The following is a 92,530-nucleotide window of genomic DNA, read 5'->3' as shown; positions in this document are numbered from 1 at the left end:
ACCTTTTCCCGGCCATGCATCCTCCCCGCCATGATGGTCCCAACCACCTTTTGGCAGAGGCTATGACAGATTATGCTTGGGCGCAAGCGGCTGTTGGCAGAGCCCGTGCCGGCTTCACCCCTTAGGCTTGAACACCAGCGAAGCCGTGACCGGCACCGCGGTGCTGATCGCGGGAAGCTTGGCGACTTCCTGCAGCTTGCCGACCCCAGCCTCGAGCCCCACAGCCGATGCATCGATGATCAGAGGCTTGGCGGTTTCGACCAGCACCGATTCACCCGCCAGTCGTGTCACGGTCAGCGGCGCTTCGATGCTGTTGGTGGTGCCGTGCAGGTCGAGCGTCACCGGAACGGCCATGGTCTTGCGCTCGCCGGGCTTCAGGGTCTTGATGGCGCTGGGATCGATCTTGGCGGTGAGCTTGGCATCGGGGAAATTCGCCACCTCGAAGAGCATGTCGCGCATCCGCTGGTTGCGGATGTCGATGCCGGTGTCGACACTGGCCAGGTCAATGGCGACGGCCACCGTGCCATCGGGTTCGACCGAGCCCGAGAGCTTCTTGAAGCTGTGCGCCTCGCCGACATTGCCAGCCTTGACCGAGACGAAGCCGACATTCGACTGATCCGCTGCCAGCTGCCATGCGCCTTCGGGCAACGGAGCTTCGGCCTTGTCGGAACCAGCGCTACAGGCGGCGAGCGCCAGCGAAAGCACGGAAACGGAAACAAGCGAACGGATCATGAAGCAGACTCCAGCCAGGCGTTGGACGAACGTTCTTAACGTCAGCCCAGCGGCCTGTCACCGCCTCATGCGCGCATCTGCTCGGGATAGCCGGTCGCGATCTGCGGCGGGCTGGACTGGCGGAAACGTTCCAGGCTGATCGGCACGGTGAACTGCAGGCCGCAGCGGTCTTCGACCGACCAGCGCGCCACTGCGCGCACCTTCAAATTCGCACCCAGCGCGATCTCGAACTCGGTACCGGGCGGCACGTCCCACAATCCCTCGATCAGCGCGCCACCAGGCGAGATGTTTTTGATCCGCGCGGGGTAGCAATAGCCATCGTGATAGATGCCGATCGTGCGCAGCACCTTGTAGCGGGTCTCGCGGCTGCGCTTGTGACCGACCGGCTCGACATGATTCTCGACGCCGGCGAGCCGCTGCGTGGCTTCGGCAAGCCCGACCGGTTTGCCGTAGATATAGCCCTGCACATGGCTGCACCCCAGCGAGCGGATGAGTTCGAGCTCGTCGATCGTTTCGGCACCCTCTGCGGTGGTTTCCATGTTGAGCGCCTCGGCGAGCGAGACGATCGAGCGGATGATCGCGCTGTTGGCGCTGCCCGATTGCGAGGCACCGCGCACGAAGCTCTGGTCGATCTTGATCTTGTCGAATGGCGCGCTGCGCAGATAGCCGAGCGCGGAATAGCCGGTGCCGAAATCGTCCAGCGCCAGGCGCACGCCGATGCCTTTCAACCGCTCGAAGATGCGCGTCGCATCGAGCTTATCGTCCAGGAACACGCTCTCGGTAATTTCCAGCTCTAGCCTTTCGGGCTCGAGCCCGCTCTGCGCCAGCGCATTGAGCACGATCGAGGGGAAGGCAGGATCGGCAAACTGCATCGGCGATACGTTGACCGCGATCCGCACCGAGCGGGGCCAGGTGGCTGCATCGGCACAAGCGGTGCGCAGTACCCATTCGCCGAGCTGCATGATCAGACCCGATTCCTCGGCGATCGGCACGAACGCGCCGGGGCTGATCGGTCCGCGCGCAGGGTGGTTCCAGCGGGCCAGCGCCTCGAACCCGCTGATCGTTTCGGTCGCAACATTGACCACGGGCTGATAGGCGATGCTCATGCCGCCGGCCTGGAGGGCAGCGCGCAGTTCGCCTTCGAGCGCGCGCCGCTCATGCGCCACCTTGTGCATGTCCTCGCTGTAGAATTTCCAGATGCCGCGCCCGTTTTCCTTGGCCGAATAGAGCGCGAGGTCGGCGTTGCGGATCAGCGTCTCGGCACCCGAATGGGTGCGGCCATCGGCAATGGCAATACCCACCGAGGCCCCGATCACGATCTGGTTGCCCTCGACCATATAGGGATGGCTGAGATTGATGATCACCGATCGCGCGATATCGGCCAGCCGGTCCTCGCTGATGATCCCGGGCAGCACGACCTGGAACTCGTCGCCGCCCAGACGGCCGACCTCGCCGCTGTCACCGATGGTGCGCTTCAGCCGCTCGGACACCTGCTTGAGCAGCGCATCGCCGATCGGATGGCCGAGCGTGTCGTTGACTTGCTTGAAACGGTCGAGGTCGAGCAGGAACAGCGAGCACGGGCTGGGCTCGCCGCGATGCCCGGACAGCGCCTTTTCGAACAGCTCCTTGATATAGAGGCGATTGGCGAGCCCGGTGAGATTGTCGTAGCGCGCAAGCTGCGTGACCGCCTCGTGCGAGCGCTTCACCTCGGTCAGGTCGGTGCCATGGCCGCGAAAGCCGACAAACTGACCAAATTCGTTGTAGAACGGCGCGCCGGAAAGCGACCAGGCACGCTCCTCTTCCGACTGCGCGACGCGTACGGCGAGATCGCTGAACGCCGTGCGGGCGGAGAAGTGGAAATTGAACGTCCGTTCGCTGCCGCCGCCATCGGCACCCGGCGAACAGATGACCGAGCTCAAGGGCTGGCCGATGATCGTCGCCGGGTCCGCCTCGATCGCGGTAACGGCTTCGGCGCTGATATAGACGATGCGGCCCTGCCGGTCGGTTTCCCAGAACCAGCCACGACCGGATTTCTCGTAATCGGAGAGCAGGCAGCGCGCGCGTTCGTTGTTCAGTTTCTGTCGGTCGAGCGCCGCCTCTTCTTCGCGATCGTCCTTGCCGCGAATCAGTGCGATCAGCAGCATCGCCGGCAAGAAGACCAGCGTCCCCACCGCAAAGCGCAGATCCCAGGCGGCAAGCAGCACGCCAAGCCCGGTCGACATGCATGCAAAGAACATCAGCATGCGATGCGGCACCATGACCGCCAAGGTCGGAAGCAGCGCGCCCAGCAGCGCCATCATGCCGATCAGGACACCGGCTTCCTGGCCGTGCGCCACAAGGCTGACGACGGCAAACGAGAAGCAGACCGTCGACACGCAGACGATCGCCGACAGCATCGGCGGGAAGCTGTCTCCGAGGATCTTGCGAATGGCATCGCTGCGTCCGGGCAGAAAGATCGCCAAGTCGATAAGGATCGACAAGGCGGCTGCAAGCACGAATGGCAGGTTGAGGCTGGCGACCGAAAATCCTGTTGCCGCCGCCGTCAGCAGCATCGCCACGGTGCGAACACCCATGACCACGGGCCAGAGCGCGCAGATCGCCAGCAGCGATCTTGCAGACAGCACAGCAGGTGCTGGCGCGTCTCCCGTTGCCAGTTCTGATTGCTTCTGTCCAAACATCGGCCAATGCATAAAGAAGCGCGATTAGCAAAGCGTTACCACGAGGAGATCGCCGTCCGGCAAGTCGTGTAAAATCAACGGCTATGACAGCATGAGACGATAGGCGGTCATGATTGGCAAAACCCGTCGCATCCCCCATATTGTCGGCATGCCAGGCTTGCGCGATTCCATCGGAAGCGAAATCCGCCGCATCTTTGCGGAACCCGGTGGACAGACGATCGAGATCTCGCGCGAGGATACCGGCCTGTTCGGCCCGCACTCGGTCAGCTGGCAGGTGCATGGCGATGTCACCTCGATGATGATTGGCGGTATCGCCTCGCTGCTGATGCAGATGCTCGATCCGGCGGTGCTGGCGGGCGTGTGGGACCATTCGGTGTTTCGACAGGACATGCGCGGGCGGTTGCGTCGCACCGCCGCCTTCCTCGCGCGCACCACCTATGGCGACCGCGCACAAGCTCTGGGCGAGATCGCGCGCATCCGCCGCATTCATGACCATGTGCGCGGCACCCTGCCCGATGGCACGCCCTATGAGGCCAATGATCCGCAGTCGCTGGCCTGGGTGCATGTGACCGAAAGCCTCTGCTTTCTCGATGCCTATATCCGCTATCGCAAACCGCACATGACCTTGGCCGAACGCGATCGCTATCTTGCCGAAATGGCGCAGATCGGACGGCTGCTGGGGGCGGACCCTGTGCCCTATAGCTATCGCGAGGCGCAGCGCCTGATAGTGAAAGCGCGGCCCCGGCTGCGCTTCGACGAGCGGACGCGCGAGATTGCGGATCTGCTGCTCAATCAGCCGCCATCATCGCCGCAGCTTGCGCCGTTCCATCACATGACGATGCAAGCCGGCGTCGACCTGCTGCCGCGCTGGGCGCGCAGCATGCACGGGCTTTCGATCTCGCTGCCTGCGCGGATCGCGGTTCGCGGCGGGACGACGGGTATCGCGGCGATCACCCGCTGGGCGCTGGCGCCGGGACGCACGGTGCGTCCGGCCCGTTGATCCCTGCTGTCAGCGCGGCCTGAGCGCGCGTCCCGCCACCGCATCGAGCCTCGCGAGAAGCGCCGGATCGCGCGCCTCTGGTGCAGTGATCAATGCAAAATCGAGACAGGTGTCGATCGGGCTGGGCTCACGTCTTTCGGGCAGCATCTTCGCCAGTTCGATCACCAGCTGACGCGCTCTCGCCGAGTTGGCGTTCATCTGGGCAATGATCGCGCCGACCTCGACATGATCCTCGCCTTCGCGCCAGCAGTCATAGTCGGTCACCATGCCGACCAGCGCATAGGGAAGCTCGGCCTCGCGCGCGAGCTTGGCCTCGGGCATTGCGGTCATGCCGATGACGTCGCAGCCCCAGGCGCGGTACATATGGCTCTCGGCCCGGCTCGAAAATTGTGGGCCCTCCATCGCAAGATAGGTCCCGCCCTGGTGCACTGGCGCACCCGCCGCTCGCGCAGCATCGGCGGCCAGCGCCGACAGCCGGGGGCAGACGGGCTCTGCCATCGAGACATGCGCGACCATGCCGGTCCCGAAAAAGCTGCTGGGCCGGTGCACGGTGCGGTCGATGAACTGATCGACCAGCACGAACTGGCCCGGCGGCAGCTCCTCGCGCAACGAGCCGATGGCGGAAATTGCCAGGATGTCGGTGCAGCCTGCGCGCTTGAGCACGTCGATATTGGCGCGCGCGTTGACATCGCTCGGGCTCAGGCGATGCCCCTTGCCGTGACGCGGCAGGAACACGAACCTGTGGCCGCCCAGCGTGCCGATGACGATATCGTCCGATGCCTCGCCAAACGGGCTGTCGACGCGGATCGACTGCGCATCCTCGAGCCCGTCAATCGCATAAAGGCCCGATCCGCCGATCACGCCGATGGTCCATTCGCTCATTGCCTTCTGCCCCTGTAACGCCGGTTCGACCGTCTGCTAGACCAGCCGGAACGACGCGCAAAGGCTATTCCGAACGCAGCGACGAAATCCATTCGCGGATGAGCGCAACGCCCTCTTCGTGCACCATCGATCGGCCGACCTCGGGCATGGCGACGCCGGGCTCGGTCGAACCCATGCGATGGATCATGATCGACTGGTCGGGCTGGCCCGGCGCAATGGCGAATTCACGCCCGCCGCTGCCGCGCCCGGCAGCGACCGGACGCTTGTACAGGCCCGTGGCAGTGCGATCCGCCGCTGCGCCATAGTTGAGGAACAGTCCCGAATTGCTCGCGGATCCTGTGGGGTTGTGACAATGTGCGCAATTGACCATCAGATAGGCGCGCGCGCGCTGATCGAGCGAGCCAGTGGAAGCGTCGTTCCAGATCGGTCCGTTGGCGGCGATCGGTGCTGCGGCCCAGTCGATGCGCTTGCGAAAGGCAGCTGCCTTGGCCGGTGCGATGTCCATGTTCGCCGCGATCGGGCCGATGGGCACCACGGCGCCAGCGGACGAATGGCATTCCTTGCACTGGTTCTTGTTCGGCACCGCATAGCTGATCTCGCTGCGCTGGCCATCCGGACGGGTCACGGTCACCGGGAGCCGTGTGCCCGCGACCTTGAGATCGGCATCGCTCAGATCGGCGTTCCAGACATAGGGCAAGGCCTCCCAACCGTTTGCCCTGCGAAGCAGGACGCGGGTCTCGATCGGTCGAAAGGCAGCGCCACTGCCATAGCCGAAGGTCTTGATCAGCGCGCTGCCCACCGGGAAGGTGAGCCGCCCCTCGGCATCGGCCGCCACGCGCGCGCCCTGGGGCACGTAAACGAAGCGCTGCTTCTCGGCATAATCGGAAAAGAGAGGGGTACGCAGGCTGTAGGCCACCAGCGCGGGGGCCGGATCGGTCGCACCGGGCCCTGCGAAGAATCCGAACTCCGACAGTTTGCGCGGCAGCGCCGCTTCGGTGATCGCGGAATCGTTGATGACCGCTGGTGCCGGCAGTGCGCTTACCAGCAACGCCGCAGCAACGACGCCGGCCAGGCCCTGCCAGCGTTTCACCGGATGGCCGCTTCCATGGCGTCGGGCATGACGATCTTCGGCAGCGTCGGCGCAGCGTCACCCGCGAGCTTGGCGAGCGCTGGCTGCGCTGTCTCGATGGGTTGATCCGACTTGGTCATGCCCAGGTTGAGCACCGGCACATCGTCGCTCGAATAGACCTTGGCTTCGGCCCCGCCAACGCCATCCCAGATGATCGGCGGAACGCTGCCGCCAAAGGCCGCTGCCAGCATCTCGCCGCCTGCAAACTGCGGCGCAAATCCGGTTTTGCCATGCGCATTGTCGCTGATGCGGACATTGCGGACCATCGGCTGGTACTTGGCGTCGTCGAATTTCTGCCGATAGCCGATGATCATGATGTTCGACGATCCGTTGCCGTCGAACACGTTGTCGAAAATCTCGATATCGCGATTGGCCATCACCATCACGCCGGTGCCGGCGGGTACGCTGGCGACGATATTGCCTTTGGGCGCGAAATTGGGGGTGTCGTTCTCGACCACGACATTGTCGAATACGCGCACGTTATGCCCGCCCTGTTGCGGCAGGTTAGGAAGATCGAACACCAGGATCCCGCCGGTATTATTGGTTGCGACATTGTCATGGACATCGGCGTTGAAGCTGTTCTCGATCTCGATCCCGGCGACATTGAACCGGGCGATCGAATCGCGCACGATGATGTTGCGCGACTGGCCGACATAAATGCCCGCATCCGAGGCACCGATGACCAGAACCGAATCGATCAGCACATTTTCGGATTCGACCGGGTAGATGCCATAGGCGCCGTTGGTCTCCTTCGGCCCGCCGGTCCATTCGACGCGGATATTGTGATAGACGATATTGTCCGCGCCCTTGGACTTGATCGCATCGCCACGGCTGTCCTCGACCGCGAAATCGCGCAGCACCACATTGTCCGATGTGACCAGCAGCCCCTCGCCCGCCGCCAGTTGCCCCTTGAAGCTGAGCACCGATTTGTCGGGGCCTGCACCCTTGACGGTGACACCGGCGACATCGAGCGAAAGGCCGTCGGTGAGATCGAACCGCCCTTCGCCCAGCATCACGACATCGCCGGGTTGAGCCAGGATCAGCGCTTCCTGAAGCCGTTCCTGCGCGCCAGGGCCAGGTGCGACAGCAAGGTCTTTGGCCAGGATCGGCGCCGCCGCGGTCAGGGCCAATACCGATGCAAATCCCGCAAAAATCCGCTTCATCACCGTCTCTCCCCGCGTTATGCCTCGCCAAGTGCCTGGCTGGCGTCCCGGCTGTCGCGGGATTGGCGGACAGGCTAATCACAAGCTGGATGGAGAACAATATGCGCTGGTCGGCAATCGCCGCAATTTTGGGGACATCTCTGTCCCTCATGGCTGTCCCTGCACAGGCATCCGAATCCATCCAGGGTCAATGGTACACCAAGGGCAAGCGCGCCGTGGTCACGATCGCCCCGTGCGGACAGAATATGTGCGGACGTCTGACGCGGTTCATCGAGCAGCCCAAGAACGGCGTATCGACCGACGTGAACAACCCCGATCCGGCCTTGCGCAAGCGCAAGCTGGTCGGCCTGCCGATTCTCAGCGGGTTCGTTCCCGACGGCAAGAAGTGGCGCGGCAAGATCTACGATCCCGAAAGCGGCAAGACCTACAGGTCGATCGTGACGGCTGGAAAGAATGGAACGTTGAGCGTGGAGGGGTGCATCGCGATGTTCTGCCAGGCGCAGACATGGACCGCAGCGAAATAAGGTATCACGCGGGTTTTGTCAGGTTACATTCTGGCATCATGACTGTCATTAAACAGTAACATTCAAATCGGGTACATTGTTGGCGGACCGGCGCAGTGCTTGCCTCAAAGCCGCTACCGGCCCGCCACTCCATACCTGCTTCCGTTTGCGACCCGGCAGGCCTGAAGAACTCGAATTCATGTCCGGGGTGTTGAGCCCCCACCCGCCTGGTCCTGTTTCAGCGCCAGTTCGCTGACATAGCGGTCAGCCTGCCACAGCAGCGATACTGTGGCGCGCAGGCCATGCTTGTCGGTGCGCCAATAGCCCGCATCGCGCAGCTTTACCGCCAGTTCGCGCAGGCGCAGCCGCGCCTCGGCAATGTCCGAATGCGTGCGTCCGGCTGCGGCGTGATCCAAGGCCCTGGCGAGCTTCTCGCTGGCCTCGACGAACGCCTGCTCATCGATTGCAGAAACGGCGCGCGAAACGCCCCGCGCAGAATCGGTGGCGTCGGCAGCGTGACTCGGGAATCGGGCGGCGGAATTGGTCATTCCCCCGCTTTAAGGAAAATTGCTCAGAGTTGTAAGTTTATTACCGTAATTCGAACGTATGTAACTAACGGCTCGTCCCGGCGTTACGGTTAACCGGTGTCAAGCGCTGCCTGGGTTCACCAACAGGCCGGGCATGATGATATCCAGAGTATGGTCGGCATAGTCGTCGCGCATCTGCTCGGTCATCTCCGACTGACCGAAGCAATGATGCAGCACGAGCCGGGCAGAGAAGAAGCGATCGGCCGCTCCGGTGACGGTGAAGTAGAACAGCCCTGCATCGATGGGGCGGAAAAGCCCCTTCTGCACGCCTTCCTCGATCAGCCGTTCATAGGCGTTGGAAATCGGGACGAGATAATCGTCGGCGATCTTGCGCGACACCTCTGGCGCGGCGTCGCGCACCATCCGCATCAGCAGCCGGTTGAGATAGGGGAAACGGAAATACGTGCCGATAACCGCGCGGATATGAACGCGCAGCTTCTCGTCCGGTGGCAGGTCTTTGGCGAGCAGTGCATCGAGACTGTTGACGATATTGCGCATATCGCGCTCCAGCAGCGCGAGCATCAGCCCCTGCTTGTTTCCGAAATAATATTTGACCAGCGCGCTGTTCAGACCGGATCGCAGCGACAGTTCGCTCAGCGACAGATCGACCTGATCGCCATCGCGCATGATCTGGCTGGCGGCTTCGATCAGTTGGTCGCGCGCATTGAGTTCACTCTCGGGCGCAGCGTTATTCATATCCGGGTTCATCCCACCATGGATAGAATTCCGGCATGTCCGATGCAACCCGGTCGGGATAGACCGCAGCACGCTTCTCGAGGAAACTCGATATGCCCTCGGCTGCATCGCCCGACCGCGAGCGCGTGTAGATGGCACGGCTGTCGACACGGTGCGCATGCATCGGGTGCGGCGCGGACGGAATCCGCCACAGCATCGCCCGGGTCAGCGCGACCGAAACCGGCGCGGTATTGTCGATAATCTCGCGCGCGAGCGCGATTGCAGCGGGCATAAGCTCTTCGGGCGCATGCACCGAACGCACAAGGCCCCCAGCGAGCGCTTCATCGGCGCCGAACACACGCCCCGTCATGCACCATTCGAGTGCCTGTTGCTGCCCGACCAGGCGCGGCAGGAACCAGGACGAAGCCGCCTCGGGCACGATTCCGCGCCGGGCGAAGACGAAGCCGAAGCGCGCGCTGGTCGAGGCCAGCCGCATGTCCATCGGCAACTGCATCGTCACCCCGATGCCGACGGCCGCGCCATTGATCGCACCGATCACCGGCTTCTTGCACTGGAAGATCCGCAGCGTCAGCAACCCGCCACCATCGCGAACGCGTTCGTCGGACAGATCGGTAACCGGATCGTCGCTGGAAAACGGCCCGCCCCCGCCATCGGGGGTCAGGTCTGCGCCTGCACAAAAGGCCCTGCCCTCGCCGGTCACGATCACCGCACGGACGGAATCGTCGGCATCGATCGCGTCAAACGCATCGATCATCTCGGCCATCATCCGGTTGGTGAAGGCATTCATCTTTTCCGGGCGGCTGAGTGTGATCGTGGCGATGCCATCGGCCACATCGTAGCGAATCGTACTATAGTGCATGCCAGCCTCCCGGAAAGGAATAGGCCCCGCCCGACACGCGAGCGGGGCTTTATCGATCAGCGCGGTGCCATGCGGATGCCGCCGTCGAGACGGACATCTTCACCGTTGAAATAACCGCATTCGATCATGGTCAGCGCAAGCTGCGCATATTCCTCCGGGTCACCAAGACGCTTGGGGAACGGAACCGATGCACCCAGCGCATCCTTGACCGGCTGCGGCGCGGCGGCGAGCAGCGGGGTATTGAAAATGCCCGGTAGGATGGTGTTGACGCGGATCGCTTCGCTCGAAAGGTCGCGCGCGATGGGAAGCGTCATGCCGACGACACCGCCCTTCGATGCCGAATAGGCCGCCTGGCCGATCTGGCCATCCTCGGCCGCGACCGATGCGGTATTGACGATCGCGCCGCGATCGCCATCGGGCAGCGGATCGAGCGTCATCATGCCGGCGGCCGACTTGGCGATGCAGCGGAAGGTGCCCACCAGGTTGATCTGCACGATCCAGTTGAACGCATCGAGCGGGAAATGCTTGATGCTGCCGTCTTCCTTCGAGCGGCTGGCGGTCTTGATGGCGTTGCCGGTACCGGCGCAGTTCACCAGGATACGCTCCTGACCGATCGCGGCGCGGGCCTTGGCGAAACCGGCGTCGACGCTCGCATCGTCGGTCACGTTCACTTCGCAGAACACGCCGCCGATCTCATTGGCGAGCGCGGTGCCTTTTTCTTCCTGCAGGTCGAAAATGGCGACCTTGACGCCCTTGGCGGCGAGAGCGCGCGCGGTCGCGGCGCCCAGGCCCGAAGCGCCGCCGGTGACGACGGCGGAAATGGAGGAATCGAGTTTCATTAAGGTGTCTCCTGAAGAATGATCAAATTTCAATCCTCCCCGCGGCGGGGAGGTGGCAGTCCGAAGGACTGACGGAGGGGTAGCGGGATTGTGCCTCGATCGAGGCAATGCACCTCGACGCTTCCCCTCCAATGCTTCGCGGTCCCCCTCCCCGAGCCGGGGAGGAGCGATAAGTCAGCTCAGGCGTTCGATGATCGTGACGTTGGCCTGACCGCCGCCCTCGCACATCGTCTGCAGACCGTATTTGCCGCCGCGCTTTTCGAGTGCGTTGAGCAGCGTCGCCATCAGCTTGGTGCCCGACGCGCCGAGCGGGTGGCCGAGCGCGATCGCGCCGCCATGGACGTTGAGGCGATCATGGCTGGCACCGAGATAGGACAGCCAGGCCAGCGGCACCGGGGCAAAGGCTTCGTTGACTTCATACAGATCGATATCGTCGATCTTCATGCCCGCGCGATTGAGCGCCCGCTCGGTGGCGAACAGCGGTTCCTCGAGCATGATCACCGGATCGCCTGCGGTCACCGAGACATGGTGGATGCGCGCGCGCGGCGTAAGGCCATGGTCCTTCAGCGCCTGTTCGGACACGATCAGCACCGCCGAGGCACCGTCGCAGATCTGGCTGGCATTGGCCGCCGACAGCACGCCGGTCTCGGAGATCGGCTTGACGCCGGCAATGCCCTCGAGCGTGGCGTCGAAGCGGATGCCTTCATCGACCTTGTGCCATTCCTTGCCCTCGGGGGTTTCGATCTCGACCGGAACGATCTCGTTGTCGAACGCGCCCGCCTGGGTCGCGGCTGCCGCGCGGCGGTGGCTTTCGAGCGAATAGGCATCGAGCGCTTCCTTGGTCTGGCCGTGCTTCTTGACGATCATTTCCGCGCCATCGAACTGGCTGAACATCACGCCGGGAAACGCTTCCTCGAGCCGCGCCGACTTGTAGTTGCCCATGCCGGCTTTCATGTAGAGCATTGCGGTCGAGCCCATCGGCACGCGGGTCATGCTCTCGATGCCGCTCGCCAGCACGATGTCCTGGGTACCGCTCATCACCGCTTGGGCAGCAAACTGCATCGACTGCTGCGACGATCCGCACTGACGGTCGATGGTCACGGCAGGGATGCTGTCGGGCAGCTTCGAGGCGAGCACCGCATTTCGGCCCACGTCCATCGTCTGCTCGCCGCCCTGCATCACGCAGCCAGTGATGACATCGTCGATCGCCTTGGGATCGAAATCGTTGCGCGCCGCGATCGCGTCGAACACCGCTGCGCCCAGATCAACCGGGTGAACACCAGCGAGACGGCCGCCGCGACGGCCACCAGCGGTGCGAACCGCATCTACGATATATGCATGAGCCATAGGGCCTCTCCTTGCAGATTGCGCGGCCCGGCGGTTGTTCACGCCGACTCCGCAATGGATTTAATCGAACGGTTAAACAGATGCGGCGAACACGTCAATGCTGTCGCGGCAAAGCTCTCTCTCCTTCAGGGGAGAGATACGGAGCCTTGTCGGCTTGCCGACTAGGCGAAGTTGAGAGGGGCAATGTCGCGCACTCCCCCTCTCCCAACCCTCTCCCCTCAAGGGGAGAGGGCTTTATCGCTCAAGCCACCGCCTTTTCGCGCTTCACCGTGATCACCTGCGGATAGGTGAATTCGAGCAGGCCTTCCTTGCCATATTCGGCACCGAAGCCCGACTGCTTGTGGCCCGCGAACGGTGCGAAGGGCGAAAGGTGCAGATATTCGTTGACCCAGACCGTGCCGGTCTCGAGCTGCTCGGCGACCTTCACGCCCTCTTCCGGATTGCCGGTCCACACCGCACCTGCCAAGCCGTAATCGGACGCATTGGCGCGCTGGATCGCTTCCTCGACGGTCGAGAATTTCATCAGCGGCATCACCGGGCCGAATTGCTCTTCCGCGACGATGCGCGCGTCTTCGGGCGGATTGTCGAGAATGGTGATCGGCACGTAATAGCCGGGGATCGAGGGATCGTGATCGCCGCCCACCAGGAACTTGTAGCCATTGTCCTTGGCATCCTGGATCAGGTCGAGCACGCGCTCATACTGCTTCTTGTTCTGGATCGGGCCGACGGCAGTGCCCTGCTCGGCGCCATCGCCGACCTTCACGCCCTTGGCATATTCGGCGATTGCGGCAGACAGTTCGTCATAGATATCCTCGTGGATATAGATGCGCTTTGCCGCGACGCAGATCTGTCCGGCATTGGTGAAGCTCGACCAGAACAGCTGTTCGGCAACCTTCTTCACATCGGCGTCGGGCAGTACGATCGAGGCATCGTTGCCGCCGAGCTCGAGCGTGATGCGCTTCAGATCCTTCGATGCCGATTCCATCACCCGCTTGCCGGTCGCCGTCGATCCGGTGAAAGTGATCTTGTCGATATCGGGATGCGAGGTGATCAGCGGGCCGAGATCGTCGCCGCCGGTGATGACGTTGAGCACACCCGCCGGCACCTCGTCGGCGATCAACTCGACGATGCGCAGCGTGGCCAATGGCGTGAACGGCGAGGGCTTGAGCACCATCGTGCAGCCCGAAAGCAGCGCGGGCACGATCTTCTGCACCGCCATCATCACCGGGAAGTTCCAAGGCACGATGCCGCCGACGACACCCACAGGAACGCGGCGGGTGCGCGACAGCCGGGTGTCGCTGTCCTCGTTGATCTCGTCCTCAAGGGTGAGCGTCGACTGCGCCGCTGCCATCGCTGCGGCCCCATGGATTTCGCCAGCTGCCTGGGCGTGGGGCTTGCCCTGCTCGCTGGTCAGCAGCCGCATCAGTTCATCGGCATTGGCCTTGATCGCGGCGGAAATCTTCTGAATGACCGCGCGGCGTTCGTCGATCGGCACGTTCTTCCAGGTCTTGAACGCAGCGCGGGCAGCGGCGACGGCACGGTCCAGCTCTTCCTGTCCGCAATCGGGAACCTGGGCGATCACCTGCTCGTTGGCGGGATTGACGACATCGATCCATTTGCCGGGCTTTTCGAGCTTGCCGTTGATGAGGACGCTGTACTGCTGAACCATCGGAACATTCCTTTCCTGTGATGCCGGCCCGGTATCGAACGATCCGGGCTGTTGTCATATAAGTCCGGCGCGCACGCTATACCGGGTGCCCGCCGCAAACCACTGTCAATTCAACTCGGGACAAAGCGGATCGGCAGCGTCTTGGGGCCGCCGACAAAGGTGCTGCTCGCGCGCTGCGGCGTGCCCGCCAGCTCCACGCTATCGATCCGATCGAGCAACTCGTCGAACAGGATGCGCATTTCCAGCCGCGCGAGGTGCAGGCCCAGACACTGGTGCACCCCTGCCCCGAATGCGACATGGCGGTTGGGCCCGCGCGAGGCATCGAACCGGTCGGGATCGGGAAACACCCGCTCGTCATGATTGCCCGAAACATAGCACAGCATCAGCCAGTCGTCCTTGGCGATGCGCTGTCCGCCGATCTCGCAATCCTCGGCCGCCGTGCGCATGAAATGCTGCACCGGCGTGGTCCAGCGGATCGCCTCCTCGATCAGACCGGGCAGCAGGCTGCGGTCGGCCTTGATCCGCGCGAACTGGTCGGGATCCTTGGCCAGCGCCCACATCGCGCCGGCAGTCGAGGCGGAGGTTGTGTCGTGCCCGGCAGCGGCGACAATGATGTAATAGCCGGCGGCATTGCGGTCGCTGATCGGTTCGCCATCGATCACCGCATTGGCGATGACGGTGGCGACATCGTCCTGCGGGTTGGCGCGCCGGTCGGCGGCGAGCTTCATGAAATAGCCCTCGAAATCGCGCACCGCTTCGATCACGAACTGGGTGACCTGCTCGGGCGTCAGTTCGACCGAGCGCGCGCGGTTGAGGTCGGGATCCTCGCCGCCGAACATCTCCTGCGTCAGCTTGAGCATCAGCGGCTCGTCCTCGTGCGGCACGCCGAGGATCTGCATCACGACATGCAGCGGATATAGCGCCGAGACCTGGTGCACGAAATCGCACGTGCCCCCCGTCGCCAGCATCGCATCGACCGATGCACGCGCGATGCCGCGGATCTTCTCTTCCAGGCTCGCCAGGTTCTTGGGCATGAACCAGCTCTGGGTGAGCTTGCGATAGTCCATGTGTTCGGGCGCATCCATGGTGACCAGCGACCGCACCAGATGCGGGCTGCCGCCGGTGATCATGTGGGTCAGCATCTGCACCGCGATCGGCCCCAGCACGACCGATTTGGGCGCATTGAGGAAGCGTGCATTGTCCTTGCTCACCGTCATGATGTCCTCATGCCGGGTGATCGCCCAGAAAGGCATATAGCCTTCCGCCTGGACCAGCCCGACGGGCATATTGTCGCGGGCCCAGCGGAACTTTTCCTTGATGCCGTTCCACTCGCCATAGGCGACGGGATTGACGATGGCCGACGCGATCTCGGGCGGCAGCACGGCGGGGGCTATGGTCGCCATGGATCAGGCTCCTGCCACGGCTTCGGCCTCTTTGGCCTTTGCCCAATATTCGTCGCGCAGCAGGCGCTTGTAGAGCTTGCCGGTGGCGTGACGGGGCAGCTCGTCCCGGAAGTCGATCTGCCGCGGCATCTTCACCCCCGAAAGCGATCCGCGCAAATAGGTGCTTAGCTCGGCCGCGAGCGCATCTCCCGCCTCGGCAAGGTCGAGCGGCTGCACGATCGCGACGACGCGCTCGCCCATATCCGGGCACGGCGCGCCGATCACCGCCGCATCGGCGACCTTGGGATGGCTGACCAGCAGATTCTCTATCTCCTGCGGATAGATGTTCACGCCGCCCGAGATGATCATGAAGCTCTTGCGGTCGGTGAGATAGAGGAAGCCCTCCTCGTCGACCCAGCCGACATCGCCGAGCGTTGTCCATCCTTGCGGATGCGTCGCTTCCTTGGTCTTGCTGGCGTCGTTGTGATATTCGAACTTGCCGCCGCCTTCGAAATAGACGGTGCCTTCGGTGCGCGCAGGCACCTCCTTGCCCTCTTCGTCGCAGATTCGGATCGTGCCGAGCAGCGAGCGCCCGACCGAGCCCTGGTGCGTCAACCAGTCCTCGCTCGAGATAAAGGTGAAGCCATTGCCCTCGGTGCCGGCATAATATTCCTTGAGCACCGGCCCCCACCAGTCGATCATCGCCTGCTTGACCGGCACCGGACATGGTGCGGCAGCATGCACCGCCGATTTCAGGCTCGACACGTCATAGCGCGTGCGCACCTCCTCGGGCAGCTTGAGCATGCGGGTGAAATGCGTCGGAACCCATTGGCTGACATTGACCTTGTAGCGCTCGATCAGCTGCAGCGCGGCTTCAGGATCGAACTTCTCCATCACGATCACGGTGCCGCCCAGCTTGTGCACGCTCATGCACCAGCGCAGCGGCGCGGCATGATAAAGCGGCGCGGGCGAGAGATAGATGCTGTCCGGGCCGAAGCCGAATGCGCCCTGGGCGAGCATCACCAGCGTGTTGCTCGCGGCGATGTCGCCATCTTCCGGCAGCGGCAGACGCACGCCCTTGGGACGTCCGGTGGTACCTGAAGAATAGAGCATGTCAGAGCCCGCGCGCTGATCGGCGATCGGCGTATCGGGCATCGCGGCGATGGCAGCGGTGGCGGAGGCATCGTCCAGATTGACGATCGGCACGTGCGGACAGGCGCTGGCGATCGCTGGCAGATGCGCCCCGAGATAATCGGAGGTGAACAGCAGCTTGGCGCCGCTATCCTGCAGGATATAGCTTATCTCGTCCGCGGTCAGCCGGTTGGAAATCGCCACGAAGATAAGGCCTGCGCGCTGCGCGCCCCAGACGATGTCGAAATATTCCGCCCGGTTCTCCAGACACAGAGCAACGGTGTCGCCGATACCGACACCCTGCTGGCGCAGATACTGTGCGACCTGGTTCGAGCGGCGATCCAGCTCGGCATAGCTTACCTGAAGCCCCGAACCCGCCATGATGATAGCCGGCTTGTCGGCCTGATTCTGGGCGTGGACCGATGGATGCATTGCGACATTCCCTCCTGATCAAGGGAAAGGTCCGTCCCGCCATTCGGCGTGTTCCGTAACGATTCCCGACTACGCAGGCATCATTGTTTAATCGCGCGATTAAAGCAATGGCAAAGCGCGGGGTTGTGCGGCCGACAAACAAAAAGCGCCGGAGAACCGGCGCTTGATGTCAAGATCTGCAAAAATTGCGAGCGACTACTCGGCGGGACCGCCTTGGGCGACCTTGCCGCCATCCTGCATGGCCAGCAGATAGTCGCGCGAGGAGATAAAGGGCATCGGATTGACCGAGTTTCCGGCGATGCGCACTTCATAGTGCAGATGGCTGCCGGTGGAGCGGCCGGTCGAACCCATCAGGCCGATGACCTGGCCCTTGGTGACGCGCTGGTTGGGCTGAACCAGAATTTGCGAGAGGTGGCCGTAGCGCGTCTGGATTTCGCCACCGTGATTGACTTCGACATACTGGCCGTAACCGCCGACCCACTGCGCACGACCCACGATACCGTCGGCGGTGGCGTAGATCGGCGTGCCGATCGGGCCTGCCATATCGAGACCCTTGTGGCGGGCGCGGCGTCCGGCGAAGGGATCGGCGCGGAAACCGTACTGGCTGGTCAGCTTGAAGGCATCGACGGGCTTGCGCGAGGGGATGGAGACACGGCCGGTATCGCGGTTTTCCATCGATTTCCAGTCGGCGAACAGGGCGCGGAATTCGGTATCCTGGGCTCCCAGAGCGCCTTCGGTCGAAACCTGCGGCACGGCAGCAGCGATGTCAGTGGCGTTGCCTTCAGCATAAGCGGGTGATGCAGCGCACAGCAGACCGGCTGTGGTGGTGGTAAGGACCGTTGCGACAATTCTGGTTGCGACCATGAATATTCAGCACCTTGTTGCAAGGGCAACCACCGGGCCGTTCGGACCTTGCGGGTGCCCTTCGTGCTCCGGCGCCTTGTGACAGGCGGAGCACAAAAACACAAAAATCGTTGGAACCCCTTCCCTCCGATTTCGTTGAATCATGGGTAGATGGAAAGCTTTGTGCACTGCAACCCGCAACCGCCCACCGCGCGTTGAAGCGTCTGGCTGGCGCGTTGAATCGTTTAATCGTGCATGAATGAGACGGTTTTCGGCCCTAATCCGGGCGGCGAACGGCTGAGAATCGTCCTGCCGCAGCGTCGACCCGAGCCTTCCGTTAACTTTTCACAGGCCGGAACGATTGGAAATTTCCGTCACGCCAGCAAAAAGGGCCCGCCAAATCCGTTGGCGAGCCCTTGTGGTTAACCATGATTCGCGACGTCTCAAATCGCCTTGGCGGCCTCCAGCACCTCGGCGACATGCCCGGCGACCTTCACTTTGCGCCAGACGCGCACGACCTTTCCGTCCTTGCCGATCAGGAAGGTAGAACGGTCCATTCCCATATACTTCTTCCCGTACATCGATTTCTCGATCCACACGCCCATCGCCTCGGCCAGCCCATCGGTCTCCGCATCGCTGGCGAGCGGAACGGTGAGGCCGTATTTCTCGATGAACTTCTGATGCTTTTTCGGCGGATCCTTCGACACGCCGAGCACCGAGACGCCCGCCGCCTCGAACTCGGCAAGATGCGCGCTGAACTCCTGCGCTTCCTTGGTGCAGCCGCTGGTGTCGTCCTTGGGATAGAAATACAGCACCCAGGCCTTGCCGGCATAATCGGACGCGGAAACGCTGCTGCCATCGGGCGCGGTCAACGCAATGTCGGGGATGGTGTCGCCAATATCGGTCATCGTCTGTCCTTCTCTCTCATGCGCTCGTTGCAGGCGCGCTCGCGCCAAATAGGTGCTGCCAGGCGGTTTGAACACTGGCACGCGCGCAATCGACCGCGGTCAGCAACTCCGGCCAGGAACCGCGGCCGCAGGCCCGCGCAACCAGCGCCTGGCTTGCGGGCGGGGGCTCGCTGCAATCGGGCGCTACCAGACGCAGTGCCACCAGCAGCCGTGTCATCAGGTCATTCGCTTCAGCCAGGGCGGCATCTGCAAGCCCCGCAGTAACCAACGCATCAATCGCCTGGCGCAGATCCGGGTGGAAGCCCACCCCGTGGGTCAGTTGCAGCGTGTGGACGATGAACTCCAGATCGACCAGGCCACCGGGCAGCAGCTTGACGTCGAGCGGACCGAGCGGCTTCTTGTGCGCGGCAATGTCCTCGCGCATCTTCAGCGCGGCCGCGCGCACATCCGCCGTATCGCGCGGGGTGTTGAGGACATCGCCGATGATCGCCTCAAGCCGCGCCCGGCTCTCTGGCGATCCATAGACCACTCTCGCCCGGCAAAGCGCCATATGCTCCCAGGTCCAGGCCTGATCGCGCTGATATTCGGCAAAGCTGGCGAACGACACCGCCAGCAGGCCCTGCGCGCCGTTGGGGCGCAGCCGCGTATCGACCTCGTACAAAGCGCCTGCCGCCGTCGGCACGGAGAGCGCGGCGATGATCCGCTGCGCCAGCCGGTTGTAATATTGCGTGCTTCCCAGCGGGCGCCTGCCGTCCGATTCCAGCCCGATCTCTCCGCTGAACAGGAAGATGAGATCGAGGTCGGAGGCGTGGGTGAGCGCCCCGCCGCCGAGCCGCCCGAGCGCGAGGATCACCGGCTCGCTGTCCGGCATCCGGCCATGCACCGCGATGAATTCGCTGATGGCGCAATCGGCCAGACGACAGATCGCCGCCTCCGCGACACGGGCATAGCCGCCCGCAATGGCGACCGGATCGTGCCGCCCCTCGATCAGCTGCACCCCGAGGGCAAAGCGCATCTCGCCGACGCGCACGCGCACCGCATCGAGCCGCTGCTGATAGTCGTCGCCCGGCTCCTCGCGGGCGAGGCGTTCGGCAATCTGTTCGACGCTGCCCACCAGATCATAGGCGCTCGCATCGATCAGTCCGTCGAGCAGGTCTCCCCGGCGCGCCAGCGATTCGGCCAGCACCGGCGCATGGCTAAGAATGTCGACCAGGGTCTGCATCAACGCGGGGCGCGCCTGGAGCAGGCGGAACACGTTCACCGTGCTGGGCAGCTGCCGCAGCAGATCGTCGAACCGGTTGAGCGCCGCCGCCTGATCAGGCGCATCGGCAAAGGCCGCAAGCAGCGCGGGCAGCACCTCCTCGAACGCCTTTCGGCCTGCTGCAGTGCGCAAGGCCCGCACTGCCCCGCCGCGCCAGCCCTGAACCCGCACGGCGAGCTTGTCCGGCTGATCGAACCCGGCACGATCCAACGCCTCGGCGAGCAGTTCGGGATCGTTGCTCAATGGAACCGCCGCTTCATCGCCCTGACCTCGCTGCGAGGCGATCAGCGCGTCATAGACGGTTGCGACATCCCGTGTAACCGGCTGGAGTGCCGCGATCATCGCTGCACCATCGGCCATTCCATGCAGCCGCGCGACGTTGTCGAGCGCCGGCGCGTCGACGGGCAGGCTGTGCGTCTGCTGGTCGTCGACCATCTGCAGCCGGTGTTCGAAGGTGCGCAGCGTGCGATAATGCCCCGCCAGCAGCCTTGCCTCATGCCCGGGGATGATCCCTTGATCTTCAAGCGCACCGAGTGCGTCGAGCGTCGAGCGCACGCGAAGCGCGGGATTGCGGCCTCCATGGATGAGTTGATGCGCCTGGGTGAAAAATTCGACCTCGCGAATGCCGCCGCGGCCGCGCTTGAGATCGAAACCCGGGCCGAGCGTCTGGCCCTTGTTGTAATGATCGCGGATCTGGCGGGTGAGCGCGGCAATCTCGTCGATCGTCCCGAAATCGAGCGAGCGCCGCCAGATGAACGGACGCAGTGCCTCCATGAAATAGTCGCCGAGGACGCGGTCGCCCGCTGCGGCGCGCGAGCGGATGAAGGCGGCCTGTTCCCAGGTCAGCGCCTGCGATTCATAATGCGACAGCGCCGCATCGACGGGGATCGCAAGCGGGGTGACCTCGGCCGCCGGGCGTAGCCGCAGATCCATCCGAAAGACATAGCCGTTGCCATCCCTTTGGCTCATCGTATCAATCAGTTGCCGCGCAATACGCTGCGCAGCATCGGCGGCGTCCTCGCGGGGTCTGCAAGGCAGTGTCATGGGATCGTAGATGAAGATCGGGTCGATATCCGACGAATAGTTGAGCTCCTGTCCGCCGTGCTTGCCCAGCGCGATGACCGCGAAACCGCGCAGTTCGGCGCCTGGCGTGCGCCGGGCAATGATATCGGCCAGAGCCGCGTCCAGCGCCTGGTCGGCAAAGTCGGACAGGATGCGCGTGACCCGGTCCACGCCGACCAGGCCAGCCAGATCGGCAAGCGCCAGGACCAGGGCAAGCCCGCTCTTGCGACGCCGCAGCGCTTCGGCGACCGGTCCCTCGCTGCCGAGATTGCGAACATGATCCAGCGCGGCGTCGAGACCTTCCTCCTGCAGCCGGTCGGCAAGATCGGGTGCGCGCTCCATGGCAGCGGCCAGGAACGGTGCATGGCGTGCAGCGCGCTGACGCGCTTCGACAAGTTCTGGATGGACTGGCATGGCGCAGGTGCTAGCCCGGCCCGCGGCCAGAGGCAATCGGCGCGCAGCAGCGCTCAGTCGTCCTCGGCGCTGCGCCCGACCAGCCCGCCGCTGACCCGGTCGACATCGGCCATGATCGCGGCCATCGGATCGGATGTCCGCTCTGCCCGGCCCTCGCTGGCTGCCGTGTCCTCGATCAACGCGGCCAGCGCCGAGCGTCCGCGCGCCACACGGCTCTTGATCGTGCCAAGCGCGACGCCGCAAATGTCGGCTGCTTCCTCGTAGGAAAAGCCGCCTGCGCCGACCAGGATCAGCGCCTCACGCTGGCTTTCGGGCAGTTGCATCAGCGCACGCTGGACATCTGCCAGATGGAGCTGATCGCCCTGCCCTGCCGGCATCGACAGGATGCGATCGGCGACGACATCGTCCCATTCGGTGGTGAACCGCGCACGCCTGCGCTGCGAGAGGAAGGAATTGCGCAGGATGATGAAGGTCCAGGCGCGCATGTTCGTGCCCGCGGCAAAGCGGCCGCGCGCAGCCCAGGCTTTGAGCATCGTGTCCTGGACCAGGTCATCCGCGACATCGCGATTGCCGCTGAGCGAGCGGCCATAGGCTCGCAGGTGCGGAATGAGCGACGCGAGCTGGGCCTTGAACGCCTCGTCATCGAGCGGCGGGCCAGTTTCGGGCGTGGCGTCGGCAGTAGTGTCAAACGCCATAGCGAAAAGACCTGATTTGCGATCGTTCAAGACTGGACAGGCAGCGATTCGAAAATCCTGACACGCGCCTGTCATTCACACATGTTAACTCTGAAAGCTGCGATACGGAAATTCGTTGCAAATCACAAGCATGGCTCGGGCCGCGCCTGACCGATCCGCTTGCCTGATGGGGACGCAACTGGCAAACAGCCGCGACCAGCGGGCATGGGGCCTGCGCATCCATTCTTCCGGCGAAAAGAGCGATCATGTATCTCAAGACCCTGTTCAAACTCGCAGCCGCGCCACTGGCTATACTCGCAGCAAGCCCGTTGGCTGCCCAATCGGTAACGCCTATCGATATTCCCGAGACTGCCCCCCAGCCGATTTCCGAAACTACGATGAAAGACGTCACCCGGATGCTGTCTTCGGACGCTTTCGAAGGCCGGGCGCCCGGTAGCGTCGGTGAACAGAAGACGATCGACCTGCTCACCGACCGATTTGCCAAGGCAGGGCTCAAGCCGGGCAATGGCGACAGCTGGCTGCAGAAGGTGCCGCTGGTCAGCATCGAGGCCGGCAAGATAAGCCCGCTGACGGTCACCGGCGGCAAGACGCCGCTGAGCTTCGAATATGGCAAGGACATGGTGATCGGCACTTATCGGGAGGCCGAAACCATCGACATTGCGAACAGCGACGTGGTGTTCGTCGGCTATGGCATCAACGCACCCGAAAAGGGCTGGAACGATTATGCCGGGCTCGATGTGAAGGGCAAGACGGTTATCATCCTGGTCAACGACCCCGATTATGACAGCGCCGACCTGAACGGTGAATTCGGCGGCAAGGCGATGACCTATTATGGCCGCTGGACCTACAAGTATGAAGAAGCCGCGCGCCAGGGCGCTGCCGCTGCGTTGATCGTGCACGATACGGTGCCTGCCGCCTATGGCTGGAGCGTGGTCGAGTCGAGCTGGACCGGCCCGCAATTCTTCGCGCAGAGCGCCGACAAGGGTGCGAGCGAAACCCAGGCCAATGGCTGGATCCAGAAGGAAGCCGCCGAGAAGCTGCTGGCTAGCGCGGGACAGGATCTCACCGCGCTGAGCGCAGCAGCCAAGCGCAAGGGCTTCAAGCCGGTGCCGCTGGGGCTCAAGGCCTCGGTGTCTTTCGCCAATGCGATCGAGACGACGATTTCGAACAATATCATCGGCATCCTGCCCGGCGCCAGGCGTCCCGACGAGTATGTGCTCTATACCGCGCACTGGGATCATCTCGGCCGATGCAAGCCCGCCGATGACGGCGACGATATCTGTAATGGCGCGGTCGACAACGCGACCGGCACGGCCGCGCTGGTCGCGCTGGCCGAAGCGTTCGGCAAGGCTGGCGCACCGGATCGCAGCGTCGTCTTCCTCGCGGTCACCGGCGAGGAATCGGGGCTGTTGGGCTCGGCTTATTATGGCGAGAACCCGATCTATCCGCTCAGCCAGACTGCGGGCGGGATCAACATGGATGCCTTCCTGATGGCGGGCAAGGCACGCAATGTCACCGTGATCGGCAAGGGCAAGTCGCAGCTCGACGATTTCCTCGCGGTCGCGCTCAAGAAGGAAGGCCGTGTGGCCGAAGCCGACCCGATGCCGCAGAACGGCTATTACTACCGATCCGACCATTTCAGCCTCGCCAAGCAGGGCGTGCCGATGCTGTACATCGATGGCGGCGACGATCTGGTGAACGGTGGCAAGGCAGCGGGCGAAGCAGCCGGCAAGGACTATACCGTCAACCGCTATCACGGGCCCAAGGACGAGTATAACCCGAATTGGGACTGGTCGGGCGTGATCGACGACCTGTCACTCTATTACAGTATCGGCCGCAGCCTCGCGATGTCGAAGGACTGGCCGAACTGGGTGGAAGGTGACGAGTTCCGCGCCATCCGCGACAAGAGCCGGGCGGGCCAGTGATCCGATGACGCAGATGATGCCGCCCGAATGGGCTCCGCAGCGCTGGCTATGGATCGGTTTTCCGCATCTGGCCGACGAGTGGAACGGCTTCCTCGCCGCCGCGCAGGGCGAGATTGCAGCCTTTGCGCGCGCGGTGGCAGAAAGCGGACAGGAAGCGCGGTTGGTCGTGCCTGACGCGGTACACGAAGCGCTTGCGCGTGAACTGGCCGGCGAGGCGGTGAGGCTCTGTGTCCATCCCTATGGCGATATCTGGCTGCGCGATACCGGGCCGCTGGTGGTCCGGGGCGCGGAGGGCAAGGCCTTCGCCCAGCGCTTTGGCTTCAACGGCTGGGGCGGCAAATATGTCATGCCCGGCGACACTGAAATCGGCGGGCTGCTCGCCGAGGAGGCTGGCCTGGATAGCGACAGCGCGGACTGGGTGCTCGAAGGCGGAGCGATAGATGTCGACGGTAACGGCTTGGGCGTCACCACCGAGCAGTGCCTGCTCAACCCCAATCGCAACCCGCATCTGTCGCGCGAGCAGATCGAGGCGCGGCTGCGGCACGACCTGGGCATTGAGCGCCTTCTCTGGCTGGGCGACGGGCTGATCAACGACCATACCGACGGGCATGTCGACAATCTCGCGCGCTTCGTGGCGCCGGGGACGCTGGCGCTGCCGGTGGCTAGCAGTGAGGACGATCCCAATGCTGCGATCTATGCCAATGCGAAGCTTCGGGCCGAAGCCTTCGGCCTGAAGGTCGTGCCCATCCCCTCGCCCGGCCTGGTCGAGCGCGTCGATGCCGAGGGCGAGATGAAGGTGCAACCGGCGAGCCATATGAACTTCGCGATCACAAGTCATCTCGTCGTCGTGCCGACCTATGGCACCGCCTCGGATGGTCCGGCGGTCGAGGCGATCGGCGCGTGCTTCCCTGATCGCAAGACCATCGGCCTGCGCGCCGATGCCGTGCTGGCAGGCGGCGGCAGCTTCCACTGCGCCAGCCAACAGATGCCGCTGCTCGATTGATCGGACCTGCAGTGGCGGGTATAGCCTGTCACAGGACCCGTCCTGAGTTCCCCAGCAACAACCACAAAGAGGATTGCCCCCCATGCGCACCCTGATCCTGTCTGCCCTGATCGCAGGCACTGCCCTGCCCCTGATGACCGCTGCGCCTGCGCTAGCCGCCGAGAGCGCCTCTGCCTCCTCGGCGATCGATGCCGCCGTGGCTGCCGATCTGCGCGGCGAGGACAAGGCCCGCGACAAGTACCGCCACCCCAAGGAGACGCTCGAGTTCTTCCAGGTCGGCCCTGATATGGTCGTCGCCGAATATGCCGCCGATGCGGGGTGGTACACGAAGATCCTCGCCCCGCTGACCGCGACCAGCGGCAAATATGTCGCGCTGGGCGTCTCGCCGACCGCCGCGTCGTTCAGCGAGCAGCGCAAGGCACAGATGGCGGCCTATCCGACCAGCTATCCCGAGCGCGCCGCCAAGGCGACCGGGCTCGCGGCAGACAAGATCCATGCCCATGTCACCAATGCCGTGCCCGCCGAACTCAACGGCAAGGTCGATCGCATCCTGATCCTGCGCATGCTGCACAACATGAACCGCTGGGGCATATTGGGCAGCGAGCTCGACGCGATGCACAAGATGCTCAAGCCCGGCGGCATGATCGGCATCGAACAGCACCGCGCCAAGGCCGATGCGCCCGCCGCTTATGCCGATGGCTCGAAGGGCTATCTCAAGGAAGCTGACGTCATCGCGATGTTCGAGAAGCACGGCTTCGAACTGGTCGGCAAGAGCGAGATCAACGCCAATCCCAAGGACACGGCCGACTATCCCGATGGCGTGTGGACGCTTCCGCCCAATTATGCGCTGAAGGACCAGGACAAGGCCAAATATGCCGCGATCGGTGAATCCGACCGCATGACGATGCTGTTCCGCAAGAAGTGATGTCTGGCTCGCCGTCGGTCGCATAACCGGCGGCGAGCTTCTGATGCCGGGGGCGATAATGGGTGCGTTTGTCCTGCGGGCGGTGATCTCGGGCATTCTGGTTGCGATCATCGCGCTGGTTTCGCGGCGCAGCCCGGGCCTGGGGGGCCTGATCGCCTCGATCCCGCTGGTTTCGACGCTCGGCATGATCTGGCTTTGGAATGACAGCGGCGACCGCGAGCTCGTGGCCAATTATGTGTCGGCCGCCTTCTGGTATTTCCTGCCGACGCTGCCCATGTTCCTGCTCATTCCCTGGATGCTCCGCTCGGGCGTGAGCTTCTGGCTGAGCTTGGGTGCTGGCTGCGGCCTCACCATCATCTTGTATCTGGGCATGGTCGCGCTCCTGCCCCGCATTGGGATCAACGTTTCGCTATGACCGAGATTACCGTCGCTGCCCTGCAGCTGCCGCTGGGTGGCGGTTTGGCCGAGAATATCGATGCTGTCAGCGATCTTGTCGCGCATGCGGCGGACAAGGGCGCGGACATCATCCTGCCGCCCGAACTGTTCGAGGGCCCCTATTTCTGCCAGGTTGAGGACGAGGCGCTGTTCGCGACCGCGCACCCGACCGCCGAGCATCCAAGCGTGCGGGCGATGGCGAAGCTGGCCAGGCAGCTCAAGGTCACGATCCCCACCAGCTTTTTCGAGCGCGACGGGCCGCATCATTACAACTCGCTGGCGATGATCGATTCCGATGGCGAGATCATGGGCGTCTACCGCAAGAGCCATATCCCGGATGGGCCGGGCTATGAGGAGAAATATTATTTCCGCCCGGGCAATACCGGCTTCAAGGTCTGGGACGTATGCGGCACGCGGATCGGCGTCGGCATCTGCTGGGACCAATGGTATCCCGAATGCGCGCGCGCGATGGCGCTGATGGGCGCGGAGCTGCTCTTCTACCCCACCGCGATCGGATCGGAACCCTATGACGCGGACCTCGACACCAGTCGCATGTGGCGGCGTGCGATGCAGGGGCATTCGGTATCGAACTGCATGCCCGTGATCGCCAGCAACCGCATCGGCACCGAAGGCAATCAGAGCTTCTACGGCCACAGCTTCATCACCAACGAATGGGGTGACCTGATCCTGGATTATGGCGCGGAGGAAACCGGTGTACTCGTCGCGACGCTCGATCTTGCCCAGGCGCGCAAACACCGCGCGGGCATGGGCTTTTTCCGCGATCGCCGCCCGCAGCTCTACGGGCGGCTCGCCGAGGATATCTGACCGATAAGGCGGTGAAAGTCCCGTCTTATTCGCCGATCCCGTCCCACATTTCCTTGAGCTTGGCGAAGAACCCCGTGCTTTCCGGGCTTTCCTGACCGGTCTCGGTCGCCTGGAATTCGCGCAGCAATTCCTTCTGGCGGGCGCTGAGCTTGGTCGGCGTCTCGACATCGATCTGGATGACCATGTCGCCCGTGCCGCGGCCCTGCAGCACCGGCATGCCTGCGCCGCGCTGGCGCAGCTGCTTGCCCGACTGGATACCCGCCGGGATGCTGATCTTGTGGCGCTTGCCGTCGAGCCCGGGGATCTCGAGCTCGCCGCCCAGGGCAGCGGTCGTGATGCTGATCGGACAACGCGTGATCAGCGTGGTGCCGTCGCGCTCGAAGATGCGGTGCCGCGCGACATGGATGAAGATGTAGAGGTCGCCCGGGGGCGAGCCCTTGGGGCCCGCCTCGCCCTTGCCTGACAGGCGGATGCGCGTGCCATTGTCGACGCCCGGCGGGATGTCGACCGAGAGCGTCTGCTGCTTGTCGACCCGGCCCTCGCCTCGGCAGGTGCGGCACGGGTTCTCGATCACCTGGCCGCTGCCATGGCAGTTCGGGCAGGTCCGCTCGACCACGAAAAAGCCCTGTTGCGCACGCATCTTGCCGCTGCCACCGCACAGGTTGCAGGTGCGCACCTTGGTGCCGGGCTCCGCGCCCGACCCGTCGCAAGTGTCGCAGGTCGCGGCGACATCGATGGTGATCTCGCTCGCCTTGCCGTGATAGGCATCTTCGAGCGTGATCTCCATGTCGTAGCGCAGGTCCGCGCCGCGAACGGGGCCGCGGCGACCGCCTGCTCCGCCAAAGCCGCCGCCGAAGATCGTATCGAAAATGTCGCCAAGATCGGAAAAGCCGCCGGCAGCGCCATGACCACCGCCACCGCCTGACATGCCGCTTTCATAGGCCTCGTGGCCATAACGGTCATAGGCCGCGCGCTTCTGCGGATCCTTCAGGGTGTCATAGGCCTGGCTGATCGCCTTGAACTTCGCCTCGGCCTCGGCATCGCCGGGGTTGCGGTCCGGGTGCCATTGCATCGCAAGCTTGCGATACGCCGACTTGAGCGTGGCATCGTCCGCATTGCGCGATACGCCCAGGCGCTCGTAATAATCTTTGGCTGTGGTCATGGTCATGGGTCGCGATTCATCATGCAGCGATCGGGCGGGATCGCGGCGCCGGGGTGGCACTAACCACCCCTGCCCCGCAGTCCCGCCCGGCCGGACTGTCGAACATCAATCCGGCAATCAGTTTTTCGCGTCGCCGTCAACTTCCGAGAACTCGGCGTCGACGACATTGTCCTCAGCCGGAGCAGCGTCGGCCGCCGGAGAGGCAGCTGCCGCCTGTTCCTTCTCGTAGATCGCCTGACCCAGCTTCATCGCGGCCTGGGCGAGCGCTTCGGTCTTCGACTTCATCGCATCCGCCTCGCCGCCCTCGACTGCGGTCTTGAGCTCGGCAATCGCGGTCTCGATCTCGCCCTTGACCGCAGCATCGACCTTGTCGCCATGCTCTTCGAGCTGCTTTTCGGTGCTGTGCAGCAGGCTCTCGGCATTGTTCTTGGCCTCGGCCGTCTCGCGGCGCTTCTTGTCTTCCTCGGCAAAGCGCTCGGCATCCTTGACCATCTGGTCGATGTCGGCGTCGCTGAGACCGCCCGAAGCCTGGATGCGGATCTGCTGCTCCTTGCCGGTACCCTTGTCCTTGGCCGAGACGTTGACGATGCCGTTGGCATCGATGTCGAACGTCACCTCGATCTGCGGCACCCCGCGCGGTGCCGGCGGAATGCCGACCAGGTCGAACTGGCCGAGCAGCTTGTTGTCCGCCGCCATTTCGCGCTCGCCCTGGAAGACGCGGATCGTCACCGCCTGCTGGTTGTCGTCAGCGGTCGAATAGGTCTGCGACTTCTTGGTCGGGATCGTGGTGTTGCGGTCGATCATGCGGGTGAACACGCCACCCAGCGTCTCGATGCCCAGCGACAGCGGGGTCACGTCGAGCAGCAGCACGTCCTTCACGTCGCCCTGCAGCACGCCCGCCTGGATCGCCGCGCCCATGGCGACAACTTCGTCGGGGTTCACGCCGGTATGCGGTTCCTTGCCGAAGAATTCCTTCACCACTTCGCGCACGCGCGGCATGCGGGTCATGCCGCCGACGAGCACGACGTCGTCGATGTCCGCCGCCTTGAGGCCGGCATCTTCGAGCGCCTTCTTGCACGGATCGAGCGTGCGCTTGATCAGATCGGCGACCAGCTTCTCGAGGTCCGCGCGGCTGATGGTCTTCACCAGATGCTTCGGGCCGTTCTGGTCGGCGGTGATGAAGGGCAGGTTGACTTCGGTGGTCTGTGCCGAGCTGAGCTCGATCTTCGCCTTTTCCGCGGCTTCCTTCAGACGCTGCAGCGCGAGCTTGTCCTTGGTCAGGTCGATGCCCTCGGCCTTTTTGAACTCGTCGGCCAGGAACTCGACGAGCTTGGAGTCGAAGTCCTCGCCGCCCAGGAAGGTGTCGCCATTGGTCGCCTTCACCTCGAACACGCCGTCGCCGATCTCGAGGATCGAGATATCGAACGTGCCGCCGCCAAGGTCATAGACTGCGATGGTCTTGCCGTCGTTCTTGTCGAGGCCATAAGCAAGCGCTGCCGCAGTCGGCTCGTTGATGATGCGCAGCACTTCCAGGCCGGCGATCTTGCCTGCGTCCTTGGTCGCCTGACGCTGGGCGTCGTTGAAATAGGCCGGTACAGTGATGACCGCCTGGGTCACGGTTTCGCCCAGATAGCTCTCGGCGGTTTCCTTCATCTTCTGCAGCGTGAACGCGCTGATTTCCGAAGGCGAATAGTCCTTGCCGCCCGCCTTCACCCAGGCGTCGCCATTGCCGCCCTTGACGATGCTGTAGGGCACCAGCTCCATGTCCTTCTTGGTCAGCGGATCGTCGAAACGACGGCCGATCAGACGCTTGACCGCGAACACGGTGTTTTCCGGATTGGTAACGGCCTGGCGCTTGGCCGGCTGACCGACGAGACGCTCGCCATCCTTGGTGAAGGCGACGATCGACGGCGTGGTGCGCGCGCCTTCCGCGTTTTCGATCACCTTGGGCTTGTCGCCATCCATCACCGACACGCAGCTGTTGGTGGTGCCAAGGTCGATACCGATTACTTTTGCCATAATGCTTTTCCCACGTAACTTTCGATATGCAGATGAAAGAATACGAACCGCCGTCATGCCCCCAAGCATCCGGCAATTCCGTCCCCGTCGGCGGATATAGGATGGCTTTCGCTTGGCACAAGGCATCGCAGTATCTACATCACGGCCATGGCCGATCCGGCCCGTTCCGGCACAGGATGATGAGGGAGAATTCACCGATGCTGCGCATAGTTACGCTGATGGTCACTGGGCTTGCGCTGGCACTGCTCGCCGCGTGCCAGCCGCCCGCACAGCTGCTGGTCGAAAAGGCCTATGTGAAGCTTTCGCCCGTCGAAGGCAGTCCTTCGGTGCTGTATTTCACCATCAAGGGGGGCCCCAGCGACACTGTGCTGCGCTCGATCACCTCGCCCAACATCCTGCGCCTGGAGATGCACGAGACGGTCGAGGAGAACGGCATGTCGATGATGAAGCCGATCACGGCAGTTGCGGTGCCGACGCGCGGCAAGGTCGAGTTCAAGCCGGGCGGCAAGCATGTGATGGTCTGGGGCTTCGACAATGCCTCGCGCAAGGCGGGCAAGGCGACCTTCCTGTTCTCCTTCTCCAATGGCGAGAAGATCGAGGTCGATGCGACGCTCAACGCGATCAAGCCCGAAGACGGCATGGCCCATCACTGATGGCGACCGCGCCGATCGACCGCCCTTTGACGAAGACGGAGATCGATCTGTCGCGTTCGGTCTTCGGCGACGCGATCGCCTATGATCGTGTGCGCATAAGGCTGAAGAAATGGATTTTCTTCCAGCCCAAGCGCACGATCATGGCCCCCATGGGGCATATCCATTTTCACCCTGGTGGAAGCGCCTATTGCGACGATTTCAGCTGCGCCAGCCTGTCGCGCCAGGCATTGTTCATCCACGAGATGGTGCATGTCTGGCAGTATCAGCAGGGTATCTTCCTGCCGCTGAAGCGCCACCCGTTCTGCCGCTATGACTATGCGATCAAGCCGGGCCAGCGCTTTGGGAAGTACGGCATCGAGCAGCAGGCCGAGCTGGTCCGCCACGCTTTCATGCTGCGCCAGGGGGCAAGGGTCCCGGGGGCGCCATCGATCGAGACCTATCGCCAGATCCTGCCGTTTCCGGTATAACCGACCCTATGCCATTTTTCGTCACCCCCGCGTAGGCGGGGGTCCCGCTTCTGAGGCAAGATCGGAACAAAGCGGGATTCCCGTGTTCGCGGGAATGACGTGAAGTTCAATCGGGTAGGTGGATCAATCCGGCTTCTTGGCGACCGCGACCAGCGCGGGGCGCAGCAGCCGGTCCTTGATCATGTAGCCGGCCTGAAGTTCCTGCACCACGGTGCCGGGCTCTGCCTCGTCGCTGGGCAGTTCGATCATCGCCTGGTGCTGGTTCGGATCGAGCGGCAGGCCGATCGCGGCGATGCGCGAGATACCGTGCTTGCCGAACACGCTTTCGAGCTCGCGGCCCGTCGCCTCGAGACCGACGACCAGCCCCTTCCACGCCTCGTCATTGCGGGCATCTTCGGGAATCGCCTGCAGCGCGCGCGTCAGATTGTCCGAGACCGACAGGATGTCGCGGGCGAAGCCGGTCGCGGCATAAGCGCGGGCATCCTGCGCGTCCTTCTCGAGACGGCGGCGCACATTCTGCGTGTCGGCGCGGGCATAAAGCACGTCCTGCTTCGCCTCGGCGAGCTGGGCCTCGAGCGTGGCGATGCGCTCTTCCAGCGCCGCCTGGCCATCGCCCTGTTCCTTCAGGCTGTCCGGCACGCCCTCGAGTTCGGCGGCCGCTTCGGCGTCGATATCGGCGGATTTGCTGGTGTCGTTCTGCGTCACGGTTTCGTCCTGAATCACGGTGTTCCTGCTCATTTCAACAATCGGGTCAGGCTCTGCGCGGTAAAGTCCACCATCGGCACAATACGCGCATAATTGAGGCGGGTGGGACCAATGACCCCGACCACGCCGACAACACGGCCCTCGCCGTCACGATAGGGCGCCGCTATCACGGATGACCCGGAAAGCGAAAACAATTTGTTTTCCGCTCCGATGAAGATGCGGGCCGATCCAGCCTCGCGTGCGCTGTCGAGAAGATGGGCAATGTCCTGCATGGCTTCAAGCTCGTCGAGCAGACGGCGCACGCGTTCCAGATCGGCCACCGCCTCGTTGTCAAGCAGGTTGGCCTGTCCGCGCACGATCAGCACCGGGCGATCCGATCCGTCGCGCGACCACATGGCGAGCCCGCGGCGGACAAGATCGGAACTGGCAGTGTCCAGCGCAGCCCGCTCGCTCAGAATCTCGGCCTCAAGTGCCGCCAGTGCCTGCGAAAGGCTGCGCCCCGAAAGCCTGGCACTGATGAAATTGCCTGCCTGGACCAGCATGCTGTCCGTCACGCGCCGGTCCATTTCGAGCACGCGGTTCTCGATGCTGCCGTCATGCCCGACAAGCACCGCCAGTACCTGGTTGTCCGAAAGCCGGACGAAGTTCATCTGGCGCAGGATCGGTTCGCGACGCGGCACCATGACGATCCCGGCACAGGCGGACAGGCCCGACAGCGCCTGGGTCGTGGCGGCCAGCGCGGCTTCGATCGGTCCTGCGCTTTCCAGCTGCTTCTCTATCGCCGCACGCTCTTCGGCCGAGGGCTCGGCGACCTGCATCATCCCATCGACAAAGAGCCTGAGACCCTGCTCGGTCGGCATGCGCCCCGCACTTGTATGTGGCGCAGCGAGCAGACCCAGCTCCTCGAGGTCCTGCATCACGTTGCGGATCGAGGCTGGCGACAGATTGACCGAAGACGTTTTCGAGATCGTGCGCGATCCGACCGGCTGGCCGGTTTCGAGATAGCTCTCGACAACGATGCGGAAAACGTCGCGCGCGCGGTCGTTCAGTTCGGTGAACGGACTGGTCATGCCCGCAAACTAGGGAGAACCGTCCCCGCTGCCAAGATGGCATGCATGGAAGCGGTCAAACGCCCAAACCGCCGCGCTGTTCAACCGTCGCGAACCAGCCGCACACCTTGGCAAAGGCCGCATCCGACAGATCGACGAACATCCGCCGCGCATCGGCAGGATCGGCGCGGCGCTCGAGCAGTCCCTGGTCGGTCATCATGCGAACCCAGCGCAAGGCCGTGGTCGGCGGCACCGCCGCAGCAATGCACAGGCTGGAAACCGAAACCTGCCTCTTCTCGATCCGCGATGCCGTCAGATCAAGCAGGATGTCCCAGGCCGGGTCGGCGAAAAGATCGGATCGGAAAAAGCGGTCTCGCAACCGTCGCATCGCGATGAGATGACGAATGCGCTGCGCGCTGGGCGGCTTGGCAGGTATCGGGTCGAGCGGCTCTTCCGCCTGATAGGCATAGCTGCGATCGGCGAGTGCCGCGCCGTCCTGGTCATCGCTGCCCTCTTCCGACATCGCGCCGAGCTGTTCCGCCAACCGCGCAAGTTCGTTCGCCAGCGATTGGAGCCGGGCGCGTTCATCGCTGCTCGGATCACGCGCCTGCCGGGTCTGCACCAGCGCGCCAAGCTCGGAAAGCTCGGTCGCAATCAGCACGGGATTGCTGCCGACGACAAAGCGGACACTACGGCCGGCCAGCATGGCGTCGGCAGCATCCATCGTCTCCAGGCTGACCAGCGCGAGCAATCCGCAGTCTGTTGCAAGCGCGGGGAGTACCACCGGAACCTGCAAACGCCAGTCAAGCACCAGAATATCTGCCGTTTCGGCCTGGCCTATGCCCAAACCTGTGGCGCGCCATCCTGCTGCGTCCACCAGCGCCGCGGTTTCCGCACTGTCGGTGACGAGCGTCAATGGGGGGCGGGAAGACGCAGGCCAGTCGGTCAAGCGTAGCCCTGCGTCTTCTGACATGCCTGTCCCAGCCCCCCTGGAATGCCTCAATCCGCGAAGGGATCGCGGACCAATATCGTATCTTCGCGCTCGGGCGAGGTCGATACCAGCGCCACAGGACACTGGATCAGTTCCTCGACACGCTTGATATACTTGATGGCCTGAGCGGGCAGGTCAACCCAGCTGCGCGCGCCGGCGGTCGATTCATGCCAGCCTTCCATTTCCTCATAAATGGGCTGGACCGCCGCCTGGTCGCCTGCGTGCGCCGGGAAATAGTCGAGCACCTTGCCGTTGAGCCGGTAGCCGGTGCAGATTTTCAGCTTAGGAAATCCATCGAGCACGTCGAGCTTGGTGAGCGCGATGCCGGTCACCCCGGCGACGGCACAGCTCTGCCGCACCAGCGTCGCATCGAACCAGCCACAGCGGCGCTTGCGCCCTGTGACGGTGCCGAATTCATGGCCGCGCTCGCCAAGCCGCTGGCCGGTTTCGTCCTCGAGTTCGGTCGGGAACGGACCCGATCCGACGCGGGTGGTATAGGCCTTGACGATTCCGAGCACGAAGCCGCTTGCCTGCGGTCCAAGCCCGCTGCCGCCCGAGGCCGAACCCGTGATCGTGTTCGACGAGGTGACAAAGGGATAGGTGCCGTGATCGACATCGAGCAACACGCCCTGTGCGCCTTCGAACAGCATCCGCGCGCCGGCGCGTCGGATCTCGCCCAGGCGCTTCCATACCGGTTGCGCGAACTCGAGCACAAACGGCGCGATCTCGGCCAGTTCGGCGATCAGCTTGGCGCGGTCGATCGGCGGTTCGCCAAACCCGGCGCGCAGCGCGTCATGGTGCGCGCAAAGGCGATCGAGCTGCGGATCGAGCGCGTCGAGATGCGCCAGGTCGCACACGCGAATGGCCCGCCTGCCGACCTTATCCTCATAGGCGGGTCCGATACCGCGACGCGTCGTGCCGATCTTGCCCTGGCCGCTGGCATCCTCGCGCAGCGCATCGAGATCGCGGTGGAATGGCAGGATCAGCGGGCAGTTGTCGGCAATCGCCAGGTTGTCCGGAGTAATCTCCACCCCCTGCCCGCGCAGCTTCTCGACCTCGTCGCGCAGCGCCCAGGGATCGAGCACGACGCCATTGCCGATCACGCTGAACGTGCCGCGCACGATCCCCGAAGGCAGCAGCGACAGCTTGAACACCTTTTCACCGATCACCAGCGTATGCCCGGCATTATGGCCGCCCTGGAACCGGATCACCGCATCGGCCCGCTCTGCGAGCCAGTCGACGATCTTGCCCTTGCCTTCATCGCCCCATTGGGCGCCGATCACGGTTACATTGGCCACAAACCAACCCTTTTTGATGGTGGAGCGCATGGGGCCGCCATGCGCAAAGCGGGGCAGTCCTAGTGACGCCAGGCGCTGGCGTCCAGTCCGTTGCGCCCATCCGCGATACAATTTGATGCACTTCGAGGATGGACCTGGACGAACCGGGCGCGGCAAATTGCCCGCCAGCAAGGGTTGGAGGACGACACATGCTGAAGAAAGGACTTGTCATTCTGGGCGCGGGTCTGCTGATCGCGCCGGTGCTGGCGCAACAGGCGCGCGAAGGAGGACGGATGCTGTCGCGCGAATGCCGACGCGAAGTGGTCCAGCTGTGCGGTTTCAACCGCGGCGAGATGCGCGAGTGCCTGCGCGAGAAGAAGGACCAGCTGTCGCAGCCGTGCAAGGGCGAGATGATGCAGGCGATGGCGAGGCGCATGCAGCAGAGCGACACCAGCACCGAAACGACCGCCCGCGCCCGTACCATCGCCTATGGCAGCAACGGAGCGCAGAAGCTGGACCTGTACCTGCCCGAATCCGCGCGCCCCGCCCGGGGCTATCCCATCGCCGTCTTCGTCCATGGCGGCGGGTGGAGCAAGGGCAGCAAGGACATGGTCCAGCAGAAGCCCGATTTCTTCAACGCGCAAGGCTGGGCCTTTGCCTCGGTCGGCTATCGGCTGCTGCCCGAAGCGCCGGTCGAGCAGCAGGCGGCCGATGTGGCCGCTGCGGTTGCCCGGTTGAAGCGCGACGCCGCGACGCTGGGCATCGACGCCAGCCGGATCGTCCTGATGGGCCATAGCGCCGGAGCGCACCTTTCCGCGCTGGTCGGCACCGATCCGCAATGGCTGGGATCGAACATGACCGACCTGGCCGGCGTCATCCTGCTCGACGGAGCCGCCTATGACGTCGCCGAACAGATGCGCCAGGGAAGCTTCATGACCAAGCGGACCTATGAGCCCGCCTTCGGCACCGAACCGGCACGGCAGGCCAGGCTGTCGCCGACGCTCCACGCCGCCGCCCCGAATGCACCGCGCTGGCTGATCCTCTACGTTTCGAGGCGGGCCGACGCCACCGCCCAATCCAATGCGCTCGGCCGAGCGCTGCAACAGGCCGGCGCGAAGGTACAGCTCGAGGGTGTGGACGGGGAATCGCACATGACGATCAACCGCGAACTCGGCGTACCGGACAATCCCCAGACCCGTTCGGTCGAGGCGTTCCTGAAATCCCTCTAGATCGCGACGGTGTCCTGACCCATCAGGCGGTGCGTGCAGCCCAGCGCAGCGGCATCGTCCTCGGCCGTGATCGCGGCAACCGTCCGCCAGCCGATCGCGCGCAGACGCGCCGCCGTGCCGCGATCATGACCAAGCGGCAGGAACAGCTTGCCTGCGCCTGCGGCTTCGCCCGCACCGCCCAGATCGAGCAGCGCGTCGGGATAGAGCGAGAAGCCGGTCGCGACCTCCTCGCCGCCCTTGCCGTTCGGGATGGCATAGGTGCCGCCGCGACCCAGCGCGCCGGGGCAGCCGTCGGCATAGAGCGAAAAGCCGAACCAGCTCTGATATTCGAAGCCGTGGCGCTCGGTCGGGTCGAGCGTGACGGTCACCGTGTCGGGCAAGGCGGCCACGATCTCGCGCAGCGCGCGAATGCGGCTGGCCAGCGCGCCGCCGGCATCGATCGCCGCCAGTGCGTCGATCGCGGCCTCGAACGGCCCCATCGCGTAGAGCAGCGGCAGATAGGCGTCTGCGCCCAGCGCGGTCAGGCCGCCGGCATCCTTCATGTCGAGTTCGCGCCGGACCGCTCCGATCATGCCCGGCGGCAAGGGAAACGCACTGCTGGCGAGCGTATCGACCAGATCGGGCAAGGTCAGGTCGACGGTGATGCCGGTGGCACCCGCCTGGACCAGCGCCTCGATCGCGATCCGCACCACCTCCTGCGCGGCGGCGATATTGTCATGCCCGATCAGCTCCGCGCCAATCTGCAACCGCTCGCGTTCAGGCGCGAGCTGGTCGGACGCGATCCGCAGCACCTGTCCTGCATAGCTCAGCCGCAGCGGACGCGGTGCCGACGCCATCAGCGTCGTCGCGACGCGCCCCACCTGCACGGTAATGTCCGAGCGGATGGCGAGCGTGCGCATCGAGGAGGGATCGACCATGCGGAAAAGATGCTGACGCCCCGTGCCCTGCATCCGCGTGGCGAGCGAGCGCTCATATTCCACCAGCGGCGGCGACACCCGGTCATAGCCGTGCGCGGCGAAAACCTGCATCGCGTTGCGGGTCAGCCAGGCAGCCTGTTCGGCGCGCGGGGGGAGCAGATCGGCGAGACCTGCGGGAAGGATATCGGGATTCGCTTCAGACATGCGGCTGCGCTTAGACGATAAGCGGCGCGGGGAAAACCGTGCAGCGGCGGTTGGGATCAGACAGCCAGGATCAGGCGGCGTTGATGCCCGCCGTGTTGACCATCGCATCCTTGATGGCAAACGCATCGCGCGCCCAGTTGGTGCTGTGCGGCACCTTCGTGCTGGCATCGATCGTCGCGTCCTCGATCAACGGGAACAGTTCGGTCTCTTCGCGGTCGACGCGAGCGAACATGATCAGGACGCGTTGCTTGGCCTTGTGCCGGTAACCATGCCAGTCGGCGGCAATACGCTCCTGCGTCCAGTATTTGCCCTGTTCGACATAGTCGCCGAATAGCGAGGACAATTCCTGTTGAAAGCACTCGCCCTTCGCACGGACATCGGGCCGCGGATCGCTGAGAAGCTTGGCATAGAGATAGCGGTCTTCGAGCGCGAGATGCTGCATGACATGGCTGCTGAGCCGCCAGCGTCTCTCCGCAAGTTCCTGCGGGTCGGGCATTTCAGGAAGGTCGAGCAGGGCGATCAGACTTTCGCCCATCTGCCGCAATACGGCGTGATCTTGCAAAAACTTGTCGAGCATGCAGGCAGCCCCTTCCGGATGAGCCACCATAGCACCGACACATTAAGTCAGTGTAAACGTTTGCGGATGGGGTCCGCAGAGTCCCGTGGGCCTGCGAAGCGGCATAGCCGCCCCGCAGGCTGCACGCAGACGATCAGGCTGCCGAGGACAGGCGGACAGCCGCCATCTTGCCACGACGGTCCTGTTCCAGCTCGAAGTTCACGCGCTGGTCGCGATCGAGCGTGTGCATGCCCGACGCTTCGACCGCGCTGATGTGCACGAACGCGTCGTTACCGCCGTCATCGGGCTGGATGAAGCCATAGCCCTTGTCGGCGTTGAAAAACTTTACGGTGCCAATAGGCATAGTCATTTCCTTAAGAGTAGAACGCAGCAGGCCACGAATGTTGTGGACAATCCTTGCCGCGCGGTTGGAGCCGGAAGTTCGATTGCGACCCCTGCAACGCCCGGCTCCGGCCATTGCGAGGGAAGAAGAGCGCGCCCATGAAGGACACGCTCCGATGGCGTCAGCAGGGCAGGAAGCTGCCGGGCTGAGGGTAAGCGTGGACGTGCAATTGCGCACGATGATGCCGCACATGCCCGCGCTGCGTCTCGCGCTCGCCGCCGGTAGGGGCGTAAAGCGCGCGCAGCTGCGCGATGTGGAGATTCTGGAAGAGCTGATTGATGTCGGGCAAGGCTGTCGCTCAATTTGCTGTACAAGCAAGAGCGTGGAGCAGCGATGCCGCAGGTCTCTCAGTCGCGCGTAGGCTTGGGATCAGGATCGCGCGATGACGATCCTATAACAGCAAATGCTGCAAAAGTCGCATGGCAATTGCAGAAATCGTGCATTGTGCGACGAATGACCTATTCTGCACCTGGGGGCTTGCCAAAGATGTTCACATCGTCCGGGCCGATCCAGCCATTCATGTAATTGGCATAGAACAGCCCGAAGGCGGCTGCGGAGATCACGGTGGTGATCGCCATGACCTTGAGCGGCTTGAAATTGGCCGGCGCACTGTCCGCCTGGCCGCGCACTTTCTCAACACCCATCTCGTCTGCGGTGCGCACGCCGAAAGGCATTACCACAAAGGCCGTGATGACCCAGAACAACAGATAGATGGCAAGAATGCTCGTCCAACTCATGTCGAAATGCCCCTGATCACCGCTCTCAAAATGGGTCAGCCCGCCTCGATCATCAAGACCGTGACTACGGGCTTCTTGCCTGTCCAGCGGGTCGCCGCACGGCGCACGGCAAGACGGATCGCCTCCTGCACGTCATCGCTGGTCTGAGGTCCCCGCCCTTTGCCCTTGCCCTTGGGCGACGGCTTTTCAATCGCTTCGCGCACGTCTTCCACCGCCTCGGCAATGAACGCGTCGAGATCATCCTCGACAGGCAGACCCAACGGACGCAGCACCGGATCGCCGACGAGACGACCCTTGCCGTTGAGCGCAACCGCGACACTGACCTGCCCGTTCAGCGCCAGCTTGCGCCGCTCACCCATGGTCAGGCCATCGGCGGGCAGGATGACATCGCCGTCGAGCACCAGCCGTCCGGCACGCTCGTGCCCGATCACGCCCGGTTCGCCCGGCGCGAGGCGGACGAGATCGCCGTTCTTCTGGACGACGGCATGCGGAATGCCGAGCTCGAGCCCAAGCCGCGCCTGTTCGGCCATGTGGCGCATTTCGCCATGCACCGGCACCAGCACCTTCGGACGGATCCAGCGGTACATCTCTTCGAGCTCGGGACGTCCGGGATGGCCCGAGACATGGATATCGGCCTGGCGATCAGTGATCATCTGGATGCCGTCCGCCGCGAGCCGGTTCTGGATGCGGCCGATGGCGATCTCGTTGCCCGGAATGACCTTGGACGAGAAGAGCACGGTGTCACCCTCTTCCAGCTTGATCTGGTGATTGCCCTCGGCAACGCGCGCCAACGCGGCACGCGGCTCGCCCTGCCCGCCGGTAGCGACGATCAGTATCTCGCGCCGCGGCAGGCCCATGGCGGTGTCGAAATCGACCAGTTCGGGCAGGTCGAGCAGATAGCCGTTCGCCTTGGCGACGGCGATGATCCTGTCGAGCGAGCGCCCGGCGACGCACAGCTGACGGTTGGTCGCACGCGCAACCTCGCCCAGCGTGTGCAGCCGCGCGACGTTCGAGGCGAAGGTTGTAATCAGCGCCCGGCCCTTGAGCGGCTTGACCGCAGCGATCAGCGCATCGCGCACCTCGCCTTCGGAGCCCGAGCTTTCGGGATTGAACACATTGGTCGAATCGCAGACGAGTGCGAGCACGCCTTCGTCGCCCAGCTTCGTCAGCGCCTCCGGCGTCGAGGGCACGCCGATCAGCGGCTCGTCGTCAAGCTTCCAGTCGCCGGTATGGAAGACGCGGCCATAAGGCGTGTCGATCAGCAGCGCATTGCCTTCGGCGATCGAGTGCGCAAGCGGCAGATAGCGGAAGCCGAAGGGGCCAAGCTGCAGGCTGCCGTCATTCTCGACGACATTGAGCGTGACGTCGTTGACCAGTCCCTGCTCTTCCAGCTTGCGGCGGATCAGATCGGCGGTGAACGGCGTGGCGAAAAGCGGCACGCCCAGGTCTGCCGCCAGATAGGGCAGCGCACCGATATGGTCCTCATGCCCATGCGTCAGCACGATGCCCAGCAGGTCCTCGGCGCGCTCCTCGATGAACTCGAGATCGGGAAATACGAGTTCGACACCCGGATAGGCGGGATCGCTGAATGTCATGCCCAGATCGACCATGACCCATTTGCCATCACAGCCATAGAGATTGGCATTCATGCCGATCTCGCCCGACCCGCCAAGGGCCAGGAACAACAATTCTTTACCGGGTGTCATCTAGTCAAAAAGCCCTTTCGGCGATCATGGCCAGCCCCTGAAGCGTCAGGTCCGGTTCGACCGCATCAAATATCGTCGTGTGCCGATCGAACAGCACTGCCAGCCCGCCGGTGGCGATCACCTTGGCGGGGCGGCCGATTTCCGCGCGCATCCGGGCCACCAGCCCTTCCATCATCGCGACATAGCCCCAGAAGACGCCGATCTGCATCTGGTCTTCGGTATTGCGTCCGATCACCGATCCGTCGGTATCCGGTATCTCGATGGCGATGCGCGGCAGCTTGGCCGCTGCGCTGACCAAGGCGTCGAGCGACAGGTTGATGCCTGGCGCGATGATGCCGCCCTTGTAAGCACCGGTATAGTCCACGACGTCATAGGTGGTTGCGGTGCCAAAGTCGATGACGATCAGATCACCGGGGTGCAATGCGTGCGCGGCGATGGTGTTGACCGCCCTGTCCGCCCCCAGCGAGCGCGGTTCGTCGACATCGATCTGGATCCGCCAGTCCGCCGGCTCCACCCCCGCGACCAGCGGCTCGACATCAAAATACTTGCGCGAGAGCATCTGCAGATTGTGCAGCGCGCGCGGCACCACCGTCGAGATGATGACATTCGCGATGTCCTGCCGGACAAAGCCCTCGATCGCGAGCAGCTGGTTGAGCCAGACAGCGTATTCGTCCGCCGTCCGCCTGGGGTCGGTCGAAATCCGCCAGCGCGCCTTGATCGTACGGCCGTTGAACAGGGCGAACACGGCATTGGTGTTGCCGACATCAATCGCAAGCAGCATTTCGCACACCCCTCGTTAGAAACCCACGGTATCAACCGACAAGATCGACATCTCCAGCGCTGATCGTCTCCGATCGACCGTCGGCCAGGCGCAGTCGCAATGCGCCATCGGCAGCCAGGCCATCGAAAACCCCTTCCAGGCGGTCGCCAGGTCCGCGCTGGACCGCCATCGCCTCGCCGGGCTTATGCGCGGCGGCGCACCAGACATCAAGCAGCGTTGCAGACGACACCGAACGCCATTGCGCGAGCCTGGTGGCGAACCGATCGGCGAGCAGCTCGATGACTGCCGCCGCATCGATCTGCGCCAGGGCTCCAAGATCGCGCAGACACGTGACCTTGCGTCCGGGCACATCCGGGGCAAGCGCGACATTCATGCCGATCCCGACCACGACCGCATCGCCGCGCCGTTCGAGCAGGATGCCCGCGAGCTTTGCGCCATCGACATGCACGTCATTGGGCCATTTTAGTCGTGCACCACAATCGGGCAGGATCTGGAGCACGGTATCATGCACCGCGAGCGCGGTGACGAAGGCGAGCAGATGCGCCGGCGGATCGTTGAGGCGAAGCCGCACGAGCGTGCTGCAGTACAGGTTGCCGATCGGGCTCAGCCATTGCCGGCCCAACCGTCCCCTGCCCCCGTCCTGTTGCTCGGCACGCAGCCAAAGGCCTTCGGGCGCGCCCGTATCGGCGCGCACCATCATATCGGCATTGGTGGAGCCGGTCAGCGCGACCGTTTCGATCACGCTGCCCAGAACAGTGCCTTGGCAGCACCAGCCGTGACCGGGCTGAGCGCCAGCGTGGCGAAATAGCCGAGCGGCGAGACGAAGAGCGCGGTCAGCGTCACCAGCGCCATGCGCGCGGTGGAATCGCTCGGCGCGATGACGTCGGCGGGTTCGTCAAAATACATGACCTTGACGACCTTGAGATAATAGAACGCGCCGATCACCGAAGCGGCGATACCGATAGCGGCGAGCGGGATCAGGCCGGCGGCGACCGCAGCATCGAACACCACGAACTTGCCCCAGAAGCCGAACAGCGGCGGAATGCCCGCGAGGCTGAACATGAACACGGCGAGTGCAGCGGCCAGACCCGGACGCGTCTTCGACAGGCCTGCCAGCTTGGCAATCTCTTCCACCGGGCGGCCTTCGCGATCGTTCAGGTCGAGCACGCAGATGAAGCTGCCCAGCGTCATCGCGACATAGATGATGAGATAGGTCATCATCGCCGACGCGCCGGCTTCGGTTCCGGTGGCGAGGCCGATCAGGATGAAGCCGACATTGTTGATCGACGAATAGGCGAGCAGGCGCTTGATGTTGGTCTGCCCGATCGCCGCGACACCGCCAAGGATGATCGAGGCGAGCGCGACGAAGATCACGATCTGCTGCCACACCGCCTGCTGGCCGCCGAATGCCTCGATCGCGACGCGCATGGTCAGCGCCATCGCGGCGACCTTGGGTGCGGTGGCGAAGAAGGTGGTCACCGGGGTCGGCGCGCCTTCATAGACGTCGGGGGTCCACATGTGGAACGGCACCGCGCTGATCTTGAACGCCAAGCCCGAGAGCACGAAGACGATCCCGAACAGCGCGCCGGTCGATACGCCATCGGCAAAGGCGGTCTGGATGCCGATGAAGCTGGTGGTGCCGGTAAAGCCGTAGAGCAGCGACATGCCGAACAGCAGGATGCCGCTCGCCAGTGCGCCAAGCACGAAATACTTGAGCCCCGCCTCAGCCGAGCGATCGTCGCTGCGCAGGAAGCTCGCCAGCACATAGGCGGCAAGGCTCTGCATCTCGAGGCCGACATAGAGCGTCAGCAGATCGACCGCCGAGACCATCAGCCCCATGCCGATCGACGCGAACAGGATGAGGATCGGATATTCAGGGCGCATCAGATTGCCGCGCGCGAAGAACTTGGGCGCGACGATGATGCAGCCGATCGCGGAGAGGAACACCAGGATCTTCGACAGCGAGGCGAAGCGGTCCATGCGATACTGGCCGTAAAATGCGTCGGCGCCTTCAGCAAACGACGGGTTCAGCAGGAAGTTGAACGACAGCGCCAGCGCGCCGAACAGCGCGACGACGGTCAGCACACTGACCAGACGCGACGACTGCACGCCGCCCCAGGCCGCGATCAGCAGCAGGACGAGACTGGAAAGGCTGAGGACGATTTCCGGCGAGGCCAGCTGGAACCAGAGTTCGTAATTCATCAGTGATGGCCTTCTTCAGCATGGGCGGCGGGCATCAGCGCAGGCGCCTTGCCCATCTTCACCTGCGCGTCACCCGCAGGCTTGACCGAGGCGAGCCGCGCTTCGAGCGCGCCCACGTCCTTGCGCATCGGCGCCATGAAACTTTCGGGGTACACGCCCATCCACAGCACGACGAGCGCGATGGGGAGGAGCAGCGCGATCTCGCGCTTGTTAAGGTCGGGCATGGCGGCAACGTCATCCGACTTGATCACACCATAGGCCACGCGGCGGTAAAGATAGAGCATGTAAGCCGCGCCCAGGATGATGCCGGTAGTGCAGACGATCGCAGCCCAGCTCGACACTTCATAGACGCCGACCAGCGAGAGGAACTCGCCAACGAAGCCGCTGGTGCCCGGCAGGCCGATCGAGGCCATGGTGAACAGCAGGAACAGCAGCGCATAGCGCGGCATGTTGATCGAAAGGCCGCCGTACCGGTCGATCTCGCGGGTGTGCAGACGGTCGTAGATCACGCCGACGCACAGGAACAGCGCGCCCGAGACCAGACCGTGGCTCAGCATCACCACCAGCGCGCCTTCCAGGCCCTGGCGATTGAACGCGAACAGGCCCACGGTGACGATCGCCATGTGCGCAACCGACGAATAGGCGATCAGCTTCTTCATGTCGCTCTGCACAAGCGCGATCAGCGAGGTATAGACGACCGCGACCATCGACAGCGCGAGCACAAGCCACATGTAATCGACCGAGGCTTCCGGGAACATCGGCAGCGAGAAGCGGATGAAGCCATAGCCGCCCATCTTGAGCAGTACGCCGGCAAGGATCACCGAACCGGCGGTCGGTGCCTGCACGTGCGCATCGGGCAGCCACGTGTGAACCGGCCACATTGGCATCTTGACCGCAAAGCTGGCGAAGAAGGCGAGCCAGAGCCACGCCTGCGCCTCAACCGGGAAGTCATAGGCCATCAGCGTCGGAATGTCGGACGTTCCCGCCTCGTTCACCATCCAGAACATCGCGATCAGCATCAGCACCGATCCGAGCAGGGTGAAGAGAAAGAACTTGTAGCTGGCGTATATGCGGTTCGCACCGCCCCAGATGCCGATGATCAGGTACATCGGAATCAGGCCGGCCTCGAAGAAGATGTAGAACAGGAAGATGTCCTGCGCGGCGAAGACGCCGATCATCAGCACTTCCATCAGCAGGAACGCGGCCATGTATTCGCCGACGCGCGTCTCGATCGCTTCCCAGCTCGCGCCGATGCAGATCGGCATCAGGAAGACCGAGAGCATGATGAGCATGAGGGCGATGCCGTCGATGCCCAGCGCCCAGCTGAAGCGGTCGAACAAAGCCGCTTTCTCGACGAACTGCCACTGCGCGCCGCCGATATCGAAATTCATCCACAGCACGATGCCCAGCGCCAGATCGACCAGCGTCGCGAGCAGCGCGATCCAGCGCGCGGCATTGGCGCTGACGAACAGGCACGCAACAGCCGCCGCCATCGGCACGGCGAGCATCAGCGACAGGATAGGAAAGCCCAGTTCGTTCATGTCAGCGCACCATCAGCCAGGTCAGCGCGGCCACAAGGCCCATCAGCATCACCAGCGCATAACTGTAGAGAAAACCCGATTGCAGCTTCATCGCCACGCGGCTGCCCGACGAGACCAGAACCGCCGCCCCATCGGGACCGAAGCGGTTGATCGTGCCCTCGTCGCCGACCTTCCAGAAGAAGCGGCCCAGCGCGAAGCTCGGCTTGACGAAGATGTGGTTGTACAATTCGTCGAAATACCACTTGTTGAGGAAGAACCGGTAGAGCGGTGACAGCGCACTGGCGAGCTTGGCCGGAAGGCTGTTGTTCACCAGATACATCAGGATCGCGGTAACCAGGCCGATCAGCATCGCAACGGTCGAGGCGAGCTTCACCCAGAGCGGAACCTCGTGCATCTCGTGCATCAGGTGCGCGTTGAAGAACAGGCTGCCGTTCCAGAACGCTGCGCCGTGCTCGGCATCGATGAACGCATGGTGGAAGACGAAACCTGCGGCTACGGCGCCCACGGTCAGCACGCCCAGCGGGATCAGCATTGGCAGCGGGCTTTCATGCGGATGATAGCCGCCCGTGGTGTCCGCGCCGGCCTGCGCCGGGGTCTTGTGGACACTGTGCTGGATATGCTCGGATTCGATCCAGCGCGGCGTTCCGAAGAAGGTGAGGAAGATCAGGCGCCAGCTGTAAAAGCTGGTCAGCAGCGCCGCGAACACCCCGATAGTGAAGGCGAACTGGCCAACCTGGGTCCCGCTTGCGAACGCAGCCTCGATGATGCCGTCCTTCGAATAAAAACCGGCAAAGCCTGCGACGCCCACGATACCGACGCCGGTGATCGCCAGCGTGCCCGCCATCATCGCCCAGAAGGTGAGCGGGATATGCTTACGCAGGCCGCCATAATAGCGCATGTCCTGCTCGTGGTGCATCGCATGGATAACCGAGCCAGCGCCGAGGAATAGCAGCGCCTTGAAGAAGGCGTGCGTGAACAGGTGGAACATCGCCGCACCATAGGCACCGACGCCCGCTGCGAAGAACATGTAGCCGAGCTGCGAGCAGGTCGAATAAGCGATGACGCGCTTGATATCGGTCTGCACCAGGCCGACCGTCGCGGCGAACAGTGCGGTGCACGCGCCGACGACGGTCACGACGGTGAGCGCGGTCGGGCTCGTTTCGAACATCGGCGACAGGCGGCAGACCATGAATACGCCTGCGGTCACCATGGTCGCGGCATGGATCAGCGCCGAAACCGGGGTCGGGCCTTCCATCGCGTCGGGCAGCCAGGTGTGCAGGCCAAGCTGCGCCGACTTGCCCATCGCGCCGATGAACAGCAGCAGGCACAGGACGGTCATCAGGTCGAAGCGGCCACCGAGGAAGCCGATGGTCGCGCCTTGCATGCCGGGTGCGGCTTCGAGGATCGCGGGGATCGAAACGGTGCCGAACACCAGGAAGGTGCCGAAAATGCCCATCATGAAGCCAAGATCGCCGACGCGGTTGACGACGAACGCCTTGATCGCGGCCGCATTGGCGCTTGGCTTGCGGAACCAGAAGCCGATCAGCAGGTACGAGGCGAGGCCCACGCCTTCCCAGCCGAAGAACATCTGGACGAGATTGTCGGCGGTCACCAGCATCAGCATCGCAAAGGTGAACAGCGAGAGATAGGCGAAGAAGCGCGGCTGATCCGGATCCTCGTCCATATAACCCCAGCTGTAGAGGTGGACGAGCGCCGAGACCGAGGTCACGACGACCAGCATCACCGCGGTCAGCGTGTCGACGCGCAGCGCCCAGTCGAACTGGAGGTCGCCCGAGCGCAGCCAGGACAGCACGGGCACGACATATTCGGTGCTCGACCCGGACAGGAAGCCGAGGAAGATCGGCCAGGACAGGCCGCACGCCACGAACAGGGCGGCGGTTGTCACCAGCTTGGCCGGGACGTTGCCGATGATGCGGTTGCCCAGGCCCGCGATGATCGCTGCCAGAAGCGGCAGGAAGACGATGAGGGTAATGCTCATGTGCCTCAACCCTTCATCTGGTTGATATCGTCAACCGCGATCGTACCGCGGCCACGGAAATAGATGACGAGGATCGCCAGCCCCACTGCCGCTTCGCCTGCGGCGACGGTCAGCACGAACATCGCGAAAACCTGCCCCACCATGTCGCCCAGGAAGACGCTGAACGCGACGAGATTGATGTTCACCGCGAGCAGGATGAGCTCGATCGCCATCAGGATGATGATCACGTTCTTGCGGTTCAGGAAGATGCCCAGCACGCCCATCACGAACAGGATGGAGCTGACCACCAGATAATGCTCGATGCCGATCATAGCTGGACCCCCTGGCCAACCGCAGGCTGGGTATTGCGCGTCGCGTCTTCGGGACGACGACGGACCTGCGAGCCGATATTCTGCGGACGGACGCCGGCGCGCTTGCGGTGCGTCAGCACAATCGCGCCGACCATGGCGACCAGCAGCACGACGCCCGCGCTTTCGAACAGGAAGATGTAGCGGGTGTAGAGCAGTTCACCGACCGCCTGGATGTTGCTGGCACCCATGCGCGCAGGATTGAGCGAATGCTCGCCAAGCGCGATATTGCCCGCCCGGTAAGCCCCGATGCCGAACACCAATTCGGCCAGGAATACGGCGGCGAGCGCGAGGCCGAGCGGCAGGTTCTTCATGAAACCGCCACGCAACTCGGCAAAGTCGATGTCCAGCATCATCACGACGAACAGGAACAGCACCGCGACCGCGCCGACATATACAATGACCAGCAGCATCGCGATGAATTCCGCGCCGATCAGGACCATCAGGCCCGCGGCATTGAAGAACGCAAGGATCAGCCAGAGCACGGAGTGCACCGGGTTACGCGCGAGGATCGTGAACGCACCGCTGGCAATCACCACCGATGCGAACAGATAAAAGGCAAAAATCTGGATCAAAGCTTTACAGCCCCCGATGCGCCCAATCGAGCTGGTCTTGTTTCAGGCCCCTGCCCGCCTCTCCCAGCGGACACACGGAACCGTGCGTGAATCGAATTCGAGTGCGCCTTAACGATAAGGGGCATCGGCTTCAAGGTTGGCGGCAATGGCTCGTTCCCATTTGTCGCCATTCTCAAGAAGCTTGCCCTTGTCGTAGATCAGCTCCTCGCGGGTTTCCGTCGCATATTCGAAGTTCGGCCCCTCGACGATGGCGTCGACCGGGCAGGCTTCCTGGCAGAAACCGCAATAGATGCACTTCGTCATGTCGATATCGTAGCGCGTGGTGCGCCGCGATCCGTCCTCGCGCGGTTCGGCCTCGATCGTGATCGCCTGGGCCGGACACACCGCCTCGCACAGCTTGCACGCGATGCAGCGCTCTTCGCCATTGGGATAGCGACGCAGAGCATGCTCGCCGCGGAAACGCGGGCTCAGCGGGTTCTTCTCGAACGGATAATTGATTGTCGCCTTGGGCTTGAAGAAATACTTCAGCGTCAGCGCATGGGCCTTCACGAACTCATAGAGCGTGAACGCCTTGATCGTCTGCAACATGTCTATCAGACCCCGTATCTCGTCAGCATCAGGTAACCCGACACCAGGAAAATCCACAGCAGCGAAATGGGCAGGAACACCTTCCAGCCCAGCCGCATCAGCTGGTCATAGCGGTACCGAGGAACGGTCGCCTTGATCCAGCTGAAGATGAAGAAAAAGGCGGAGATCTTCAGGATCAGCCAGAAGATGCCCGGCACGGCATAGAGCGGCGCCCAATCCACCGGCGGCAGCCAGCCACCCCAGAACAGCACCGCGTTGAGCGTGCACATCAGCAGCACGTTGGCATATTCGCCCAGCCAGAACAGCGCGAAGGCCATGGACGAATACTCGGTCTGATAGCCCGCGACCAGCTCACTCTCCGCCTCGGTGAGGTCGAACGGCGCGCGCGCGGTTTCCGCGAGCGACGAGATGAGGAACATCACCGCCATCGGGAAGAGCAGAAGGTTGAAACCGTACCAGTTGATGAAGCCCAGCCCATGGCCGCGCTGCGCCTCGACGATCGCGTTGAGGTTGAAGCTGCCAGTCCACAGCACCACGGTCACGATGATGAAGCCGATCGACACCTCGTAAGAGATCATCTGCGCCGACGCACGCAGCGCCGAGAAGAAAGGATATTTGGAGTTGGACGCCCAGCCGGCGATCACGACGCCGTACACGCCGAGCGAGCTCACCGCGAGAATGTAGAGCAGCCCGACATTGATGTCTGCGAGCACCATGTCCTGGTCGAACGGGATCACCGCCCAGCTCAAGAGCGCCACGGTGAAGGTGATGATCGGCGCGAGCAGGAACAGGCCCTTGTTGGCGCTCGAGGGGATGATCGTTTCCTGCAGGAACACCTTGGCCGCATCGGCAAAGCTCTGCAGGATGCCGAAGGGGCCCACGACGTTCGGCCCGCGCCGCAAAGCCATCGCCGCCCAGATCTTGCGGTCGAAATAGATGACGATCGCCACTGACAGCATCACCGGCAGCGCGATCAGCAGGATCAGGATGAGATTGGCAACGAACCAGCCCCAGCCGGTGCCCAATGCGGATTGGAAAAACTCGGTCATTCTGCGGCCTCCAGCATCTCTTCGCCGTGCAGCAGTTCAGCCGAGCAGCGCTGCATCGTCGCCGAGGCGCGCGCGATGGCGTTGGTGAGGTAGAAATCCTTGATCGGATAGCCGACTTCGCCCGACGGGCTGGCGGCGAGCTTGGGCGGCGCCCAGTCATAGCGCGCCAGACCCTCGACACCCAGTGCCGGAACCGCCGCGATCATCGCCGCGCGACACTCGGCAAAGCTGTCGAAGGGCAGCTTGTGACCCAGCACTTCGGACAGCGCGCGCAGGATCGACCAGTCCTCGCGGGCATCGCCCGGCGCGAACACGGCCTTGTCGCTCATCTGCACACGGCCCTCGACATTGACATAGGTGCCGTTCTTTTCGGGGTAAGCCGCAGCGGGCAGGATGACATCCGCTGCCGCCGCGCCCTTGTCGCCATGATGGCCGACGAACACCTTGAAGCTGCCATCGAACTTGGCAAAATCCACCTCGTCCGCTCCCAGCGCGAACAGCAGTTTCGGCTTGGCGGCGACCAGATCGGCCATGCCGCCGGGCTGTGCCCATCCGAGCATCAGCCCACCCATGCGCGATGCCGCCATGTGCAGCACGTTGAAGCCGTTCCACGGACCATCTTCGGTATCGCGAACCAGGTTGAAGCTCTCTGCCAGCGCCAGTGCCGCGCCATGCGCGCCTTCGACCGCCAGCGCGCCACCGCCCAGGATGATCGCGGGCCGCTTGGCGCCCTTCAGCGCATCGGCCACCGCACCGGGCAGCTTCGCCAGCAGGCCCATGTCATTGCCCAGCCATTCAACCTTGTAGGTGAGGTCGATCTCGGCGCCGATGCCGAACACCTTGGCACCGTGCTTGATCGCCTTGCGGATGCGGGTGTTGACCAGCGGCGCTTCCCAGCGCGGGTTGGTGCCGACGAGCAGGATCGCGTCTGCGGTCTCGATGCCGTTCAGCGTCGAGTTGAAATTGACCGCAGCCAGGCTCGACACGTCGTACTTCAGGCCGGTCTGACGACCTTCGATCAGGCTCGAGCCCATCAGGCCAAGCAGTTCGCGCGCGGCAAACATGGTTTCGCAATCGAGCAGATCGCCGGCGACGGCCGCGACGCTCGATCCGGCCTGCACATCGGCAATCGCCTGGAACGCTTCGCCCCAGCTCGCCGGAACCAGCTTGCCGTCGCGGCGGACATAGGGCTTGTCGAGACGGCGGCGCATCAGGCCGTCGACCGCATAGCGGGTCTTGTCGTGCGCCCACTCCTCGTTGACGTCGTCATTGACGCGCGGCAGCACGCGCAGCACTTCCCTGCCCCGGCTGTCGAAGCGGATATTGGTGCCGACCGCGTCCATCACGTCGATGCCGAGCGTCTTCTTCAGCTCCCACGGCCGCGCCTCATAGGCATAGGGCCGCGAGGTCAGCGCACCCACGGGGCACAGATCGATGACATTGCCCGAAAGCTCGGACGAGACCGCCTTTTCCAGATAGCTGGTAATCTGCATGTTCTCGCCACGACCGATAGCCCCGATCTGCTCGGTGCCGGCCACTTCCTCGGCAAAGCGCACGCAGCGGGTGCAGTGGATGCAGCGGGTCATCACCGTCTTGATGATGGGGCCCATGTACTTTTCGGTAACGGCGCGCTTGTTCTCGTCATAGCGCGATCCGCCGCGACCATAGGCCACCGACTGGTCCTGCAGGTCGCACTCGCCGCCCTGATCGCAGATCGGGCAATCGAGCGGATGGTTGATCAGCAGGAATTCCATGACGCCTTCGCGCGCCTTCTTCACCATGTCGGAGTTGGTGCGGACTTCCTGATTGTCCATCGCGGGCAGCGCGCAGCTCGCCTGCGGCTTGGGCGGTCCGGGCTTCACCTCGACCAAGCACATGCGGCAGTTGCCGGCGATGCTGAGCCGCTCATGATAGCAGAAGCGCGGGATTTCCTTGCCCGCGGCCTCACAGGCCTGCAGCACGGTCGCCCCCTGGGGGACTTCGACCTCGATCCCGTCGACGGTAAGCTTAGGCATTCTTGTCTCCACCACCGGACGCGGCCAGCGCCCGGTCGTACAATGCAGAGGCGACGTGATTGCGCACGTCGCGGATGTTGATCTGATAGGCAAGCCCGGTGGGCATGCAGTCCTTGAGCGCGGCAGCGAAGCCCATCATCGCGTCGCGTTCCGCCGCCGAGTCATAATCGGTCGCAATCAGCGCACGCGCCTGCGAAGGCGACCGCGCGGCAAGGCACTGGCCATAGGCGATCACGAACTTCCGCCCGGTGGTTTCGGTGGGGCGGGCGAAATCCTGCACGCCCAGACCATCGGCATATCCCGCCAGTCCGGCATCCGCCTTGAGCACAGCTTCGGCCAAAGCGCCGCGTGCCTCTCCCGTGCGCATGGTGATGAAAGCGCGGCCGCGCGTACAGCTGGCCGTGCCTTCCATCAGACGCTTGGCAACGCTGCGTTCTTCGTCGCTCCCCTGCTCGCTCGCCAGCAGCGCGCGGACGCGCTCGGGCTGCTGCTCCAGCACACAGGCGGCAAATTCGGACACGACCTGTTGCTTGGGCACCAGTGCAGGCTCTGCCGCACCTGCCTGAGCAGGCACGGCAAGCGCTGAGGCTACCATCAGGGAAAAGCCGAGGAGCGGCATAACGATCAGCTCACCGCACCGCGCTTGGCTGCGCGATACAGCGCCTCTGCCACCAGCGAACGCGCCGAGGCATTGTCCATCGAGCTGAAGCTGGTCTTGGCAATGCAATCGCGCAGACGCGGCATCAGCGCGTTGAGCGCCTCGCCTTCATCCTTGCTCTTCGGCGCGGTCGCGATCAGCGCACGCACATCGTCCAGGCTGCCATCGGCTGCGCAGTCGGCAAAGCGTTCCTTCTCGCCCTTCTCGTCGCTGCGCACCTTCAGCGCGTCGACATTGGCGTCGGCATAGCGCGTCCAGAACATCGCTTCGGCAAGGCTACCGCGCACCGAAAGACCGCCCAGCGTGAACTCGCCGGAGGGCATGCAATCGAAATTGGCATTGGTCAGACTGCGCGAAGCGGCCCGTTCTTCCAGGCTGCCCTGGGTCGTGGCCAGCAGCGCCTCGACATATTTGGGGTTCCGCTTGACCGCACAGAGGGCAAAGGCGCGCATCGTGTCCGCCCCGCCCAGCGCTGTGCGCTTGAGCGAGGTCTTGACCGCCTCGTCAGGCATGTTCCACCAGCCGGCGCCGGTCGCCAGCGCCGGAGAGGTCATCGATGCCATGGCCAGCACGGCCAGTGTCGCCTTTGCAAACTTCCTCATTCTGCAGCCTCCATCATTGAACCAGTACCCTGCTTCTCGATGATGCGGCGTTCCATCTCGGGGCGGAAATGCCGGATCAGGCCCTGGATGGGCCAGGCGGCAGCATCGCCCAGAGCGCAGATGGTGTGCCCTTCGACCTGTTTCGTGACTTCGTAAAGCGTATCGATTTCGCTGAGATCGGCATCGCCGGTGCGCATGCGCTCCATGACGCGCCACATCCAGCCGGTGCCTTCGCGGCACGGCGTGCACTGGCCGCAGCTCTCATGCTTGTAGAAATAGCTCAGTCGGCTGATCGCCTGAACGATGTCGGTCGACTTGTCCATGACGATGATCGCGGCAGTGCCGAGACCCGATCCGACGTCCTTGAGGCCGTCGAAATCCATCGGTGCGTCGATGATCTGCGCGGCAGGCACCAGCGGCACCGACGATCCGCCGGGAATCACCGCCAGCAGATTGTCCCAGCCACCGCGAATGCCGCCGCAATGCCGGTCGATCAGCTCGCGGAACGGGATGCTCATGGCTTCCTCGACCACGCAGGGCTTTTCGACATGCCCGCTGATCTGGAACAGCTTGGTGCCCTTGTTGTTCTCGCGACCGAAGCTTGCGAACCAGGCTGCGCTGCGGCGCAGGATCGTCGGCACCACCGCGATCGATTCGACATTGTTAACCGTGGTCGGGCAGCCATAAAGCCCGGCACCCGCCGGGAAAGGCGGCTTGAGCCGGGGCTGGCCCTTCTTGCCCTCGAGGCTCTCGATCATCGCGGTCTCTTCACCGCAGATATAGGCGCCGGCACCGCGATGGACGAACACGTCGAAATCATAGCCCGACTTGGCGGCATTCTTGCCGATCAGCCCAGCCTCATAGGCCTCGTCGACCGCAGCCTGCAGCACTTCGGCCTCGCGGATATATTCGCCGCGGACATAGATATAGGCCGCGCGCGCACGCATCGCGAACCCGGCGATCAGCGCGCCTTCGATCAGCTTGTGCGGGTCGTGGCGCAGGATCTCGCGGTCCTTGCAGCTGCCCGGCTCGGATTCGTCGGCATTGATGACCAGGAAACTCGGACGCCCGTCCTTCGATTCCTTGGGCATGAAGCTCCACTTCATGCCGGTGGGGAAGCCCGCACCACCGCGTCCGCGCAGGCCCGATGCCTTGACCTCGTCAATGATCCGGTCCTGACCCCAGGCGATCAGGTCCTTGGTCTTGTCCCAATCGCCGCGCGCTTCGGCCGCCTTCAGGTTCCAGGGCTGGAACCCGTAGACATTGGTGAAGATGCGATCCTTGTCAGCGAGACTCACGACTGATTACCTCCAGAGCGGCTGCGGCTGAAAATGCCGAAACCGCCGAACAAAAACGCCAAAATCGCCCAGACCACCCATCCGTCGCCCTGGACGAACTTGAAGATCGCCAGCGCCAGAAAGATGATGCCGAGCAGCGGGACCCCGGCCTTGACCGGCGTCGTCATCCCCATTCACCCCGATAGTCGTGATTGGCATCGACCATCTGCTTGAGCGTGGTCGGCCCGCCTTCGGGTTCGCTGGTATGACGGCCCGGAATCTGCGTGCCCGGCTTGGGGCTCTCACCCGCTGCCAAGGCTTCCAGTATGCCGATCGTGCGATCGTAGTCCAGATCCTCGAAATTGTCGTCGTTGATCTGCACCATGGGCGCATTGGCGCAATTGCCCATGCACTCCACCTCGGTCAGCGTGAACAGGCCGTCGGGCGTGGTCTTGCCCTTGACGAGACCCTTGTTCGCGCAGGCGGCCATCACATCGTCCGAACCGCGCAGCAGGCACGGCGTGGTGCCGCAGACCTGCACATGATAGCGGCCCACCGGCGCGAGATTGTACATCGTGTAGAAGCTCGCCACCTCGTACGCGCGGATATAGGGCATATCGAGCATCGCGGCGACATATTCGATCACCGGGACCGGCAGCCAGCCCTGGGTCTGCGTTTCCGCCCCCACCTGGCGCTGGGCCAGATCGAGCAGCGGCATCACCGCGCTGCGCTGACGCCCGTCGGGATAGCGCGCGATGATCGTCTTCGCCTTGGCGAGATTCTCGTCAGTGAACGCAAACGCACCCCAGCGGGCGCGGGTTTCGGCTTCATCGGGGATATGGGCTGCGTCAGCCATCAGCGGACAAACTCCACACGCGACACCTTGTCGCCTTCAAAACTGTAGATCGACATGACTTCGAACGGCTCGGCATCGGCCGAGCGCGAGACCTTTTCGTGCAGGACCACCGTCTCGCCGAGCACATGACCCGAGAGAATGTCGGCACGGTTCTCGGGAAATTCGGCAAACATCGCCTTGAGTCCTGAACGCACGCCTTCGCGCCCCTCGCGCAGCACCGCACCGCGATAGCCTGCCTCGCAGGCATTTTCGGTCATCAGCGCGACATAGGCATCGGCGTCCTGCGCGTTGTAATGCGCAATCATCGCCTCGGCCACGGCCAACCGTTCCATCACCGGTCGCACTCCCCGAACACGACGTCGATCGCCCCCAGAATGGCGGTCGCGTCGGACAGCATGTGCCCCTTGCTCATGAACTCCATCGCCTGAAGGTGACTGAACGCGGTCGGGCGGATCTTGCAGCGATAGGGCTTGTTGGTGCCGTCGCTGACCAGATACACGCCGAATTCGCCCTTGGGGCTCTCGGTCGCGACATAGACTTCGCCCGCCGGAACGTGGAAGCCCTCGGTATAGAGCTTGAAGTGATGGATCAGCGCTTCCATCGACTGCTTCATCTCGCCGCGCTTGGGCGGAACCACCTTGCGGTCGAGCGAGGCGATCGGGCCGTCGGGCATCTCGTTGAGGCACTGGCGCATGATCCGCGCGGACTGGCGCACTTCCTCGACGCGGACCATGAACCGGTCATAGCAGTCGCCGCGCGTGCCGACGGGCACGTCGAACTCCATCCGGTCATAGACATCATAAGGCTGCGACTTGCGCAGATCCCAGGGGATGCCGCTGCCGCGGATCATCGGCCCGGAAAAGCCCCAGCGCACCGCATCGTCCTTCGACACCACCGCGATATCGACATTGCGCTGCTTGAAGATGCGGTTGTCGACCACCAGGCTCATCGAATCCTCGAACAGCTTGGGGAAGGTGTCGAGCCAGTCGGCCAGATCGGTGAGCAGCTTGAGCGGCACGTCCTGATGCACGCCGCCGGGACGGAACCAGGCGCTGTGCATGCGCGCGCCCGAGGCGCGTTCGAAGAAGTTGAGGCAATCCTCGCGGATTTCGAACAACCACAGGTTGGGCGTCATCGCGCCCACGTCCATCACGTGCGCGCCCAGGTTGAGCATGTGGTTGCAGATGCGGGTCAGCTCGGCGAACAGCACGCGCAGATACTGGGCACGCAGCGGCACCTCGAGGTTCAGCAGCTTCTCGATCGCCAGCACATAGCTGTACTCCATCGCCAGCGGCGAGCAGTAATCGAGCCGGTCGAAATAAGGCAGCGCCTGCAGATAGGTCTTGTATTCGATCAGCTTTTCGGTGCCGCGGTGGAGCAGGCCGACATGCGGATCGATGCGCTCGACAATCTCGCCATCCAGCTCCATCACCATGCGCAACACGCCGTGCGCCGCCGGGTGCTGGGGCCCGAAATTGATCGTGTAATTCTGGATTTCCAGATCGCCGGTGGTCGAATCCTGTTCGACCAGACCGTCGACGGTCATGTCCTGAAGCGACTCGGCCATCACGCCTTATCCTCCTTGGGTGCGTTCTCGCTGGGCTTGGCGGCTTCCTTGTTGGCAGCCGCGCCTGCGCCGGTATCCGACGGCTTGTCGGTCGTCTTGGGCGTCGGCGATTGCGGCGGCCCGCCCAGCGATTTCTCGTCGCCCGGCAGCACATAGTCGGCACCTTCCCAGGGCGAGGTGAAGTCGAAATTGCGGAAGTCCTGCGCCAGCTTCACCGGCTCATAGACCACGCGCCCCTGCTCTTCGCAATAGCGCATCTCGCTATAGCCGGTGAGCGGAAAATCCTTGCGGAAGGGGTGACCGCGGAAGCCGTAATCGGTGAGGATGCGCCGCAGGTCCTGGTTTCCGGCAAAGATCACGCCGTACATGTCGTACACTTCGCGCTCGAGCCAGCCGGCCACTTCCCAGATATGGGTGACGGTCGGCACCGGGGTGTCCTCGTCGGTAGTGCACGCGACGCGGATGCGGTGGTTCTTCGTCAGGCTGAGCAGGCAGTAGACGACTTCGAACCGCTCGGCACGGTCGGGATAATCGACGCCCGCGATCTCCATGAGCTGTTGATACTCGTGAACGTCACGCAACAGGTCGAGCGCCTCCGCCACCGCCTCACGGCGGACGGTGAAGCAATACTCGCCCTGGGTGAAGCGCGTCGCCAGCAGCCGGTTGCCCAGCGTGGCGGCGACAGCATCGCCCAGGCCATCGAGAACGGCATAGCGTGGCGCCGAATGTCCCATGTGCGTCCCTTAACGTGCGTATCGTTCGCGGCCCGCCTCCACAGCAGGCCCTTCACTCTCAATCAGCGTTCGATCGTGCCGACCCGGCGGATCTTGCGCTGCAACTGCATCACACCGTAGAGCAGAGCCTCGGCAGTCGGCGGGCAGCCGGGAACATAGATGTCCACCGGCACGATGCGGTCGCAGCCGCGCACCACCGAATAACTGTAATGATAATAGCCACCGCCATTGGCGCAGCTGCCCATCGAAATGACGTATTTCGGTTCGGACATCTGGTCGTAGACGCGGCGCAGCGCCGGAGCCATCTTGTTGCACAGGGTCCCGGCGACGATCATCACGTCCGACTGGCGCGGCGAGGCGCGCGGCGCGACGCCGAAGCGCTCCATGTCGTAGCGCGGCATGTTGACGTGGATCATCTCCACCGCGCAGCAGGCCAGGCCAAAGGTCATCCACCAGAGCGATCCGGTGCGTGCCCATTGGAACAGCTCCTCGGTCGAGGTGACCAGAAAGCCCTTGTCCGACACTTCGGCATTGATGTCGTTGAAGAAACCGGCGTCAGGCAGCGTCCCGGCAGGCGGAACGACCGCGCCGGAGGTGCCGGTGACGAGCGCCGGATTTTGCGGATTTACTCCCAATCGAGTGCTCCCACTTTCCATGCGTAAATCAGGCCGATGACCAGTTCGAAAAGGAACACCATCATCGTGAGCCAGCCGGCCCAGCCGATCTGTTCCAGCGAGACTGCCCAGGGGAACAGGAACGCGGCTTCAAGATCGAAGATGATGAACAGGATGGCGACGAGGTAGAAGCGGACGTCGAACTGGCTGCGCGAATCCTCGAACGCGGGAAAGCCGCATTCATATTCGCTCAGTTTGGCGACAGTCGGTTTGTGCGCTCCTGTGAGCCGCGATACCCCGATCGGCAGAAAGACAAACGCCACCGACAAGAGCAGAGCGACCGCCAGGAACAGCAGGATCGGCAGATATTCGGCCATGCGCGCGTCCCATTCGTGCGTGTTGCTTGGGGCGTCTTTAGGCCAGCGGACCGCCTATCGCAAGCCGGATCACCCCCTTTTTTGACGCACAGGTTACAGGGCAGAAAGCGACGAAAAGTTGCGCATTTCTGTGCGTTTCGGCACAATCGGAACAGGGTTGCCGGGCTAGTGCATCGTTGCGCCGCAGCATGCACCGGCAAAATGGAGGGAATCGGCATAATGAAGGGGTATCGTTCGGGAGTTCTTGCAGCCGCCGTGCTCGCGGCGGTCACGGCCCTGCCCGCTCAGGCGCAGAATGTGATGGCAAGCAGTCCACAGAGCATCGAGGCAGTGCTGAAGGCGCGCGGTCTGCCGAGCGAACTGAAGCAGGGAGAGGGCAATCCCTATATCCGCAGCGCCTATGACGACATGCCCTTTCTGGTCGCACTGATGAACTGCGATGACGCCCGCACCAATTGCGCGACGCTGCAATTCTATTTCGGCTTCAACGACCGCAAGGGTTTCAGTCTCGAGAAGCTCAACGAATGGAACGCGAAAAAGCGCTTCGTGCGTGCCTATCGCGACGACGAGGATGATCCGGTGCTGGTGATGGACGTCGACACCGACAAGGGCGGCATTCCGCAGGCGGTGTTCAACGAGAATTTGAGCGTCTGGCTCGACCAGATGCAGCAATATCGACGCTTCGTGACCGAATAGTTCGGACTGCTCTGACCCGTCACCCCCGCGAAAGCGGGGGGCCCACTACTATCACCCGGTCGGATTCAATAGCGGGATTCCCGCGTTCGCGGGAATGACGGGAAACTGCCTGCAGGGAAGGCTCAGCGCAGCGCGCCGACCAGCAGCTTATGCAGGCGCGAATGCAGCGCGTCGTTGCCTGCAATCACCTGCTGGCGTTCCATCGGCTGGCTGCCGCCGCGGAAGTCGGTGACGAAACCGCCCGCTTCGCGCACCAGCAATATGCCGGCAGCGACGTCCCACGGCTTGAGACCGCTTTCCCAGAAGCCGTCGAACTTGCCGGCGGCGAGCCAGGCAAGATCGAGCGAGGCGGCGCCAAAGCGCCGGATGCCTGCCACTTCAGGTGCAATCGCGCCGAAGATGCGCGTCCATTCCGCCATGTCGCCATGGCCGAGGAACGGGATACCCGTGGCGATCAGCGCCTCGCTCAGATTGCGGCGGCCCGACACGCGCAGACGGCGATCGTGCAGCCACGCACCGCGCGACTTTTCGGCCCAATAGCTTTCGTCCGTGACCGGCTGATAGATCAGCGCTGCGCTGATCTCGCCCCAGCCCTTGCCGTCGAGCGCCGGTTCCTGGACTGCGATCGAGATCGCAAAATGCGGAATGCCGTGCAGGAAGTTGCTGGTGCCGTCGAGCGGATCGATGATGAACCGCGGCTTGCCGGGCTCGGCGGGGATGTCACCGCCCTCTTCGAGCAGGAAACCCCAGCCCGGACGCGCCTTGCTCAGTTCGTCATAGAGCACGCGTTCGGCATGCTGGTCGGCCTTGGACACGAAATCCGCCGGGCCCTTTTTCGAGACCTGGAGATGCTCCACCTCGCCAAAGTCACGCCGCAGGCGGCCGCCGGCCTTGCGCGCGGCGCTTTCCATGACACGGATGATGGCTGAAATGGCAGGCATGAATACAGGTCCGATCAGTCCGCCTTGCGGACATATTCCTTGGCGTAAACGTCGACGACAATGCGCGTACCGCTGCTGATATGCGGCGGCACCATGACGCGCACGCCATTGTCGAGGATCGCAGGCTTGTAGCTCGACGAGGCCGTCTGCCCCTTCACCACCGCATCGGCCTCGACGATCGTCGCTTCGATCGTATCGGGCAGCTGAACCGAGATCGGGCGCTCGTCATAGAGCTCGAGCGTGACCTGCATCCCATCCTGCAGGAAGGCGGCTTCATCACCCAGCAACTTGGCTGCAATGGTGATCTGGTCGTAGGTTTCCTGGTCCATAAAGACATAATCGTCGCCATCGGCGAACAGGAACTGGAAATCCTTGGTATCGAGCCGGACCTTCTCGACCGTGTCGGCGCTGCGATAACGGATGTTGGTCTTGCGGCCGTCCTCGAGATTCTTCATCTCGACCTGCATGAAGGCACCGCCCTTGCCGGGCTGGGTGTGCTGAATCTTGGCAACCTTCCAGATGCCACCTTCATGTTCCAGAATGTTACCGGGGCGAATATCGACACCGCTGATCTTCATGCGAGGCTCGTTTCCGTTGGATTTCAGGGAATGGACAGGCCCTCTAGGCGCATGATGCGGGCATGGCAAGCGCTTTGGCTCGCGTTTGCATACGTTCGGTGCGGACAGATCGCATCGGTCGTGCGGAGACGCATCCCTGTCGATATGACGTCAAGATGACGGTTTCTTCCTATCTAACGCAGATCGCAGATAGTATAGCAACGAGAGCCCCAAAGCTGCTATGAAGCCGCCGGGGATTGGACCAGACGACCATGCCTTTGTTCAGCATCAAGACACCCGCCGCCGGCATTTTCGGCCGCACCCGCAACGAGATTGCCTCGGCGCATTCGGGGCGTGGTGAAGGGACGCCCGATGTCGAGGAATTCGAGGCAGATTTTGTTAGCTATCTGACCCGGTTGGAAAGCTCAGGCCGCGTCTGTACGGCGGTGTTCGGCCATGATCGCAAGGAACTCTCGCACGGCTGAGGCCGGGCCATCCTGGTGGCTCCACACCCCACCTGATACCGCCAGAAAATCCGCCCCCGCCTGCACCAGCGGTACGGCATTCGCCGTGGTAATCCCGCCGATCGCGACACAGGGTAGTTCCATCATTGAAGACCACCAGCTCAGGATCTCGGGCTCGGCCTGGTATTTGGCCTGCTTCGTTTCACTGGGATAGAAGGCGCCGAAGGCGACATAGTCCGCCCCCGCCTCGCCAGCCTCGAGCGCGAGATGGCGGCTGTTATGACAGGTCACGCCGATCTGCGCATCGCGACCCAGCACATCACGTGCCTCGCGCGGGTCGCCATCGCCCTGCCCCAGATGCACGCCGTCTGCGCCAAGTCGCTTGGCGAGCGCGATGCTGTCATTGACGATGAACGCGCAGTCATGCTCGACGCAGATCGCCTGGAGCGGCGCGGCGAGCCTGGCCGCAGCGTGCTGGTCGATATCCTTGACGCGGAACTGGAACGCCGCCACCGGGCCCGCCTCCAGGGCGGCGCGCAGCCGATCCGGAAAATCCCCCCCGACATCGAGCGGGGAGATCAGATAGAGCTGGCAACCGGGGTCAGTCATGGCATCAGGCCACCGATGCGGCGTGGATCTCGTCGATCGCGCCGCCGAGCGAGGCATCGAATTCGTCATCGCTCATCTGGTGCTTGAGATCGTTGAGCAGCGCGCGCGAGAAGCTGGCGATCACGCCGGGATTCTTGGCGAGCTCGACACAGGCCTCGGCGCGGCTGAAGCCGCCCGACAGCGCGACGACGCGGATCACCGCCGGGTGCGCCACCAGATCGGCGAACAGGCCGGGCTCAGCCGGCAGCGAGAGCTTGAGCATCACGCGGCGGCCTTCGGGCAGCGCGTCGAGCGCCTTCTTCAGCTCGGCGTTGAGGATCGCGTCGCACTGCGCGCGAGTCTCGCTCTTGATGTTCACTTCGGGCTCGATGATCGGGATCAGGCCGTGGTCGAGAATCTCGCCCGCGACCTCGAACTGTTGGCTAACGATCGCCGCGATGCCGTTTTCCGATGCCGAATTGATCACCGAGCGCATCTTGGTGCCGAAAATGCCGAGGCCCTTGGCGCGTTCGAGCAGGTCACCCAGACCGCCGATCGGCTTCATCAGCTGCACGCCGTCCGCTTCGTCTTCCAGGCCCTTGTCGACCTTGAGGAAGGGCACCACGCCGCGCTCCCACAGCAGCGCGGGCACCGGCTTGCCGCCCGCCTCGCCGTCCATGGTGCGTTCGAACAGGATCGCGCCGATCACCTTGTCGCCGTTGAAGCAGGGCGAGGTGACGATGCGGCTGCGCATCCCGTGGATCAGCGCGAACATTTCCTCGTCATTGGCCCAGGCGCCGTCCTCGATCCCATAGCCCTTGAGCGCCTTGGGCGTCGAACCACCGCTCTGATCGAGCGCGGCGATGAAACCCTGACCCGATTCGATCTTGGCCAGCATCTCGTTGAAAACGGCGGTGTCGGTCATTGTCACTCTTCCCTGATTTTAGGCTTATTGGTTGATTGTTGCGGATCGGCGCTCAGCTTTCGAGTGCCTTGACACCGGGCAGCTCCTTGCCTTCCATCCATTCGAGGAAAGCGCCGCCTGCGGTTGAAACAAAAGAGAAATCGTCCGCTGCGCCGGCATGGTTGAGCGCGGCTACGGTATCGCCGCCACCCGCGACCGAGACCAGTGTGCCCTCGCGGGTGAGCGCGGCTGCGGTGCGTGCGAGGGCGACGGTCGCGGTGTCGAACGGCGGATATTCGAACGCGCCAAGCGGGCCGTTCCAAACCAAGGTCCGGCAGGTCTTGAGCACATCGGACAACGCCTCGACCGCCGCCGCGCCGACATCGAGGATCATCTCGTCGGCCTCGACCTCGTGCACATTGGCGGTGCGGCACGGCACGTTCGCGCCGAATTCCTTTGCCACCACCACGTCATAGGGCAGATGCACGGTGCAGCCTGCGGCATCGGCGGCGTCGAGAATGGCATTGGCGGTATCAGCCAGGTCGTGCTCGCACAGCGACTTGCCGACATCGACCCCGCGCGCGGCGAGGAAGGTATTGGCCATGCCGCCGCCGATGATCAGATGATCGACTTTGCCGACCAGGTTGGTCAGCACGTCGAGCTTGGTCGAGACCTTGGAGCCACCGACCACCGCCGCGACCGGATGCTCGGGCTTGCCGAGCGCCGCTTCCAGCGCCTTCAATTCCGCTTCCATCTGCCGACCGGCAAAGGCGGGCAGGACATGCGCCAGCCCTTCGGTGGTCACATGCGCACGGTGCGCGGCGGAAAAGGCATCGTTGACATAGAAATCGCCGAGCGAGGCGATCTGCTTCGCCAGTACGGGGTCGTTCTTCTCCTCGCCGGGGAAGAAGCGGCTGTTTTCCAGCACGGTGATGCTGCCCGGATCGAGCACGTCGATCGCGTGGCGATCGGGCGATTCGAGAAAGCCGACCGGACGGCCCATCACCTCGGACAGTGCATGCGCGATCGGGCGCAGCGTGAATTCGGGATCGACCTTGCCCTTGGGGCGGCCGAAATGCGCGAGCACCAGCACCTTCGCGCCATGATCGGCGAGTTCCGCCAGCGTCGGCATCGCCGCCCGCAGCCGGGTGTCATCGGACACCCGGCCTTCGTGGATCGGCACATTCAAGTCTTCGCGAACCAGGACGGGCTTGCCCGCCAGTCCGTGGCGGTCGGCAATCAGGTCATCGAGGGTCTTGAACATGCGCTGGCGTCCTCTCCTTGTCTTGTCTGCCGCGATCAGATCAGCCCGGCGATGACGCCTGCGGTATCGACCATGCGGTTGGAGAAGCCCCATTCATTGTCGTACCAGCTGATCACGCGGACGAGCTTGCCGTCGATGACCGCAGTTTCCAGGCTGTCGATGGTCGAGCTCGCCGGATCGTGGTTGAAGTCGATCGAGACCAAAGGCTCGTCGGTATAGGCCAGCACGCCCTTGAGCGGACCTTCGGCGGCAGCCTTGAGCGCGCCGTTGATTTCATCAACCGTGGTGTCGCGGCCCGGGGTGAAGGTCAGATCGACCAGGCTGACATTGGGGGTCGGCACGCGGATCGCCGAGCCGTCGAGCTTGCCCTTCAGCTCGGGCAGCACCAGGCCAACCGCACGAGCCGCACCGGTGGTGGTCGGGATCATCGACATCGCGGCGGCACGCGCCCGGCGCATGTCGCCATGGATCTGGTCGAGAATCTTCTGGTCGTTGGTATAGCTGTGCACCGTGGTCATCAGGCCGCGCTCGATGCCGACCAGATCGTTGAGCACCTTGGCCATCGGCGCAAGGCAGTTGGTGGTGCAGCTGGCGTTCGAGACGACCAGATCGTCGGCGGAAAGCACGTCATGGTTGACGCCGAAGACGATGGTCTTGTCGGCGCCGGTGGCGGGGGCAGAGATCAGGACGCGCTTGGCGCCTGCGGTGAGGTGCGCGCTCGCCTTGGCCTTGTCCGCAAAGAAGCCGGTGCATTCGAGCGCAATGTCGACGCCCATCTCGCCATGCGGCAGCTTGGCGGGATCGCGCTCGGCAGTCACCTTGATCGCCTTGCCGTTAACGATCATGCTGTCGCCTTCGGCGCTCACCGTGCCGGGGAATGCGCCATGGACGCTGTCGCGCTTGAACAGCAGGGCATTGGCCTTGGCGTCGCCCAGATCGTTGATCGCGACCAGCTCGAGGTCATGGTCGGTGCGCTCCAGGATCGCGCGCGCGACCAGACGGCCGATGCGGCCAAAACCGTTGATTGCAACCTTGACTGCCATGGGAATTCTCCTGCTTACAATTCGTTGTGTTTGGGGTCAGACCCAGTTCAACCCTGCCCCAGTGCGGCGCGCACGGCGGGAGTGATCTTGTCGGGCGTGAGGCCAAAATGGTCGAACAGCGCCTCTGCCGGCGCCGATGCGCCGAAGCTGTCGATCCCGAAGGCGAGGCCATCACGGCCGACATAGCGTTCCCAGCCAAAGGTCACGCCAGCTTCCATCGAGACCTTGAGAACATCCGAGGGAAGCAGATCGGCGCGGTAGCTTTCGGGCTGCGCGTCGAAGAGCGACCAGCACGGCATCGAAACGACATCCGCACCGATGCCAGCAGCTTCAAGCTGGTCTGCGACGGCAAGCGCCAGCGAGACTTCCGAACCGGTGCCGATCAGCACCACCTGGCGCTTGTTGCCCGCAGTCTTGATGCGATAGGCACCGCGCGCGCACTGGTTGCCCTCGGCCTCGACACGGCGGAACTGCGGCAGATTCTGGCGGGTCAACGCGAGCACGGTGGGGGTGGACTGGGCCTGCAGCGCGAGTTCCCAGCACTCCGCCGTTTCCACCGCGTCGCCGGGGCGGAAGGTCAGCAGATTGGGCATCATGCGCAGGCTCATGACGTGCTCGACCGGCTGATGGGTCGGGCCGTCTTCACCGAGGCCGATGCTGTCATGCGTCATCACATAGACAACCCGCTGACGCTGCAAAGCAGACAGGCGGATCGCGGCGCGGGCATAATCGGCGAACACCAGGAAGGTGCCGCCATAGGGGATGACCCCGCCGTGCAGCGCCAGGCCGTTCATCGCGGCGGCCATACCGAATTCGCGGATGCCGTAATTGACGTAGCGACCGCCATAATTGGCCGAATTGAACACGCCGAGACCTGCGGTCTTGGTGTTGTTCGATCCGGTAAGGTCGGCCGAGCCACCGATGGTTTCGGGCAGGCGAGGATTGATCGCTTCGAGCGCGAGTTCGGAGGCCTTGCGGGTCGCGACCTTCTGAGGCTCGGCGAGCAGGCTCGCGACATGCTGCGACAGGCTGAACCCGGCAGGAAGGTCCCCCGCCATGCGGCGCTTGAACTCGGCGGCCTTGTCCGACGCGGCGAGACGATCGGCCCAGGCGGCATGTTCGGCAGCGCCGCGCTGGCCGAAGGCGGTCCAGGCAGCGCGGATGTCGTCGGGCACGACGAAAGGCGCATGCTGCCAACCCAGCGCAGCGCGGGCGGCATCCACTTCGGCAGCGCCCAACGGCGATCCGTGCGTTGCAGAAGTCCCCTGCTTGTTAGGCGCACCCTTGCCGATCACGGTCGCGCAGGCGATCAGCGACGGGCGCGGATCGGCTACTGCGGCGTCAAGCGCGGCGCGGATCGATTCGGGATCGTGGCCGTCGCAATCGACGACATGCCAGCCAGCGGCGGCATGGCGCGCGCGGATGTCTTCGCTGGTCGACAGATCGGTCGCGCCATCGATGGTGATGCGGTTGTCATCCCACAGAACGTTGAGCTGACCGAGCTTGAGATGCCCGGCAAGGCCTACCGCCTCGTGGTTGATGCCTTCCATCAGACATCCGTCGCCAGCGATTACCCATGTGCGGTGGCTGACCAGTTCGTCGCCAAATTCGGCGTTCAGGTGTCGCTCGGCCATTGCCATGCCGACCGCCATTGCGAGGCCCTGGCCCAGCGGTCCGGTGGTGCACTCGACACCCGGCAGTTCGAAATTCTCCGGGTGACCGGCGCACGGGCTGTGCAGCTGGCGGAAGTTACGAATGTCCTCGATCGTCGGGCGCGCATAGCCTGTCAGGTGCAGCAGCGAATAGATCAGCATCGATCCGTGTCCGGCAGAAAGCACGAAACGATCGCGATCGGCCCAGTCGGGCGCGCTGGCATCGAACTTGAGATACTCGCCAAACAGCACCGTGGCGACATCGGCCATGCCCATCGGCATACCCGGATGGCCGCTATTCGCAGCCTGAACCGCATCCATCGACAAGGCGCGAATGGCATTGGCGAGATCTTGAAACTGAACGGACATCGCCCCTTGAAACTCCCTGCTGATCCTCGATCAGAGCCTAGATGCCTGCGCCAAAACAGGATTTTGCATATGCAACTGCGCAGGCCGAGTCGGCTTTGGCGTCACCCTTTGGTGTCCATGGTGCACCGCGTCAAGTTCCGCAAAAGCCTCACTTTGTCCGAAAGTTGATTTTGCGCCATTTGTTGATAAGCTCATTCCATGGCAAATGAACGACTTATCCTGGCTATCGGACAATTGGAGCGAGCATTGTCACGGCTGGAATCGGCGCATGTCGGCCTTGCCGAAAATCTGCAGTCGCACACCATTGCCGCCAGCGACGAGTTGCTGGAGCGCCACGCGGTGCTCAAGGCCGCCGCTGCCGAAGCGCTGGCCGGTATCGACGCCCTGCTGGCCAAGGCGGAGTAAGCACCATGCCCGATATGCGCCTGACCATCGGCGGACGAATCTACAGCGTCACCTGCCAGCCCGGCGAGGAACAGCATCTGGCGCGGCTGGGCACGATGCTCGACACCGCGGCGCGCAAGGCCAGTGCCTCCGGCGGACTGACCGAGACCCGCGCCTTGCTGTTTGCCGGGCTGCTGCTCGCCGATGAACTTGCCGAGACCCAGGACCGGGCCGCAGAAGCGCTCGCGGCCACGGCGGCGGAAAAGGCCAAGGCGGAGCCCGCCCCGCCGCAGCAGGGCGACCTGCTGGCGCACGACAACGACACCGAACTGGCCGCACGTGCGATCGAGAAGCTGGCGAGACGGATCGAGAATCTGGCAGCGGGACTTGAGAACCAGGGCGCCGCGTCCTAAATCTCTACCTGGGACTGCCTGGTACGAGCTGCAGAGAACATCCCTGAGGCGATACATCTTCCAAGGGAGCTGTCCCTGTCCTGGCTCCGGCCAGAGGCACACGGCGCCCACCTGACGTTACTGGCGTCAGAGGATATTCCAGCAAACGGCCAAGGCGGTTCCAACCATGGCCCGGAGGCGGGTCCCCCTTCCCTTCCTGACCATTGGGTGCGCGCTTGACCGATATCATCAGCCAGAAGCGCGAAATGCGGCGGGCCATGCGCGCCGCGCGACTCGACCATTGGCAGGCCTTGCCGCAAGCGCACCGCGCGCTGATCTTCGGCCGCCCGCCGCGCGCGATCTTGCCGCTCATCGAGAGCGCCGAGATCGTCGGCCTGTACCATGCCGTGCCGGGCGAGGTGCCGACAACGCGTTATGCGATGCATCTTCTCGACATGGGCAAGATGATCGCCCTGCCCTGGACGCGCGAGCATGCAGGTCCGCTGGCCTTCAGGCTGTGGACCGGGTCCGAAGAGACGCTCGAGAAAGGCCCTTGGGGGCCGCAGCCGCATATGGCGATGCCCCAAGTGGTGCCCGATGCACTGTTCATGCCCCTGGTCGCCTTTGATGCCTCGCTGAACCGGCTGGGCCAGGGCGGCGGGCATTATGATGGCTGGTGCGCCCAGCATCCGGCTACCCGCCGAATCGGTCTGGGCTGGACCGTGCAGCAGGCCGAGCGCGTCCCGACCGACGATCACGACATGCCGCTCGACGCGGTGATTACCGAGCAGCAGGTCCTGCTGCCGACCAACGAGAGAGTTCTGCCATGAAGCCGACCATGCGCAAGCCCGTGGGCATTTTCGCGATCCTGGGTATCATCACCCTCTGGGCGGTGATCGTCGCCAGCTTCTCCAGCGTTATCGGCAACTGGCACATCGCAGTGCAATCGGTGATCTACTGCATCGCCGGGATCATCTGGATCGCACCGATGCGACCGTTGATGATATGGATGGAAACAGGCCGCTGGCGGGCCTGATCTTTTCATCTATTTCCGAATGATTTCCAACGCATGCAGGTGACCATTGCGGTGAAATCTCACCAGGGCAATGGCGCGAGTGACGGGGCTCGAACCCGCGACCTCCGGCGTGACAGGCCGGCGCTCTAACCAACTGAGCTACACCCGCATCGCGTTGGAGCGCTGCCACTAGAAGCGGTCTCGCCGCCTGTCAACAGCCTCTTTCAATTTTTCCCACGAACCGGCGCAAGTGGCTCGGTCGCTGCGGTTTCTCCATCGCGCGGCTGCCGGGTGAGCGTCCCCGATTCGAACAGGAATCCGGCGATATCCGGCTTGCCAGCCGCCGCCACGACGGTCTGGATGATGATGAGCAGCGGCACCGCCAGCAGCGCGCCGGTCGTGCCCCAGACCCAGGCCCAGTAGCTCAGCGACACGAGAATCAGCAGCGGGTTCATCGTCAGTCGGCGCCCCAGCACGGCTGGCGTGATGAGATTCGCCTCGACCAGGTGAAAGACGACCTGCACGCTTGCTGGAATCAGAGCGGTGCCGAGATCGCCGAACGTCATCAATCCGCCCAGCGCGAGCAGCACTGCCGCCAAGACTGGTCCAAGATAGGGGATGAAATTGAGCAGGGCGACAATGCCACCCCACATCGCGGGCGATTCCATGCCCAGCATCCACACCACGATTCCCACCGACAGACCCAGTAGCAGATTGATGACGGTGATCGTGGTGAGATACGCCGAGGTTGCTGACACGACGTTCTGGATGACACGGGCGGTCGCCATGGCGCCGGTAAAACTGCCGCGGCTGTTGATCGCGTTCTCGCGCAGCTTGGTCCAGCCGGCGAGGAAGAAGAAAATCAGCAGGATGACGAACGCCATCTGCAGCGCGACGGCCGGCGCGGCGCTGGCAAACAGGTCGAGCAGCGATTCGGGCGACGCGGTTGCCGCTGCCTGCGCCTTCACCATCGACCCCGAAACCAGCCGAGTCGTATCGTCGACAAACTTCTGCAGGTCCGAATAAAGGTCGATCAACGGCGCCAGATTCTCCATGATCTTGGGGATTCGGTCAGGAAGCCGCAGAAACCAGTCAGTCGCCGGCACCACGATCACCGCCAGCGCCCCATTGGCAATCGTCAGGAACAGCACAAGGCACAGAAAGGCCGCCGCCATCGAGGGCAGGCCGCGCCGCTCCATCCATTCGAGCGCCGGCACCAGCGCGATCGACAGCACGATCGCGACCGCCAGCGGCAGGAAGAACTCGGAACCGGCACGCATCGCGAAAGGGAAAGCCAGGAACAGGGCAACACCCGCGATCAGTGCAAGCGCTGCCAGCAGTCGATCGCGACGCAGCTCATCGGTTTCGGTACGTTCGGCGGGAGGTAAAGACATGCGCAAATAGGCCCTCGGCCCAAGATCCGGGCGTTTTCGGCCTATATCTGCCCGTTATGACGCGCACAATCCAGCGGCATCGATTCATCTTTCCTGCTGGACCATTAACCATATGTTGGAAGATCGCACTTACCCGTGACCGCAGCCGGACCATCCCGGTGGGGGCAAATCGGGGAATTGAATGCTTCTGCGCACTGCACTCGCGCTGACCGCCATGCTGATGCCTGGCGCGGCCCTGGCATCAAGCGATGTCATGACCAAGGCTTCCATCTTTGTAGAGCGAATCGCATCGCAGGCGGGTGGCGCGCGCCGCGTACGGCTCGAACCCGCGCGGCAGGTGAGCCCGGGCGAGCGGCTCATCTATGTCGTCGAATATCGCAACACCGGCAACCGGCCCGTCCAGGGATTTACCGTGACCAACCCCCTGCCCCGCACCGTACGGCTCGACGAGACGGTCGATGGCAGCGAACTCGTCTCGATCGACGGCGGCCGCAGCTGGGGACCGCTGTCGGCGCTGCGCGTGCCGCTAGGCAATGGCAGCTGGCGCCCGGCCAATCCGGAAGACGTCACGCATCTGCGCTGGCGTGTCGGCGACACGCTGATGCAGGGCGAGACGCGCAGGGTGACGTTCCGGGCAATCGTGCGTTAGGATTTAAAAGACCTCTCACACGTCATTCCCGCGAACGCGGGGATCCCGCTTGTCTGCAGGCGGCCACAAGAAAAACGGGCCCCCCGCCTTCGCGGGGGTGACGATGGCAGACCTCTGTCAGATCGAACTCAATCCGCGAAGATATAGATCGGCGTTTCGATCCGGCGCTTGAGCGCCTGGACGAAGCTGGCGGCGTCATAGCCGTCGACCACGCGGTGATCGCACGAGATCGACAGGTTCATCATCTTGCGGATGACGACGGCGCCGTTGACCACCATCGGCCGCTCGACGATCTTGTTCGGTCCGATGATCGCGACCTCGGGCCGGTTGATCACCGGGGTGGTCGCAATCCCGCCCAGCGGGCCCAATGAGGTCAGCGTCAGCGTCGAGCCCGACAGCTCCTCGCTTTTCGCCTTGCCGCTGCGCGCGGCTTCGGCCAGACGCGCGATCTCGCTCGCCATGTCCCAGACGCTCAAGCTCTCGGCACCGCGCAGCACGGGGACCATCAGCCCGGCATCGGTTTGCGTGGCGATGCCAAGATGCACCGCGCCGAAGCGGGTAACGACATTGGCCTCGTCGTCATAACGCGCGTTTAGCATCGGGTATTCGCGCAGCGTCTTGCAGATTGCTGCGATCAGGATCGGCAGCGCGGTCAGCTTGGGCCTGGCCCCGCGCGAGTCATTCATCTCGGCGCGCATCTCCTCCATCTTCGTCACGTCGATTTCCTCGACATAGGTGAAGTGCGGGATATGCCGCTTCGATTCAGCCATGTTCTGCGCGATACGCTTGCGCATGCCGATGACGCGGATCTCCTCGTCCGCCGCGCGGCCAGGCCCGGCGCGCGTGCCGCCATAGTTCAGATAGGCGTCGAGATCGGCATGGCGGATGCGGTTGCCCTCGGCGGGGCGCACCTTGGCGAGATCGATCCCCAGATCGCGCGCGCGCTGCCGCACGACGGGCGATGCCAGCACCTTCTCGCCGCCATGAGCGCTCCCCTGCGAAGGCTGCGGCGCATCTCCGGAAGCCGCCTTGGGCTCAATCGGCGCGGGGGTCGGCGCCGGTGCGGTAGCCTCAACCTCAGCTGGCGGAGCCTTGGGGGTTTCGGCCTCGATCACCTCCGGCGAAGGCGCGGGTTCGACCGCCGACGCATCCTCGCCGTCGGTCTCGATCTCGACCAGCATCGATCCGATCGCGATCACATCGCCCTCGGCCCCGGCGACCTTGCGGATCACGCCCGATACCGGCGATTCCATCTCAACCGTCGCCTTGTCGGTCATCATGTCGGCGATGCGGCCGTCTTCCTCGACCCGGTCGCCGACCTTGACATGCCACGCCACGATTTCCGCCTCGGCAATGCCTTCGCCGATATCGGGCAGGTTGAAGGTATAGGTGGCCATGGCGTCAGTCCTTCATGATCTTGGCAATGGCGCGACCGATGCGGATCGGGCCAGGGAAATACGCCCATTCCAGGCTGTGCGGGTACGGCGTATCGAAGCCGGTGACACGCTCGACCGGCGCTTCGAGATGATAGAAGCAGCGCTCCTGCACCAGCGCCGAAAGCTCGGCGCCGAAGCCGCTGGTCCGCGTCGCCTCGTGCACGATCAGGCAGCGCCCGGTCTTCTTCACCGAGGCCTCGATCGTCTCGATATCGAGCGGCAGCAGCGTGCGCAGGTCGATCACCTCGGCATCGACCTTGTTCGCCTCGACCACGGCCAGCGCGACATGCACCATCGTGCCATAGGCCAGGATGGTCAGCCCCTCGCCTTCGCGCACCACATTCGCCTTGCCCAGCGGTATGCGGTAATGGCCGGTCGGCACTGCCGAGGCCGCGTGCTTCGACCAGGGCTCGACCGGACGGTCGTAATAGCCGCTGAACGGGCCGTTATAGATGCGCTTGGGCTCGAAGAAGATGACCGGGTCATTGTCCTCGATCGCCGAGATCAGCAGCCCCTTGGCGTCATAAGGGGTCGACGGGATCACCGTCTTGAGCCCCGCAACATGGGTGAACAGGCTCTCGGGGCTCTGGCTGTGCGTCTGGCCGCCGAAAATGCCGCCGCCAAAGGGCGAGCGCACCGTGATCGGCGCGATATATTCGCCTGCCGAGCGGTAACGCAGCCGCGCCGCTTCGGAGATCAGCTGGTCGATGCCGGGATAGATATAGTCGGCAAACTGGATCTCGGGCACCGGGCGCAGGCCATAGGCTCCCATGCCCACCGCGACGCCGACAATGCCGCATTCGCTGATCGGCGTGTCGAACACGCGGGTCTTGCCGTATTTTTTTTGCAAGCCAGCGGTGCAGCGGAAGACGCCGCCGAAATAGCCGACATCCTCGCCCATGATGACGACATTGTCGTCGCGCTCCATCATCACGTCGAGCGCGCTGTTGATCGCCTCGATCATGTTCATGGTGCGGGTGTCGCTCTGAGCCTCGATCACTTCGGCCATTTTGCGGCCCTTTCTTCCAGCGCCTGCGCCATCTGTTCCTGCAGATGCCAGGGCAGTTCCTCGAACACGTCCTCGAACATCGTCTCGAACGGCTGGTGCATGCCGTGCCCGAGGACGCCGTTCTTCTCGGCCTCCTTGGTGGCCTGCTTGACCATCTCAGCCAGCTCGAGGTCCATCGCCGCGTGGCGCTCCTCGTCCCAGATGCCGAGCACGATGCAATGCTGCTTCAGCCGGTGGATCGGATCGCCCAGCGGCCATTCGGCGCTTTCCTGCGCGCTGCGATACGCGGACGGGTCGTCCGAAGTGCTGTGTCCTTCGGCGCGATAGGTGAAATGCTCGATCAGCGTCGGGCCCTTGTTGGCGCGCGCGCGCTCGGCTGCCCAGCGCGTCGCGGCATAGACCGCCAGTGCATCGTTGCCATCGACGCGCAGGCCCGCAATGCCATAGCCCAGGGCGCGCGCGGCAAAGGTGGTCCGCTCGGCCCCGGCAAAGCCCGAGAAGCTCGAGATCGCCCATTGGTTGTTGACGACATTGAGGATGACCGGCGCGTTATAGACCGAGGCGAAGGTCATCGCGCTGTGGAAGTCGCCTTCCGCGGTCGATCCCTCGCCGCACCAGCAGCTGGCGATGCGGGTATCGCCCTTGATCGCGCTGGCCATCGCCCAGCCCACGGCCTGCGGATATTGCGTGGTCAGGTTACCGCTGATCGTGAAGAAGCTGAGCTCGGGCACCGAATACATGATCGGCAGCTGGCGGCCCTTCAGCTTGTCGCCCGCGTTGGAGTAGATCTGGTTGACCATCTCGACCAGCGGATAGCCACGCCACATCAGAATGCCCTGCTGGCGATAGCTGGGGAAGACCATGTCGTCGCCCTGCATAGCGGCGGCAGCGGAGACCGAGGTCGCCTCCTCCCCGGTGCATTTCATGTAGAAGCTGGTCTTGCCCTGACGCTGCGCACGATAGAGCCGCTCGTCGAACGCGCGGGTCAGCGCCATGGTGCGCAGGATCTTCAGCAGCGTCTCGGGCGACAGCCGCGGGTCCCAGGGGCCGACAGCCTGATGCTGCTCGTCGAGCACGCGGACCAGGCCGAAGGCGGCATCGCGCATGTCGTGCGGAGAGATCGTCTCGTCGGGACGCGCCATGCTGCCGGCAGCGGGAATCACCACATCGCTGAAATCGACCGGATCGCCAGGGCGCGAGCGGGGCTCTGGAACGTGCAGCGCAAGCGGCTGCAGGTTCGTGCGGGCGGGACCATCGGCCATCAAATATCCTCTCGGGCTGGCGGGCAATGGGTCGGAGCGGCTCTTGCTGGCCTTTCGACTAATTGCCCTACCCCGACATATTATTTCAAGATTCGCGATAGGTCAATAGTGCTGCCCTTCACACCGCGACGGGGGCGGCGATATGCGCCTGGGGCGCATAGTCGCGGACCTCGAAATCCTCTACACGGTAGTCGAAAATGCTGTCGGGCCGCCGGGTAATCACCAGCTTCGGCGCGCCGGAAGGCGTGCGCGCCAGCTGGGTTTCGACCAGCGCTTCATGGTTCATATACAGGTGCACATCGCCGCCGTTCCAGATCAGTTCGGCCGGCTCCAGATCGCATTGCTGCGCCAGCATCCGCGTGATCAGCGCGGCGGAGAAGATGTTAAACGGCACGCCCAGCGCGAGATCGCACGAGCGCTGGTAGAGCAGGCCGGTGAGCTTTCCGTCGGCAACGAAGAACTGATAGGTCTTGTGGCAGGGCGGCAACGCCATCCGGTCGAGCTCGGCGACGTTCCAGCCCTCGAAGATGTGGCGGCGCGATCCGGGATTGTGACGAAGGCTCTCGACGAGCTCGGCGATCTGGTTGATGCCCCGTTCGCGTTGGCGGAACAGCCCCTCGCCCACCGGCTCGTAAACCGGCCAGTCGACCCATTGCTTGCCATAGACCGGGCCGAGATCGCCCCATCGGGCCGCGAAATCGGCGTCGGCAATGATTCGCGCCTCGAAGGCATCGCGATCGATCGTCTCGCCCGTCGCCTTGCGATAGGCATCCAGTGGCCAGTCGGTCCAGATATGCACCCCCTGCTCGACCAGCGGGCGGATATTCGTCTCCCCGGACAGGAACCACAGCATCTCGCGCGCGGCCGCCTTCCAGTAGACGCGCTTGGTGGTGAGCAGCGGAATCGCCTCGTCCGAAAGATCGAAGCGCATATTGGCCCCGAAGACCGAGCGAGTACCGACGCCGGTGCGGTCGGATCGCTCATGCCCGCGCGTCCAGACCTGGCGCATGAGGTCGAGATATTGCCATTCGAAATGATCCTGCGCTGCCGCTTGTGGCGCGCGACTCTGCACTGCTGTTTCCATGCGCGCATGCCTAGCACGGGCCTCGAAGCTCCGCCAACGCGGGGCCGACAAGAAAAGCGCAAAAGGCCGCTTGCAGTCTTCGAAACCCGTGGCTATAGGCACGCCCCTGCCTCCCAGGCGCCGCAAGGCACCATGAAGTCTGGGTCGGGGAGTAGCTCAGCCTGGTAGAGCACTGTCTTCGGGAGGCAGGGGCCGGAGGTTCGAATCCTCTCTCCCCGACCATTTCCTCGTATCGATCCTGATATTCGTGTCGAACCCGGCTTGCCGGGCCTTGTCGCGTTGCGTCGTCGTCCTGTTTTGATCGACCATGTCGATTGAACTGACATAGTTTGATCGTTTCAGCCGTTCATGGAACTTTCCTATGTTAGCGTCATTCGTTCGATGAAGGAGATGCGCGATGGACATGAAGACAAGTGGCATGGGCGGAAACTGCCCGTTCTCGGGCAAGGATGGCGGCGTCCGCGCGCTGCTGGGGCGGACCAATCGCGACTGGTGGCCCGATGCATTGCAGCTCGACATCCTGACGCAGAACGGCACCTCGCCCGACCCGATGGGCCCGGATTTCGATTATGCCGAGGCGTTCAAGCAGCTGGACTACCAGGCGCTCAAGGCCGATCTGCATGCCCTGATGACCGACTCGCAGCCCTGGTGGCCGGCGGATTACGGTCATTACGGCCCCTTCTTCATCCGCATGGCCTGGCACTCTGCAGGCACCTATCGCACCGCTGATGGCCGCGGCGGATCGAGCAGCGGGCAGCAGCGCTTCGCCCCGCTCAACAGCTGGCCCGATAACGGCAATCTCGACAAGGCGCGCCGGCTGCTCTGGCCGATCAAGCAGAAATACGGCAAGCACATCAGCTGGGCAGACCTGTTCATCCTGACCGGCAATGTCGCGATCGAATCGATGGGCGGTCCGGTCTTCGGCTTTGGCGGCGGCCGCGCCGACGTGTTCGAGCCCGAGCGCGACGTCTATTGGGGCACCGAGGAAGCCTGGGTCGATACCGGCGCGGAAACCCGCATCCAGCCCGACAAGGGATGGGAGCTCGAAGCACCGCTCGCTGCGATCCAGATGGGCCTCATTTACGTGAATCCCGAAGGTCCGGGCGGCGTGCCCGATCCGCTGCAGTCGGCGCGCGACATGCGCATCACGTTCGAGCGCATGGCGATGAACGACGAGGAAACCGTCGCGCTGACCGCCGGGGGCCATGCCTTCGGCAAGGCGCACGGCGCGGTGCCTCCCGACCAGCTGAGCGGTGCGCCCGAATCCGAGGCGATGCAGCTGATGGGCTTCGGCTGGGCAACCGATGCCGAGCAGATCGAGCGCGGCCATATCACCACCTCCGGCATCGAAGGCGCGTGGACGCCCAACCCCACGCAATGGGGCGGCGACTATTTCCGCCTGCTGTTCAAGTATGACTATGAGCTGGTGCGCAGCCCGGCGGGTGCGCACCAATGGCAGCCGATCAACCCGGACCCCGAAGACATGGCGCCCGATGCGCGCGATCCTTCGAAGAAGGTGCCGACGATGATGACCACCGCCGACATGGCGCTGAAGATGGACCCGGCCTATCGCAAGATATCCGAACGCTTCCGCGACGATCAGGCGGCGCTCGACGATGCCTTTGCCCGCGCCTGGTTCAAGCTGACGCATCGCGACATGGGTCCCAAGGTCCGCTATCTCGGCCCCGAAGTCCCGGCAGAGGACCTGATCTGGCAGGATCCGGTGCCTGCAGGCACCATGCCTTCGGATACGGCGATCGAAGCCTTCAAGACGGCGATCCTGGCGAGCGGCCTGCCGATGAGCGCGCTGATCAAGGCGGCCTGGGCCTCGGCCTCGACCTATCGCCGCAGCGACCATCGCGGCGGTGCCAATGGCGCGCGCGTCCGCCTCGCCCCGCAAAAGGACTGGGCGGTCAACGATCCGGCGGAGCTGGCGACGGTACTCGCCAAGATCGAGGAACTGCGTGGGCCCCTGTCGGTGGCCGATGCCATTGTGCTGGCGGGCAGCGCGGCGGTCGAGAAGGCGGCGCGGGATGCGGGCTTCGATGTCACGGTGCCGTTCCTTGGCGGTCGCGGCGATGCGAGCGCAGAGCAGACCGATGCCGAGAGCTTCGAGCCGCTCGAACCGCGCGCCGATGCCTTCCGCAACTATCTCGCCACGAAGCAGACGGTGAAGACCGAGGAGATCATGCTCGACCGCGCGCATCTGCTCGGCCTTTCGATCCCGCAAATGGCGGTGCTGGTGGCGGGCCTGCGCGTGCTGGGGGCCAATGCCGGCAACAGCAGCAAGGGCGTGCTCACCGACCGTCCGGGCCTGCTGACCAACGACTTCTTCGTCAATCTGCTCGACATGCGCACGGCCTGGAAGACCGTCGACGAGAGCGGTGACGAGGAGTTCATCGGGACCGACCGCGCCACCGGCGAAACCCGCTGGCACGCAACGCGCACCGATCTGGTCTTCGGCTCCAACTCGCAACTGCGCGCGGTGTCCGAAGTCTATGCCGAGCGCGGCAACGAGCTGAAGTTCGTGCAGGACTTCATCGCCGCCTGGGTGAAGGTGATGAACGCCGACCGGTTCGATGTGAAATGAGCGGGTGGTGCGTTAGATGAATGAGGGAGCCCCGGGCAGCGATGTCCGGGGTTTCTTTGTGGCAGGGCCATTAGCCACAGTATGAAAGACGTGAAATCTAATTGCCAGTTATCTGCCGCAAAATGTGCTCATGTTCACGCAGCGCTAGAATTTTGCGTTGTCGCCTATATCGCAGCCATAATCCAAGGCAGACCGACGGTAGGATCGCAAAAGCCACCACCAACACCAGCTCAGGCAGTTGGGACACAACCAACCTCCCCAAGCTCAGCTGCCAGAGAAAATAGACTGCCATGAGCAGCAACGCTACCAAAGCGAATGTGAAGCAAATCCGCTCGAGGGCAATGCTTGGTACAATAGGGCGCTGGAAAGCCATAAGAGTTGAAATTATCAATTCTGCAGGGTCTGTAAACAGCGCTGCCGCTCATATCCTGGTGCAATATCCGTTACCAGTGCAGCAATGGACCACCACCTCAGCTCAGCCTGAGCCTGTCCAAGGCCCCGCAAGACGGCCTGCGTGGGCGCGGGTCCTTCGAGTTCGCGGGCTAAAGCCCGCGGCTCAGGATGAGCGGAGGTGGTTGGGAATCACTCCGGCGCTTGCGTCTCTGCCAGCGATTGTCCGCTCTTCGTCGGGATCGACCAGATCACGACATTGGCGATCATCACCACCGCCAGCACCAGCATCAGCGCGGGCTGCTTGCGCTGGCCGCGGCGGAAGAGCGCGATCGCGCCGAAGACGAGCGCGATCGAGGTCAGCATGGCGATGGAGAGGACGAAGCTGGTCATGACAGCCCTCTGTCAGTCGAGCCCCGGCACCGTCAAGGCGGCATCGCGCAGGCCACGCCAGACGCGGGCGGCCTGGACGGTTTCGGGGACGTCGTGCACGCGCACGATCTGCGCGCCGCTGCCGATCGCGCTCATCGCCAGCGCGACCGATCCGCCCAGCCGGGCATCGACCGGGGCCTCGTTCGACAATGCGCCGATCATGCGCTTGCGGCTCGCGCCAAACAGGATCGGCTGGCCGAGCGCGTGGAACAGAGGCAGCGCGTTGATCAGCGCGAGATTGTCGGCGAGCGACTTGCCGAAACCGATGCCCGGATCGACGATGACCTTCTCGCGCGCCACGCCCGCCGCGACAACGGCGGCGACGCGCGCCTCGAGCCAGTCGAACACATCCGTGACGACATGGCCATAGCCACCGCCCGCATGCGGGTTCGCGCCCTGCGATGGCGCGTGCATCAGTACCACCGGGCAGCCCGAACGCACCACGACATCGAGCGCCTGGGTATCGTACAGCAGCGCCGAGACATCGTTGACGATATGCGCGCCGGCCTCCAGCGCCGCTTCCATGACGGCGGCCTTGCGGGTATCGACCGAGAGGATCGCACCGCTATGCGCGAGTGCCCTGATCGCGGGGACGACGCGCGCGATCTCGTCGCCCTCCCACACCACCGGCGCTTCGGGCCGGGTGGATTCGCCGCCGATATCGATCAGCGAGGCGCCCGCAGTCAGCATCGCAAAACCCGCGTCCGCCGCCTGCGCGGGATCGTCGGTAAAGCGCCCGCCGTCGGAAAAGCTATCGGGCGTGACGTTCAATATGCCCATGACCTGCGGCTGGTCGAAGCGCAGCACGCGTTCCCCCAGCGTCAGCGGGGCATGCATGCGCGACAGATTGGCGAGCTGGGCCTGCGCGCGCTCGGCCTGATCGGCAGGCAGCGCATTCAGCGCCTCGGCAAGGCGATCGACCGGCACGATCTGCCGCGCGACCAGCTTGCCGCCCGCATAGCTTTCGAGCGCCAGCAGATGGCACCAGACCAGGCTGTGCCCCAGCCGGATCGTCGCACCCTCAAAGGTCTGCGGACTTTCCGCCAGCCCGACGGGCCGCACATAGACGCGCGCGGCGTTCATCACGGTTCGGTGGCGAGCAGATAGGTCTGGCGCAGGCTGTCGAGCGGCTTCAGGCCGTCATCGCTCTCGATATGCCACCAGGTCCAGCCGTTGCACGACGGCGCATTCTGCAGCAGCGCGCCGAGCTTGTGGATCGATCCGCTCTGATCGCCCGAAAGCAGCGAACCATCGGCGCGGATCGTGGCAAAATGCTTGCGCGCCTTGTCGCACACCTTGGTGCCGACGGGGACATAGCCGGTCTCGACCAAGGTGCCGAAGGCGACGCGCGGCTGGCTCTTGGGCGACTGCATGGTCTTCAAGCCCGATTCATCGAGCGGCAGCGCAGCGGCGATGCGTTCTTCGGCGACTTCGCAATAGATGGGATCGCGCTCGCAGCCGATCCAGTCGCGGCCCAGCCGCTTGGCGACCGCGCCGGTAGTGCCGGTGCCGAAGAACGGATCGAGCACGACATCGCCCGGATTGGTGCAGGCAAGCAGGATGCGATAGAGCAGCGCCTCGGGCTTCTGCGTCGGGTGCGCCTTGGTGCCGCCGCGCTTCAATCGCTCCTGGCCGCCACAGATCGGCAGCACCCAGTCCGAGCGCATCTGCAGCTCGTCGTTGAGCGTCTTCATCGCGCGATAGTTGAACGTGTATTTCGACTTCTCGTCGCGCGACGCCCAGATCAGCGTCTCGTGCGCGTTGGTGAAGCGCGTGCCGCGGAAATTGGGCATCGGGTTGGCCTTGCGCCAGACGATGTCGTTGAGGATCCAGAAGCCGAGATCCTGCAGCGTCGCGCCACAGCGGAAGATGTTGTGATAGCTGCCGATCACCCAGAGCGAGCCGTCGGGCTTGAGGATGCGGCGCGCCTCGGTCATCCATTCGCGGGTGAAGCGGTCATAGGCGGCGAAGGTGTCGAACTTGTCCCAGTCATTGTCGACCGCATCGACGCGGCTGCCTTCGGGGCGGTAGAGATCGCCGCCGAGCTGGAGGTTGTACGGCGGATCGGCGAAGATCATGTCGACCGACGCGGTCGGCAGGCGCCGCATCTCCTCGATGCAGTCGCCCTTCAATATCTGGTTGAGCGGCAGCGGCGGACGCGCCGCGCCCCGGGCACGCGGCGGCGCCTTGAGAGTGCGCTTTGCTGGCGCAAGCATTTCGCCGATCTGAACCATCTTAAACCCCCGCTAACCCCGTGGAACGAGGCCCTGAATGAGTCCTTGGCGACCATCGGTCAAGGCCAAAACCCTAGGGAATCCGGGTGTTCAAATGGTTAACGGGGGTTTGCCATGCGGAACAATATGAGTCCAAATCCACATATTGAGTCCCGTTAACGAACCGGGACTCAACCACTGGTGGTGTTGCCGCGAAGACTCGGGGCGCATTTTTTTCAGGTTACAGCAGACAGGCCTGCGCCACCGGAGCGAAGCTGCGGCGGTGGAGCGGAGTGGGACCGTACAAACGCAATGCCGCCAGATGCTCGGCGGTCCCATAACCCATGTTGCGATCCCAGCCATAATGCGGGTGATCGATGGCAGCGGCGCGCATCATTCGGTCGCGCTCCTGCTTGGCGAGGATCGACGCGGCGGAGATGCACGGGTGCAGCGCATCGCCCTTGACGATCGCCCGCGCGCGGTAGCGCCACTTGGGCAGACGGTTGCCATCTACCAGCACCTGATGCGGCTCCTGCCCCAGCGCCTCGACCGCGCGGGTCATGGCGAGCATCGTCGCCTGCAGGATATTGATGCTGTCGATCTCCTCGACGCTCGCCAGGCCGATGCCGAACGTGCAGCGCTCGCGGATCAGCGCTTCGAGCTTCTCGCGCCTGGCAAAGCTCAATGTCTTGCTGTCGGCGAGCCCCGCTATGCCATCAGGACACAGGATCACCGCCGCAGCAACCACCGGCCCGGCGAGCGGTCCCCTGCCCGCCTCGTCAACACCCGCGACAATCGTGACATTATCAAATGTTGGGGAACCGGCCACCGTCATGACGCGTCTGTGCCGCATGCCCCTTGCGACCGCAAGGCCCCGCCACCATTCCATAACTCTACCCGAATCGTTTGCAATCTTGACCCGGATGGCGATGATCAGACCCATGATGAACGGAGTGACCCAGATGCACCGACTGACCCTTTGCGCGGCGCTGCCGCTTGCCTTGATCGCCTGCAACAGCAGCGACAAGGCCGAGGCCAGCGGAGAGGAAACGCAAGCGGTCGCGGCGATCTCGCCGGTCGATACCATTCCGTTCGAAACCACCGTGGTTGGCCAGTTCGACGAACCCTGGGCGATGACCTTCCTGCCCGATGGCCGCGCGCTGGTCACCGAGAAGAAGGGCAAGCTCAAGCTCGTGACCTTCGCCGCCGATGGCAAGATCAGCTCGGTCGATGTCAGCGGCACGCCCACCGTCGCCTATGGCGGCCAGGGCGGCCTGGGCGATGTCGTGCTCTCGCCCGATTTCGTCAATGACGGCTATGTCTATCTCAGCTTCGCCGAGGCGGGCGATGGCGATACCAGCGGCGCGGCCGTCGCGCGCGCCAAGCTGGTCATGGCCAATGACGGCGCGGCCTCGCTCAAGGGCCTGCAGGTCATCTGGCGGCAGGAGCCCAAGGTTTCGGGCAAGGGCCATTACGGCCATCGCATCGCCTTCGGTCCCGATGGCATGATGTACATCTCTTCGGGCGAGCGGCAGAAGTTCGATCCGGCGCAGGATCTCGATCAGAATCTCGGCAAGGTGATCCGGCTGACGCCGACAGGCGGCATCCCTTCGGACAATCCGATGTATGATCAGGGCCGCATCAAGGCGCAGGCCTGGTCCTGGGGCCATCGCAATCCGCTGGGGCTCGCATTCGACGGCACAGGGAACCTGTGGGAGCTGGAAATGGGCCCCAAGGGCGGCGACGAGCTCAACCTCGTCAAGCGCGGCGCGAATTACGGCTATCCCAAGGTGTCCAACGGCGATCATTATGACGGCAAGGACATTCCCGACCACGCGCCAGGCGACGGCTTCGAGCCGCCCAAGGTGTTCTGGAACCCCGCCATCTCGCCGGGCAGCCTGATGATCTATTCGGGCGACCTGTTCCCCGCCTGGAAGGGCAGTGCGTTTATCGGTGCGCTTGGTGGCCAGGCGCTGGTCCGCGTGAAGCTCGACGGCGACAAGGCCGAAAAGGCGGACAACTGGACGATGGAAGGCCGCATCCGCGAGGTCGAACAGGGGCCGGATGGGGCGATCTGGCTGCTGGAAGACGGCGCGCGCGGATCGCAGGGCCGACTGCTGAAGCTCACGCCGCCGAAATAACGGCCTGAGCGCGGCGCGCACAAAAGAAATTTCAATTCGCAACCTATCGCGATACACCTTGGGGCAAACAGCTAACCGGGAGACGATGAATGGCGACTTTGGCAGACGCACCGCTGAGGGCGGACCAGCTTGAAGAGATTCTCGAGCGGCAGAAAAAGGCGTTTCTCGCCGAACTGCCGGTGCCGATGGCGGCGCGCAAGGACCGCATCCGGCGGCTGATGAAGCTGGTGCACGACAATGGCGACGCGCTGGTCGCCGCCATGAGCGAGGATTTCGGCCATCGCAGCGCCGATCAATCGAAGATGACCGATATCGTAGCGGTGCTCAACTGCGCCCGGCACGCGCTCAAGCACATGGACGATTGGGCCAAGCCCGAGAAGCGCCCGGTCCAGTTCCCGCTCGGCCTGCTTGGGGCGCGCGCGCGGGTCGAATATCAGCCGCTCGGCGTGGTCGGCGTGATCGCGCCGTGGAACTTCCCGATCCAGCTGTGCCTCACCCCCGCGATCGGCGCGCTGGCCGCCGGCAACCGGGTGATGATCAAGAACAGTGAATATACCGAGAATACCTCGAACCTGCTTGCGGAGCTTGGGCCCCGCTATTTCGACGTGAGCGAGGTCGCGTTCTTCACCGGCGGGCCCGAGGTCGGCCAGGCCTTTTCGGAACTGCCGTTCAACCATCTGATCTTCACCGGCGCGACCAGTGTCGGCCACCATATCATGCGCGCCGCCGCCAAGAACCTGGTGCCGATCACGCTCGAACTGGGCGGCAAGTCGCCCGCGATCATCGGTCGCGGCGCGGACAAGGCCAAGGCGGCGCAGCGGATCACCATGGGCAAGATGCTCAATGCCGGGCAGATCTGCATCGCGCCCGATTATCTCTATGTGCCCCGTGAGGACGAGCGCGAGATCATCGAGAATATCCAGCAGTCCGCCGCGACGCTCTACCCCACGCTGCTGACCAACGACGATTACACCGCCGTGGTCAACGAGCGGCACCATCAGCGGCTGACCGGCTATCTCGAGGACGCACGCGAAAAGGGCGCGGAGGTGATCGAGGTCAATCCGGCGAACGAGGATTTCAAGTCCGCCAACAGCCGCAAGATGCCGCTGCACATCCTTCGCAACGTCACCGACGACATGAAGGTGATGCAGGACGAGATCTTCGGCCCCATCCTGCCGGTGAAGACCTATTCGACGGTCGACGAGGCGATCGAATTCGTCAACGGTCGCGACCGTCCGCTCGCGCTTTACTATTTCGGCGAGAACCAGGACGAGGCCAAGAAGGTCACCGATCGGACCGTTTCGGGTGGGGTGACGCTCAACGACACGATCTTCCATGTCGCGATGGAAGACCTGCCCTTTGGCGGCGTCGGCCACTCGGGCATGGGCAATTACCACGGGATCGACGGATTCCGTACGTTCAGCCATGCCAAGGCGATCTATAGCCAGCCGCGCATCGATGTCGCCAAGCTAGGCGGCTTCCTGCCGCCCTATGGCGATGCGACGAAGAAGGCGATCGCGCGGGATCTGAAGCTCTGACGCGTATCGAGCGGCGGCTTTTGCGCCTTGCCTGACGCGGGCAAGGCGCTATAGGCTGCCGCTCCACACGCGGGCGTGGTGAAATGGTAGACGCGCCGGACTCAAAATCCGGTTCCGCAAGGAGTGTCGGTTCGAGTCCGACCGCCCGCACCAGCTTCCTGACATCGATGCAGTTATAGCGCTTTTGCCGCATGCACCGGCAAAGCGCTTGCACTTGCCCGGAGAGCGATTAGGGCCGCAGCCAGTCTTACATGGTCTGGACGGCAACATGACTCACCCGGTTTCCCCGCTCGCGCTCCCCTTTCCCGATCTTCCGGCGATTGCCGGCGTCACGCCGCGTGTCGCCCGCGCGCGCTACAAGGAATGGGACCGCTGTGACCTGAGCTATGTCGAGCTGGTGCCGGAAACCAGTGTGGCAGGCGTCACCACCACCAGCAAATGCCCCTCGCCCGAGGTCGAATGGTGCCGCGCCGCCCTGCCCCACGGCCAGGCGCGCGCGCTGATCGTCAGCGCGGGCAATTCCAATGCGTTTACCGGCGGCAAGGGCCGCGCGGCGGTGCAGCTACTGGTCGAAACCGCCGCGGCGCGGCTGGGCTGCGCTGCGGAGGAAATTTTCGTCTCGGCCACCGGCGTGATCGGTGTACCGCTTCCGCAGGACAAGGCGCGCGCGGGGCTCGAGGCGGCCTTCACCGCCGAGCCCTGCGACTGGCGCGCGCTCACCGATGCGATCGGCACGACCGATACCTTCCCCAAGGCCGCGACCACGAGCGCGATGATCGGGGGCACCAAGGTGCAGCTTGTTGGCGTCATCAAGGGGTCGGGCATGATCGCGCCCGACATGGCGACGATGCTGGGCTATGTGTTCACCGATGCGAATATTGCGCCTGCGCTGCTGCAGCAGATGCTGAGCGCCGCGAACGCCAGGACCTTCAGCTGCATCACCGTCGATAACGACACCTCGACCAGCGACACCGTGCTCGCCTTCGCTACAGCCCAGGCCGACCATGCCCGGATCGAGAGCATGGACAGCACCGGGGCCGATGCGTTCGCCGCCGCGCTGACCGATCTGTGCCGCCAGCTGGCGCATCTGGTGGTGCGCGATGGCGAAGGCGCGAGCAAGTTCATCGAGATCCGCGTGACCGGCGCGGTGTCGGACGAAAGCGCGCACCGCATCGCGCTGTCGATCGCCAATTCGCCGCTGGTCAAGACCGCGATCGCGGGCGAGGACGCCAATTGGGGCCGCGTCGTGATGGCGGTCGGCAAGGCCGGAGAGCCTGCCGAGCGCGACCTGCTGTCGATCCGCTTCGGCGGGGTCGAGGTTGCCGCGCAAGGCATGGTTGTACAGGGCTATGACGAGGCGCCGGTGGCCGCGCATCTGAAAGGTGCCGACATCCTGGTCGAGGCCGATATCGGGCTGGGCCAGGGACGCGCCACGGTGTGGACCTGTGATCTGACGCACGGATATATCTCGATCAACGCCGATTACCGGAGCTGAGCCATGCTGACCATCTGGGGCCGCCTCAACTCGCACAATGTCAAGAAGGTCGTGTGGGCGGCCGAGGAGATAGGCCTGGATTACCTGCGCCACGATGTCGGCGGCAGGTTCGGCATGGATGCAGCCTATCTGGCGCGCAACCCCAATGCGCTTATCCCGACGATCGAGGATGATGGCTTCGTGCTGTGGGAATCGAACGCCATCCTGCGCTATCTGGCCGAGGCCTACGCACCGCATCTGTGGCCCGCCGATCCGCGCACGCGCGCCGCAGCCGACAAGTGGATGGACTGGCAGTTCGCCTATGCCGATGCCCAGCGCGAGGTCTTTCTCATGTTGGTGCGCAAGCCGCCCGAAGCGCATGATCCTGCCGTAATCGCGCACGGCATCGAGGAAACCGGCAGGATGATGGCCATTCTGGAGAATTGCCTGGCAAGCCAGCCCTGGCTCACGGGAGACAATTTCGGCATCGCCGACATTCCGATGGGTACCTATGCGCACACCTGGTTCGCGCTAAATCTGGCGGGCGGCGATTATCCGCATCTGCGCGGCTGGTACGAACGGCTGATCGTCCGCCCCGGCTATGCCCGCAACGTGATGATCCCGCTGACATGACCCATTCCCTCCACGCCCCCGTTTCCGCCCTGATCCGCACCGTCGCGCGCGAGGTGGTGCTGCACCATTATCAGGACCTCGCCCAGCACCAGATTGCCGAGAAGACGCCCGGTGATTTGGTGACGATCGCCGACAAGGAGAGCGAGAAGCGGCTGAGCGCGGGCCTGGCCGAAATCCTGCCGGGTGCCAGCATCGTCGGCGAGGAAGCAGTGGCGGCAGATCCGGCGCTGATCGAGCGTGTCAACGACAGCACCGCATGGATCATCGACCCGATCGACGGCACGCACAATTTCGCGCACGGCCGCCCGCCATTCGGGATCATCATCGCGCTGGTCGAGGGCGGCGAGACGGTGGCAGGCTGGCTCTACGATCCCTTGGCCGACCGCATGTGCCATGCGGTGCGCGGCGGCGGTGCGTTCATCAACGACGAGATCGTGCTGGCGCGCGAAAGCGGTGAGGCGCTACCCATCGCCGCGATCTCGACCCTATACATTCACGAGCCGCGCCGCGCCGCGCTGGCGGCAGCAATCGACGGCAAGTTCGCGATGGTCGACATCCCGCGCTGCGCAGCGGAGCAATATCCGCGGCTGGTACTGGGCCAGAACGACGTGACGCTGTTCGAGCGCACTTTGCCCTGGGACCATGCTGCCGGCGTGCTGTTCACGCTCGAGGCCGGCGGCCATGCCGCGCGGCTCGACGGTTCGCCCTATCGCCCCGGCGACCAGCGCAGGGGCATGCTCGCCGCCGCCAGCCCAGCCATGTGGGACAAAGCAGCGGCGATCATCATTTAAGCTGTCAGGCCGGGAGCGCGCCTTCGAGCCAGCTCTTGAGGGCGCTCTTGGGGGCGGCGCCGACCTTGGTCTCGACGATCTGACCCTTGTCGAACAGGATCATGGTCGGAATGCCGCGCACGCCGTACTTGGCCGGGGCATCGGGATTGTCGTCAATATTGATCTTTGCGATGGTGACCTTGTCGGCGAGTTCGTCGCTGATCTCCTCGAGAGCCGGGCCGATCATCTTGCACGGACCGCACCATTCGGCCCAGAAATCGACCAGGACGGGCTTGTCGGACTTCAGCACATCGGCTTCGAAGCTCGCATCGCTGACTGCAGTGGTTGCCATGGGGGTAAACTCCTTGTTCGTGACTTGAGGGTGGATGTAGGCCGTCGCGTCCTGCGGCTCAAGCGCACGCGGCCCAAACTATTCATATCGGTCGATTCAATCCAGCTTCGCGGCTGCCAGCAGTTCGTCTGGAAGCAGGAAAAGGCGCGGGCTGGCGGTATAGAGCAGCCCCGCCTGAACGCTGCGGCCCGGAAAGATCAGGCGCAACGCCGCGACATAGGCCGCCATCTGCCGGATATGCGCGACCGGCAACTGCTCGATCGAGTCGGGCGGGCGGCGGCCGGTCTTGAAATCGACCACCAGCACCCGCGTCTCCTCGACCAGCAGCCGGTCGACCGTGCCCGAGACGACATTCGGCCCCACCACCGCCGCGATCGGCGCTTCGGCAAGGGCATCCTCGCGGAACACATCGGCGAAATCGGGATGGTCGATCACCGCGCAGACCGGATCGATGATCGCATCGGCCTCGGCCGGATCGGCGATGCCATGCTGCCGCGCCAGCCAGCGCCGCGCCGCCTCGCGCCGCTGCTCTTGAGCCAGAGCGGGAAGCCGCTCGAACAGGCTGTGCATGATGAGGCCGCGCTGTGCGGCGCGCTCGCGATCGGGACCGGACAGCGGCGGGCTGGCGACATCGTCCTTGCCGAGCGACGAGGGCGCGAGCGGGATCGGCGGCCGCTGTTCGGGCGCGGCAGGCCTGAGCGCCCAGTCGGGCAGGCCCTCCGCCGGGGCTGTTTCCACTGCCTGAGGCGCATCCGCGCGGGGCACCGGCACGGCGTCGCTGCCGAAGCGCCGACAGGCCCCCTCGCCCATGTCGATCCAGTCGCAGCCGAGCGCCATGAAGCTTCGCTCGATCGCGGCATACCAGCTCTGCTCGGGCGGCTCCTTGGCCTTCTTGCCCAGCGTGCCGCCAACATAGAGCCGTTCGGCCGCGCGCGTCATCGCGACATAGAGCAGCCGCCAGTGCTCCTGCATATCGGCTTCGCGCGCGATGTCGTGCGCCTCGGCCAGCGGCCCTATCCGCTGCGCCTTGGGCAACGAATAGACCGGCAAGGTGATGCTCACGTCGCGACCGACGATCTCGATCGGCCAGTCGAAGCTCGAATCGACCTTGCGCGTCGGATCGACACAGGCATCGGCGAGGATCACGATCGGCGCCTGCAGGCCCTTGGAGCCGTGCACGGTCATCACGCGCACCATGTCCGATTGCCCGGCAAGCTCGCGCTTGATCTCCTCGTCGCCGGCATCGAACCAGTGCAGGAACGCCTGCAAGCCGCCGTCATGGCTGGACGCGAATTTCTGGGCCAGGCCGAGCAGTTCGGCGATCGGATCGAGCGCCTCTTCGCCGAGCCGCGACACCAGCTTTGCGCGCCCCTGGATCGGCCCGGTCAGCACCTGTTCGAGGAAATCGTACGGCGTGCCGAAATCGGCCATGCCGAGCAGCGCGTAGAGCGGTTCGAGCTTCGAGCGCAGCGCTTCGTCATGTTCCGCCTGATCGCGCAGATGCGGCCAGAGCGCGCGCTTCTCGGGCCGGTAGCCGTGCGCCAGCAATTCGTCCTGCGTCCACCCGCCGAGCGGCGAGACCAGCAGAGCCGCGCAGGTCAGGTCGTCGAGCGGCTGCAGCGCAAAGCGGATCGCGGCGATCAGGTCCTGCACCGCCAGTGGCTGGCCGAGCCGCAACCGGTCGATCCCCGCCACCGGCACGCCCGACGCGTAAAGCCGCGCGACGATCAGCGAGGCGAGATCGCCGCGGCGGCGCAGCAGCACCATGATGTCGCCCGCGCCCGCCCAGCCCTGCTTGCCGTCGGAACGCCGCTCGAGCCACAGCCGCGTCGGTGATTCCGGGTGCAACCAGCCCGCGATGCGCTCGGCGAGACCCTGCGCGAACTTGCGATCGGCACCCGAAAGCCATTCCTCGGCATCCTCGCCCTCGCCACCCTCGTCCTGCTCTTCCAGCCCCTCGCCGATCGGACGCCACAGCTCGACCATGCCCGGTCCCTGGCGTCCCTCGTGCAGCGGGAGCGTGTCGTCCATGATGCCGAGCGCGGCAGGCCCCAAATCGCCCAGCACCGCATCGACCATGTCGAGCACCGGCTGGGTCGAACGGAAGCTGCGATCCAGGCTGAGATCGAGAAAGGGCTGCCCGGCATCTTCCGCCTGCGCGCCGATGCGCAGACGCGCGGCGGCATAATATTGCGGGCTCGTGCCCTGGAAGCCGAAGATCGCCTGCTTGAAATCGCCGACGGTGAACAGGGTGCGGAACCTGTCCGGCTTGCTGCCCTGCCCGCTGAAATAGTCGTCGATCAGCCCCTTCACGATCGCCCATTGGCTGGGATTGGTATCCTGCGCCTCGTCGACCAGCACATGGTCGAAGCGCTGGTCGAGCTTGAACGCGATCCATTGCGCCATCGTCCGGCCCGAGAGCAGATCGGCCGCTGCACGGATCAGGTCGTCGAAATCGAGCAGCCCGGCCTGCCGCTTGGCCTCGGCAAAGCGCCAGGCAAAATCGCGCCCGACCTCGAGCGCGCGGGCATATTCGCCCGAAAAGGCGACGAGCGCGGCGTGGTCCTTCAGCGCCTTGCAGTCGCTGTACAGGCTCTCGGCCTTGTCGAAATAATCGGGATCGACCTTGGCGGAAAAGCTCTCCCATTTGCGCGGATCGCCATCAGCCTTGGCGACGGCGAGCCAGATCAGGTCAAGATTCTGCAGCCGCGCAACCTCGTCCATGTCGAGCCAGGCCTGGATCTTCGCCGCGACCTCCAGCCCGGTCTTGGTGCCCCAGCGGACATTGCTGTCCTGCAGTGCTTCGAGATTGGCGATATCGAACAGCGCATCGCTGCACAGCCGGGCGAGGTCGCTGCCGTCCTCGTCGGTTTTCAGGCCAAGCGCCGCGTTGAGATAGGGGCGGATATCTCCCCTGAGCGCGTCCATGGCATCGGGACGGGCGGCGCACCGCATCAGGAAGGCCTCGGTCGCCTCTGCACCCAGTTTCAAGCTGAGCGCCTCGAGGTTTGCGGACAGCCGCATGTCACCCCGCTGCGCGGCATCGACCAGCATCTCGCCCAGCGTGTCGCGCGCCAGCTGAATGCGGTCGCGGTCCTCGATCGGACGGAAACCGGGGGCGAGCCCCGCCTCTTCGGGAAAGCTCGCGAGCAGCGATTGGCAGAAGCTGTGGATCGTCTGGATGCGAAGCCCGCCCTGCGGCGCATCGAGCACGCGGGCGAACAGGCGGCGCGCGCGCGTCAGCGTCTCGGGATCGAAATTCGCCCCAATGCTCCGGAGATCTGTGCCCAGCGCCGTGTCGCTCATCCGCACCCAGGCGGCGAGCTGCGCATTGATGCGGTTCGCCATCTCGCTCGCGCCCGCCTTGGTAAAGGTGAGGCAAAGGATCGCATCGGGATTCACCCCCGGCTCGAGCAGCAGGCGGAAGACGCGCGCGGTCAGCACCTGCGTCTTGCCGGTGCCGGCAGATGCGCTGAGCCACACCTGATCGGCGGGCGATACCGCGAGCGCCTGATCGCCCTGCAGCGGCGGGAGGCCCGGCTTGCCGCCGCTCATTGGCCGCTCCCCTGGCGGCCATACCATTCGGCGAGCCGCATCAGCTGATCATATTCGGTATAGGTTGCCTGATCGGGCACCAGCTTGGCGGTGAACGGCGCATCGCCGAGGATCCAGGCGTGCAGCGCCTCACGCAGGAAATGCTCGGCCTGTCTCT

At 64.0% G+C, this 92,530-nt stretch carries 90 protein-coding genes, 3 tRNA genes and 1 other RNA gene; 26 read left to right on the top strand and 68 right to left on the bottom strand.

Annotation, left to right across the window (positions count from 1 at the left end):
- Positions 1 to 114: 114 nt before the first annotated feature.
- Together AX735_RS03180 and AX735_RS03175 are read right to left on the bottom strand one after the other, a co-directional pair.
- Positions 115 to 732, bottom strand: coding sequence for a YceI family protein (locus AX735_RS03180; RefSeq protein WP_066275406.1), 618 nt, complete (start codon positions 730 to 732; stop codon positions 115 to 117).
- Between the two features lie 65 nt (positions 733 to 797).
- Entirely contained in the window at positions 798 to 3,410 is a 2,613-nt protein-coding gene (locus AX735_RS03175) for an EAL domain-containing protein (protein WP_231749999.1), read from the bottom strand.
- A gap of 148 nt (positions 3,411 to 3,558) precedes the next feature.
- On the opposite strand from AX735_RS03175, the gene AX735_RS03170 reads away from it, so the two are divergent.
- Positions 3,559 to 4,410 carry an oxygenase MpaB family protein gene (locus AX735_RS03170; protein WP_066275445.1) on the top strand — a complete coding sequence of 284 codons (852 nt, stop codon included), beginning with the start codon at positions 3,559 to 3,561 and terminating at the stop codon, positions 4,408 to 4,410.
- A 9-nt stretch (positions 4,411 to 4,419) separates the two neighbouring features.
- Here AX735_RS03170 and AX735_RS03165 read toward each other — a convergent pair whose 3' ends face one another.
- The 3 genes from AX735_RS03165 to AX735_RS03155 form a co-directional block, all read right to left on the bottom strand.
- Positions 4,420 to 5,292 carry an S-methyl-5'-thioadenosine phosphorylase gene (locus AX735_RS03165; RefSeq protein WP_066275397.1) on the bottom strand — a complete coding sequence of 291 codons (873 nt, stop codon included), beginning with the start codon at positions 5,290 to 5,292 and terminating at the stop codon, positions 4,420 to 4,422.
- A 64-nt stretch (positions 5,293 to 5,356) separates the two neighbouring features.
- Positions 5,357 to 6,382: an SO2930 family diheme c-type cytochrome gene (locus AX735_RS03160; protein WP_066275394.1), complete on the bottom strand. Its 1,026-nt coding sequence runs from the start codon at positions 6,380 to 6,382 to the stop codon at positions 5,357 to 5,359.
- The gene (locus tag AX735_RS03155; RefSeq protein WP_066275388.1) at positions 6,379 to 7,584 is read right to left on the bottom strand and encodes a parallel beta-helix domain-containing protein; all 1,206 of its coding nucleotides are present in this window, start codon (positions 7,582 to 7,584) and stop codon (positions 6,379 to 6,381) included. Before AX735_RS03155 ends, AX735_RS03160 begins: the two co-directional genes overlap by 4 nt.
- Positions 7,585 to 7,733: 149 nt before the next feature.
- Between AX735_RS03155 and AX735_RS03150 the strand changes: the two genes are divergently transcribed.
- Positions 7,734 to 8,108 (top strand): DUF2147 domain-containing protein, encoded by a 375-nt coding sequence (locus tag AX735_RS03150; protein WP_231749998.1) that lies wholly within the window; start codon positions 7,734 to 7,736, stop codon positions 8,106 to 8,108.
- A gap of 176 nt (positions 8,109 to 8,284) precedes the next feature.
- Here AX735_RS03150 and AX735_RS03145 read toward each other — a convergent pair whose 3' ends face one another.
- From AX735_RS03145 to AX735_RS03090, 12 genes are all read right to left on the bottom strand, one after another.
- Positions 8,285 to 8,635 carry a hypothetical protein gene (locus AX735_RS03145; protein WP_066275385.1) on the bottom strand — a complete coding sequence of 117 codons (351 nt, stop codon included), beginning with the start codon at positions 8,633 to 8,635 and terminating at the stop codon, positions 8,285 to 8,287.
- Positions 8,636 to 8,734: 99 nt separating this feature from the next.
- Entirely contained in the window at positions 8,735 to 9,370 is a 636-nt protein-coding gene (locus AX735_RS03140; RefSeq protein ID WP_060979655.1) for a TetR family transcriptional regulator, read from the bottom strand.
- Positions 9,363 to 10,229: a crotonase/enoyl-CoA hydratase family protein gene (locus AX735_RS03135; RefSeq protein ID WP_066275380.1), complete on the bottom strand. Its 867-nt coding sequence runs from the start codon at positions 10,227 to 10,229 to the stop codon at positions 9,363 to 9,365. The genes AX735_RS03140 and AX735_RS03135 overlap by 8 nt, the downstream gene beginning before the upstream one ends.
- Before the next feature lie 56 nt (positions 10,230 to 10,285).
- Positions 10,286 to 11,068 carry an SDR family NAD(P)-dependent oxidoreductase gene (locus AX735_RS03130; protein WP_060979657.1) on the bottom strand — a complete coding sequence of 261 codons (783 nt, stop codon included), beginning with the start codon at positions 11,066 to 11,068 and terminating at the stop codon, positions 10,286 to 10,288.
- Positions 11,069 to 11,242: 174 nt separating this feature from the next.
- Positions 11,243 to 12,415 carry an acetyl-CoA C-acetyltransferase gene (locus AX735_RS03125; protein WP_060979658.1) on the bottom strand — a complete coding sequence of 391 codons (1,173 nt, stop codon included), beginning with the start codon at positions 12,413 to 12,415 and terminating at the stop codon, positions 11,243 to 11,245.
- A gap of 241 nt (positions 12,416 to 12,656) precedes the next feature.
- Positions 12,657 to 14,084 carry an aldehyde dehydrogenase family protein gene (locus AX735_RS03120; protein ID WP_060979659.1) on the bottom strand — a complete coding sequence of 476 codons (1,428 nt, stop codon included), beginning with the start codon at positions 14,082 to 14,084 and terminating at the stop codon, positions 12,657 to 12,659.
- Positions 14,085 to 14,194: 110 nt separating this feature from the next.
- Positions 14,195 to 15,487: a cytochrome P450 gene (locus AX735_RS03115; RefSeq protein WP_060979660.1), complete on the bottom strand. Its 1,293-nt coding sequence runs from the start codon at positions 15,485 to 15,487 to the stop codon at positions 14,195 to 14,197.
- A gap of 3 nt (positions 15,488 to 15,490) precedes the next feature.
- The gene (locus AX735_RS03110; RefSeq protein WP_060979661.1) at positions 15,491 to 17,029 is read right to left on the bottom strand and encodes an acyl-CoA synthetase; all 1,539 of its coding nucleotides are present in this window, start codon (positions 17,027 to 17,029) and stop codon (positions 15,491 to 15,493) included.
- 195 nt (positions 17,030 to 17,224) lie between these two features.
- The gene (locus AX735_RS03105) at positions 17,225 to 17,893 is read right to left on the bottom strand and encodes a M23 family metallopeptidase (RefSeq protein WP_066275372.1); all 669 of its coding nucleotides are present in this window, start codon (positions 17,891 to 17,893) and stop codon (positions 17,225 to 17,227) included.
- Between the two features lie 422 nt (positions 17,894 to 18,315).
- Positions 18,316 to 18,780, bottom strand: coding sequence for a peroxiredoxin (locus tag AX735_RS03100; protein WP_066275370.1), 465 nt, complete (start codon positions 18,778 to 18,780; stop codon positions 18,316 to 18,318).
- 16 nt (positions 18,781 to 18,796) lie between these two features.
- Positions 18,797 to 21,517, bottom strand: coding sequence for a bifunctional [glutamine synthetase] adenylyltransferase/[glutamine synthetase]-adenylyl-L-tyrosine phosphorylase (locus tag AX735_RS03095; protein WP_066275366.1), 2,721 nt, complete (start codon positions 21,515 to 21,517; stop codon positions 18,797 to 18,799).
- A gap of 53 nt (positions 21,518 to 21,570) precedes the next feature.
- Positions 21,571 to 22,212 (bottom strand): sigma-70 family RNA polymerase sigma factor, encoded by a 642-nt coding sequence (locus AX735_RS03090; protein ID WP_066275363.1) that lies wholly within the window; start codon positions 22,210 to 22,212, stop codon positions 21,571 to 21,573.
- A 245-nt stretch (positions 22,213 to 22,457) separates the two neighbouring features.
- Here AX735_RS03090 and AX735_RS03085 point away from each other — a divergent pair, with 245 nt between their 5' ends.
- From AX735_RS03085 to aguB, 5 genes are all read left to right on the top strand, one after another.
- Complete coding sequence (locus tag AX735_RS03085) at positions 22,458 to 24,137, top strand: M28 family metallopeptidase (RefSeq protein ID WP_066275357.1); 1,680 nt, start codon at positions 22,458 to 22,460, stop codon at positions 24,135 to 24,137.
- 4 nt (positions 24,138 to 24,141) lie between these two features.
- On the top strand, positions 24,142 to 25,140 hold the full coding sequence (locus AX735_RS03080; RefSeq protein WP_066275354.1) for an agmatine deiminase family protein: 999 nt from the start codon (positions 24,142 to 24,144) through the stop codon (positions 25,138 to 25,140).
- 82 nt (positions 25,141 to 25,222) lie between these two features.
- Positions 25,223 to 26,065 carry a class I SAM-dependent methyltransferase gene (locus AX735_RS03075; RefSeq protein ID WP_066275351.1) on the top strand — a complete coding sequence of 281 codons (843 nt, stop codon included), beginning with the start codon at positions 25,223 to 25,225 and terminating at the stop codon, positions 26,063 to 26,065.
- A 58-nt stretch (positions 26,066 to 26,123) separates the two neighbouring features.
- Positions 26,124 to 26,480, top strand: a complete 357-nt coding sequence (locus AX735_RS03070) for a DUF3147 family protein (RefSeq protein WP_066275343.1) — start codon at positions 26,124 to 26,126, stop codon at positions 26,478 to 26,480.
- The gene (aguB, locus tag AX735_RS03065) at positions 26,477 to 27,325 is read left to right on the top strand and encodes an N-carbamoylputrescine amidase (RefSeq protein ID WP_066275340.1); all 849 of its coding nucleotides are present in this window, start codon (positions 26,477 to 26,479) and stop codon (positions 27,323 to 27,325) included. The genes AX735_RS03070 and aguB overlap by 4 nt, the downstream gene beginning before the upstream one ends.
- Before the next feature lie 25 nt (positions 27,326 to 27,350).
- Here the strand turns inward: aguB and dnaJ are convergent, their stop codons facing one another.
- Together dnaJ and dnaK are read right to left on the bottom strand one after the other, a co-directional pair.
- Complete coding sequence (dnaJ, locus tag AX735_RS03060; RefSeq protein ID WP_066275435.1) at positions 27,351 to 28,487, bottom strand: molecular chaperone DnaJ; 1,137 nt, start codon at positions 28,485 to 28,487, stop codon at positions 27,351 to 27,353.
- A 117-nt stretch (positions 28,488 to 28,604) separates the two neighbouring features.
- The gene (dnaK, locus tag AX735_RS03055) at positions 28,605 to 30,506 is read right to left on the bottom strand and encodes a molecular chaperone DnaK (RefSeq protein ID WP_066275337.1); all 1,902 of its coding nucleotides are present in this window, start codon (positions 30,504 to 30,506) and stop codon (positions 28,605 to 28,607) included.
- 197 nt (positions 30,507 to 30,703) lie between these two features.
- On the opposite strand from dnaK, the gene AX735_RS03050 reads away from it, so the two are divergent.
- A complete protein-coding gene (locus AX735_RS03050; RefSeq protein WP_066275334.1) occupies positions 30,704 to 31,159 on the top strand; it encodes a copper chaperone PCu(A)C in 456 nt (151 codons plus the stop codon).
- Positions 31,159 to 31,626 carry a vgr related protein gene (locus AX735_RS03045; protein ID WP_066275328.1) on the top strand — a complete coding sequence of 156 codons (468 nt, stop codon included), beginning with the start codon at positions 31,159 to 31,161 and terminating at the stop codon, positions 31,624 to 31,626. The genes AX735_RS03050 and AX735_RS03045 overlap by 1 nt, the downstream gene beginning before the upstream one ends.
- 123 nt (positions 31,627 to 31,749) lie before the next feature.
- Here AX735_RS03045 and grpE read toward each other — a convergent pair whose 3' ends face one another.
- From grpE to AX735_RS03025, 4 genes are all read right to left on the bottom strand, one after another.
- Complete coding sequence (gene grpE, locus AX735_RS03040; protein ID WP_171007721.1) at positions 31,750 to 32,364, bottom strand: nucleotide exchange factor GrpE; 615 nt, start codon at positions 32,362 to 32,364, stop codon at positions 31,750 to 31,752.
- On the bottom strand, positions 32,361 to 33,401 hold the full coding sequence (gene hrcA, locus AX735_RS03035; RefSeq protein ID WP_066275325.1) for a heat-inducible transcriptional repressor HrcA: 1,041 nt from the start codon (positions 33,399 to 33,401) through the stop codon (positions 32,361 to 32,363). The genes grpE and hrcA overlap by 4 nt, the downstream gene beginning before the upstream one ends.
- Positions 33,402 to 33,456: 55 nt before the next feature.
- Entirely contained in the window at positions 33,457 to 34,191 is a 735-nt protein-coding gene (locus AX735_RS03030) for a MarR family winged helix-turn-helix transcriptional regulator (RefSeq protein ID WP_202189492.1), read from the bottom strand.
- Between the two features lie 188 nt (positions 34,192 to 34,379).
- Positions 34,380 to 35,669, bottom strand: coding sequence for an adenylosuccinate synthase (locus AX735_RS03025; RefSeq protein WP_066275431.1), 1,290 nt, complete (start codon positions 35,667 to 35,669; stop codon positions 34,380 to 34,382).
- 188 nt (positions 35,670 to 35,857) lie between these two features.
- On the opposite strand from AX735_RS03025, the gene AX735_RS03020 reads away from it, so the two are divergent.
- Entirely contained in the window at positions 35,858 to 36,877 is a 1,020-nt protein-coding gene (locus AX735_RS03020; protein ID WP_202189491.1) for an alpha/beta hydrolase, read from the top strand.
- Here AX735_RS03020 and AX735_RS03015 read toward each other — a convergent pair.
- The 26 genes from AX735_RS03015 to ndhC form a co-directional block, all read right to left on the bottom strand.
- Positions 36,874 to 37,998, bottom strand: coding sequence for an ATP phosphoribosyltransferase regulatory subunit (locus AX735_RS03015; protein WP_066275315.1), 1,125 nt, complete (start codon positions 37,996 to 37,998; stop codon positions 36,874 to 36,876). The genes AX735_RS03020 and AX735_RS03015 overlap by 4 nt on opposite strands.
- 70 nt (positions 37,999 to 38,068) lie before the next feature.
- Complete coding sequence (locus tag AX735_RS03010; RefSeq protein ID WP_137775377.1) at positions 38,069 to 38,575, bottom strand: hemerythrin domain-containing protein; 507 nt, start codon at positions 38,573 to 38,575, stop codon at positions 38,069 to 38,071.
- Between the two features lie 133 nt (positions 38,576 to 38,708).
- A complete protein-coding gene (locus tag AX735_RS03005; protein WP_031317999.1) occupies positions 38,709 to 38,918 on the bottom strand; it encodes a cold-shock protein in 210 nt (69 codons plus the stop codon).
- Between the two features lie 160 nt (positions 38,919 to 39,078).
- On the bottom strand, positions 39,079 to 39,246 hold the full coding sequence (locus AX735_RS24855; protein WP_156447402.1) for a hypothetical protein: 168 nt from the start codon (positions 39,244 to 39,246) through the stop codon (positions 39,079 to 39,081).
- A gap of 169 nt (positions 39,247 to 39,415) precedes the next feature.
- On the bottom strand, positions 39,416 to 39,694 hold the full coding sequence (locus tag AX735_RS02995) for a DUF1467 family protein (RefSeq protein WP_066275301.1): 279 nt from the start codon (positions 39,692 to 39,694) through the stop codon (positions 39,416 to 39,418).
- A 35-nt stretch (positions 39,695 to 39,729) separates the two neighbouring features.
- The gene (locus tag AX735_RS02990; protein WP_066275297.1) at positions 39,730 to 41,400 is read right to left on the bottom strand and encodes a ribonuclease J; all 1,671 of its coding nucleotides are present in this window, start codon (positions 41,398 to 41,400) and stop codon (positions 39,730 to 39,732) included.
- A gap of 4 nt (positions 41,401 to 41,404) precedes the next feature.
- The gene (locus AX735_RS02985) at positions 41,405 to 42,181 is read right to left on the bottom strand and encodes a type III pantothenate kinase (protein WP_060979682.1); all 777 of its coding nucleotides are present in this window, start codon (positions 42,179 to 42,181) and stop codon (positions 41,405 to 41,407) included.
- Between the two features lie 31 nt (positions 42,182 to 42,212).
- Positions 42,213 to 42,923 carry a biotin--[acetyl-CoA-carboxylase] ligase gene (locus AX735_RS02980; RefSeq protein ID WP_082750892.1) on the bottom strand — a complete coding sequence of 237 codons (711 nt, stop codon included), beginning with the start codon at positions 42,921 to 42,923 and terminating at the stop codon, positions 42,213 to 42,215.
- On the bottom strand, positions 42,920 to 44,383 hold the full coding sequence (gene nuoN / locus AX735_RS02975) for an NADH-quinone oxidoreductase subunit NuoN (RefSeq protein WP_066275292.1): 1,464 nt from the start codon (positions 44,381 to 44,383) through the stop codon (positions 42,920 to 42,922). Before nuoN ends, AX735_RS02980 begins: the two co-directional genes overlap by 4 nt.
- Entirely contained in the window at positions 44,383 to 45,924 is a 1,542-nt protein-coding gene (locus AX735_RS02970; protein ID WP_066275289.1) for an NADH-quinone oxidoreductase subunit M, read from the bottom strand. Before AX735_RS02970 ends, nuoN begins: the two co-directional genes overlap by 1 nt.
- Position 45,925: 1 nt before the next feature.
- Positions 45,926 to 47,923, bottom strand: a complete 1,998-nt coding sequence (gene nuoL, locus AX735_RS02965; protein ID WP_066275286.1) for an NADH-quinone oxidoreductase subunit L — start codon at positions 47,921 to 47,923, stop codon at positions 45,926 to 45,928.
- A gap of 5 nt (positions 47,924 to 47,928) precedes the next feature.
- Entirely contained in the window at positions 47,929 to 48,234 is a 306-nt protein-coding gene (gene nuoK / locus AX735_RS02960) for an NADH-quinone oxidoreductase subunit NuoK (protein WP_017671024.1), read from the bottom strand.
- The gene (locus AX735_RS02955) at positions 48,231 to 48,845 is read right to left on the bottom strand and encodes an NADH-quinone oxidoreductase subunit J (protein ID WP_066275284.1); all 615 of its coding nucleotides are present in this window, start codon (positions 48,843 to 48,845) and stop codon (positions 48,231 to 48,233) included. The genes nuoK and AX735_RS02955 overlap by 4 nt, the downstream gene beginning before the upstream one ends.
- 108 nt (positions 48,846 to 48,953) lie before the next feature.
- A complete protein-coding gene (nuoI, locus tag AX735_RS02950; RefSeq protein ID WP_066275282.1) occupies positions 48,954 to 49,433 on the bottom strand; it encodes an NADH-quinone oxidoreductase subunit NuoI in 480 nt (159 codons plus the stop codon).
- A gap of 5 nt (positions 49,434 to 49,438) precedes the next feature.
- Complete coding sequence (nuoH, locus tag AX735_RS02945) at positions 49,439 to 50,482, bottom strand: NADH-quinone oxidoreductase subunit NuoH (protein ID WP_066275279.1); 1,044 nt, start codon at positions 50,480 to 50,482, stop codon at positions 49,439 to 49,441.
- Positions 50,479 to 52,497, bottom strand: a complete 2,019-nt coding sequence (gene nuoG, locus AX735_RS02940) for an NADH-quinone oxidoreductase subunit NuoG (protein WP_066275276.1) — start codon at positions 52,495 to 52,497, stop codon at positions 50,479 to 50,481. Before nuoG ends, nuoH begins: the two co-directional genes overlap by 4 nt.
- Positions 52,490 to 53,092 (bottom strand): hypothetical protein, encoded by a 603-nt coding sequence (locus tag AX735_RS02935; protein WP_137775376.1) that lies wholly within the window; start codon positions 53,090 to 53,092, stop codon positions 52,490 to 52,492. The genes nuoG and AX735_RS02935 overlap by 8 nt, the downstream gene beginning before the upstream one ends.
- A 29-nt stretch (positions 53,093 to 53,121) precedes the next feature.
- Positions 53,122 to 53,757 carry a hypothetical protein gene (locus AX735_RS02930; protein WP_066275272.1) on the bottom strand — a complete coding sequence of 212 codons (636 nt, stop codon included), beginning with the start codon at positions 53,755 to 53,757 and terminating at the stop codon, positions 53,122 to 53,124.
- On the bottom strand, positions 53,754 to 55,055 hold the full coding sequence (gene nuoF / locus AX735_RS02925) for an NADH-quinone oxidoreductase subunit NuoF (protein WP_066275270.1): 1,302 nt from the start codon (positions 55,053 to 55,055) through the stop codon (positions 53,754 to 53,756). The genes AX735_RS02930 and nuoF overlap by 4 nt, the downstream gene beginning before the upstream one ends.
- Positions 55,052 to 55,222 carry a hypothetical protein gene (locus AX735_RS25575; RefSeq protein WP_167348228.1) on the bottom strand — a complete coding sequence of 57 codons (171 nt, stop codon included), beginning with the start codon at positions 55,220 to 55,222 and terminating at the stop codon, positions 55,052 to 55,054. Before AX735_RS25575 ends, nuoF begins: the two co-directional genes overlap by 4 nt.
- Positions 55,219 to 55,890: an NADH-quinone oxidoreductase subunit NuoE gene (gene nuoE, locus AX735_RS02920; RefSeq protein ID WP_066275268.1), complete on the bottom strand. Its 672-nt coding sequence runs from the start codon at positions 55,888 to 55,890 to the stop codon at positions 55,219 to 55,221. Before nuoE ends, AX735_RS25575 begins: the two co-directional genes overlap by 4 nt.
- On the bottom strand, positions 55,890 to 56,222 hold the full coding sequence (locus AX735_RS02915; protein WP_066275265.1) for a nuclear transport factor 2 family protein: 333 nt from the start codon (positions 56,220 to 56,222) through the stop codon (positions 55,890 to 55,892). Before AX735_RS02915 ends, nuoE begins: the two co-directional genes overlap by 1 nt.
- Positions 56,222 to 57,457 (bottom strand): NADH-quinone oxidoreductase subunit D, encoded by a 1,236-nt coding sequence (locus AX735_RS02910; RefSeq protein ID WP_066275262.1) that lies wholly within the window; start codon positions 57,455 to 57,457, stop codon positions 56,222 to 56,224. Before AX735_RS02910 ends, AX735_RS02915 begins: the two co-directional genes overlap by 1 nt.
- The gene (locus AX735_RS02905) at positions 57,457 to 58,191 is read right to left on the bottom strand and encodes an NADH-quinone oxidoreductase subunit C (protein ID WP_066275259.1); all 735 of its coding nucleotides are present in this window, start codon (positions 58,189 to 58,191) and stop codon (positions 57,457 to 57,459) included. The genes AX735_RS02910 and AX735_RS02905 overlap by 1 nt, the downstream gene beginning before the upstream one ends.
- A 62-nt stretch (positions 58,192 to 58,253) precedes the next feature.
- Positions 58,254 to 58,847, bottom strand: coding sequence for a NuoB/complex I 20 kDa subunit family protein (locus AX735_RS02900; RefSeq protein WP_230962368.1), 594 nt, complete (start codon positions 58,845 to 58,847; stop codon positions 58,254 to 58,256).
- Entirely contained in the window at positions 58,817 to 59,182 is a 366-nt protein-coding gene (gene ndhC / locus AX735_RS02895; protein ID WP_060979695.1) for an NADH-quinone oxidoreductase subunit A, read from the bottom strand. Before ndhC ends, AX735_RS02900 begins: the two co-directional genes overlap by 31 nt.
- A 219-nt stretch (positions 59,183 to 59,401) precedes the next feature.
- On the opposite strand from ndhC, the gene AX735_RS02890 reads away from it, so the two are divergent.
- Positions 59,402 to 59,878 (top strand): YbjN domain-containing protein, encoded by a 477-nt coding sequence (locus tag AX735_RS02890; RefSeq protein ID WP_066275255.1) that lies wholly within the window; start codon positions 59,402 to 59,404, stop codon positions 59,876 to 59,878.
- Between the two features lie 122 nt (positions 59,879 to 60,000).
- Here AX735_RS02890 and AX735_RS02885 read toward each other — a convergent pair whose 3' ends face one another.
- Entirely contained in the window at positions 60,001 to 60,819 is an 819-nt protein-coding gene (locus tag AX735_RS02885; RefSeq protein ID WP_066275252.1) for an inositol monophosphatase family protein, read from the bottom strand.
- Between the two features lie 14 nt (positions 60,820 to 60,833).
- Entirely contained in the window at positions 60,834 to 61,397 is a 564-nt protein-coding gene (gene efp / locus AX735_RS02880; RefSeq protein ID WP_060979698.1) for an elongation factor P, read from the bottom strand.
- 251 nt (positions 61,398 to 61,648) lie between these two features.
- Here efp and AX735_RS02875 point away from each other — a divergent pair, with 251 nt between their 5' ends.
- Positions 61,649 to 61,861, top strand: a complete 213-nt coding sequence (locus AX735_RS02875) for a hypothetical protein (protein ID WP_066275247.1) — start codon at positions 61,649 to 61,651, stop codon at positions 61,859 to 61,861.
- On the opposite strand, the gene thiE is transcribed toward AX735_RS02875, so the two are convergent.
- From thiE to tkt, 5 genes are read right to left on the bottom strand one after another with little or no spacing between them, the layout of a single operon-like run.
- A complete protein-coding gene (thiE, locus tag AX735_RS02870) occupies positions 61,802 to 62,449 on the bottom strand; it encodes a thiamine phosphate synthase (protein ID WP_066275244.1) in 648 nt (215 codons plus the stop codon). The genes AX735_RS02875 and thiE overlap by 60 nt on opposite strands.
- 4 nt (positions 62,450 to 62,453) lie before the next feature.
- A complete protein-coding gene (locus AX735_RS02865) occupies positions 62,454 to 63,353 on the bottom strand; it encodes a fructose bisphosphate aldolase (RefSeq protein WP_137775374.1) in 900 nt (299 codons plus the stop codon).
- A gap of 52 nt (positions 63,354 to 63,405) precedes the next feature.
- Positions 63,406 to 64,596 (bottom strand): phosphoglycerate kinase, encoded by a 1,191-nt coding sequence (locus AX735_RS02860; protein WP_066275240.1) that lies wholly within the window; start codon positions 64,594 to 64,596, stop codon positions 63,406 to 63,408.
- 35 nt (positions 64,597 to 64,631) lie between these two features.
- Positions 64,632 to 65,639: a type I glyceraldehyde-3-phosphate dehydrogenase gene (gene gap, locus AX735_RS02855; RefSeq protein WP_066275233.1), complete on the bottom strand. Its 1,008-nt coding sequence runs from the start codon at positions 65,637 to 65,639 to the stop codon at positions 64,632 to 64,634.
- A gap of 47 nt (positions 65,640 to 65,686) precedes the next feature.
- Positions 65,687 to 67,660, bottom strand: coding sequence for a transketolase (gene tkt / locus AX735_RS02850; protein ID WP_066275231.1), 1,974 nt, complete (start codon positions 67,658 to 67,660; stop codon positions 65,687 to 65,689).
- 246 nt (positions 67,661 to 67,906) lie between these two features.
- Between tkt and AX735_RS24850 the strand changes: the two genes are divergently transcribed.
- The 5 genes from AX735_RS24850 to AX735_RS02830 all read left to right on the top strand — a co-directional run bounded on the left by AX735_RS24850 (position 67,907) and on the right by AX735_RS02830 (position 69,472).
- Entirely contained in the window at positions 67,907 to 68,065 is a 159-nt protein-coding gene (locus AX735_RS24850; RefSeq protein WP_156441906.1) for a hypothetical protein, read from the top strand.
- A gap of 5 nt (positions 68,066 to 68,070) precedes the next feature.
- The gene (gene zapA, locus AX735_RS02845; protein ID WP_066275229.1) at positions 68,071 to 68,457 is read left to right on the top strand and encodes a cell division protein ZapA; all 387 of its coding nucleotides are present in this window, start codon (positions 68,071 to 68,073) and stop codon (positions 68,455 to 68,457) included.
- Positions 68,458 to 68,465: 8 nt separating this feature from the next.
- Positions 68,466 to 68,622, top strand: a non-coding RNA gene (gene ssrS / locus AX735_RS02840) — 6S RNA.
- 50 nt (positions 68,623 to 68,672) lie between these two features.
- A complete protein-coding gene (locus AX735_RS02835) occupies positions 68,673 to 69,266 on the top strand; it encodes a 5-formyltetrahydrofolate cyclo-ligase (RefSeq protein ID WP_137775373.1) in 594 nt (197 codons plus the stop codon).
- On the top strand, positions 69,263 to 69,472 hold the full coding sequence (locus tag AX735_RS02830) for a DUF2842 domain-containing protein (protein ID WP_060979706.1): 210 nt from the start codon (positions 69,263 to 69,265) through the stop codon (positions 69,470 to 69,472). Before AX735_RS02835 ends, AX735_RS02830 begins: the two co-directional genes overlap by 4 nt.
- A gap of 71 nt (positions 69,473 to 69,543) precedes the next feature.
- On the opposite strand, the gene AX735_RS02825 is transcribed toward AX735_RS02830, so the two are convergent.
- Together AX735_RS02825 and AX735_RS02820 are read right to left on the bottom strand one after the other, a co-directional pair.
- Positions 69,544 to 69,620, bottom strand: a tRNA-Asp gene (locus AX735_RS02825).
- Positions 69,621 to 69,675: 55 nt separating this feature from the next.
- Positions 69,676 to 70,845: an AI-2E family transporter gene (locus tag AX735_RS02820; protein WP_066275219.1), complete on the bottom strand. Its 1,170-nt coding sequence runs from the start codon at positions 70,843 to 70,845 to the stop codon at positions 69,676 to 69,678.
- A gap of 181 nt (positions 70,846 to 71,026) precedes the next feature.
- Between AX735_RS02820 and AX735_RS02815 the strand changes: the two genes are divergently transcribed.
- Complete coding sequence (locus AX735_RS02815) at positions 71,027 to 71,494, top strand: DUF11 domain-containing protein (protein ID WP_066275217.1); 468 nt, start codon at positions 71,027 to 71,029, stop codon at positions 71,492 to 71,494.
- A gap of 128 nt (positions 71,495 to 71,622) precedes the next feature.
- Here the strand turns inward: AX735_RS02815 and AX735_RS02810 are convergent, their stop codons facing one another.
- The 4 genes from AX735_RS02810 to AX735_RS02795 form a co-directional block, all read right to left on the bottom strand.
- Positions 71,623 to 72,891: a dihydrolipoamide acetyltransferase family protein gene (locus tag AX735_RS02810; RefSeq protein ID WP_066275213.1), complete on the bottom strand. Its 1,269-nt coding sequence runs from the start codon at positions 72,889 to 72,891 to the stop codon at positions 71,623 to 71,625.
- 4 nt (positions 72,892 to 72,895) lie between these two features.
- Positions 72,896 to 73,900 (bottom strand): alpha-ketoacid dehydrogenase subunit beta, encoded by a 1,005-nt coding sequence (locus tag AX735_RS02805; protein WP_066275415.1) that lies wholly within the window; start codon positions 73,898 to 73,900, stop codon positions 72,896 to 72,898.
- A gap of 26 nt (positions 73,901 to 73,926) precedes the next feature.
- Positions 73,927 to 75,201, bottom strand: coding sequence for a thiamine pyrophosphate-dependent enzyme (locus tag AX735_RS02800; RefSeq protein ID WP_066275211.1), 1,275 nt, complete (start codon positions 75,199 to 75,201; stop codon positions 73,927 to 73,929).
- Positions 75,202 to 75,319: 118 nt separating this feature from the next.
- Entirely contained in the window at positions 75,320 to 76,285 is a 966-nt protein-coding gene (locus AX735_RS02795; protein WP_066275203.1) for a thymidylate synthase, read from the bottom strand.
- 145 nt (positions 76,286 to 76,430) lie between these two features.
- On the opposite strand from AX735_RS02795, the gene AX735_RS02790 reads away from it, so the two are divergent.
- Positions 76,431 to 76,507, top strand: a tRNA-Pro gene (locus tag AX735_RS02790).
- 175 nt (positions 76,508 to 76,682) lie between these two features.
- Positions 76,683 to 78,875, top strand: a complete 2,193-nt coding sequence (katG, locus tag AX735_RS02785; RefSeq protein ID WP_066275201.1) for a catalase/peroxidase HPI — start codon at positions 76,683 to 76,685, stop codon at positions 78,873 to 78,875.
- A 582-nt stretch (positions 78,876 to 79,457) separates the two neighbouring features.
- Here katG and AX735_RS02775 read toward each other — a convergent pair.
- The 4 genes from AX735_RS02775 to AX735_RS02760 form a co-directional block, all read right to left on the bottom strand.
- Positions 79,458 to 79,658, bottom strand: a complete 201-nt coding sequence (locus AX735_RS02775; RefSeq protein ID WP_066275197.1) for a hypothetical protein — start codon at positions 79,656 to 79,658, stop codon at positions 79,458 to 79,460.
- Between the two features lie 12 nt (positions 79,659 to 79,670).
- On the bottom strand, positions 79,671 to 80,780 hold the full coding sequence (folP, locus tag AX735_RS02770; protein ID WP_066275195.1) for a dihydropteroate synthase: 1,110 nt from the start codon (positions 80,778 to 80,780) through the stop codon (positions 79,671 to 79,673).
- Positions 80,780 to 81,922, bottom strand: a complete 1,143-nt coding sequence (locus tag AX735_RS02765) for a DNA methyltransferase (RefSeq protein WP_446471768.1) — start codon at positions 81,920 to 81,922, stop codon at positions 80,780 to 80,782. Before AX735_RS02765 ends, folP begins: the two co-directional genes overlap by 1 nt.
- A gap of 229 nt (positions 81,923 to 82,151) precedes the next feature.
- A complete protein-coding gene (locus AX735_RS02760; RefSeq protein WP_082750896.1) occupies positions 82,152 to 82,763 on the bottom strand; it encodes a ribonuclease HII in 612 nt (203 codons plus the stop codon).
- A gap of 109 nt (positions 82,764 to 82,872) precedes the next feature.
- On the opposite strand from AX735_RS02760, the gene AX735_RS02755 reads away from it, so the two are divergent.
- The 6 genes from AX735_RS02755 (at position 82,873) to AX735_RS02730 (ending at position 88,487) form a co-directional block, all read left to right on the top strand.
- A complete protein-coding gene (locus tag AX735_RS02755; protein WP_082750895.1) occupies positions 82,873 to 84,051 on the top strand; it encodes a PQQ-dependent sugar dehydrogenase in 1,179 nt (392 codons plus the stop codon).
- A gap of 89 nt (positions 84,052 to 84,140) precedes the next feature.
- Positions 84,141 to 85,589 (top strand): coniferyl aldehyde dehydrogenase, encoded by a 1,449-nt coding sequence (locus AX735_RS02750; protein WP_066275184.1) that lies wholly within the window; start codon positions 84,141 to 84,143, stop codon positions 85,587 to 85,589.
- A 69-nt stretch (positions 85,590 to 85,658) separates the two neighbouring features.
- Positions 85,659 to 85,742 (top strand) — tRNA-Leu (locus AX735_RS02745).
- Between the two features lie 115 nt (positions 85,743 to 85,857).
- On the top strand, positions 85,858 to 87,084 hold the full coding sequence (gene argJ / locus AX735_RS02740) for a bifunctional glutamate N-acetyltransferase/amino-acid acetyltransferase ArgJ (protein ID WP_066275177.1): 1,227 nt from the start codon (positions 85,858 to 85,860) through the stop codon (positions 87,082 to 87,084).
- A gap of 3 nt (positions 87,085 to 87,087) precedes the next feature.
- A complete protein-coding gene (locus AX735_RS02735; protein WP_066275175.1) occupies positions 87,088 to 87,696 on the top strand; it encodes a glutathione S-transferase family protein in 609 nt (202 codons plus the stop codon).
- The gene (locus AX735_RS02730) at positions 87,693 to 88,487 is read left to right on the top strand and encodes an inositol monophosphatase family protein (RefSeq protein ID WP_066275173.1); all 795 of its coding nucleotides are present in this window, start codon (positions 87,693 to 87,695) and stop codon (positions 88,485 to 88,487) included. The genes AX735_RS02735 and AX735_RS02730 overlap by 4 nt, the downstream gene beginning before the upstream one ends.
- A gap of 4 nt (positions 88,488 to 88,491) precedes the next feature.
- On the opposite strand, the gene trxA is transcribed toward AX735_RS02730, so the two are convergent.
- Together trxA and addA are read right to left on the bottom strand one after the other, a co-directional pair.
- Positions 88,492 to 88,818, bottom strand: coding sequence for a thioredoxin (gene trxA, locus AX735_RS02725; RefSeq protein WP_023839553.1), 327 nt, complete (start codon positions 88,816 to 88,818; stop codon positions 88,492 to 88,494).
- 96 nt (positions 88,819 to 88,914) lie between these two features.
- Positions 88,915 to 92,373, bottom strand: coding sequence for a double-strand break repair helicase AddA (gene addA / locus AX735_RS02720; RefSeq protein ID WP_066275170.1), 3,459 nt, complete (start codon positions 92,371 to 92,373; stop codon positions 88,915 to 88,917).
- Positions 92,374 to 92,530: the final 157 nt, after the last annotated feature.

It is taken from the genome of Blastomonas sp. CCH1-A6 (genome assembly GCF_001556365.1).
In the GTDB taxonomy this organism is placed as follows: domain Bacteria; phylum Pseudomonadota; class Alphaproteobacteria; order Sphingomonadales; family Sphingomonadaceae; genus Blastomonas; species Blastomonas ursincola.
The sequence above is the reverse complement of the archived record's forward strand: the minus strand, read 5'-3'. Positions and strand labels throughout refer to the sequence as shown.

Excerpts from the sequence above, each read along its gene's own strand:
- AX735_RS03180 (WP_066275406.1), bottom strand. The coding sequence starts at position 732 with ATGATCCGTTCGCTTGTTTCCGTTTCCGTGCTTTCGCTGGCGCTCGCC.
- AX735_RS03175 (WP_231749999.1), bottom strand. The coding sequence starts at position 3,410 with ATGTTTGGACAGAAGCAATCAGAACTGGCAACGGGAGACGCGCCAGCA.
- AX735_RS03170 (WP_066275445.1), top strand. The coding sequence starts at position 3,559 with ATGCCAGGCTTGCGCGATTCCATCGGAAGCGAAATCCGCCGCATCTTT.
- AX735_RS03165 (WP_066275397.1), bottom strand. The coding sequence starts at position 5,292 with ATGAGCGAATGGACCATCGGCGTGATCGGCGGATCGGGCCTTTATGCG.
- AX735_RS03155 (WP_066275388.1), bottom strand. The coding sequence starts at position 7,584 with ATGAAGCGGATTTTTGCGGGATTTGCATCGGTATTGGCCCTGACCGCG.
- AX735_RS03150 (WP_231749998.1), top strand. The coding sequence starts at position 7,734 with ATGGCTGTCCCTGCACAGGCATCCGAATCCATCCAGGGTCAATGGTAC.
- AX735_RS03145 (WP_066275385.1), bottom strand. The coding sequence starts at position 8,635 with ATGACCAATTCCGCCGCCCGATTCCCGAGTCACGCTGCCGACGCCACC.
- AX735_RS03140 (WP_060979655.1), bottom strand. The coding sequence starts at position 9,370 with ATGAATAACGCTGCGCCCGAGAGTGAACTCAATGCGCGCGACCAACTG.
- AX735_RS03135 (WP_066275380.1), bottom strand. The coding sequence starts at position 10,229 with ATGCACTATAGTACGATTCGCTACGATGTGGCCGATGGCATCGCCACG.
- AX735_RS03130 (WP_060979657.1), bottom strand. The coding sequence starts at position 11,068 with ATGAAACTCGATTCCTCCATTTCCGCCGTCGTCACCGGCGGCGCTTCG.
- AX735_RS03125 (WP_060979658.1), bottom strand. The coding sequence starts at position 12,415 with ATGGCTCATGCATATATCGTAGATGCGGTTCGCACCGCTGGTGGCCGT.
- AX735_RS03120 (WP_060979659.1), bottom strand. The coding sequence starts at position 14,084 with ATGGTTCAGCAGTACAGCGTCCTCATCAACGGCAAGCTCGAAAAGCCC.
- AX735_RS03115 (WP_060979660.1), bottom strand. The coding sequence starts at position 15,487 with ATGGCGACCATAGCCCCCGCCGTGCTGCCGCCCGAGATCGCGTCGGCC.
- AX735_RS03110 (WP_060979661.1), bottom strand. The coding sequence starts at position 17,029 with ATGCATCCATCGGTCCACGCCCAGAATCAGGCCGACAAGCCGGCTATC.
- AX735_RS03105 (WP_066275372.1), bottom strand. The coding sequence starts at position 17,893 with ATGGTCGCAACCAGAATTGTCGCAACGGTCCTTACCACCACCACAGCC.
- AX735_RS03100 (WP_066275370.1), bottom strand. The coding sequence starts at position 18,780 with ATGACCGATATTGGCGACACCATCCCCGACATTGCGTTGACCGCGCCC.
- AX735_RS03095 (WP_066275366.1), bottom strand. The coding sequence starts at position 21,517 with ATGCCAGTCCATCCAGAACTTGTCGAAGCGCGTCAGCGCGCTGCACGC.
- AX735_RS03090 (WP_066275363.1), bottom strand. The coding sequence starts at position 22,212 with ATGGCGTTTGACACTACTGCCGACGCCACGCCCGAAACTGGCCCGCCG.
- AX735_RS03085 (WP_066275357.1), top strand. The coding sequence starts at position 22,458 with ATGTATCTCAAGACCCTGTTCAAACTCGCAGCCGCGCCACTGGCTATA.
- AX735_RS03080 (WP_066275354.1), top strand. The coding sequence starts at position 24,142 with ATGACGCAGATGATGCCGCCCGAATGGGCTCCGCAGCGCTGGCTATGG.
- AX735_RS03075 (WP_066275351.1), top strand. The coding sequence starts at position 25,223 with ATGCGCACCCTGATCCTGTCTGCCCTGATCGCAGGCACTGCCCTGCCC.
- AX735_RS03070 (WP_066275343.1), top strand. The coding sequence starts at position 26,124 with ATGGGTGCGTTTGTCCTGCGGGCGGTGATCTCGGGCATTCTGGTTGCG.
- aguB (WP_066275340.1), top strand. The coding sequence starts at position 26,477 with ATGACCGAGATTACCGTCGCTGCCCTGCAGCTGCCGCTGGGTGGCGGT.
- dnaJ (WP_066275435.1), bottom strand. The coding sequence starts at position 28,487 with ATGACCACAGCCAAAGATTATTACGAGCGCCTGGGCGTATCGCGCAAT.
- dnaK (WP_066275337.1), bottom strand. The coding sequence starts at position 30,506 with ATGGCAAAAGTAATCGGTATCGACCTTGGCACCACCAACAGCTGCGTG.
- AX735_RS03050 (WP_066275334.1), top strand. The coding sequence starts at position 30,704 with ATGCTGCGCATAGTTACGCTGATGGTCACTGGGCTTGCGCTGGCACTG.
- AX735_RS03045 (WP_066275328.1), top strand. The coding sequence starts at position 31,159 with ATGGCGACCGCGCCGATCGACCGCCCTTTGACGAAGACGGAGATCGAT.
- grpE (WP_171007721.1), bottom strand. The coding sequence starts at position 32,364 with ATGAGCAGGAACACCGTGATTCAGGACGAAACCGTGACGCAGAACGAC.
- hrcA (WP_066275325.1), bottom strand. The coding sequence starts at position 33,401 with ATGACCAGTCCGTTCACCGAACTGAACGACCGCGCGCGCGACGTTTTC.
- AX735_RS03020 (WP_202189491.1), top strand. The coding sequence starts at position 35,858 with ATGCTGAAGAAAGGACTTGTCATTCTGGGCGCGGGTCTGCTGATCGCG.
- AX735_RS03015 (WP_066275315.1), bottom strand. The coding sequence starts at position 37,998 with ATGTCTGAAGCGAATCCCGATATCCTTCCCGCAGGTCTCGCCGATCTG.
- AX735_RS03010 (WP_137775377.1), bottom strand. The coding sequence starts at position 38,575 with ATGCTCGACAAGTTTTTGCAAGATCACGCCGTATTGCGGCAGATGGGC.
- AX735_RS03005 (WP_031317999.1), bottom strand. The coding sequence starts at position 38,918 with ATGCCTATTGGCACCGTAAAGTTTTTCAACGCCGACAAGGGCTATGGC.
- AX735_RS02995 (WP_066275301.1), bottom strand. The coding sequence starts at position 39,694 with ATGAGTTGGACGAGCATTCTTGCCATCTATCTGTTGTTCTGGGTCATC.
- AX735_RS02990 (WP_066275297.1), bottom strand. The coding sequence starts at position 41,400 with ATGACACCCGGTAAAGAATTGTTGTTCCTGGCCCTTGGCGGGTCGGGC.
- AX735_RS02985 (WP_060979682.1), bottom strand. The coding sequence starts at position 42,181 with ATGCTGCTTGCGATTGATGTCGGCAACACCAATGCCGTGTTCGCCCTG.
- nuoN (WP_066275292.1), bottom strand. The coding sequence starts at position 44,383 with ATGAATTACGAACTCTGGTTCCAGCTGGCCTCGCCGGAAATCGTCCTC.
- AX735_RS02970 (WP_066275289.1), bottom strand. The coding sequence starts at position 45,924 with ATGAACGAACTGGGCTTTCCTATCCTGTCGCTGATGCTCGCCGTGCCG.
- nuoL (WP_066275286.1), bottom strand. The coding sequence starts at position 47,923 with ATGAGCATTACCCTCATCGTCTTCCTGCCGCTTCTGGCAGCGATCATC.
- nuoK (WP_017671024.1), bottom strand. The coding sequence starts at position 48,234 with ATGATCGGCATCGAGCATTATCTGGTGGTCAGCTCCATCCTGTTCGTG.
- nuoI (WP_066275282.1), bottom strand. The coding sequence starts at position 49,433 with ATGTTGCAGACGATCAAGGCGTTCACGCTCTATGAGTTCGTGAAGGCC.
- nuoH (WP_066275279.1), bottom strand. The coding sequence starts at position 50,482 with ATGACCGAGTTTTTCCAATCCGCATTGGGCACCGGCTGGGGCTGGTTC.
- nuoG (WP_066275276.1), bottom strand. The coding sequence starts at position 52,497 with ATGCCTAAGCTTACCGTCGACGGGATCGAGGTCGAAGTCCCCCAGGGG.
- AX735_RS02935 (WP_137775376.1), bottom strand. The coding sequence starts at position 53,092 with ATGGTAGCCTCAGCGCTTGCCGTGCCTGCTCAGGCAGGTGCGGCAGAG.
- AX735_RS02930 (WP_066275272.1), bottom strand. The coding sequence starts at position 53,757 with ATGAGGAAGTTTGCAAAGGCGACACTGGCCGTGCTGGCCATGGCATCG.
- AX735_RS25575 (WP_167348228.1), bottom strand. The coding sequence starts at position 55,222 with ATGACGACGCCGGTCAAGGCCGGGGTCCCGCTGCTCGGCATCATCTTT.
- nuoE (WP_066275268.1), bottom strand. The coding sequence starts at position 55,890 with ATGGCTGACGCAGCCCATATCCCCGATGAAGCCGAAACCCGCGCCCGC.
- AX735_RS02915 (WP_066275265.1), bottom strand. The coding sequence starts at position 56,222 with ATGGAACGGTTGGCCGTGGCCGAGGCGATGATTGCGCATTACAACGCG.
- AX735_RS02910 (WP_066275262.1), bottom strand. The coding sequence starts at position 57,457 with ATGGCCGAGTCGCTTCAGGACATGACCGTCGACGGTCTGGTCGAACAG.
- AX735_RS02905 (WP_066275259.1), bottom strand. The coding sequence starts at position 58,191 with ATGGGACATTCGGCGCCACGCTATGCCGTTCTCGATGGCCTGGGCGAT.
- AX735_RS02900 (WP_230962368.1), bottom strand. The coding sequence starts at position 58,847 with ATGGAAAGTGGGAGCACTCGATTGGGAGTAAATCCGCAAAATCCGGCG.
- ndhC (WP_060979695.1), bottom strand. The coding sequence starts at position 59,182 with ATGGCCGAATATCTGCCGATCCTGCTGTTCCTGGCGGTCGCTCTGCTC.
- AX735_RS02890 (WP_066275255.1), top strand. The coding sequence starts at position 59,402 with ATGAAGGGGTATCGTTCGGGAGTTCTTGCAGCCGCCGTGCTCGCGGCG.
- AX735_RS02885 (WP_066275252.1), bottom strand. The coding sequence starts at position 60,819 with ATGCCTGCCATTTCAGCCATCATCCGTGTCATGGAAAGCGCCGCGCGC.
- efp (WP_060979698.1), bottom strand. The coding sequence starts at position 61,397 with ATGAAGATCAGCGGTGTCGATATTCGCCCCGGTAACATTCTGGAACAT.
- AX735_RS02875 (WP_066275247.1), top strand. The coding sequence starts at position 61,649 with ATGCCTTTGTTCAGCATCAAGACACCCGCCGCCGGCATTTTCGGCCGC.
- thiE (WP_066275244.1), bottom strand. The coding sequence starts at position 62,449 with ATGACTGACCCCGGTTGCCAGCTCTATCTGATCTCCCCGCTCGATGTC.
- AX735_RS02865 (WP_137775374.1), bottom strand. The coding sequence starts at position 63,353 with ATGACCGACACCGCCGTTTTCAACGAGATGCTGGCCAAGATCGAATCG.
- AX735_RS02860 (WP_066275240.1), bottom strand. The coding sequence starts at position 64,596 with ATGTTCAAGACCCTCGATGACCTGATTGCCGACCGCCACGGACTGGCG.
- gap (WP_066275233.1), bottom strand. The coding sequence starts at position 65,639 with ATGGCAGTCAAGGTTGCAATCAACGGTTTTGGCCGCATCGGCCGTCTG.
- tkt (WP_066275231.1), bottom strand. The coding sequence starts at position 67,660 with ATGTCCGTTCAGTTTCAAGATCTCGCCAATGCCATTCGCGCCTTGTCG.
- zapA (WP_066275229.1), top strand. The coding sequence starts at position 68,071 with ATGCCCGATATGCGCCTGACCATCGGCGGACGAATCTACAGCGTCACC.
- AX735_RS02830 (WP_060979706.1), top strand. The coding sequence starts at position 69,263 with ATGAAGCCGACCATGCGCAAGCCCGTGGGCATTTTCGCGATCCTGGGT.
- AX735_RS02820 (WP_066275219.1), bottom strand. The coding sequence starts at position 70,845 with ATGTCTTTACCTCCCGCCGAACGTACCGAAACCGATGAGCTGCGTCGC.
- AX735_RS02815 (WP_066275217.1), top strand. The coding sequence starts at position 71,027 with ATGCTTCTGCGCACTGCACTCGCGCTGACCGCCATGCTGATGCCTGGC.
- AX735_RS02810 (WP_066275213.1), bottom strand. The coding sequence starts at position 72,891 with ATGGCCACCTATACCTTCAACCTGCCCGATATCGGCGAAGGCATTGCC.
- AX735_RS02805 (WP_066275415.1), bottom strand. The coding sequence starts at position 73,900 with ATGAACATGATCGAGGCGATCAACAGCGCGCTCGACGTGATGATGGAG.
- AX735_RS02800 (WP_066275211.1), bottom strand. The coding sequence starts at position 75,201 with ATGGCCGATGGTCCCGCCCGCACGAACCTGCAGCCGCTTGCGCTGCAC.
- AX735_RS02795 (WP_066275203.1), bottom strand. The coding sequence starts at position 76,285 with ATGGAAACAGCAGTGCAGAGTCGCGCGCCACAAGCGGCAGCGCAGGAT.
- katG (WP_066275201.1), top strand. The coding sequence starts at position 76,683 with ATGGACATGAAGACAAGTGGCATGGGCGGAAACTGCCCGTTCTCGGGC.
- AX735_RS02775 (WP_066275197.1), bottom strand. The coding sequence starts at position 79,658 with ATGACCAGCTTCGTCCTCTCCATCGCCATGCTGACCTCGATCGCGCTC.
- folP (WP_066275195.1), bottom strand. The coding sequence starts at position 80,780 with ATGAACGCCGCGCGCGTCTATGTGCGGCCCGTCGGGCTGGCGGAAAGT.
- AX735_RS02760 (WP_082750896.1), bottom strand. The coding sequence starts at position 82,763 with ATGCGGCACAGACGCGTCATGACGGTGGCCGGTTCCCCAACATTTGAT.
- AX735_RS02755 (WP_082750895.1), top strand. The coding sequence starts at position 82,873 with ATGCACCGACTGACCCTTTGCGCGGCGCTGCCGCTTGCCTTGATCGCC.
- AX735_RS02750 (WP_066275184.1), top strand. The coding sequence starts at position 84,141 with ATGGCGACTTTGGCAGACGCACCGCTGAGGGCGGACCAGCTTGAAGAG.
- argJ (WP_066275177.1), top strand. The coding sequence starts at position 85,858 with ATGACTCACCCGGTTTCCCCGCTCGCGCTCCCCTTTCCCGATCTTCCG.
- AX735_RS02735 (WP_066275175.1), top strand. The coding sequence starts at position 87,088 with ATGCTGACCATCTGGGGCCGCCTCAACTCGCACAATGTCAAGAAGGTC.
- AX735_RS02730 (WP_066275173.1), top strand. The coding sequence starts at position 87,693 with ATGACCCATTCCCTCCACGCCCCCGTTTCCGCCCTGATCCGCACCGTC.
- trxA (WP_023839553.1), bottom strand. The coding sequence starts at position 88,818 with ATGGCAACCACTGCAGTCAGCGATGCGAGCTTCGAAGCCGATGTGCTG.
- addA (WP_066275170.1), bottom strand. The coding sequence starts at position 92,373 with ATGAGCGGCGGCAAGCCGGGCCTCCCGCCGCTGCAGGGCGATCAGGCG.